The organism is Sphingomonas sp. (genome assembly GCF_036402235.1).
Lineage (GTDB): Bacteria > Pseudomonadota > Alphaproteobacteria > Sphingomonadales > Sphingomonadaceae > Sphingomonas.
On sequence record NZ_DASWTG010000070.1, the window covers coordinates 1 to 83,519 of the forward strand.

Sequence of the window (83,519 nt, forward strand, 5' to 3'; positions counted from 1 at the left end):
CGGGGGGGCGGGGGGGGGGCGCGGGCCGGCACCGAGCCTGCCAAAACGCCGAACGGCCCGCGTCCCTTGCGGGAGCGGGCCGGTCAGAACGGCACACCCGAACGGGTTCAGGCCGCGGCGGCAGTCGCCTTCTTGGCGATCTCGCGCTTCAGGCGGCGGGCACGCAGCGAGAGCTTGTCGTCGCTGGTCTTGAGCAGCCAGTTGTCGAGGCCGCCATTGTGCTCGACCGAGCGCAGGCCGTGCGTCGAGACGCGCAGGCGAATCGAGCGCTCCAGCGCTTCCGACATCAGCGTCACGTTCTGCAGGTTGGGCAGGAACGTCCGCTTGGTCTTGTTGTTGGCGTGGGAAACATTGTGACCCACCTGCCGGCCCTTGCCGGTCAGCTCGCAAATGCGCGACATCGCTTGATCCTAGGTTTATGCCTGTTCCGGTTGTCCCGGAAAGTGCGGCCCGATACCGGTACGAGGGCTTTTCGTCAACCTCGTTCCCACCCGCCGATGCAACTTCGGCGATCGATGACGCGTTATTACGCAAACGATTCGAGTTTGAGGAGACCGGAGCGATGCGTGCAATCCTGGCGATACTTGGCCTGGCGGCGGTGGTGATCATCGCCATGATCTCGCTCGGCATGCTGAGCGTCAACATGCAGTCGGGCTCGCTGCCCAGCCTCAAGCTGGAAGGCGGGCAGGCACCCGCGGTGAAGGCGGACGTCGGCGAGGTCGGCATGGGCTACACCAACAAGACGATCCAGGTGCCGACCGTGGTGATGGAGAACAAGGTGATTCAGGTGCCGACGGTCGAGGTGGAGAAGGCGGCGCCGGCGGAGCCTGCCGCCAAGGCGCAGTAAGGGCGATTTCGCGCGGCATGGCCAAAGCGGCCGGGCGCGGGCATAGCGGGGCGATGTTCCCGCTGCCCGAACCGATGCGCGCCGCGCTCGATGCCGCCTGCGAGGCGGCGGCGGGCGGCGAGGTGCCGGTGGGCGCGGTGGTGATGCAGGGCGAGACGGTCGTCGCGGTCGCCGCCAACGCCCCGCGCACGCTGCATGATCCGACCGCGCATGCCGAGATGCTGGCGATTCGCGCCGCGGCGCAGAAGCTCGGCCGCGAGCGGCTGGAGGATTGCGACCTGTGGGTGACGCTGGAGCCGTGCGCGATGTGTGCCGGAGCGATCAGCCATGCCCGAATCGCGCGGGTCTATTATGGCGCGGCGGATCCCAAGGGCGGAGCGGTCGAGCACGGCCCACGCTTCTTCGCCCAGCCGACCTGCCATCACCGGCCGGAGATCTATTCGGGGATCGGCGAGGGCGAGGCGGGGGCGCTACTCAGGGATTTCTTCGCCGCCAGGCGCTAAGGGTTCGCTGCTCAGGCTCCGCAGCGCCGCCCTCGTCGCGGGGTTGAAGCTGCCGTCGAGCGAGCCGGCATAGCCGGATCCCTGCAACTGCTTCTGCATCGCCGCGATGGTCTCGGGGTCGAAAAGGTCCGGGCGCGACAGGGCCGCCGGGACCTTGAAGTTGCTGTTGTGGCACTCGAATGCCTTGATCTGCAGCGTGGCAGCACGTTCGCGATCGACCGAACCGCCCACTCCGCGCATCAGCATGACCGAATAGCGGTCCGCCATGTCGCCATGGCACCATTCCGACATATCTTCGTACGCCCTTCGCGCCGCGGCTTCGTCGCGGGGGCCGCCGAGGCCGAGTTCGGTCATGCGCGCCAGTTCATAGCTCGCGTCGATCAGGCCCTTGCCGCCTGCCAGCTGGAACAGCCTGCGTGCCAGAGCCGGATCGCTCACGCCGCCCCTATCGGTCAGCAGCAGCAGTCCGTGCCGCCAGTAGGCGATACGGTCTTCGCCCGCCAAGGCATAGTGCCGCCGCGCCGCGGCGAAATCCTGCGGCCCGCCGGCGCCCGCTTCGACCATCCGGCCAAGCAAGCGGTGCGCATCGGCGTTTCCGGCGGCGATGGCCTGTTCGAGCAGCCGCCGGGCGGCGCGGGCGCCTCCGCTCGATGCCTCGGGCATGCGATAGCGGCCTTTGCCGTCAGGTCCCGAGATATCGTCGATCGCGAACTGGGCCCGTGCCTGCTCGATCAGTTCCGCGCCCGGCGCAGGGGCATCATTGGCCTGTGCGGCAGCGAGCGGTGGCGTTGCCACCGTCAACAGCGCCGCCAGCCACAGCCTGCGCCGCACCTTTCCCCCCGGCAGCATGTCAGCGCATGTCGCTGTCGCGGATCGGCACGATCTTGATCTCGACCCGGCGGTTCTGGGCACGGCCCTCGACCGTGTCGTTGGAGGCGATCGGCTGGGTCTCGCCATAGCCCACGGCCTCGAGCCGGGCGGATTCGACCCCGCGCGAGACGAGATAGCTCGCGACCGCATCGGCACGACGCTCCGACAGCGCCTGATTATAGGCGTCGCTGCCGGTCGAATCGGTGTGGCCATAGACGTCGATATAGGTCCGGTTGTTGCGGTCGAGCACGTCGGCGACGCGATCGAGCGTGGGCCGGAAGTGCGGTTCGATCGTCGAGCTGTCGGTGGCGAAGGTGATGCCCGAGGGCATCGACAGGATGAGATCGTCGCCCTTGCGGATCACCTCGACATCGGTGCCGGCGGTGCGCTCGCGAAGCTCGCGCTCCTGGTTGTCCATGTAGCTGCCGATCGCGGCGCCGCCGATCGCGCCGATGCCGGCGCCGAGGATCTTCTCGGTGCGGTCGCGGCGGCCGCCGACGATGTCGCCGAGCAGATAGCCGCCGAGCGCGCCGCCCAGTGCGCCGATCCCGGCCTTGGACATGCGCTGCTCGCCAGTCACCGGATCGGTGACGCATGCGCCGGTCAGCGTCAGCGCGGCGATTGCGGGGATAAGGGGCCAGTTACGCATGGGTTCCTCCAGTCAAACCTTGGTTACAGAATCGCACGATCGGCGGCGTTGTTCCACCTTCGCATCGACCAGCGGTCTAGCTGGGCATTGTGAAACCCACCTGAATGCGATTATGGGAACCGCAGGCCAATGGACCCGCTTCCCCCATTTCCCTGGATCGACGTCGCGATCATCCTGGCGCTGGTTGCGCTGAACGGTGTGTTCGCCATGTCCGAGCTCGCGATCGTCTCCGCGCGCAAGGCGCGGCTGGAGGCGATGGTGCGCGCGGGCAAGCGCGGCGCGCGCACCGCGATCGACCTGGCGGCCGATCCGGGCAAGTTCCTGTCGACCGTCCAGATCGGCATCACGCTGATCGGCATCATCGCCGGCGCCTATTCGGGCGCGAGCCTCGGCACGCCGACCGCGGCGCGGATCGAGGCGTGGGGCGTCCCGCACGAGACCGCCGAGACGATCGGCTTCGCGATCGTCATCGCGCTGACCACCTATGCCTCGCTGATCGTCGGCGAGCTGGTGCCCAAGCAGTTCGCGCTGCGATCGCCCGAGTCGATCGCGGTGCTGGTGGCGGCGCCGATGAAATGGCTGGCGCGGATCACTGCGCCGATCGTGTGGGTGCTCGACCAGAGCAGCGGTCTCGTCTTCCGCCTGCTCGGCATGAACCGCGAATCGGAGAATCGCGTCACCGCCGAGGAGCTGCACATGCTGGTCGCCGAGGCGACGCACTCGGGCGTGATCGAGGAGCATGAGCGCTCGATCATCTCGGGCGTGGTGCGGCTCGCCGACCGGCCGGTGCGCGAGGTGATGACGCCGCGCACCGAGGTCGATTGGATCGACGCCAGCCTCGACGAGGCGGCGATCCGCAAGCTGCTCGCCGAGACGCCGCACACGCGGTTGCCGGTGGCCGAAGGGTCGGTCGATGCGGTGGTGGGCGTGGTGCAGGCGCGCGACGTGGTGACGGCGCTGATCCTCGGCCAGCCGCTCGACCTCAAGGCGCTGATGCACCCGGCACCGGTGCTGCCCGATCAGGTCGATGCGATGGACGCGCTGGGCGCGCTGCGCCGCGCGGCGGTGCCGATGGGCTTCGTCCATGACGAATACGGGCATTTCGAGGGGATCGTGACGCCTGCCGACCTGCTCGCGGCGATTGCCGGCGAATTCGTATCCGACGCCGATCCGGGCGAGGATCCCTCGATCGTGGTGCGCGACGACGGTTCGTTGCTCGTCTCCGGCCAGCTCGCCGCCGATGCGCTGGCCGAGCGGATCGGGATCGAGCTGCCCGAGGACCGCGACTATGCGACCGTCGCCGGCCTCGCGCTCGCGGTGCTCAAGCATTTGCCCAACGAGGGCGAGAGCTTCGTCGAGCAGGGCTGGCGCTTCGAGATCGTCGACATGGATGGGCACAAGATCGACAAGCTGCTGCTGAGCGAGGTGGGCAGGGAGCGCGGCGCCTAAGGCGTGGGCGGCGGCGAAGGCGCGTCGTCATCGACCGCTTCGTTATTCTCCTCGATCCGCGCATCCGCTTGCTGCCGCTTGCGACGCAGATGGCGGCCCCAGATCAGGATCGCGACGGCGCCGATCGCGAACAGCACGATGAAGACGAGATGGGTGGTCGTCACCCAATCCAGCCCCATGCTGCTCAGCGTCAGGGATTGCTGGTTGCTTTCCATCGGCGGCTCCGGCTGGGAAAGCCGAAGCCTATCCGATGGTTAAGCGCGGTGGAAGCGGCTTTGCGCTGCGATCCCGCCCTGACCGGAGATGCGGACCGGGCGATCGCGAAAACGGGCTAGGCCCGCTCGCGCGCGACCTCGCGCCAGCCGATGTCGCGGCGGGCGAAGCCGGTGGGGAAATCGATCGCCTCGACCGCGCGATAGGCGGCGGCCTGCGCTTCGCTGACGGTCGCGCCGGTGGCGGTGACGGTAAGGACGCGCCCGCCCGCTGCGACGAGCTGGCCGCCGTCCATTCGCGTGCCCGCCTGGAACACCTGCGCGCCGGTTTCCTCGGCGGCGTCGAGCCCGCGGATCGCGCCGCCGGTCTGCGGCGTGCCCGGATAGCCCTTTGCCGCCATGACGACGGTGAGCGCGGTCTCGGCGCCGAAGCGTGGAGCCTCCCGGCCGGCGAGCTCGCCGGCCTCGGTCGCGAGCATGAGATCGAGCAGATCCTCCTCGAGCCGGAGCATCAGCACCTGGCATTCGGGATCGCCGAAGCGCGCATTGTACTCGATCAGCTTGGGGCCGGCGCGGGTGAGCATGAGACCGGCATAGAGCACGCCCGAATAGGGGGTTCCGGCCTTGGCCATGCCGGTGATGGTCGGCTTGATGATCGTCTCGATCGCCGCGCGCTCCAGCTCGGGCGTCAGCACGCGGGCGGGGCTGTAGGCGCCCATGCCGCCGGTATTGGGGCCGGTATCGCCGTCGCCGACGCGCTTGTGATCCTGCGCCGAGCCGAGCGGCAGGAAATCGGTGCCGTCGGTGAGGATGAACAGGCTGGCTTCCTCGCCCTCCAGAAACTCCTCGATCACCGCTTCGCCGCCGGGCTTCTCGAAGATCGCGGCGATCGCGGCATCGGCCTCCTCGTCCGTGAAGGCGACGGTCACGCCCTTGCCCGCGGCGAGGCCGTCGGCCTTGATCACCACCGGGCGGGGGAAGTCGCGGGCGAGCGCGAGGCGGGCAGTCTCCACATCGGCGACGCGGACATAGCCTGCGGTCGGGATGTTCTCGCGTGCGCACAGATCCTTGGTGAAGCCCTTCGATCCTTCGAGCTGGGCGGCCGCCTGCGACGGGCCGAACACGGGCAGGCCGGCGGCGCGCAGGCTATCCGAGAGGCCATCGACCAAGGGCGCTTCGGGGCCGACCACGACAAAGCCGATCGCATGGATGCGGCAAAAATCGATCACCGCGGCGTGATCGGTCAGCTTGACGTCATGGCAGGCGGCATATTGCGCGATTCCGGGGTTGCCGGGGATCGCGTGGAGGCTATCGAGCCGGGGCGATTGCGCGAGCTTCCAGGCGAGCGCATGTTCGCGGCCACCGGACCCAAGCAACAGGACGTTCATGTCAGACCCCTTCGACGACTTCGATACGCCGCGGCTCGTAGCCGAGGGGCGGGAAGGGGACAACGCTGCTCCGCTGTCGGTCGGCGAATTGTCGATGAAGCTGAAGCGGATGGTGGAGGGCGAGTTCGGCCATGTCCGCCTGCGCGGCGAGATCTCGGGATACAAGCGCGCGGCCTCGGGGCATGTCTATCTGTGCCTCAAGGATGCGGACGCGGTGATCGACGGGGTGATGTGGCGCGGCGCCGCGGCGGCGATCCCATTCACCCCGCAGGACGGGATCGAGGTGGTCGCGACCGGCAAGCTCACCACCTATCCTGGCCGTTCCAAATACCAGATCGTGATCGAGCGGATGGAGCTGGCGGGCGAAGGCGCGCTGATGGCGCTGTTCGAGAGATTGCGCGCGCAGCTCAAGGCGGAGGGGCTGTTCGACCAGCCGAAGAAGAAGCTGCCCTTCGCGCCGCTGACGATCGGCGTGGTGACGTCGCCGACCGGGGCGGTGATCCGCGATATTCTCCACCGGCTGGCCGACCGCTTCCCCAGCCATGTGCTGGTGTGGCCGGTCAAGGTGCAGGGCGACGGCGCAGCGGCGGAGGTCGCGGCGGCGGTGCGCGGGTTCGACGCCATGGCGCCGGAAGGAGAGGGCGATGGCCCTGTGCGGCGGCCGGACCTGGTGATCGTCGCGCGCGGCGGCGGGTCGATCGAGGATCTGTGGGCGTTCAACGAGGAAGCGGTGGTGCGCGCGGTGGCGGCATGCCGGATTCCCGTCATCTCCGCGGTGGGGCACGAGACCGACACGACATTGTGCGACTATGCCGCCGACATGCGCGCGCCGACCCCGACCGCGGCGGCGGAGATGGCGGTGCCGGTGCGCGCCGAGCTCGCCAATGCGATCGCGACGATGGGGCTGCGCGCCGAGCGGTGCGCGCTGCGCTATCACGAGCGCGGCGGGGAGCGGCTGCAGGCGCTGGTGCGCGTGCTGCCCAAGCGCGACGCGCTGCTGGGGCCGCAGCGGCAGAAGGCCGACGACATGGGCGCGCGGCTCGACCGGGCGCTGGAGCGGCGGGTGACGCTCGCACGTGGCGTGCTCGACCGGGCGGCAGGGGCGCTGCGGCCGGCGGTGCTCGAGCGCAAGCTCGATACGCTGCGGCATCGGCTGGAAGGCGCGGGCAAGCTGCTCGACGCCGTCAATCCCGACAATCTGCTCCAGCGCGGCTATGTCCGCGTCGGCGCCAAGGCCAGCGGCAAGGTGGTGGCGAGCGCAGCGGATGCGCGCGCGGCAGGGGCGGTGACGCTGCACTTCCGCGACGGCACGGTCGACGCACGGGTTGAGCGCGGCGGCGCCAAATCCTATGCTGGGGACAAGCCCGAACAGCCCGACCTGTTCTGAATCGTTACCTGAAGCGAGTACGCATATGCTGATGTCGTCCAACACCGCCCGTCCGGCGCGGCTCCATTATATGGCGAACGGCTTTCGCGTGCTGGTGCCAGGCGATCATGTCGTGTGTGCGGTGAGCGGCGAGAAGATCCCGCTCGAGGGGCTGCGCTACTGGAGCGTCGAGCGCCAGGAGCCCTATGCCACCGCCGAGATCGCAACGCGCGCGCTGATGACGTCATGAAGGCGGCGGGGGGGCTTGTCGTCGCGGCGGCTGTCCTCGCCTCGATGGCTGCGGGTGCGATGCCGGTTCCCCCGGCGGGCGGGCAGGCGCGGCCGGCCCAGGCGCGCAACGACTTCACCTTCGACGGGCCGATGATTCAGGGCGGGACGGTGCTCGGCACCGCGCCGGCGCTCACCAGCCGGATCAGCTTTCAGGGGCAGGATGTGCCGGTCGCCCCGGACGGCCGCTTCCTGATCGCCTTCGATCGCGATGCCGGCCCCTCCGCCACGATCGTCGCGACGCGGGTCGACGGCAGCACGGTGCGCCGCACGCTCACCGTGCAGCCGCGCGCCTGGCGGATCGAGCGGCTCAACAGCCTGCCGCGCATCGCGCAGCCGAGCGCCGAGTTCCAGCGCCGCCGCCCGGGCGAGGTGGCGCAGATCACCGCGGCGCGCGCGCAGTCGCACGACAGCCATGGCTGGCGGCAGCGCTTCATGTGGCCCGTGACGGGGCGCATTTCGGGCCTGTTCGGGTCGCAGCGCATCTACCGGGGCGAGCCCGGTTCCTATCATTCGGGCGTCGATGTCGCGCGGCCGGCGGGAACCGCGGTGCTGGCGCCGGCCGACGGGGTGGTGATCCTGGCGACGCCTTCGTCGTTCACGCTGGAGGGCAGGCTGCTGATGCTCGACCACGGCATGGGGCTGAACAGCGCGTTCCTGCACCTCTCGCGGATCGACGTGCAAGTCGGCGACGTGGTGCGCCGCGGCCAGACGATCGGCGCGGTCGGCGCGACCGGCCGCGCGACCGGGCCGCATCTGCATTGGGGGATGCGCTGGCGGGGCGCCAAGATCGACCCGCTGCTGATCGCCGGATCGATGCCGGTGACGGCGGACTGAGCGCGGCTAGCCGATCCGCCGGACCTTGATCGTGCGTCGCTTGTTGAACGAGGCGTCGTAGCTGCCCAGCGCGGCGCGGCGAATCCGGACCGTCTCGCCAGCACGGGGCGGGAAACCACGCGAGGACTCGGTGGTGATCCAGCGCGTGTCATCGTCCAGCGTCACCGTCCAGCGATCGCCGGAAACCGCTGAAACGCCGGCCACACTGCCGTTGATCTCCTTGATGTCCTCCGGATTGTCCTCGTCGTCCCCCCCGCCGAACAGCTTGATGCGTGGCAGGGTGAAGCCGAACAGCGAGCGGCGCGTCTTCTGTACCTCGGCGCGGTCCAGGACAACGACCTCCTTCTTGTCCTGCGCTGCGGCGAGCCTGGCGACCGCCGCGTCGAAACAGGCAAGGCGTGCGGCTGAATCGGCGACATCGCGGCATGCCGTGACCGCGTCCACCACTTTGCCGCCGCCCGCTTCCTGAGCCGCGGCAGGGGCCGCGAGCGCGGCGGCGGCGAGCGTGAGCAGCAAGCCCGATGTCCTGATCATCCGTTCCTCCCCAGAGAGGATGAGACCCTAAACCAGCTGTGGCTGGCCGGGAAGCATCTGTTTTCAGGTGATTCTTGAAAGAGTTGGTTCCAGGTGTGACGATTTTGTCACGATCTGGAGCAATCGCGCCGTGACCCTGAACAACACCATTGTGAGCAACCGTCCAGCCGACCTATTCATCCCCAATGTTGTGTCCGGTCCCTCCGGCGCATCGTCACGAAGGCGGAAAACCGCCGACATCAAGGGGTGCTCATCAATGGTTTCACTCACTCGCAAGCGGCTGTTGACGTCGACGCTGCTGCTTTCCGGTGCGATTTTCGTCGCGCCTGCGCATGCGCAGGATGCCGGGCCGGTCGAAGGCGTCGCCGAGGAACAGGGCCAGACGATCGTCGTCACCGGCTCGCGCATCGCGCGTCCCGACATCGAGTCCGCCGCTCCGGTCGCATCGGTCGGCGCTGAGGAAATCGCTCTCCAGGCCGGCGGGGCCAACATCGAGAACGTCCTCAACGACATGCCGCAGATCAACGCGACGACCACGTCCGCGTCGAACAACCCGGGCGGCGGCGTCGCCACGGTCAACATGCGTCTGCTCGGCCCGTCGCGCACGCTCGTCCTTGTCGACGGCCGCCGCTATGTGTCGTTCGACGTCAATCAGCAGATCGACCTCAACACCATTCCCTCGGCCCTGGTCGAGCGTATCGACGTCGTGACCGGCGGCCGTTCGGCCATTTACGGCTCGGACGCGATTGCGGGCGTCGTCAACTTCGTCACCAAGAAGGACTTCTCGGGCGTCGAGCTCACCTCCAGCTATGACGTCACCGAGCGTGGCGACGGTCAGGTCTGGAACATTGGCGGCACGATCGGCGCCAATCTCGACGACGGCCGCGGCAACGTGGTCGCGCATGTCAGCTACCTGAACCGCAAGGGCACCTATGCCGGTGCGCGCGCCTTCGGCCGGCTCGCGCTGACCAACGCCAATGTCGGCGGCGTTCCCACGCTGATCAACGCCGGTTCGCCGAGCGGCCCGCAGACCCGCATCCTGCTGTCGTCGGCTCAGGCCGCGGCTGCTGGCGCGTCCTTCGGCACGGGCACGGCGACCAACCTCGACTTCAACCCCGATGGCACCATCGGGCCGTTCATCGACACGACCGATTCGTACAACTTCGCGCCGGTGAACTACCTGACGGTCCCGCAGACGCGTTTCCTGATCTCGACCGCCGCGCACTATGAAATCACGCCGGCGGTGGTTCCGTATCTCGAGGCGCAGTTCATCAACAACCGCGTCGATACCGAGCTGGCGGCAACCCCGATCGGCAACACCACGCCGTTCGGCACCGGCTCGCTCGGCGCGCTGCGCGTTCAGGTCGCTTCGCCCTTCTTCGCGCCGAACGTCCGCGCTGGCCTCGCTGCGATCGACGCAAGCGAGACCACTGCGGGCCTCGACGTGCAGAATGACGGCTACGTGCGTCTGGCCAGCTTCGGCTATCGCACCGTTCCGCTCGGGCCGCGTCAGAACAAGGACGACCGCAACGCCTATCGCATCCTCGCGGGTGTGCGCGGCGACATCGGCGGCGGGTGGAGCTACGACGCGAACTACATGTACGCGCGTACCCGCAACTCGCAGCGTCAGAACGGCAACATCGCGATCAGCAACTTCATCGCGGCGACCACCACGGCGTTCCAGAACCCGACCACGGGCGCGATCTCGGCCACCCCGTTCGCGGGCGTGCCGGGCGGCGGCAACCTGGTCTGCGCCGATGCGTCGGCGCGTGCTGCAGGCTGCGTGCCGGCCAACATCTTCGGCATCGGCAACATCTCGCAGGCGGCGATCAACTATCTCGCCATCGGCGCGACCAACCTGCAGGAATACACCACCGAGGTGGCTTCGGCGTCGCTGACCAATTCGGAGCTGTTCGACATTGGCGGCGGGCCGATCGGTCTCGCGGTCGGCGTCGAGTGGCGTCGCGAAGCGGGCTCGATCACGCCGGACCAGTATCTGTCGTCGGGCAACGTCGCGGGCTTCAACCCGGGCCGACCCACCGCCGGCAGCTATTCGGTGCGTGAGGCGTTCGCAGAGCTCAACATCCCGCTGATCAAGGACAGCTTCATCCACAAGCTGGAGCTGAACGCCGCGGGCCGCGTCTCGGATTACTCGAACGCGCCGGGCACCGTCTACACCTACGCGGTCGGTGGCCTTCTGGCCCCCGTCAAGGACATCACGTTCCGTGCGCAATATTCGCGGGCGATCCGCGGGCCGAGCGTCAACGAGCTGTTCCTCGGCAACACGGTAAGCTTCGCGGGTAATATCGAAGGCTGCGGCGGCGCCAATGCCGGCCCTGGCGGCGATCGCTATGCCTTCTGTCAGAGCCTTGGCATTCCGGTGGCGGTGCTGAACGATCCGGTGCAGCGCGCCGCGCTCGCCAGCGCCACGATCGTGAACCCGCCGACGTTCCTGGGCGGCAACCCGGACCTCAAGGAAGAGACGGCCACGACCTGGACTGTGGGTGCGATCCTTGCGCCGACGTTCCTGCCGGGCTTCACCGCGACGGTCGACTATTACAACATCGAGATCGAAGACTATATCTCGACCGTGGGCACCGCCAATATCGGCGCGGCCTGCTTCGACCAGCGTGACCTGGCCTTCTGCTCGCTCATCACCCGCAACTCCGTGGGCCAGATCGAGCGTATCGACGACCGCAACGCGAACACCGGCGGACTCAAGACCGACGGCCTCGATATCGGTGTGAACTACAACCACCGCTTCGAATCGATGTTCGGCGCCGAGGACTTCCGTCTGGGCTTCAGCTTCCTGGGGACGCGTCTGCTCAGCTATGACGTCACCCCGGTGCAGGGGCTGCCGATCGTCCGCGAGTGCGCGGGCACCTTCGGCCGTCTCTGCGCGGTCGGCGCGACCACCTCGCCGCCCAAGCCGAAGTGGCGTCACACGGCGCGCCTGACCGCCGGCACGGACCTGATCCGTGTCTCGGGCCAGTGGCGCCACCTGGGTGCGACCAACGACGACAACAGCGCGACCGTCTATGCGGTCGAGCGTCTGCCCGCGGCCGACTATTTCGACCTGACCCTCTCGGCTTCGCCGAGCGATCATTTCGACGTGTCGCTGGGCGTCACCAACCTGTTCGACAAGCAGCCGCCGCTGCTGGCGTCGGCGCAGTCGGGTGGCTCGGGCGAGCAGACCAACACCTTCCCGACCTATTACGACGTGATGGGCCGGTCGTTCTTCGTGAGCGCGCGCATCAAGTACTGATCGCGCGTCTCGACGGAACAATGAAGGGGCGGTGCCGGAAGGCGCCGCCCCTTTTCCTTGGTTCAGCCCCTTTCTTTGGTTCAGGGACGGCCGGCGCGCAGCCAGCCGGTGACCGAAAGGCGCGGGTGACCCGCGAACGGCGTCACCAGGCTGACGCTGTGCGCCTGCGGCACCGCAAATAGGCTGAGCGTGTTGAAGCCGGGGACATAGCCCTCTGCGACGCCGCCCGTCGCCCCGTGGAACAGCAGCAGCCCGCCCCATTCGGTGCGCCATCGCGGGGTGAGGCCCAAGACATAGGCGGCGAGGCGATTCTTGCCGGGAACGTCGTCGTCATGGGCGGTCAGGAAGTCCCCCGGCGTGTAGCGCGTCGCCTGTGCATCGGCGAAGCCGAGGCCGCGCGTGCCGGTGATCCGCTCAAGCAGGGCGAGCAACTGCGCGCTCGAGAGGAAAGCAGCAAAGGCGGCGAGCGGATCGCCGAGCGCCTCGCGTTCCCCAGCCTGGTCAGGAACGCGGATCGAATCGAAGCGATACTGGAATCCGTCACGCGCGGCCGCGTGCACCGCGCCGTCGAGCCGGTCGCGCTGCTCGGCCGTCAAGGCATCCAGCTCGGACGCCGCAAACTCGAGCACCCGGTCACCCGAGTTGAGGACGTGCCGCCAGTCGGCACGTCCCGAGAGATGCGCCGCCAGCCGTGCCGCATCCTCCTCGATCAGAAAGGGGGCAATCTGGACTCGCCGATCCTTGGCATAACACGCCGCCAGCCGCTCGGGATCAATCGAGGGGTGAAGCGAGAAGCCTGCGGTCATGCCGGGGTCAGCACCAGCTCGCCATCGCCTTCGCCGACCTTGACGGTGGCGCCGTCCTTGACGTCGCCGCGCAGGATCGCGTCGGCGAGCGGGTCCTGCAGATAGCGCTGGACCGCGCGCTTGAGCGGCCGCGCGCCGTAGACCGGGTCGTAGCCGACGCGGCCGAGCCAGTCGCGTGCCTCGGGCGTGAGATCGAGCGTGATCTTGCGGTCGGCGAGCAGCTTGCCGAGCCGGGCGACCTGGATGTCGACGATCGGCGCCATCTCGCTGCGGCCGAGGCGATGGAACAGCACGATCTCGTCGAGCCGGTTGAGGAACTCCGGCCGGAAATGCGCGCGAACGATCTCCATCACCTGCGGTTCCACGGTCGCGACGTCCTGGCCCTCATCGAGCTGAGTGAGGAACTGGCTGCCGAGGTTCGAGGTCAGCACGATGATCGTGTTGGTGAAATCGACCGTGCGGCCCTGCCCGTCGGTCAGGCGGCCGTCGTCGAGCACCTGGAGCAGGATGTTGAAGACGTCGCCATGCGCCTTCTCGACCTCGTCGAACAGCACGACCTGATAGGGGCGGCGGCGCACCGCCTCGGTGAGCACGCCGCCTTCCTCGTACCCGACATAGCCGGGCGGGGCACCGATCAGCCGCGCGACGCTATGCTTCTCCATGAACTCGCTCATGTCGATGCGCACCATCGCGTGGGGATCGTCGAACAGGAATTCGGCGAGCGCCTTGGTCAGCTCGGTCTTGCCGACGCCGGTCGGGCCGAGGAACAGGAACGAGCCGAGCGGGCGGTTGGGATCCTGCAGCCCCGCACGGCTGCGGCGCACAGCGGTCGAGACCGCCTTGACCGCAGCCTGCTGGCCGATCACGCGACGCCCAAGCTGCTCTTCCATCGCGAGCAGCTTCTCGCGCTCGCCTTCGAGCATGCGATCGACGGGGATGCCGGTCCAGCGGCTGACCACTGCGGCGATATCGTCGGCGGTGACTTCCTCACGCAGCATCGCGACGCCGGTGGTCGCCTGCGCCTCTTCGAGCTGCTTGGTCAGCGCGGGAATGGTGCCGTAGTTGAGCTCGGCCATCTTGGCGAGGTCGCCGCCGCGCTGTGCCTGTTCGAGCTCGAGCTTTGCATGCTCGAGCTGCTCCTTGATCTTCGCCTCGCCCGCGATCTTGTCCTTCTCCGCCTGCCAGCGCTGGGTCAGCTCCGCGGACTGCTGCTCGAGATTGGCGAGCTCGGATTCGAGGTTGGCGAGGCGGTCCTTCGACGCGGCGTCCTTCTCGTGCTTCAGCGCCTCGCGCTCGATCTGCAGCTGCATGATGCGGCGATCGAGCGTCTCGATCTCCTCGGGCTTGCTCTCCACCTCCATGCGGATGCGCGAAGCGGCCTCGTCCATCAGGTCGATCGCCTTGTCGGGCAGGAAGCGGTCGGTGATGTAGCGGTTGCTCAGCGTCGCCGCCGAGACGATCGCGCCGTCGGTGATGCGCACGCCGTGGTGCAGCTCGTATTTCTCCTTTAGCCCGCGCAGGATCGAGATCGTGTCCTCGACCGTCGGCTCGCCGACGAACACCGGCTGGAAGCGGCGCTGGAGTGCGGGGTCCTTCTCGACATGCTTGCGATACTCGTCGAGCGTGGTCGCGCCGATGCAGTGCAGCTCGCCACGGGCGAGCGCGGGCTTCAAGAGGTTGCCGGCGTCCATCGCGCCTTCGCTTTTGCCTGCGCCGATCAGCGTGTGCATCTCGTCGATGAACAGGATGATGTGGCCCTCGGCCGCCTTCACCTCGTCGAGCACGCCCTTCAGCCGCTCCTCGAACTCGCCGCGATATTTGGCGCCCGCGATGAGTGAGCCCATGTCGAGCGACATCAACGCGCGATCCTTGAGCGTGTCGGGCACGTCGCCATTGGCGATGCGCAGCGCGAGGCCCTCGGCGATCGCGGTCTTGCCGACGCCGGGGTCGCCGATCAGAACCGGGTTGTTCTTGGTGCGGCGGGCAAGGATCTGGATGGTGCGGCGGATCTCCTCGTCGCGGCCGATCACCGGATCGAGCTTGCCGTCCTTCGCGGCCTGGGTCAGGTCGCGGGCGAACTTCTTGAGCGCGTCGTAGCGATCCTCGGCGCCAGCGGTGTCGGCGGCGCAGCCGCCGGTGAGCTGGTTGATCGCGGCGTTGAGCGCGTCGGGCTTCACGCCTGCGGCAGCGAGCGCGCGGCCGGCATTGGTGGTGGTCGCGAGGAGCAGTGCCTGCAGCATGCGCTGGACGCTGACGAAGCTGTCGCCCGCCTTGGTCGCAATCTGCTCTGCGGAATCGAGCAGGCGGACGCTGTCATTATCCAGCCCGGGCGCCTGCTGCGCCCCGGCGCCCGTGACGGCGGGGATGCGGGAGAGGGCGGCATCGATCTCGCTCGATGCGCGCTTGGGATCGCCGCCTGCGGCCTGGATGAGGCCGGCGGCCATGCCCTGCTCGTCCTCGAGCAACGCCTTCAGGATATGCTCGGGGCTGATCCGCTGGTGGTTGCTGCGGATCGCGACGGTCTGCGCCGACTGGAGGAAGCCCTTGGCGCGATCGGTGAATTTCTCGAGGTTCATGCGTGTCCCTGTTGCTTTTCATGCGGGAGGTAGTGTTGCATTTTCGCAACACAAGGCTCGCGCGCACAAAACTCACGGGAACGATGCTGCCGCAGGGCCGGGGCCGGAACAAGTCCGGCCCGGCAAACGGGCTTATTTGACCTTCGGCTTGGTCGGGGCAGGCGCCCTGGGCGCGCCCTTCGCGAACGTATCGCCGAAAAAGTCGCCCGCATACCAGCGCGGCGCGTCGGCCCCGTCGGCGATCTCGCGCGCGATCAGATAGTTGATCCGCGCGAATTTGGCGCCTGCCTGCCAGTTGAACGGCTGGGTGAGGTCGTCATTGGGGCGGTGATAGGTCTTGGTGAGGAAGCCCATGAACTTCTCGCGCCCCTCGCCCGCAAAGCCGGTGGCGAGCATAATCGACGGCACGCCCTCGACCACGAAGCTGTAATGATCGGAGCGGGTGAAGATGCCCTGTTCGGGCATCGGATCGGGCGAGACCCTGATCCCCGCCTTCGCCACCGCGCGATCGGCGATCGGCCCCAACGTCGAATGCTCGCCGCCGAACGCGATCACATCGCTGAAGTCATAGGTCAGCACGGGCATGTCGAGATTGACTACGCCGGCGACGCGGCCCCCCGCCGGCACCAGCGGGTGCTTGGCGAGATATTGCGAGCCGAGCAGCCCGTCCTCCTCGGCGGTGACCGCGGCGAAGACCACGGTGCGCTTCGGCCTGGCCTTGCCCTCAGCAAAGGCGCGCGCGACCTCCAGCATCGTGGCGATGCCGGCGGCATTGTCCATCGCGCCGTTATAGACCTTGTCGCCCTCTAGCCTGGGATCGACGCCGTCATGGTCGAGGTGGGCGGTGATCATCACCACTTCCCTGGCCAGCGCGGGATCCGAGCCCGGGATCATGCCCAGAACGTTGGAGCTGGCGATCGTCTCGACCACGCTGTGGCGCTCGATCCGCACCGGCGCCTTGAGCGCGAAGCCGCGCGGCATCGCACGCTTGCGCGCGGCGGCGTCGAGCACGCGCTTGAGGTTCATCCGCGCGCCCGCGAACAGCGCTTCGGCGGCGGGGCCGTGGGCATAGGCCGTCGCGCGGATATCCGGTGCCGGCGACCATGGCTTGCCGTCCGTGCCGATCCACACATAGCGCGAGGAGCCGGAATAGCCCGCCAGCCGCTTCCACGGCGTGGTCGCGAGAAAGGCGCGGGTCGGGACGGTGATGACGCCGATCGCGCCGCGGCGCTCGGCCATGCGCGCCTTCTCCGAGCTGAGATGCGCGGCGATCTCGCTCGACGTGCGTCCCTCCGGCACGCCCGAGAGCAGCACCACGATCTTGCCGCGGACATCGATGCCCGAATAGTCGTCGAAGCCGTGCGCAGGGGAATCGAGGCCGTAGCCGACGAACACCGCGGGTGCCTCGACGATCTGGTCCGCCTCACGCGAATTGGCGGTCATCATCACATCGACGCCATTCTGGAAGGCGGTGCCGCCGATCGTGATGGTCGCGGGTGCGTCCTTCCTGAACTTCGCGCGGGCGAACTCGATCGGCTGATACCAGCCCTTGCTGCCGGCGGCCTTCAGGCCGAGCGCGTCGAAGCGGCTGGCGACGTAGAGCGCGGCGATGTCGTAGCCGCGGGTGCCCGCGTCGCGCCCTTCGAGCAGATCGTCGGCCAGGAACTCGACATGCGCGCGCATCTGATCGGGCGAGAAGGCAGGCTCGTCGGCAGGTTGGGCGGCAAGCGAAGAGGCGGCCGCGAGCAACGCGGCGGCGAAAAGTTTGAAGCGCATATATTCCCCTATGTTGCCGCCAGCGTAACCAAAGCGGAACCGCTTACAAGCCCGTTGCGCGTGCGGGCCGCGCGGCTATGCTGGTTTCCATCGAAACAAGTTTCCGGAAAGCCCCACCCCATGAAGCCAGCCTTTGCCAGCCTGACCGCGCTTGCGGTCGTCCTCGGCGCACCCGCTTACGCGCAGCAGGCGCCGGCGCCCGTGCCGGTCGCCGACCTCGTCAAGCGGGTGGACATCCCCTATGAGGAATTTCGTCTGGCCAATGGGTTGCGCGTGGTGGTGCACACCGACCGCAAGGCACCCGTGGTGGGCGTCGCGGTCTGGTACAATGTCGGATCGAAGCACGAGCCCAAGGGCAAGACCGGCTTCGCGCACCTGTTCGAGCATCTGATGTTCAACGGATCGGAGAACTCGCCGGGCGAGTTCTTCGAGCCTTTGAAGGAAGTGGGTGCGACCGACTATAACGGCACCACCAATGCCGACCGCACCAATTACTTCCAGACCGTCCCGCGCGCCGCGCTCGACCGCGCGCTTTTCCTGGAGAGCGACCGCATGGGCTATCTGCTCGGCGCGGTGACGCAGGGCAAGGTCGACGAGCAGCGCGGCGTCGTGCAGAACGAGAAGCGCCAGGGCGACAACCAGCCCTATGGCCTGCTGCGCTACAAGGTGAGCGAGGGGCTGTTCCCCGAAGGGCATCCCTATCGCCATTCGACGATCGGATCGATGGCCGATCTCGACGCCGCCAGCCTCGACGACGTCAAGAACTGGTTCCGGCAATATTACGGCCCGAACAACGCCGTGCTGGTGCTGGCGGGCGATATCGACGCCGCGACCGCGAGGCCGCTGGTGGAGAAGTATTTCGGCGCGATCCCGAAGGGCGCGCAGACCGCCGATCCCAGGATCGACGTGCCGACGCTGGCTGCAGCCAAGGCCGAGGTGATGAAGGATCGCGTCGCGGTCACCCGCATCTACCGCATGTGGGCGGTGCCGGGGATGCGCGACAAGGATTCGACCGTGCTCGACATCGCGACCGGCGTGCTCGGCGGCCTCGCCAGCTCGCGGCTCGACAACGCGCTGGTCAAGAAGGAGAAGCTTGCGGTCAGCGTCGGCGCGTTCAACCAGAGCCTTGCCCAGGCGGGCATGGTGCTGATCTCCGCCGATGTGCGGCCGGGCGTCGATCCGGCAGTGGTCGGCAAGAGGCTCGACGAACTGATCGCCGATTATTTGAGGAACGGGCCGACCAACGAGGAGCTTGAGCGATACAAGACCCGCACCGCCTCGTCGCGCATCCGTGGCCTCGAGTCGGTGGGCGGCTTTGGCGGCAAGGCGGTGACGCTCGCCTCGGGCGCGCTCTACATGAACGACCCGGGCTTCTATAAGAAGCAGTTGGCCGATCTTGCCGCGGTCACCCCGGCGCAGGCGCGCGACGTCGCCGCCAAGTGGCTGTCGCGCCCCGCCTATTCGCTGACGATCGAGCCGGGGCCGCGCGAGGCCTATGCCGAGGCCGCAGCGGCGCCGAAAAAGCCCGCCGCGGCGCCTGAAACCCCGGTCAAGGGCACGCGCGGCGCGCTGCCCGCGGTGGCCGAGGTCAAGGACATCGACTTCCCGACCGTGACGCGGACCAGGCTCTCGAACGGCATCGAGCTGGTCTATGCCCAGCGCGACGCGGTGCCGGTGACTCAGGCGGTGATCAGCTTCGACGCGGGCGTGGCATCGGACGTGCCGTCCGCGCTCGGCACCGAGAGCATGACGCTGGCGCTGCTCGAAGAGGGCACCGCGACGCGCGATTCGATCGCGATCGCCGAGGCGCAGGAGCGGCTGGGCGCTGGCGTGAGCACGGGCAGCAGCGCCGACCGCGCCTATATCTCGATGTTCACGCCGAGCCCCAACCTCGCCGGCTCGCTCGAGCTGATGGCGGACATCGCGCGCAAGCCGGCCTTCCCCGCGGCCGAGATCGAGCGCGTGCGCGGGCAGATGCTGGCCGGGATCAAGCAGATCAAGTCGAACCCCGCGGGCCTGGCGCAGATGGCGATGCCGCCTTTGCTCTACGGCAAGGATTCGCCCTATGCGAAGACCGCGGCGATCGGCGGCGACGAGGAGGCGGTCAAGAAGCTGACCCGCGACGACCTGGTCAATTACTACAAGGCGTGGATCCGGCCCGAGAAGGCGAAGATCTTCGTCGTCTCCGACAGGCCGCTCACCGAGGTGAAGGCGGCGTTTGAAAGCCGCTTCGGCGACTGGAAGGGTGAGGGCGCTGCGGGGGCCAAGGTGTTCGCCGCCAAGCCGGTTCAGGCCGCGCCGAAAATCCTGCTGATCGACCGGCCGGATTCGCCCCAGTCGCTGATCTATGCCGCGCAGATGACGCCGGTCGATCCGTTCGCCGATCCGATCGCGCTCGGCACCGCGAGCGAGGTGCTGGGCGGCGACTTCCTGTCGCGCATCAACATGAACCTGCGCGAGGACAAGAGCTGGTCCTATGGCGCGCGCGGGGGCGTCGCGCGGATGGAGCATGCGGTGCCCTTTACCATCTCCGCCCCCGTTCAGGCCGACAAGACCGGCCCGGCAATCCTGGAGATCCAGAAGGAGGTCGGCGACTATCTGGGTAGCCGGGGCGTCACGCAGGCCGAGTTCGACCGTTCGGTGATCAGCAGCGTGCGCAAGATGGCGGGCCAGTATGAGACCGCCGGCGCGGTGCTGGGCGCGATGCAGGCCAACGATTTCATGCGCCGCCCCGACGACTATCAGGATGGACTTGCGAAAAAATATCGTGCGCTGACGATGCCGCAGGTTGACGCTGCGGCACGCGGGGCAATCGACCCGAAACGCTTCATCTGGGTGGTGGTCGGCGATGCTTCCAAGGTCCGCGCGCAGCTTGACAGCCTCGGCCTGCCTGTCGAGGTGGTGAAGCCCGAGTCCGTCGGCGCCGCCGCCAAGGCCGCCGCGAACTGAGGGCCGAACTCTTTTTTGAACCGACCCGAATGACAGGAGAGATGAGCATGGCGAATGTCGATGGCACTTGGGACACCGTCACCCACTCGCCGATGGGCGACCAGAAGGCGACGCTGACTGTGAACAGCGCGGGCGACACGTTCACGGGCACCTATGCCGGCGCAATGGGCACGACCGACGTGAACGGCAAGGTCGATGGTGACAAGCTGAGCTGGGCGGTCGACATCACCGTGCCGATGCCGATGACGCTGACGATCGAAGCGACGGTCGATGGCGACACGATCAAGGGATCGGTCACCGCGGGCGCGTTCGGCAGCTTCCCGATGGAGGGCGTTCGCGCCTGAGCGTAGGTAAATCGCTGAGATGAAAGGCCCGTCATCCTGCGAGGGAGGCGGGCCCTTTCATTCGAGGACTGGCGCTCTCACCGCTGGAACGGAATCGGCGGCAGCGCGACCTGCTTCACGCGAGCCGGGCGGCCTGCCAGAAAATCCTGAAGCACGGGCCGCAGCGCGGGATTGCCGAACAGGTCGAACTCGTGCGCCCCATTCTCGACGACCACGACCTGCGCGCGGGGAAGGCCGGCGGCGATCTCGCGCGCATTCTCGACCGGGGTGCGCGCGTCGAGGTCGCCGGCGAGAATGAGCGCGGGCACGTCGCTTCGCACGGTGCGGCGATAGGCCTCCCCGAGATCGGCGTCGGGCCACGCGCCGCGCAGCTCCATCAGCGGGAAGTCCATCGCATTGCCCAGCAGCGCGCTGCCCGCTTGCGTACCGATCCGGGCGAGCCGCGCGGGGCTGGCATAGGATGCCAGGTCCATCATGTACTTCATGGCCGAGCCCAGCCGGTATCGCGTGCGCATCGTCAGCACTGCCGGACCGATCCGATCGAACTTTCCGGCCGCCATCTCGCGAAACGCGATCGGGAGGGTCGCCAGCAGGCGTGGGTCGCCCAGTGCCTGCGCGGTGAGCAATTGCAGGTCGAATTCGCCGATCGTCACCGCGCGTGCCGCGCCGCTCGTCGGATCGGTGACGGAAAGGGTGATGGGCGAACGGCGCAGCCGACCGAACACCGCGCGCATGGTCGCGGGCAGTTCCGGCGCGCCGGCGCGCGCGGCGATGCGAGCGATCACGGCATCGGTCTGTGCGGGCAGCTTGAGCGTGTGATCGGGACCCTCGGGGCTGACCAGGATGATGCGCGCAATGCTGGCGGGATGCCGCCGCACGGTCGCGAGCGCGAGGTGGGAGCCGTAGCTGCGGCCCCAGAGATTGAGCTGCTCATAGCCGCAGGCGCGCCGCACGGCATCGACATCGTCGGCGCTTTCCACGGTGGTGTAGGATGAAAGGCGCACGCCCTCCGCGGCGAAGCGGGCCGCGGCGAGCCGGGCGGCGCGGTCGATGATCGGGACCCATGTCACGGGCGATCCCGGTGCGTCGAGCGGGAGCTGCACCGGGTCGGGCAGCGCGAGACCGGGCTGCGAGCGGCCCGTGCCGCGCTGATCGAACGCGATCACGTCGTTGCCCGTCAGATCGAGCAACGCCGCCGCTTGCGGCGCGGCAAGGCCCGAGAGGAGGCGGGTGCCCGAATCGCCCGGTCCGCCGGCGAGCAGCATGTTCGCGGCGGATGTCGCCGCCGCGTCCGCCCAGCGCAGCCGGATCACGGCGAGGTCGATGTGCCGCGCGGCGCTGCCTGCGCCGCCCCGTCGCTCGGGAACGCGGACGAAGCCCGTCGCGACCTCGATGTGCCGGCCATCCGGCGCAGCGAGCATGCGGGTGGCGGCCTGACGCATCTCCGGCGTGCAGGTGCCGGCGGCCGCCTCCGGGCTGGCCGCTGCCAGCGCCAGGGCGATGCCGGGGCAACGGAGCGCGCGCATCATGCCTCGCTCCCGCGCGCCGCTTCGAGCTGGCGCAGGCGATCGGTAAGCGCCGCGAGGCGCCGCCGGGCGCGCGCCAGGAGCAGCAGCGCGGCTGCCATGAGCATGCACCCGAGTCCACCGGCGGCCAGCCCGGCCGGCAAGTCCGCGGCAAGGCCGAGCGTGAAGGCGCCGAGCGTGAAGATCGAGGTGAAGGTCACGGCGAGCCAGCCGGCGATAACGCGCTGCCGGGCATAGAGCACGCGCCGCTGGGTCAGCACCCAGACCGCATAGCCGGTCCAGCCGAGGCCGATCGCCGTCAGCACCGCGAACGCGATCGCCGTCCGCGGCGGCAGGCCGGGCTCAGTCAGGCCGAGCGAGGCGGTCACCACCGTCATCGTCAGCGCCACCGCCAGTAATGCACCATGTGCCAGGCGAGGGGCGGAGGAAAGCTCCGCTTCGGCGATCCGGTGGGCGGCGTTGCGCGCATCCGCATCCAGGGTTGCGATCATCGCTCTTCTCCTTCTTGGAATGCATCGCGGAGCAGCTTCCGGGCGCGATGCAGCCGTGACTTGACGGTCCCCTGTGCGATCGCCAACGCCTCCGCGATCTCCCCGATCGACAGCTCCTGCAGATAGAACAGGGTCAGGATCTCGCGCTCGACGGGCGGCAGCCGCGCCAGGCCCCGCTCGATGCGATCGACATTCTCATGGTCCGGGACCATCTCGTCGATCAGCGTGTCGGCATCCTCGCCGGCGAGCGGCGGGGCGGCATAGCGCCGTCTCAGACTGTCGGCAAAGGCACGGTGGGCGATGCCGAACAGCCACGACCGGAACCGCTGCGGATCGCGCAACCGGCCGAGCCCGCGGAAGACACGCAGCCAGATATCCTGTGTCAGCTCCGCCGCCGCATCGCCGTCCTGAGTCACGCGCCGGGCATGGGCCGCAACCGGAGCGGCCCAGCGCGCGACCAGCGCGTCGAACGCAGCGCGCTCACCCAGTTGGCAACGGATGACGAGCAGCTCGTCATCTGCCATTTGCCGTTCACTGCCGCCTGGTTGCCGCATCGTTCGCCCCGGAGTGTTTCCAGGGTAGTCGCTGCAGGTCCGAAAAGGTTCACGTAAAATGCGGCAGTGCTACGCTAGCGCCACACCCGCGTGACATGGCCCATCTTGCGGCCGGGACGGGCCTCGTGCTTGCCATAGAGGTGGAGATGGGCATCGCCCTCGGCGAGGAGGGCGGGCCATTGATCGGCTTCGTCGCCGATGAGGTTGTCCATCTCCACCGACGCGCCGGTTAGCGCGGTCGAGCCGAGCGGTAGGCCGCAGATTGCGCGGATATGGTTCTCGAACTGCGAGGTGACCGCGCCCTCGATCGTCCAGTGGCCGCTATTGTGGACGCGCGGGGCCATCTCGTTGAATACCGGGCCATCGGCTGTGGCAAAGAATTCGCAGGTCAGCACGCCGACATAGTCGAGCGCGTGCGCGAGCTTGGTGGTGAGCGCCACCGCGGCTTCGACCTGCGTCTGCACCAGCGCGGGGGCGGGGATGGTCGAGGTGGCGAGGATGCCGTCGCGATGGACATTGAGCGGCGCGGGATAGTGGACGGTGGCACCGTCGAGGCCGCGCACCAGCATGATCGAGAATTCATGCGCGAAGGTGACGAAGCTTTCGAGGACCGAAGGCTGGCCGCCCACGGTTTCCCAGGCGGCGGTCGCGTCGTCGGGCGATGCGAGCCGCGCCTGGCCCTTGCCGTCATAACCGAACATCGAGGTCTTGAGGATCGATGGGACGCCGATCTCGGCCACCGCGGCCTCCAGCCCGGCGAGGCTGGTGACTTCGCGGAACGGCGCGGTGGTGCCGCCCTGGTCGCGAACGAAGCCCTTCTCGGTCGGGCGCTCGCGCGAAATGTCGAGCGCGCGGCTGCCCGGGCGAACCGGTGCGATCGGTGCGAGGTGTGCGATGCCCCGCGGGTCGACATTCTCGAACTCATAGGTGACGATGTCCACCGCCTTGGCGAATGCTGCCAGCGACGTGGCATCGTTATAATCGCCCTGGGTGAACGCCGCCGCGACATCGCATGCGGGTCCGCTTTCGGGCGCGTAGATGTGGCAGCGATAGCCAAGCTGCGCCGCCGCGACCGCCAGCATTCGGCCGAGCTGACCGCTGCCGAGGATGCCGATGGTGCTGCCGGGCGGGATCGCGGTCATTGGGCTTCGGCTTATTCGGGATCGTTGGCGACGCTGTCGGTCTGGCGCGCGCGCCATGCCTTGACGCGGTCGGCGAGGGCGGTGTCGGCGGTGGCGAGGATCGCGGCGGCGAGCAGGCCGGCGTTGATCGCGCCCGCCTTGCCGATCGCGAGTGTGCCGACCGGGATGCCGCCGGGCATCTGGGCGATCGAGAGCAGGCTGTCCATGCCCTTCAGCGCCTTCGATTCAACTGGCACGCCGAGCACGGGCAGATGCGTCATCGACGCCGCCATGCCGGGCAGATGCGCCGCGCCGCCCGCGCCCGCGATCACCACCTTGAGCCCGCGATCCGCCGCACCGGTGGCGTAATCATAGAGGCGCTGGGGGGTGCGGTGGGCAGAGACGACCCTGGTCTCGTGCGGCACGCCGAGCTCGGCAAGCACGTCCGCGGCGTGGCGCATCGTCTCCCAATCGGAGGTGCTGCCCATGATGATGCCGACCAGAGGTGCGTCCGCCATTCCTTGCCCCTGCATTGCGGGAAAGCGTCCCCCTAGTGGCGTGCGCGCATTGCATCAAGCTTTGGAAGCAAGCGGCGGGAAGCGAGGCTTGTGCGGGGCGCCTATATCGGCACCATGAGCAAGATGATCTCCGACGAGGAAGCCTGGGCCGCCTTCGAGCGCCGCGACCGCGCCTATGACGGGCGGGTGATCGCGGGCGTGCTGACCACGGGCATCTATTGCAAGCCGAGCTGCCCTGCACGGCACCCCAAACGCGAGAATGTCGTCTTCTTTCCCGACGCCGACAGCGCCCGCGCCACCGGCCTGCGCGCCTGCCTGCGCTGCAAGCCCGACGAGATCGGGCGCGAGCGGATCGCGGTGGCGCAGGCGGTGGCGCTATTGGAAGCGGCCGAGGAGCCGGTGACGCTCGACGAGCTGGCGGCCCGGGTCGGCTATGCGCCGCATCACTTCCAGCGCCTGTTCAAGCGCGCCACCGGGGTCACGCCCGCGGCCTATTCCCGCTCGCTGCGCGCCCGCCGCGCGGCCGAGGCGCTGACCGCTGAGGACAATGTGACGAGCGCGATCTATGAGGCGGGTTACTCAGCACCGAGCCGCTTCTACGAGACGAGCAATGCGCGCCTCGGCATGACGCCGAGCGCATGGCGCAACGGCGGCGCTGGGGTGACGATCCGCTGGACGGTGGCCGATACCAGCCTCGGCCCGCTGCTGATCGCGGCGACGGACAAGGGGCTGTGCCGCGTCGCGTTTGATGAGGACAGCCTGAGCCTGGCCACCCGATTCCCGCGGGCGGAGATCGTTCCCGGCGGCGCGGCGCTCGCCGAGCTGGCGTTGCGGGTGGTGGCGGAGGTCGAGCAGCCCGGCCGCCATGCCGACCTGCCGCTCGACGTGCGCGGCACCGCCTTTCAGGAGGCGGTGTGGCAGGCGCTGCGCACGGTGCCGCCGGGCGAAACGGTGAGCTACGCCCAGCTCGCGGTAGCCGCGGGCAGCCCGGGCGCGGTGCGCGCGGCGGGTACGGCATGCGGTGCCAACAATGTCGCGGTGGTCATCCCCTGCCACCGCGCGCAGAGGAGCGACGGGAGCATGGGCGGATATGCCTATGGCGTCGATCGCAAGAAGGTGCTGCGGCGGCGCGAGGGCGTGGCGGACTAGATCAGCCCGCCGGCTTGCAGCCATAGACCAGCCGTTCGTTGAACACCTGGGGCAGCGCGGTGCGGACCGCCTGCTGCTTGGCGGCGAGATCGGCGCGCGCCGCCGGGTCGGTCGAGCATGCCTTGATCTTCACGTCGCTGCGCAGCTTGCGCGCGTCCGCCATCTGACGCGACGAGAGCAGGTAGCGCGTGGTCGAATAGGTCCGCGTCGCGGGGGCATATTCCAGCACCGAGACGGTCTGCTCCTCGTCGGGCACCAGGATCCGCTGCCAGTTGCGCTGGCCGGTCTCGGCATATTGCGTGCGGCCGTTGACGCAGCCGTCGGCGTTGATGTCGATGTGCACGTCCTGCGTGCTCGACACGGTGACGCGCGACCGGGCGGGGTCGATCGTGCAGACCATCTTGCCGAGACCGCTCGTCTGTGTGGAGGGCGGAGGGAGGGTGACCTGTGCCGCATTCGCGATCGCAGTCGGATCGAAAGCGGGGCGCAGGAAGAACAGGATGAATGCGGCGAGGACCAGCACGCCGCCGCCGCTCGCCGCCCAGATCGTCTCGCGGCGCTTCCCCTGTGTGTGGAAGAAGCCGGCGACGCCGAGGCTAGCGACGCCCAGCACCAGCAACAGCCCGGCACCCGCCATGAAATTCTCGCGCACCGCGAAATTGTCGACCAGCGCCTTGTCGAGCGCGCTCTCGCGGTCGGCGGCGTTGCGGGCGGCGTCCTCGCGCGCCTTGGCTTCGTCGGCAGCTTTCGCGCGCTCGGCCTCGCTGCGGTCCTGCGCCAGCCGTTCGGCGATGCTGGTGCAGGCGACACCGTTGACGGGCATTTGCTGGCCCGCCTCGCGCAGAAAGGCTGCGACTTCGTCATTGCCCACCGCGAAACCGAAGCTGGCATCGCCTTCCTCGCTGCGGGTGATCGCGGCGTTGACGCCGAGCACGCGTCCGCACGGATCGAGCAGGGGGCCGCCCGAATTGCCGCGCGCGATTCCTGCGGTGTGGAGCAGGACGTTGACCCCCTGCAGGTTGCGCCGGCCCGAGAACACGCCCTGCGAGCGGATCGGCGAGAGCGGGGTGATGAAGTCGGTGGCCGAGCGCGCGGTGGCGAGATCGACATTGCCCGGATAGCCGAGCGCGATCATCGCATCCCCTTCGTTCACCGGGCCGTTGTAGAAGGTAAGCGTGGGAAGGCGGATGCCGCCGAATTCGACCAGCGCCAGATCGCGGTCGGCATCGATCGCGATCAACCGGCCCTGATAGGATTTGTCGCCCTCTGACGGGACGATGCCGATCATCACATTGCCGGGATAGCGTTCCGCCGCTTCCACCACATGCGCGTTGGTGAGCACGCGATTGGGCGCGACCGCGAAGCCGCTGCCATGGCCGAAACCGACCACCTCGCCCTCAGCGGTGGCGATGGTGACGATCCGAACCACGCCGCGCCCGGCGGCCGAGATGTCGTCGGCACGCGCGGGGACGGGAGCCAGGGTCAGCAATGCGAGCGCCGCAACGAGCAGCGAAGCCGCGAGATTTCGAATCTTCGATACTGGATGCAGCGCCATGACCGATGCCTTCGGTCAAAAGCCGCGCCGGTTCAAGCGGTGCGGGGCCAAGCGGTGCGGAAGACGCTCAGGCCGGCGGGTCGCCCTGACCTTCCTTGCCCTTGTCCGCATCGTCATCTGCACCCTCGTCCGTCTCGGCCGCGACGCCCGCATCCTTGGCGTTGCCGGCATCGATCTGCGCGATGATCCTGGCCGCGGCAGCGCTGCGCGCGCCGCCATGCGGGTTATAGGCGATCGGGCGAAGCATCGCGCGCGCCATGTCGGGCTTGCCGTCGCGCAATTGCATCAACGCCGCATTCATGCGCAGGCCCATGTCGAACGGCGCAAGGCCGAAAGCGTACATCAGCCCCTTCTTGGCGTTCTCGGTCGGCGGCAGCCCGGCCATGCCATAGCTGCGGTAGAACAGGATCAGCGGCTCGGGATCGTCGGGGTCCAGACGGTTGGCTGCGGTGATGACCTTGCGGATCGCGCTCCACGTCGCCGGCGAGCGGTCCTTGGCCTGACGCGCGAGCGCCATCCGCGCCATCGCCTTGTAGATATGCGCATCGATCGCTTTGGCATCGGCCGCGATCGCTCGATCGGCCGCGGCCTCCGCCGCCGCATAGTCGCGCGCATCATAGGCGGCCTCAGCCAGCACGACCTGTACGGCGGGGTCGTTGGGATAGGGCGCGGCGGCCTTCACTGCGCGGGCATAGACGCCGGGCGCGGTCTTTGCATTGACCCCCACTTTCGACCGGATCCGCACGCTCATGATCGCGGCCTCCCCCGGCCGCAGCGTCCGCACCTTCACTTCGCCCAGCTTGATCGCCTCCGCAGTGACCTTGCGCATCGCGAAGCGGCTGAGCTTGTAGCGCTCGAGTTCCCGGTCGAGCTGCTTCAGGTCGCCGAACACCTGGCCGGCAGCGAGCGGCGATTTGCCGGCGTTGAGCTCGTTGAGATAGGCGGCGAGCTGCTTGTCGCGTTGCTGGCTGAACACCAGATAGTGGGTCAGCAGCCAGCCGCGCCCGTAGAGCGCTCCGCGTTCGCCCGGGGTCAGCTTGAGCGTTTCGGCGACCAGCAGCTTGTCGAGCGGAAGCCAGTTGCCGTTCAGGATCGAATGGCCGCGATATTGCGGCGGTGCGCCCAGAACCACGCCGCCATCGTCATCGATCCGCGCGGTCGCGTGGAATTCGGCAAAGCCCTCGATGAACCAGCTCGGAAACGCCGTGCCAGGCCAGTTGCTGAACATGAAATGGTGCGCATATTCGTGCTGCAGCACCATGGTTGCGGACAGATCGTTCTTGTCGCCGTCGCCCGCACGGCGCGGAACGACGGCAAGCGGGCCGCCCGCGCGGCCGATGTAGAAACCGGCGACATTGTCGCGGCGCGACAGCGATTCGACCGCATCGGTCCCGCTGACGACATAGACGGTGACCCGGTTGGCGGCGCCCGGCGGCGTATCGGCAATGCCGCGCGCGACGCGCAACGCCTTGTCGTAGCGCTCGAGATCGGCAGCGAAGCGCCCCGCGCGCTCGGCGCTGCCCTCGTAATAGACGACGAAATGGTCCGAGCTGGCCTCGTGCCATTCCGCCTGCGCGGCGGCGGGTGCAAGCAGCGCCAGCGCCAGCGCGATTATCCGTTGAATCATCTCGAGCCCCCTCGTTCAACGCCCGAGGCTAAGCCAAAGCGGTTCGGCAAGGCTAGAGGAAGTTGTACGGGTCCACATCGACGACGACGCGCACCTTGGCGGACCATTCGATCCCGCCCAGCCAGTCGCGGATCACGTCCTGCACGTCGAGCGCGCGGCGGGCATGGACCAGCAGGCGGAAACGGTGGCGGCCGCGCAGCATCGCAAGCGGAGCGGGGGCGGGGCCGAACACCTGCATCGCTTCCACGCGCGGCGCGGCGCGGCCGATCAGGCGGGCGGTCTCGAGCGCCGCGTCCTTGTCCTCGCTACTGACGATGATCGCGGCGAAGCGGCCGAAGGGCGGCGCGCCGGCCTCGCGCCGGGCTTCCGTCTCGGCGGCGTAGAAGCTCTCGGCATCGCCACTCACCAATGCCCGCATCACCGGCGCCTTGGGGCTGTGGGTCTGGATGAGGACGGTCCCGGGCTTCTCGCCGCGCCCGGCGCGCCCGGCGACCTGCATGATCTGCTGGAAGCTGCGCTCGGCGGCACGCAGATCGCCGCCTTCGAGGCCGAGATCGGCATCGACCACGCCGACCAGCGTGAGGTTGGGGAAGTGATAGCCCTTGGTCACCAGCTGCGTGCCGACGACGATGTCGATGTCGCCCGCTTCCATGCGATTGACGAACTCGGCAGCCTTGGCGGGGGACCAGATGGTGTCGGAGGTGACGATCGCGGTCTTCGCCTCGGGGAACAACGCCGCGACCTCGTCGGCGATGCGCTCCACGCCGGGGCCGCAGGCGACCAGACTGTCCTCGGTATCGCATTCGGGGCAGGCGCGCGGGGTGGGGATGGTGTGGCCGCAATGATGGCAGGCGAGGCGATTGATGAGGCGATGCTCGACCATCCATGCGGTGCAGTTGGGGCATTGGAAGCGATGGCCGCAGGTGCGGCAGAGGGTGAGCGGAGCGTAGCCGCGGCGGTTGAGGAACAGCAGGGCCTGCTCCTTGCGCTCCAGCGTCGCCTCGATCGCGTTGACCAGGCGCGGCGCCAGCCAGCGGCCGCGCGGCGGCTGCTCGGCGAGCAGGTCGATCGCCTCGATCGCGGGCATTTCCGCGGCGCCGTAGCGGCCGGGCAGCTTGACCTCGGCATAGCGGCCGAGCGCCACCTGCTGGCGAGTCTCGATCGCCGGGGTGGCGCTGGCGAGCACCACGGGGCAGCGCTCGAAATGGCCGCGCATCACCGCGACGTCGCGCGCGTGATAGTGGACGCCTTCCTCCTGCTTGAAGCTGGTCTCGTGCGCCTCGTCGACCACGATCAGGCCGAGATTGGGGTAGGGAAGGAACAGCGCCGAGCGCGCGCCGACGGTGACCAGCGCTTCGCCGCCCGCGATGGCGCGCCAGGCGCGCCGGCGCTGCGACTGGCGCAGGCCCGAATGCCATGCCACCGGCTCGACCCCGAACCGGGCGTGGAAGCGCTTGAGGAAGGGTTCGGTCAGCGCGATTTCGGGGAGCAGGACGAGGCTTTGGCGGCCAGCCTCGATCGCAGCCGCGACCGCCTCGAAATAGACTTCGGTCTTGCCCGAGCCGGTGACGCCGTCGAGCAGGAAGGGCTGGAAGGCTTCGGCTGCGATCGCTTGCCGCAGGGTCGAGGCCGCGCTGGCCTGAACATCCGACAGCTCAGGCGGAGCAAAGGCCGGATCGGGCATCGGGTAAGGGGTGTCGAGATCGACCGCGACGCCCTCGATCGCGCCGGTCTTGACGAGGCCGCGGATCACCCCCTCGGAGACGTCGGCGATCGTCGCCAGCTCGCGGATCAGGCCTTGCCGGTCGCCGATTCGCTCTAGCGCCTGCTCGCGCTGAGCGGTCATGCGTTCGGGTAGCGCGCCGCTCGCGCGATACTCGACGATCGTCCTGCCCCCCTCTAGCGCCGAGGTGGACGAAAGCGCCATGCGCAGCACCGAGGCGAGCGGGGCGAGATAATAGTCGCTCGTCCATTCGATCAGACGGCGGAGCGGCGCGGGAACCGGCGGGGCATCGGCGACCGCAAGCAGGTTGCGCAGGCGGTTGTCGCCGATCTCCTCGACCGGAAGCCGCTCCGCCTCCCACACCACCCCGACCAGCTGCCGGGGACCCAGCGGCGCGACGACGATCGACCCCGGCTCGACCGCCATGCCATGCGGCACGCGATAGTCGAGCGGACCGAGGGCTGAGTTGAGGACGATGACGCGGGCGCGGGACATTGAGAGGTCATATCGACATTCCGGCGCGCGTAGGAAAGCGCTATCGCACGACGCGAAGGAGACTCGCGATGCTGCTCGCCGCCCTGTTGCTGTTTCAGGCCGCATCCGCCGCGCCGCAATGCGCCGCGACCGATACGGCGCTGCCCGCGGAGCTTTCGGGCTGGTCCGCATCGGCAGGAGGGTTGGGGGTCAACAAGGCGGTGACGCTGCAGGCCGGTGATGCCGCGAGGCTTTCCGGCGTGCCGGCGGGCACCAAGCCGGGCGGCGCGGTGATGATCGGATTCAGGATCGACAAGGCTGGCCGCTACGGGATCGCGCTCGACCAGCGCGGCTGGATCGACGTGGTGCCGGGCACGACGGGCGGCGACGCGCTCAAATCGATGGCGCACGGCCACGGTCCGCACTGCTCGACGATCCGCAAGATCGTGCGCTTCGATCTGCAGCCCGGCCTGTACCGGCTCTATCTCACCAGGCTCGACAAGCCGGCGGCGAAGACGATGCTGGTCGCGCCCGAGTGAGAGTCAGAGCGAGAGGCTGAGCTGAACGGTCATCGCGTGATCCATCTGATCGCGCGCGCCGGCTTTGCCGAACCGGTACTGGTTGAGATAGCCGACATCGGCGCTGAGCTTCTTCGACACGGGGATCACCACACCGGCGATGTTGCGCATCCGGTCGTAGCCCGAGCGTTGCCCCCAATCCGTGCTGTTGGCCATGATGAAGCTCTCATGGCTGGCGAACAAGGCAAAGCCCTTGCCGATCGGATGATTGTAGCGGACCAGCGGACGGACGCGGAAGCCGATCTCGTCGCCATCGGGGTGGAAGCGCTCGTCGACGCGCAGCCGGGTCGAGATGCGGCCAAAGGTCGCGACGACATGCTGGCGCAACCGGTCCTCATCATCGGCGGTGTTGCCGTTATGCCCTGCGACGTGGCGATAGCCGAAGCCGATCTCGACATTGTCGGCGATCTTGTAGCTCAGGATGCCGCCGATCTCCGTATGGAACAGCCCGTCGTTGCGGTCGCTCCAGCGGGCGATCCCCTCGATCGTCAGCCGCGTCTTGTTGGCGATGGGGACGTGGACGTTCGTCTGCAGCCAGAGCTGCTCGTCCACCTGCTGGGCGAACGCCGATGCGGGCACCAGCGTGACCGGCAGGACGAGAAGGATGGAGCGCATCGGTTTCCGGTGTTAGAGGCCGCGTGAAACAGAGTCGCGCCTTTAACGCGTCGTCATCGAATTGTCATTCATCCGAGGTGAGCCCATGAAGTTCTTCGCCGATACCGCCGACACCAACGACATTCGCGAGCTGGCGGAGGCGGGGCTGCTCGACGGCGTCACCACCAACCCGTCGCTGATCCACAAGGCGGGTCGCGACTTCCTCGAAGTGGTCGCGGAGATCTGCAAGATCGTCGAGGGTCCGGTCTCGGCCGAAGTCGTCGCGCTCGACCATGAAGGCATGATGCGCGAGGCCGAAGTGGTGCGGAAGATCGCCGACAATGTCGCGGTCAAGGTGCCGCTGACGATCGACGGCCTCAAGACCTGCAAGGCGCTGACCGACGACGGCACGATGGTGAACGTCACGCTGTGCTTCTCCGCCAACCAGGCGCTGCTTGCGGCGAAGGCCGGGGCGACCTTCGTCTCGCCCTTCGTCGGCCGCCACGACGATGTCGGTTTCGACGGGATGCAGCTGATCAGCGATATCCGCCTGATCTACGACAATTACGACTTCGCGACCGAGATCCTTGTCGCATCGGTGCGTCATCCCATCCATATCCTCGAGGCGGCCAAGCTCGGCGCCGACGTAATGACTGCGCCGCCCGCAGTGATCCGCCAGCTGGTCAAGCATCCGCTGACCGACAAGGGCATCGAAGGCTTCCTCGCCGACTGGGCGAAGACGGGCCAGACAATCGGCTGATTCCGATCCTCCCCGGCACGGGGAGGTGGCAGCGCGAAGCGCTGACGGAGGGGCTTTCCTCAAGCGCTGTGCTTCGTGGCCTGCCCCCTCCACCGTGCTCCGCACGGTCCCTCTCCCCGTGCCGGGAGGATTTAGCTTTTCGCCAGCGTCTCCACCATTTCCGCCGCCAGCAGGCTTAGCGTGTCGTCGCGCGCGCCCATGATGACGATGCGGTCACCCGGCTTCGCCTGCGCGACGAGGTGCGCAGCGGCGGCGGCGCGATCAGGGATGTGGCGTGCGTCGCGGCCCGATGCGGCGATATCCGCGATGATGTCGGCGCTCGTCACCTCGCGCGTCACCGTGCCGCCCTGATAGACCGGGTCCGGCAGGACGAGCTGGTCGCCGGGCGCGAGCTTGTCGATGAACATCGCGACCAGCTCGCGGCGCATCACCTTGAGCGGGCCGTAGCCGTGCGGCTGGAACAGCGCGAGGACGCGGCCGGGAAAGGCATGGAGCGTGTCGAGCGTGGCGGCGATCTTGTCGGGGTTGTGCCCGAAATCGTCGATCACCGCGACGCCCTTCGCGGTGCCGACCAGCTCGAAGCGGCGGCGCAGGCCGGTGAAGCCTTCGATCGCGCGCGCGGCGTCGAGAAGCGCGATGCCCGCCGCTACTGCTGCACCGATCGCGGCGAGCGCATTGGCGACGTTGTGACGGCCCGGCACGGCGAGGCGGACGGGGAGGTTGGCGTCCAGCGTCACCAGATCGAAGCGCACGGCAAAGGCTTCGAGCTCAAGGTTGCGGGCCGAGAGATCGGCGTCCCTTTCGATGGCGAAGGTCACCGTGCGGTTGCGGTCGAGCGCCATCGCCAGCGCGGCGCTTTCGGCATCGCCGACATTGACGATCGTGGTGCGCGCCTTGGCGGCGAAGTCGCCGAACAGGGTACGCAGTTCCTCGAGCGACTTGTGGTCGAGGCTGACATTGTTGAGCACCGCGACATGCGGGCTGTAGAGCGCGATCGAGCCGTCGCTCTCATCCACCTCGCTGACATAGAAATCGTCGCTGCCGACCAGCGCGCTGGCGAAGGGCGCGTCGGGGCGGACGAAATTCTTCATCACCGCGCCGTTCATCACGGTTGGGTCACGGCCCAGCGCGTGGAGGATCCATGCGATCATGCCGGTGACGGTCGACTTGCCGCTGGTCCCGGCGATGCCGATCGAGGTGCCGGCGGCGTTGAACAGTGCGGCATTGAGCTCGGCACGGGTCATGCGCGGGCAACCGAGTTCGGTCGCACGGATCATGTCGGGCACGGTATCCTCGACCGCGGCGGAGGCGATCACCGTCTGATCAGGCGAGGCGATGCCGCTGCCGTCCTGCGGGAACAGATCGATGCCGAGCGCGCGCAACGCATCGAACTTGGTAGGGAGGCGCCCGGAATCGAGGCTGCGGTCGGATCCGGCGACCTTCGTGCCTTGCCCGGCCAGGATCATCGCGAGCGGCATCATGCCGCTGCCCCCGATCCCGACGAAAAAACAGGATTTGCCGTGTTGCATCATGCCGGGCTATCGCCGCTTAAAGAGGGCGGGGCAAGCTATCCCGACCTCCGTTCGCCCTGAGCTTGTCGAAGGGCTGTACTTTCTTCGAGGAAGAAGGGCGGGGCTTCGACAAGCTCAGCCCGAACGGGCAGGCGGAGTAGCTCGGGCATGCGTATCGGCGTCGTCGCACCGGCGAGAACAGTGACCGAAGAATCGGCGGTGCGGATGAAGGCGTTCATGGCGCTGACCTATCCGCGGCACGAGATCGTGTTCCACCCGCAATGCTTCGTCACCGAGGGCCATTTCGCCGGACCGGACGAATATCGCGCCGCGGCGTTCCTGGAGTTCGCCAACGATCCCGCATTCGACGCGATCTGGTTCGCGCGCGGCGGCTATGGGTCGAACCGCATCCTCGACATGGCGATGCCGCAGCTCGGCCCGGCGGCGCGCAACAAGACCTATATCGGCTATTCGGACATGGGGTTCATGCTCGGCGCGCTCTATGCCCGGCGGATCGGGCGCCAGGCGCACGGATCAATGGCGAGTGCGATGGGCCGCGACGACAAGGGCGTGGACGCGGGCTGGGTGCTCGGCTGGCTGATCGACGGCGACCGCCGCGGGCTGGAGCCGACGCTGGACGGGCGGCCCGCCGCCGCATTCAATCTGGCGATCCTGGCAGCGATGATCGGCACGCCCTGGCTGCCCGATCTCACCGACCATGTGCTGCATATCGAGGAGGTGGGCGAGCCGATGTACCGGATCGACCGGATGTTGTTCCAGATGGCGCACGCCACACAGCTTCAGGGCATCGCCGGCGTGCGGCTGGGTGCGGTGACCGATATCGTCGACAATGACGTGCCGTTCGGAGAATCGCTCGAGCAGATGATCATCCGCTGGTGCCGCGAGATGGGCGTGCCCTATCTCGGCCGGTCGGGGATCGGGCACATCGCGCTCAACCGCGTGGTGCCGTTCGGGGTGGCGTAGGGCGGCAGGTGTTTAATCCTCCCCCGCCAGGGGGAGGTGGCACGCGTAGCGTGACGGAGGGGGAGGGCGGCGGCACGCTATTGAGCGCACTGTATCCGCCCCCTCCGTCAGCCTATGGCTGACACCTCCCCCTGGCGGGGGAGGATTGAATGGAGTGTCAGAGCCCGATCAGCCCGGCCGCCTGCAGTTCGGCCTGCGCCTGGCGATAGATCTTCGGCTCCTCGATCCCGAGCCGCTCGCGCGCTGCGTCGAGCGGCTCGTACATCAGCGCCTCGTAATCCTCGCCCGAAAGCCATTTGGCGCGCTTGCCGTGGCGGCGGCCTTCGAGCACGGCCTTGGCGAAGGTGCGCTTGCCGGTGATCTTGAGGCTCTTGAGCGCCGCGCCCGCGCCGATGAACGCCCAGCCGAGCCCGCCGGTCTGCGAGTAGGAGAAGGCGACGAGGCATGCCTCGCCCAGCGGCTCGTCGGCCTGGTAGCCGGTGAGGATGTGCCAGATGTCGTGGATGTCACGCTCGCGGCGGCCGAACCAGGCGTGCGGATGCTCGACGTTGCGCTCGACCTCCGCGTCGGCATAGCTGACGTCCGCCAGCCCCTGGGCCGAATAGCCTGTGCGGTCGAGAAACGCGCGATAGGCGGCGCCGACGCTGCCTTCGGGCAGCGAATCGATCCACGCGCGATCCGAGAAGCGTTCGGACAGCTCGATCCGCTGATAGGCGAGGCGGCCGCCCTGCGGCGTCGTCAGCAGCTTGCGATAGTTCTTCGCCGCTGTGTCGCCATTGAGCGCACGCATGATGCGGAACACCTGGACCGTATCGTCGGCATTGCCGAGCAGCTTGAGCAAGGCGCGCAGGGCCGTGCCCCATTCGCGCTTGCGGGGCTTGCCCCAGTCGATCGCCTGGACGGGCGGCTGCGCTTGCGTGGCCATGATCGCTTATCCTTACTGACAAGCGTGTTAATAAGCCATTGTCGCGCGCTGTTCAAGACCCCAGGTCAGACCCGCATCGGCATCAGGACGTACAGCGCGGGCGACTTGTCGTTCTCGCGGATCAGCGTCGGCGCGGCGGCGTCGGCCAGATGCACCTCGACCAGATCGCCCTCGACCTGCCCGAGGATGTCCATCAGGTAGCGCGAGTTGAAGCCGATCTCGAACGGCTGCGCGGCATAGTCGCCGGGCACGTCCTCGGCGGCGGTGCCGTTGTCGGGGCTGGTGACCGACAGGGTGATGCGGTCGCGGTCGAGCGCCATCTTCACCGCGCGCGTCTTCTCGGTCGCGATGGTCGAGACGCGATCGACGCCCTCCATGAAGCTCTTGGGATCGATCTTCAGGATCTTGTCGTTGCCCGTGGGAATCACGCGGCTGTAGTCGGGGAAGGTGCCGTCGATCAGCTTCGAGGTGAGGATCGCGGCGCCGAGATCGAAGCGGATCTTCGAGCCCGACAGCGATACGCCGACCGAGCCGTCGACCTCGTCGAGCAGCTTGCGCAGCTCGGCGACGCATTTGCGCGGCACGATCACGTCGGGCATCGATTCGGCGCCGTCGGGACGGGCGACGGTGACGCGGGCGAGGCGGTGGCCGTCGGTGGCCGCGGCCTTCAGCGTGTCGTCGGCGACGTGCAGGAAGATGCCGTTGAGGTAATAGCGCGTCTCTTCGGTCGAGATCGCGAAGCGGGTCTTGTCGATGATCTGCTTGAGGATTTCGGCCGACAGCTCGAAGACGGTCGGCAGCTCACCCTCGGCGATCACCGGGAAGTCGTCGCGCGGTAGCGTGCCCAGCTCGAACTTGGCGCGGCCGGCGTTGATCTTGATCTTGCCCTCGGCCGCGGTCAGCTCGACCTGCGAACCCTCAGGCAGCTTGCGTGCGATGTCGAACAGCGTATGCGCCGACACGGTGGTGGCGCCGGCCTGATCGACCGCGGCGGGCACGGTCTCGTCGATCTGCAGGTCGAGATCGGTCGCCATCAGCCGCAGCGATCCTTCGGCCGAGGCCTCGATCAGGACATTGGACAGGATCGGAATCGTGTTGCGCCGCTCCACCACCGACTGGACGTGGCTCAGGCCCCTCAACAACGTTGCGCGTTCGATCGTCGCTTTCATGTGTATTCAAACCCCCGGGGCGGCGGCCCCCAAAGACAACAGGCTGCCAGACGGCGCACGGATAGCCGTCGGAAGTTCGAGATATCCTTAACGCGAAAAAGGGCCGGAGCAAGCGCCCCGGCCCTTCGTATCGCATCATTTTGGGCATCATCTGTGGACGGTGCCGAGTCGCGGCCGCCTCAGAAGCGGATGCCGACGCCGGCGACGAGCTGATGACGGTCCACATCGATGTCGTAGCCATCGATCTTGCCGTAGTTCGAGTAGCGGTACTCGCCCTTGAGATACGCGTTGCCGCTCAGCTTGAACTCGGCGCCCGCGCCGACGCGGAAGCCTTCCATGTCCTCGCTGATCTCGGTCCGGCTGCTGCCGGTCTCGTAGGTCGTGTTGACGCGGGCGTTGGTGTAGCCGCCCTTCGCGTAGAGCAGCGTGGTCGGGGTGATCGCCACGCCGGCGCGCGCGCCGAGATAGATGTCGCGGCCCATGTCGACCACCAGGCGGTCGCCCGCGGCGAGCAGGCTGTCGGCGCGGGTGTCGACGCTCGAACCGGTCAGCTCGGCCTCGGCGCCGATCACCGCGCCGCCGAGCTGGACGTCATAGCCGATCGCGCCGCCATAGGTGACGCCGTCGCTCGATCCGGCATCGCCGTCGGTGCCGTCGCTCGCCGCATCATAGCCGACCAGAGCCTCGACGCGAGGGCCGGTGAAGGTCGCGTCCTGCGCGAAGGCCGGGGCCGTCATCGCGCTCGCGGCCAGTGCGGCCAGAACCAGTTTACGCATAAGAACTCCTGTACAGATACACCCCGCTTGGGCGGGAACCGGCTCAATGCGCCAAATCATGCTGCGTTGCATGAACCCCGGATAAACGCGGAAAACCGTTGCTTTTGGGCCACAGCACGCCCTAGATTCGGGCAGGGCAACGCGGGCGCAGCATATGCGGCAACGGGGGAGGCCAGTGCAGATGGCGAGACTGGGCCGCGACTTCATCGCCCGCCATGGCGAGACGGTGTTCAATGCCGCGCGCCGCCTGCAGGGCGATCATGCGCATACGCCGCTGACCCGCGCCGGCTTCGCGCAGGCGGACGAGATGGGGCGGGCGCTGCGGGATCATCTGGGCGCAAGGCCAAAGCTGACGCTCTGGTCCTCCAACACCGGGCGGGCGCTTCAGACGCTGGCGGTGATTGCCGAGCATCTCGAGCTCGACTGGCACGGCGCGCGCCACGATCCGCGGCTGACCGAGATCGGCACGGGGGTATGGGGCGGACGCTATTATGCCGAGCTGGCTGCCGAATATGGCGAGGTGGTCGCAGCGGGCGGTTTGCTGCGGGTCGCGCCCGAAGGCGAATATTACCATGAGATCGCCAAACGCGTCGGGGCCTGGCTTGCCGATACCGATGATGATGCGGGCGACCGGCTGGTGATCATGCACGGCATCTCGAGCCGGGTGTTGCGCGGGGTGATGACCGGGTGCGATGTGCATCCCGAGTTCGAGACGCCGGTTGCCGGCGGGCTGCCTCAGGGTTCGGTGGTGATGATCGAGGCGGGGATCGAGACGGTGATCCACACCGGCACCGGGCGGGCCCCGGCATGATCGCCGCCGCGCTTTTGTTGATCGGCGCGCTCCAGGAACAGGGCCGCGAAGCGCTGGGGGTGTTCGACAGCTGGGGGGCGTTCCGCGACGCCGCGCCGCAGCGCTGCTATGCGATCAGCCAGCCGCCGCAGAACGCGCGGGGTGCCTTCGCCAGCGTCGCCAACTGGCCAGGCAGCGGCGCGCGCAACCAGCTCCACATCCGCCTTAGCCGCGCGCGCGATCCGCGCGCCAAGGTCACGCTATCGGTAGGGGAGCGGCGATTCGAGTTGATCGCCGGGCCGGATGACGCCTGGGCGCCCGATCCGCGCACCGATGCCGCGATCGTCGCGGCGATGCGGTCGAGCCGCAGCATGAGCGTCGAGAGCCTGGCGAGTGGCGGCGGCGCCTTCGCGGATACCTACGCCCTGAAGGGTGCAGCCACCGCGATCGACGCCGCCGCCATGGGCTGCGCGCGGCGCTAGGCCGGTCCGCGCAACCCGGGGGGGACGATCACTGGGTCGGCGCCGGGGCGGGCGAAGCCTGCTGCTCGGCGACGATCGCGGCCTGCACCTTCTGCTGCAGCGCCGGATCGGCCTGCGACGCCTGCGCGATCTCGTTGAACCGCGCGGGCGGCAGGCCGCTGCCCGATACGGCTTCGGCCATCTTCTTCTGCTTGTCGGCGGCCGGAACGGCGGTGTCCTTGTTCACCTTGTCCACGGCCAGCGCGGCCTTGGCGAACTGCTTGAGCTCCGCATCGGTCACGGTCGAGGGCGCCGCGGTCGAGGTCGGCGGGGCAGCCTCCTGCGCGGGCGCGGCGGGCGCGGTGGCGTCCTGGGCCAGTGCGGGCGTGGCGATCAGCGTGGCGCCGGCCAGCAGCAGGGCATGGCGAAACTTCATGTCTTATTCTCCAAAGCAAACTCGGGTTGCCCCCGCCCGAATGCTTCCAGCGCGATGCGGTTGCCGCAATCCCGCTTCGACGCGGCGAGCCGTGGACGGGATGAGTTGGGGTGTGGATTTTTGCCCGCTTTTCGCCTATATGCGCGCGATGCAGACAGCTTCGGCCGCCCCCATGCCCATTCCCGGGCACATCGATCCCGTGCCCGTTCCGCGAACGCTGAAGCCGCGTGCGGACGGGCGAATCGACCTGCTCGGCCTGTCCAGGCATGACCTGCGCATGGCGCTGGAGACGTCGCAGCTCGAGCCCAAGCAGGCCAAATTGCGCGCCAAGCAGCTGTGGCACTGGATCTACAATCGTGGCGTGACCGACTTCGCGCTGATGACCGACATCTCGAAGACGATGCAGCCGTGGCTGGCGCAGCGCTTCGTGATCTCGCGCCCCGAAGTCATCGAGGCGCAGGTCTCGACCGACGGCACGCGCAAATGGCTGCTCCGCTCGGACGACGGCCAGGATTACGAGATGGTGTTCATCCCCGACGCCGATCGCGGAACCCTGTGCGTCTCCAGTCAGGTCGGCTGCACGCTCAACTGCCGCTTCTGCCACACCGGCACGATGCGCCTGGTCCGCAACCTCGAGCCGGGCGAGATCGTCGGGCAGGTGATGCTGGCGCGCGACGCGCTGGGCGAATGGCCGAGCACGCCCGAGGGCCGCATGCTCACCAACATCGTGATGATGGGCATGGGCGAGCCGCTCTACAATTTCGACAATGTCCGCGACGCGCTGAAGATCGTCATGGACGGCGACGGGCTCGCGCTGTCCAAGCGCCGCATCACGCTCTCGACCAGCGGCGTGGTGCCGATGATGGAGCGCGCGGGCGAGGAGATCGGCGTCAACCTCGCGGTCTCGCTCCACGCGGTGACCAAGGAGGTGCGCGACGAGATCGTGCCCCTGAACCGCAAGTTCGGGATCGAGGAGCTGCTCCAGGCCTGCGCCGACTATCCCGGCGCGAATAATGCCCGCCGCATCACCTTTGAATATGTGATGCTCAAGGACAAGAACGACAGCGACGCGGACGCGCGCGAGCTGGTGCGGCTGATCAAGCAGTACAAGCTGCCGGCCAAGGTCAATCTGATCCCGTTCAACCCCTGGCCCGGCGCGCCGTACGAATGCTCGACGCCCGAGCGCATCCGTGCGTTCCAGGAGATCGTGTTCGGCGCGGGCATCTCGGCGCCCGCCCGCACCCCGCGCGGCCGCGACATCGATGCGGCATGCGGCCAGCTCAAGACCGCGGCGGAGAAGAAGTCGCGCGCCGAGCTCGACCGGCTGGCGGAGGAAAAGCAGGCCGCGCTGGGTTAGGGTCTAAACCCAATTAGACCGCGTAGCGGCGGGCGTCTTTTGGCGCCATGCGGCGTCGCTCGTCGGTCACGATGGAACTCCATCGCTCCCTCCTCGCTCCTAGCCTGGCGCCAAAATCCGCTCCGTCTCGACCTCGTTCTAATTGGGTTTAAGACCCTAACCGAGCGCTGCGCCCGCCGCGATCGTGTCGGCGCGTCCGGCGATCCAGACCTGACCTTCGCCGTCGATGCTGCAATGGACGCGGCCGTCCGCGCCGGTGCAGCGGCCCTGCGCCGCGATGTAGCCGCCGCTGGCGAGCCCATCCGCGAACAAATGCTGCGCCACCGCGGCGTTGAGGCTGCCGGTCACCGGATCCTCCACCATCCTGCCCGACGGATCGGCGAAGAAGGCACGCACTTCCCAGTCCGCGCCGCTGCCCGGCGCGGCCGGCCCGACCAGCCCGATATCGGTGCCGACCGGCGCGCGCGGCTGCGGCTCGGCGCCGAGCACGTCCTCCGCCGAGCGCAGCCGCAGCAGGCGCCAGCGCGGGCCGTTGACGGCGTGGCGGGCATCGACGATCGCGTCGGCCGGGACGTTGGCGAACGCAGCGGTCTCGACGCGTTCGGCATCGGTGAGCGGTGTGCCGTCGATCAGCGGGGGCGCGCGGAACGCCAGCCGCTCGCCGTCGCGCCGGACCTCGACCAGCCCGACGCCGCATTGCTGCACGATGCGGTCCGCCTTCTTCGGGATGCCGCCCGCAGCGAGCCAGGCATGGCAGGTGCCGAGCGTGGGATGCCCGGCAAAGGGCAGCTCGCCCGCCGGATAGAAGATGCGCACGCGATAGTCGGCGGCGGGATCGGTGGGCGGGAGAAGGAAGGTGGTCTCGGAGAAGCCGAGCCAGCGGGTGAGCGCGAGCATCGCGTCCGCGGTCATCTGCTCGGCACCATGCATTACGGCCAGCGGGTTGCCACGCAGCGCCTGCGCCCCGAACACGTCGATCAGATCCAGCTTCATCATTTCCGCCTCTGACTATGGTTGCCGCCGTGCCGATACGCCCTCGCCCGGCTGACCGGTGAAAACAGCCCGTGCCCAGCCGGGGGTCCAGCGAAGGCGAGCCACGTCCAGCGGACGCCATAGGCCCGGCTTTCGGGGTGGACCGAGGGGGCTTCCGCCCGCCGGATCAGCTGGAAGCCGACTGCGCATGCCAGATCGATCGCCTCCTGCGGCGGCGCGGGATAGCTGTGTTGCCGGAGCGTGCCCGGATCGTGGCGCAGTGAGAGGATCAGCCTGCCGCCCGGGGCCGTCATGCGGGCGAGGGCCGGCAGGGCGCGTGCGCGGTCCGCGGTATCAAGATGGTGCCAGACGGCGCACAGCAGCACCAGATCGAACGGACCGCGGCGCTCGGTCTCGTCCAGCGCGGGAAGCTGATCGTCGAGCCATTCGATCGCATCGCCATGAAGCGCGGCGCCGGCTTCGCGAAACGCGGGGACGGGCTCGACCGCCAGAACGTGATACCCCTTGCGCGCGAGCCACGCGGCGTCCCGGCCCGTGCCCGCGCCGATATCCGCGACGCGGGCAGGCGGCGCCGGAAACAGGTCGAGCACCGCGGCATAGATCTGTTCGGGCGGAAGCGCGTCATAGCCTGCGATCAGCTCGGGGGTCGCGTTGGCGGCATAGTCGGCGATCGCATCATCCATTCGGGGTCTCCGTCTTCAACGATCCCGATATTGAGCGCGCCGGGCTTTCTGGCATAGGGCGTTTCGATGAACTGGCCCGACCTTCTGCTTGCCGCCGTCGCGGGGGTCGTCGGCGGGGCGATGAACGGGCTGGCGGGCGGCGGGTCGTTCGCGACGCTGCCCGCGCTGATCGCGCTGGGCCTGCCCGCCAATATCGCCAATGCGACCTCCAACGTTGCGCTGCTGCCCGGGGCGGCGGCGAGTGCCTGGGGGTTTCGCGACGAATTGGGGCCGGTGGCGGGGCTGTCGGTGGTGCTGCTCGCCGCGATCACCTTCATCGGCGGGATCGCGGGCAGCCTGTTGCTGGTGCTGACGCCGAGCGACACGTTCGACATCGTCATCCCCTGGCTGTTGCTGTTCGCCTTCGTCGTGATGCTGTTCGGGCGGAGCGCCGCGGACTGGCTGCACGCGCGCGTCACCATCGGCACGCCGACGCTGATCGGCGCGCAATCGGTGCTGGGCATCTATGGCGGCTATTTCGGCGGCGGCGTCGGGCTGATCACCACCGCGGTCTATGGCCTGCTCGCCAATATCCAGCCGCGCGAGCTGTTCGCGATCCGCACGCTGATGCTGTCGGTCGCCAATCTCGCCGCGGCGATGGTGTTCGTCGGCCTTGCGATGGTGTGGTGGTGGGCGTGCCTGCCGATGCTCGCGGGATCGATCATCGGCGGCTGGGCGGGGGCGGCGATCGGCAAGCGGTTGTCGCCGCGTGCGGTGCGGGTTTGGACGCTGCTGGTGACGGCCTCGACGACGGTGATCTTCTTCGTGCGCGCCTACGGCTAGGTTGGGCGCAAGGCCGGGATTATCGGGCATCCGGGTGCATTCGGGTCAGAAAATGCCCGCCACCCTTCAATAGCTGACGCCTGGCTTGCAATGTTGGAATTCATTTGCTTGCATCGCTGGGTCGCGTCCCGGCCGCTCTTTGATGTCGTCGATTCCCGTAGCAGGGCGAGCTCGCCGAACCGGCCCGACAAAGGCGGCAAAGTTGACACAATGAACCGCGTTCCGCGTAATTTCGTCAACTTCGGCAAGCCGCCATCGGCTCACGCCCGCGTCTATGCCGCGTCGCGGCATTCGCGGCGGCGCGGGAAGGAGGCTTCCCACCAGTCGCCGATCGCGTCGATCAGCGGCATCAGCTCCGCGCCCGGCGCGCTGAGGCTGTATTCGACGCGCAGCGGGAAGCCCGCGTACGCGGTGCGCGCGACCAGCCCGGCATCCTCGAGCTTGCGCAGCTCGAGCGTCAGGATGCGGTGCGAGATGCTCGGATTGTCGCGCTGCAGCTCGCTGAAACGCTTCGGCCCGTCCTTGAGATAGTAGAGCAGCAGCGTTGCCCAGCGGCCGCTCAGCACGCGCATCGCATCCTCGATCGGGCAGCTCGACACCACGTCCTGCATTTCTTCGCTCCACGCCTGAGGTGACATTTTTGTGCGTAATTTACTTGGGCGCCCGGCTCCCTAAATGCCAGTCACACCGCGCGGTGATCCCCCAAGATCACGGAGACTATCATGGAACCGACCCTGCTTTACGGCTTCCCGCTGGGGAGCTCGATGGGGCTCGTCGCCTCGCTCGAATGGCTGGGACAGCCCTACCGGCTGTCGCGCGTCGACATGCTGAGCGAGATGAAGACGCCCGAATATCTGCGCCTGAACCCGCGCGGCGAGACCCCGGTGCTGCTCCCCGGAGACGGCCGCGCGGTGACCGAGACGATGGCCATCGCCGCCTGGATCGAGGCGCGCGACGACGAGCGGCGCGTCAGCTTCGCGCCCGGCACGGCGCAGGCCGACCGGATGCACCAGTTGATCGGCTTCATCAACACCGGCTTCACCGCGGCCTTCACCCCCTATTGGGTGGCGCTCGAGATGGAAGATGGCGATCCGGCGTACAAGGCGGCGCTGCGCCAGTTCGGGCACGGGCTGGTCAACGACCGGCATGCGCGGATGGAGGAGCTGATCGGCGATGCGCCCTATCTGATGGGCGATCGGCCGACGCTGGCCGATGGCGTGTTCATCGGCGTCGCGCGTTGGGGCGCCTTTCACCAGGCGGTGCAGACCGGCGACTATCCCCGGACCCAGGCCCTGATCGCGCGGCTGATGGCCGACCCCGCGGTCGCCTTCGCCCAAGCGCGCGAGGACGGCGAGACGCCGCCGGGCAACGGCGCGCTGCTGGGCGAGGTGCCGCTGGCGCAGATCCTGCGCGATCACGCCTGACCTGTCTTGCCGCTGGCGCTTCCCCGGCGCCGGCGGCATAAGGGGGCGTGGCCAGTGAACCCGCCGTCTATCGCCACCGTCTGCCCACCCGGCTGTGGCACTGGGTGACGGCGGTCAGCGTGATCGTGCTGCTCGGCAGCGGCCTTATGATCCTCAACGCGCACGGCCAGCTCTATTGGGGCGAATATGGCGCGAATTACGACCGGCCCTGGTTCCGCGTGGCATGGGTGTTCGAGGGAGGGCGGGTGCCCGGCTGGCTGACGATCCCGTCGAGCTACGACCTCGCGCTGGCGCGGCGCTGGCACCTGTTCTTCGCGCTGGTGCTGGCGTTCGCGCTGCTCGCGTTCATGGCGGTGAGCCTGCTCAACCGGCATTTCCAGCGCGACCTGCGCGTGCGAGCGAACGAGCTGACGCCCGCTCACCTCGCCGCCGAGGTGAAGGCGCATGCGGCACTGCGCTTCCACGATCCCGAGAATCCGCGCGCCTATAACGGTTTCCAGAAGCTCTCCTATGTCGCGGTGATCTTCGTGCTGCTGCCGCTGGTGATCTTCACCGGGCTCGCCATGTCGCCCGGGATGAACGCGGCCTGGCCGTGGCTGACCGATATCTTCGGCGGGCGGCAGAGCGCTCGCTCGATCCATTTCATCGTCGCGATGCTGCTGGCAGGGTTCACGATTCTGCATCTCGCGCTCGTCATCCTGGCGGGGGTGTGGAACGAGGTGCGGTCGATGGTCACGGGCAAGTGGAAGGTGCCCGAGACATGAGCCTGATCACGCGCCGCTCGCTGTTGGTCGCCGGGGCCGGGGGGCTGGTCGCCGGATGCGATGCAATTGGAGAGAGCGCGGCGGGCCGCGACCTGCTGTTCAAGGCGGAGGCGGTGCACAGGAGTCTGCAGCGCGCGATCACCGACCGCAACGCGCTGGCCCGGCAGTTCACTGAGGCGGAGATGTCGCCGCGCTTCCGCGCCAACGGCTCGATCTTTCCCGCTGACTCGGCCTATCGCGCGCTGATGCGAGGCAATTTCGCCGACTGGCGGCTACGCGTGGACGGGCTTGTGGCGCGGCCCCTCAGCTTGTCGCTCGCCGACCTTCGTTCGCTGCCGCAGCGCGCGCAGATCACCCGCCACGATTGCGTCGAGGGGTGGAGCGCGATCGGCAAATGGCACGGGCCGAAGCTGTCGACAGTGCTCGACCTCGCCGGGCTCAGGGACAGCGCGCGCTTCCTGGTCTTTCACTGCGCCGATACGCTCTATGGGCGGCCCTATTATGAATCGATCGACCTGGTCGATGCCTTCCACCCGCAGACGATCCTCGCCTGGGCGATGAACAACCGCACGCTCCCGGTCGAGCATGGCGCGCCGCTGCGCCTGCGGGTCGAGCGGCAGCTCGGCTACAAGCACGCGAAATATGTGATGCGGATCGAGGCGGTGGCTTCGATCGACGGCATCCACGGCGGCAAGGGCGGGCTGTGGGAGGATATCGCCGGTTATGAATGGTATGCGGGAATCTGAGATTATTTATTTCGGATCCGTGCATTTTCCGCGCTTGCGAACAAGGTTTCGCCCGCTAGCCTAGGCGCATGGCCCTGATCGACCATTTCTTCGCCCGCGCCCTGAAGCGCGGTGAGTTCACCGTGATCCATGCCGACGGGACGGCGCGCAGCTTCGGTGCGCCCGACCCGGACATTGCACCGGTCACGATCCGCTTCGCCGATCCGTCCGTGCCGCGGCGCATCCTCACCGACCCTTCGCTGGGCGCGGCGGAGGCGTTCATGGACGGATCGCTGGTGATCGAGCAGGGCGACATCCTCGCGCTGCTCAACCTGTTCACCGCGAACAACAAATGGGAGGATGCGACCGGCAACCTCAATGCCGGACTGCTCAAGCGCGGTTTCGACAATGTCCGCTTCCGGCTCGACCGCATCAACATGGCGCGCCGCTCGAAGCGCAACGTCGCGCACCATTACGACCTCTCGGCGACGCTCTACGACCTGTTCCTCGACGCGGACCGCCAATATTCGATGGCCTATTACACCGATCCGTCGAACAGCCTCGAGCAGGCCCAGGCGGACAAGAAGGCCCATATCGCAGCGAAGCTCGTGATCCGCCCGGGGATGAAGGTGCTCGACATCGGCTGCGGCTGGGGCGGCATGGCGCTCTACCTGCACGAGAAGACCGGTGCCGAGGTGCTGGGCATCACCCTGTCCGAAGAGCAGCTCAAGATCGCGCGCGAGCGGGCGGCGAAGGCCGGCGTCGCGGACAAGGTGAAGTTCGAGCTGATCGACTATCGCCACGTCACCGGTCAGTTCGACCGCATCGTCTCGGTCGGGATGTTCGAGCATGTCGGCACGGCGCATTACCGCACCTTCTTCCGCAAGTGCCGCGAGCTGCTGAACGAGGAAGGGGTGATGCTGCTCCATACGATCGGCCGTGCCGGCGGACCGGGCGTGACCGACGCCTTCACTGCCAAATACATCTTCCCGGGCGGCTATATTCCAGCGCTGTCGGAGATCGTGCGCGGGCACGAGGGGATGCGCCTCTTCCTCACCGACGTCGAGGTGCTGCGGCTCCACTATGCCTACACGCTCCAGGCCTGGTACGACCGCGCGACGGCGGCGAAGGCGGAGATTGTCGCGCTGTACGACGAGCGCTTCTTCCGCATGTGGACCTTCTACCTCGCCGGGTCGCTGACCGCTTTCCGCAACGGCGGGCTGGTCAACTACCAGCTGCAATATTCGCGCTCGCGCACCGCGCTGCCGATCACGCGGAATTATATGACGGAGGCGGAGAAGGCCCTGGGCGGCGGCTGATGCCGTCAATCCAGGACTTGCCAGCGGAAACGCAGGAACGAGCTTGAGACGACCGGGGTGCCGTCGGCCAACCGGGCCGGCTCATAGCGGACCCGTTTGCGGATCAGGGCGCAGGTCTGTTGATCGAGCCGTGCGAAGGTGCTCGAGCTGATCACGGTGCAGTTGAGCAGCTTTCCGTCCGCGCCGATGTCCAGCCGCACGCCGACGGTGCCACCTTCGCCCATCGCGACGGATTCGCTGGGATAGTCATCATTGGTGACCCATCTGGCCGGGTTTTCGGCGGCCTTGGCTCGGACGGCGATGCTCCGGAAGGCTGCGGGATCGCCGCCCCAGCTGCGGATCAGATCATCCTCACAGGTAAGCGCGGCGGCGAGCGGGGCCTTCATGCCATTGGTCGCGAGGTGGATGACCTCGCCGCGGTGCGTGAGGGTCAGCGATTTGGCGCCTTCGATCCGCGCCAGTTCCTCGGCGCTGATGGTGGCATGCAGCAGGCGGTTTCCGGCTTTGACCGATCCGCTGATCGCAGGCGTCGTGATCGGCGGAGAATCGGGGCCGGTGGTGATGACGAGATCGCTCTTCCTGATCCTCTCCTTGCCGTCATAGGGCCGGTTGAGGACAATCTGATTGTGATCACGTCCCGGCATCAGAGTCAGCGCGAAGACCACCTGCTGATCGCCGGCGCCGAAGCTGCGCGCGACGTTGCAGGCATTGTCGGCATAATCGACCACCCAGCTGCCTGCCGGCTTCAGCGGCGCGGGCGCAGCAGCGCTCTGGCCTACAATCGTGGCGAGGACGGCAGCGATCAGTGGCATGATCAGGTTCCGTCCGTGGCGCTCCAGCCGAACCGCATCATCGAGGTCGACGGGATCGCCTTGCCCTTGGGCGAAAGCGCTGGTTCATATTTTCCGCGGAGCGTCACGAGCTCGCAGGTCTTCTGGTCGAGGCGCGGGAAGCCGCTCGACGTGGCGACGGTGCAGCCGCTGACCTTGCCCGTCGCGTCGATCTCGATCTTCACGGTGACCTGGCCGCTTTCGCCCGCGGCGCGCGATTCGGGCGGATAGTCGGCGGAGGTCACCCAGGCTCCCGGCGATCCGATCGGCTTGGCGCGAACGGGCTGCTGCTGCTGCTGCTGCTGTTTCTCCTCCTTCTCGCGCGCGGCGGCGCCGCCGGTTTGCTGGATCCTGCGCTCCTGCATCGGAGCGGCGGACAGAGCGAGGAGGGTGGCTGTCAGAAGCATCGCAGGACGATATCGCGAATCGTCCGCCAGTCCAGCAATTCGTTGCCGGGGTTACTTGACGCCGATCTGCTCGATATCCGCGCCTGCGTAACGGGTGAGCTCGTCGCGGGTGATCTTGCCGTTCCTGTCGGCATCGACCGCCGCGAACCAGGCGTCGGCCTTGGCGAAAGGCGGCTGGCGCGCATCGACCGCTGGCCGTGGGTCGCCTGCCTTCTTGGCCCTGCTCGCGGCGGCATAGGTGGCGTTGGCGCTCGCATCGAAATCGAAGCGGGCGCGCACCTCGTCGCGCTCGATCACGCCGTCCTCGTTGAGATCGAGATCGGCGAAGCGCTCGGCGACGCGGCGCTCGGCCTCGGCCTTGGGGAGCGGGCCGGGGGCGACGCCCACGGGCGCGGTCTGGATGGCGGCGAGGGCGAAGAGAATCAGCATGGGCGGCGCCATAGCACGAACCGGCTGACTGGCGCTTGAACCGTCAGGCCGGGTATTTCGCGTTCATGTAAGCCAGCGCGTCGCGGGTCATCTCCTCGAGCGCGCTCATGTCCACATCGGCGAGCTTGTTGATGTAGAGACACGACTTGCCGGTCTTGTGCTTGCCGAGCCGCGCCAGCTGTGCGCCCTGTCCCGGGTCTTCGGTGAGGATGTAGAGCACGAGCTGCGCCTTGCGCGGCGAGAAGCCGAGGCGGCACATCGTGCCCTCATGGCCGCTCTCGTACTTGTAGTGATAGCTGCCGAAGCCGATGATCGACGGGCCCCACATCCTGGGCGGCTCGCCGGTGATGCGCTCCATCATCGCGCAGACGATCTTCGCGTCCTCGCGCCGCGCCGGGTTCTCGACCGCGGCGATGAAATCGGCCGCGGTCACCTGCGTCGGCTTGGTCTTGATCTCGGTCATCGAGCCGCTCCGCTGGATTTCGCGCGAGCATATGCGCATGGAGGCGCCATGCAAGCGTCCCAGCCCCTCCTCCTCACGCGCCGCTCGATCCTTGGGCAGGCTTGGCCGATCATGCTCGGGCAGACGACGGTGCCGCTGGTCGGTCTGGTCGATACCGCGGTGATCGGCTGGACGGGGGATGCCGCGGCGCTGGCGGGGGTGGCGCTGGGCGTCGCGATCATCAACTTCATTTTCTGGGCGTTCGGCTTCCTGCGCATGGGGATGACCGGGATGACCGCGCAGGCGCATGGCCGGGGCGACGGCGCCGAGGTGGATGCCCTGCTCGCACGCGGACTGGCGGCGGGCCTCGCGATCGGCGTGGCGCTGGTCGCGCTGCAACTGCTGCTCGTGCCGCTCGCGCTCGCGGCGCTGGCCGGGGGCGGCAGCCTCGACGCCGCGGCGCGCGAGTTCGCGAGCGCTCGCTTCCTCGGCGCACCCGCCGCGCTCGGCTTCTACGCGATCAACGGCTGGCTCTACGGCCTTGGCCGCACGCGCGACACGCTGCTGCTCCAGATCGCGATGAATGCGGCCAATGTCGTGCTGGACGTGCTGTTCGTGTGGCATTTCGGCATGGGTGCGCGGGGCGTGGGCCTCGGGACCGCGCTGGCCGAATGGATCGCGCTGGCGCTTGGCATCGTCATGGTGCTGCGTATCGCCGGGCCGGGGGCGCTGATGCGCCAGCGCGCGGGCTTCTTCGATCCCCTGGCGTGGAAGCGGCTGTTCGCGGTCAATGGCGACATCATGATCCGCACCATCGCGCTGCTCGCGATGTTCCTGTGGCTCGCCAATGCCGGCGCACGGCTGGGCACGGTTCAGCTCGCCGCCAACCACGTGCTGCTCCAACTGGTCGGCATCTTCGCCTTCGTGCTCGATGGCTTCGCCTTCACCGCCGAATCGCGCGTAGGGATCGCGATCGGGGCGGGATCGAAGGCGGACCTCAGGCGCGCGATCCGGCTGACAGGAGAGTTCTCGCTTGGCTTCGGGCTGATCGCGAGCGTGGTCGCCGCGGCGTTCGGCTGGCTGCTGGTCGACCTGCTGAGCACCAATGCGGAGGTCCGCGCCGCCGCCTATGCGATGCTGCCCTTCGCCGCGCTCACCGCGACGCTTGGGGTGCCCGCCTGGCTGCTCGACGGGGTGTTCATCGGCGCGACGCAGGGCCGGGCGCTGCGCAACGCCGCGATCCTGGCGACAGTCCTGTATATCGGGACCGACTTGCTGTTGCGGCCGTTCGGGGCGACGGGTTTGTGGCTCGCATTCCTCGCCAGCTATTTCTATCGGGCGATCTCGCTGGGCGCCTATCTGCCCCGGCTGTTCACTGGTGTTGCGGAAGCGCCCCCGCGGCCCTAGAGGCGCACGCGACCTTTTCCCTCTGGAGCTTTGCGCAATGGCCGACAAGATCAACCGTGTGGTGCTCGCCTATTCGGGCGGCCTCGACACCAGCGTGATCCTGAAGTGGCTCCAGCAGGAGTATCAGTGCGAGGTGGTGACCTTCACCGCCGACCTCGGCCAGGGCGAGGAGCTCGAGCCCGCGCGCCAGAAGGCGCTCAACGCCGGGGTCAAGCCCGAGCACATCTTCATCGACGATCTCAGGGAAGAGTTCGTCCGCGACTTCGTCTTCCCGATGATGCGCGCCAATGCGCTGTACGAGGGGCTGTACCTGCTCGGCACGTCGATCGCGCGGCCGCTGATCTCCAAGCGGCTGATCGAGATCGCCAAGGAAGTGAACGCTGACGCCGTCAGCCACGGCGCGACCGGCAAGGGCAACGATCAGGTCCGCTTCGAGCTGTCGGCCTATGCGCTCAACCCCGACATCAAGGTGATCGCGCCGTGGCGCGAATGGGACCTGACCAGCCGCACCAAGCTGATCGAGTTCGCCGAGAAGCACCAGATCCAGGTCGCCAAGGACAAGCGCGGCGAGGCGCCGTTCTCGACCGACGCGAATCTCCTCCACACCAGCTCCGAGGGCAAGGTGCTCGAGGATCCGTGGGAGGAAGTGCCCGATTACGTCTATTCGCGCACGGTAAACCCAGAGGATGCGCCCGACACGCCCGAGTACGTCACGATCGATTTCGAGAAGGGCGACGGGGTCGCGCTCAACGGCGAGGCGATGTCGCCGGCGACGCTGCTGGCGGCGCTCAACGATCTCGGCCGCAAGCACGGCATCGGCCGGCTCGACCTGGTCGAGAACCGCTTCGTGGGCATGAAGTCGCGCGGCATGTACGAGACGCCGGGCGGCACCATCTATCACCTCGCGCACCGCGGGATCGAATCGATCACGCTCGACCGCGGCGCTGCGCACCTCAAGGACGAGCTCGCGCCGCGCTATGCCGAGCTGATCTACAACGGCTTCTGGTTCGCGCCCGAGCGCGAGATGCTGCAGGCGGCGATCGATCACAGTCAGCAGAACGTCAACGGCACCGTCCGCCTCAAGCTCTACAAGGGCAGCGTGAATGTGGTCGGCCGCAAGTCGCCCGGCTCGCTCTACAGCGAGAAGGTGGTGACGTTCGAGGACGATCAGGGCGCGTACGACCAGCGTGACGCGGCGGGCTTCATCAAGCTCAACGCGCTTCGACTGCGGCTGCTGGGCCGCCGTGAAGGTTGACCGCTTCGGATGCATTTCCTCTGATATTACGAGCACGAAATGATATAGGGTCGTCGAATTGCTCCGGGGGGAACAATGAAACGACTGATCATTTGCCTCGTGATGGGGGGCATCGCCGTGCCCTCGGCGATGGCGCAGAGCATCGGCAAGTCGCTCGACACGGTCGGGATCGGGGGCGACGAAGCGGGTAAGGTGACCGTGACGCTCGAGGCGAGCGCCGCGCCCGCGTTCGGCAAGCCGCTCCCGTTCGATACGGCGGCCGACGACCTGGTCGACGAGGGTGAGTACGGCTTCACCTTCAAGGCCAAGCGCGGCACCGACGCACTGACCTGGAAGCTCGATGCCGGGGGCACCATGTCGCCGCATCTGTTCGACGATCGCGACCGCGAATCCGGGCTGTTCGGCCAGATCAGCATCGAGAGCACCGACAAGTTCGCGCTCGAGCGCAGCGGCGGGCGCGACGTGGCGGGCAAGGATCAGACCTTCGTCTATGCGCGCTACCGCCTGACCCAGCCGTTCAAGGGGCTGTTCGACACCAACACCGCGCTCACCCACAAGGTCACGCTCGGTATGGCGGTGACCGACTATCTGTTCGTTCAGTGCAAGGATGGCGAGACACCCGCGGGCGGCTGCACCGGCGATGGCAGCATCGGGTACAAGCTGTCCGCCGAAGTCGCGCAGACGATCTCGGCGGACGATGCTTCGGAGCGCCTGTCCCCGCGCCTGGCTGCGGAATTCATCCTGCTGACCGACGCGGACCTCAAATTCACCTTCGAGGCAAGCGCCTCGCTCGACCGCTACGACAATGTCCTCGATGCTGACGGCGCCAAGCGGATCGACAAGACGGTTAAGCTGCGCGCCGCGCTGTCGCCCGCGGCGTGGCTGCAGGCGCGCGGCATGTCGACGGCGATCGATATCGGCATTGGCGGCGAATACCGGCGGCGCTGGTCGAACGTGGCCGACAAGGCGTTCGAGCGCGGCTTCTTCATGCCGAGCCTGACGTTGAAGGCTGCGCTCAACTGACCCCGCTGCAAGGGATTTGCCCAGTCAAATATTAACCATGGCGCGCTACGCTGCGGGGATGACGGCGGGGCAATCGACGGTGTGGCGTGACCGGGGCGTTGCGGTTGCGATCGCGGCCCTGCTGACGGCCGCCTGGTGCGCGATGCACTGGCCGGCGCTGTCGGCGCTGCATCTGCCCGATACCGACGATGTCGTGCGGCTTCAGCAGATTCGCGACTGGCTGGGCGGGCAGGCGTTCCGGGATCTGGCGCAGCATCGGCTGGGGCTGGGCGGGCTGGAGATGCACTGGTCGCGGCTACCCGATCTGGTGCCGGCGGCGATCATCGCCCTGCTGACGCCGCTGACCGGCGCGCATGCCGCGGAGATCGCTGCGGTGATCGTGTGGCCGGCATTGCTATTCGCCGCGGCGTTGACGCTGACCGGGGCGATTGCGCGGGCGCTGGGGACGTCGGCGCCGACCGCGATCGTGGTGGCGGCGCTGGCCTATCCGGCGAGCGCGCTGTTCCTGCCCGGGCGGATCGACCATCACGGCCTGCAGCTCGTGCTGCTGCTGGTGCTGCTGGCGGCGCTGTTGGGCCAGGGAACATGGGGCAAGGGCATCGCCGCCGGGCTGGCCAGCGCGGCGAGCCTCGTCATCGGGATGGAGATGGCGCCGCTTCTTGTTGCAGGTGGAGCGGTGCTTGCGGCTCGCTGGGTGGAGGACGGGGCGCGCGCGAGGCTGGCGGGATACGGGCTGGCCTTGACGGTGGGGCTCGCCGCGGCAGCGCTGCTGCTGGGGACCAGCGGATGGGATTATCCAGCCTGCGACGGCTTCGCTACCCCGCTGTGGCGGGCTGCGCAGATCGGCGCGCTGGCGCCGCTACTCCTGGCGCTGCTGACGCCGTGGCTGCCGGAGATGCGAGGCCGGATCGCGGCGGCGGGCCTGATCGGCGCGGGCGCCGTGGCGGCGGCGCTGGCGGCCTCGCCTTCCTGCCTGCGGCCCTATGGCGGGGTCGATCCCGTGCTGGCGCGCATCTGGCTTGCCAATGTCGCCGAGGCGCAGCCGTTGCTGGTTGCCCCGTTCGCGCATGCAATCGGCTATGCCGGGCTTCTGGTCGTGGGGTTGGGCGCGACCTGCTTGATGTGGCGCCAGTCGCGCGGGCGCGAATGGCTGATCGTCGGGATGCTCCAGCTCGTGTCGTTGCTGATCGCCTTCGCGCAGCTTCGCGGCGCCTATGCCGGGGCGATGCTCGCGGCGCCAGCGCTGGCCGGACTGATCGCAGCGGCGCGCGCGCGCGGAACGCTGGCGCTGGCCGCAGCGTGGATTCTGTCGGCCGGGTTGCTGTACCCGATCGCCGGTGCTGCCCTGTCGCATGCTCCGGAAGCGGGCCGGGGTACCGGCTGCGATGCGGGCGCGGCGCTGGCGGTGCTGGCGCGCCAGCCGCGCGGGACCGTTGCGATGCCGATCGACCTTGGCGCCTATGCGCTGGCCGCGACGCCGCATGACGTGCTGGCGGCACCCTATCATCGTAACGGAGCCGGCAATCGCGCGCTCTACCGGATGCTGTTGATGGCGCCCGATGCAGCGCATCGCGAGGCTGCGCGGCTGGGCGTGGACTATCTCGTCGATTGTCCCGGCGCATATGGCGAGCTGGGAACCCCACCCGCCGGGTCGCTTTTCGCGGCGTTGCGCGGAGGCAGGCGCCCCGCATGGCTGCGCCCGGTGCCGGGCGGGAATGATGGCGCGCGCATCTATGCGGTCGTGCCATGAGCGGCGCGCGCTGGTGGGAGAGGCGCTGGTTCGTGCTCGCCGCGATGCTGCTGGCGGCGGTCCCCCTGCTGTGGCCCGCGGTGCCGCCGCTGACCGACCTGCCGGGGCATATCGGGCGCTACCGGGTGATGCTCGGCGACGCGCCGGAGCTGAACCGCTATTACGCCTTCCAGTGGCGGGTGGCCGGCAATCTGGGCGTCGATCTGCTGGTCGCGGCGCTGGGTCCGTGGGTCGGGCTGGAACCCGCGGTGAAAGCGGTCGTGATCGCGATCCCGGCGCTGACCACCGGCGCGCTGCTATGGATCAGCCGCGAGCTGACCGGGCGGGTCAGCCCTTGGGCGCTGTTCGCGCTGCCGCTCGCCTATAACTACCCTTTCCACTTCGGCTTCGTGAATTTCTCGCTGGCCACGGCGCTCGCGCTGGGTGGCTGGGCGCTGTGGCTGCGGCTGCGCAGGCTCGGGCAGCTGCGGACGCGCGCGGCGCTGTTCGTCGCGATCGGGCTGCTCGTCTGGGCCGCGCATGCGATGGGCTGGGCGATGCTGTGCCTGCTCGCGTTCGGTGGCGAATGCGCGCGTCAGCGCAGTGGCGGCGCGAAGCTGCCGATGGCGATTCTGCGCGCCGGGATCGCCTGCCTGCCGCTCGCGCCGCCGGTGCTGGCGCTGCTGCTGTGGCGCAGCAGCGGCGGCGGAGACACCGAGCGCTTCCTCGACCTCGCGATCAAGCTCAAGGGACTTGGCAGCGTGTTGCGCGATCGCTGGCTGGCCTTCGACGTCGCCTCGACGGCGCTGCTGCTGGTCCTGATCTATGCCGGCGTACGCGGGCGCGCCGGGCGGATTGCGCCGGAGGCGGCCGTCGCGGCGGGACTGGCGGCGCTGGCGTTCCTGCTGCTTCCCTTCATGCTGATGGGATCGGCCTATGCCGATCTGCGTCTGCTTCCCTATGCGATGATGATTGCCCTTGCCGGTCTTGCGCCGGATTCGGCAATCGCGCCTCAGGCGTTGCGCCGGATCGCGCTGGCAGGCCTCGCCTTCTTCCTCCTGCGCACCGCAGCGACCACCGCAAGCTTCGCTCTCTATGACCGCGAATGGACGCGCGAGCTGGCCGCGCTCGATCATCTTCCCCGCGGCGCGCGCGTGCTGGGACTGGTCGGAGACACCTGCGGCCAGCCTTGGGCGCATAGCCGCCGCACGCACCTGCCCAGCCTCACCATCGCGCGACGCGGGGCCTTTGCCAACGATCAATGGCGGATGGAGGGCGCGCCGCTGCTCGGCGTGAAGCTGACCGGCGCGGGCTTTTTCGGGCATGACCCGTCGCAGATCTCGCTTCCCGAACCGTGCACGATCGATCCCAACCTGATGCCGCAGGCGCAGGCGCTCGCCGCCTTCCCGCGAGACGTGTTTACCCATGTCTGGCTGATCCGCCCGCATCCCGCCGCGTCGGGCGAGCGCGCAGGCCTCAAGCCGCTGTGGCAATACGGCGATTCGGTGCTTTATGCGGTGGAGCGCCCTTCAAGCCGCTTGCCGCTGGGGGCCGTGCCGAAGTAAGTGCGGCCGATGCAAGGGGGTTCCGAAGCGCCGCGCTGGTGGCAGACGCGCTGGTTCGTGCTGTTCGCGGCGATCGCGGCGGCAATCCCTTTGCTGTGGCCCGACGTCCCGCCGATGGTGGACCTGCCCGGCCATATGGCGCGGTTCCGCGTCCAGCTTTCGCACAATGAAGTGCCGTGGCTCAACGACTGGTACAAGTTCGAGTGGAGCCTGATCGGCAATCTCGGGCTTGACCTGCTGATCATCCCGCTCGAACCGATCTTCGGACTCGAGCTGGCGGTGAAGCTGATCGTCATCGCCACCCCGGTGCTGACCGTGACCGGCCTGTTGTGGATCGCGCGCGAGGTGCACGGGCGAATCCCCGCGACCGCGCTGTTCGCGCTCCCGCTCGTCTACAACTATGCCTTCCATTTCGGCTTCGCGAACTTCGCGCTGTCGATGGCGCTGGCGCTCAACGCCTTCGCGCTGTGGCTGCGGCTGGCGCGGCTCGGCAGGATCCGGCTGCGCGCGATCCTGTTCGTGCCGATCGGCCTGATCATCTGGATCACCCATACCTTCGGCTGGGGCACGCTGGGCGTGATGTGCTTCGCTGCGGAGCTGATCCGCCAGCACGACAAGCGCGGCCCGCGCGAGGGGCCGTGGCACGCCGATTTCGTGCAGAGCTGGATCGTGCCGTGGATCTGGGCGGGAATCCACTGCCTCGTCCTCGCGCCGCCGGCGCTGCTGATGCTGATGTGGCGCAGCGGTGGGCATGTCAGCGGGCAGACCGGCGACTGGTTCAACTGGCGCGCCAAGATCTGGTGGATCCTGATGGTGCTGCGCGACCGCTGGCAGCTGTTCGACATCGCCTGCCTCGGCGTGATCTACCTGGTCCTGTTCAAGGGCGTGCGCGATCCCAACATCGAATATTCGCGGCATCTGGGGATTTCGGCGCTGTTCCTGATCGCGGTGTTCGTCCTGCTGCCGCGCGTGGTCTTCGGGTCGGCCTATGCCGACATGCGCCTTGCCCCCTATATGCTGGCGATCGCGCTGATCGCGCTGCGGCCCAAACCGGGCATGACGGTGCGCGGCGCGAACGCACTGGCGATGGCGGGGCTTGCCTTCTTCCTCGTCCGCATGGGCGCGACGACCTGGAGCTACGTCCTCTACGACAAGTCCTATGACCGCGAGCTCGCCGCGCTGGATCATGTGCCCGAGGGCGCGCGGCTGCTGAGCTTCGTCGGCGAGACCTGCTACAACGAATGGACGATGACGCGGCTGCAGCACCTGCCCGGCATGGCGATGGTGCGCAAGCTCGCCTACACCAACGACCAATGGTCGATGGCGGGCGGGCAGCTGCTCACCGTGCGTTACAAGCAGGCACGCGGATTCAGCCACGATCCCTCGCAGATCGTCACCGACACCAAATGCCCGCGCGAATGGTGGCGTCCGGTGGCGGTGAGCCTCGCGCGCTTCCCGCGCCATGCCTATGACTATCTCTGGGTGATCAGCCCGCCGCCCTATGACAAGCGGCTGGAGGCGGGGCTGATCCCGGTGTGGCGCGACGGCAGCAGCGCGCTGTTCAAGATCGACCACGGCACCCCTGCGGCAGTGCTCAACCCGGTCGATCTGGGACCCTATCACGACCAGATCCAGAAGATCCGCGAGTTCCTGAAGCGCGACAAGCAGAAGCAGATGGAAGCCTGGCAGGCCGCGCAGAAGAAAGTCTAGCCGCTCCGCCGGAAGGGCGTCAGCTCGCTCAGGAATTCCTGCTCGTGTGCCACCGCAGCGCGCTCTCGCTCCAGATAGTCGGCGACCGCGCGGCGGAAGTTCGGATCGGGCAGATAGTGCGCCGACCAGGTGGTGACAGGGACATAGCCACGCGCCAGCTTGTGCTCGCCCTGCGCGCCGGCTTCCACGCGGGCCAGGCCGCGCGCGATCGCGGCGTCGATCGCCCGATAATAGCATAGCTCGAAATGGAGGAACGGAACCTCCTCCACACAACCCCAATAGCGGCCATACAGCGCATCCGCGCCGATCAGGTTGAGCGCCCCGGCGATCAGGCGGCCGCCACGCTCGGCCAGTATCAGCAGCACCTTGTCGCCCATCGCCTCGCCCAGCATCGAGAAGAAGGGGCGGGTGAGATAGGGCTGGCCCCATTTGCGGCTGCCGGTGTCCTGATAGAAGGCCCAGAAGGCATCCCAATGCGCTTCGGTGATCTCCGCGCCGGTCAGGTGCCGGATCGTCAGACCCTCCGCCGCGCGCTCGCGCTCCTTGCGGATCGCCTTGCGCTTGCGCGAGGAGAGGGCCGTGAGGAAATCCTCGAAGCTGGCATAGCCGTCATTCTGCCAGTGGAACTGGGTGCCTGCCCGGATCAGCCAGCCCGTTTGCTCGAACAGCGGTATCTGCGCTTCGTCGAGAAAGGTGACGTGGGCGGAGGACAGGCGGTTCTGGTCGGTGACCGCTTCGAGGCCCGCGATAAGCCCGGGCGCGAGCGCGGCGTCGCGCAGCAGCAGGCGCGGGCCGGGGACGGGCGTGAAGGGCACCGCGGCCTGCAACTTGGGGTAGTAGCGCCCGCCCGCGCGTTCCCAGGCATCGGCCCAGGCGTGATCGAAGACATATTCGCCCTGGCTGTGGCTCTTGGCATAGGCGGGGACGATCGCGGCGGGGGTGCCGCAGGGATCGTCGATGACGATCGGCAGCGGCTGCCACCCGGTCTCCGCCGTCGCCGAGCCCGATCGTTCGAGCGCTGACAGGAAGGCGTGGGAAACGAACGGGTTCGCGTCGCCTGCACAGGCATCCCAGTGCGCCGCCGGGATCGACGTCACACCTTCGGCGATGCGGGCGGTAACGGAGGCGGGCACGCGACCTATTTAGGTGTGCCGGGCGCGAGTTGAACCACCGGCGCACCGTCCCCCGGCCAGCTCTTCACCATGATCTCGCGCCGCGGAACCGGGATCTCGATGCCGTTGGCCTTGAACAGATCCCATAGCCGGTTGAGCACGTCCGACTTCACATTGCCCACGCCCCCCTCGGGATCGCTGATCCAGGCGAGGATCTCGTGCTCGACGGCATAGTCGCCGAAGCTGGTCAGCCAGACATTGGGCTTGGGGCTGGTCAGCACGCGCGGGCTTTCTACCGCGGCCTGCAGCATCAGCTGCTGGGCGAGCTTGAGGTCGGTCTCGTAGCCGACGCCGACGGGAATGCGGACGCGCACGTTGCGGTCGGAGAAGGACCAGTTCTCCACCTCCTGCGTCATCAGATTCTCGTTGGGGATCAGATGCTCCTTGCCGTCGCGGGTGATCACGCTGACCGCGCGCACGCCGATCTTGTTGACCCAGCCGAAGCTGTCGCCGACGACGATCACATCGCCCGGCTTGATCGAACGGTCCATCAGCAGGATGATTCCGGCGATCAGGTTGCCGATCGTTTTCTGCAGGCCAAAGCCGATCGCGAGACCGAATGCGCCCGAGAACACCGCGAAGCTGGTGAGGTCGATCCCCAGCAAATCGATGCCGAAGAAGAAGGCGATGACCACCACGACGATGCTCGCGATCTTCTGGAACAGCAGCTTCTGGGTGGGGTCGAACCCGCGCGCCTGCCCGATCGAATGGCCGATGATGCGGTTGGCGAGGCGCGCGCCGGCATAGAGCGCGACTGCGGTGACGAGGACCGTGACCAGCGCGAGCAGCGAGAGGCGGCGGCGGCCGATGCTGATGCCGATCCGGTCGAGCGTGTCGGTGATGACGTTGAACCCGCCGATCGCATGGCTGAGGATCGCGATGAAGACGATTCCCGCGGTTAGCCATGCCACCCAGCGCGGCGTATGCAGCCCGCGCAGAAAGACGAGCGTGAACATTGCTGTTGCCGCCCCCAGGGCGATGCCAAGCAGCAGCGCGGCGAACCCGCCCCAGGGCGCGGCATTGGCGAGGATCGCGAGCAACAGCGCCGCAGCGCCATGGCGTACGATCGTGTGCATGCGATGCGCCAGCCCCTCGGCATGCGAACCGACGCGCTGCTCCCACAGCCGCGCGAGCACCGGCCCAAGCCGCTTTCCGCTGAGCCAGCCCGCCGCGAGCGCGAGAATGGCGAGGCTGCCGGCGACCGCACCTTCGATCAGCTCGGCATTGGTCGGGAGATGCACCCCGTTCGCGGTGAGCCAGTTGGCCAGCGCGGGCGGGATCAGGGGAGTCATTGCGCCGCCCGGAACCGGTCGAGCCCGGCGGCGAGATCGGCGATCAGATCGGCGGTATCCTCGAGCCCGATCTGGAGCCGCACCGCCAGCCCCTCGGCCTCCCACGGCACCGCGGTGCGGATGCGATCGGGATCGACGGGAATGGCGAGGCTCTCGAACCCGCCCCAGCTATAGCCGATGCCGAAATGCTCCAGCCCGTCGATCAGCGCGGCGCGCGCCGTCTCGCTGCCGCCGCGCAGGATGAAGGTGAACAGGCCCGATGCGCCCTTGAAGTCGCGCAGGAAGAATTCATGGCCGGGGCAGGAGGGGAGAGCCGGGTGAAGCACCCGGGCGACCTCGGGCCGGGTCTCGAGCCAGCGCGCGATCTCCAGCGCCGCCTCGCCGTGATGCTTGAGGCGGACGGCCATGGTGCGAAGGCCGCGCGCGCCGAGCCAGGCATCGTCGGGGCTTGCGGTCTGGCCGAGCTGGAAGCTGGTGGCGCGGAGCTGGTGCCAGTATTCGTCGGTCGCGGTGACGCTGCCCAGCATCACGTCCGAATGGCCGACGACATATTTGGTGCAGGCGAGGATCGAAAGGTCGATGCCCTTCTCGATCGCCGGGAACAGCAAGGGCGTTGCCCAGGTGTTGTCGAGCAGCGTGACCACGCCGCGCGCCTTCGCCGCGGCGACGATCGCGGGCACGTCCTGCACCTCGAAGGTGAGGCTGCCGGGCGTCTCGAGGAAGATCGCGCGGGTCTTGTCGGTGATCAGCCCGGCGATGCCGCCGCCGATCATCGGATCGTAGAAGCGGGTGGTGACGCCGAAGCGCTTCAGGAAGCCGGTCGCGAAGCTGCGCGTCGGATCGTAGACGCTGTCGGCGAGCAATAGCTCGTCGCCCGGCGAGAGCACCGAGAGCAGGGCGGCGGAGACCGCGGCGACGCCCGAGGGGTAGAGGAAGGTCGCGGCGGCACCCGGCTCGAGCTCGGTCAGCGCCTCGGCGAGGCTCCACTGCGTCGGCGTGCCGCGGCGGCCGTAGAACAGCCGGTGATGCGTGTCGCGCCCGGCATTGGCGCGCAGCTCGGCGACATTGTCATAGAGGATGGTGGAGGCGCGCCACACCGGCGGGTTGACGATGCCCTGCGTCCACTCCTTCCGCCGCCCGGCACCGACGACCTTCGTCCCGTCGCCCTTGCTCATGCTGCGCCCGTCGCCTTGGGGGTGGAGGGATCGGCGCCCCATTCAGTCCAGCTCCCGTCGTAGAGCGCCGCAGGGTGGCCGAGCAGGTGGAGCGCGAAGGCGGGCACGGCTGCGGTGACGCCCGAGCCGCAGGTGGTGACGACCGGCCGCTCAATCTCGATCCCCTCGTCCTCGAACAGCAGCCGCAGGCTCGCCGGGTGCTTCCAGCTGTTGTCGGGATTGAAGAAGTCCCGTTGCGGGATGCTCGCGCTGCCCGGGATATGACCGGACGCCACGCTCGGGCGCGGATCGGGCTCGCTGCCGTTGAAGCGCGCGGTCGAGCGTGCGTCGACCAGCTGCTCGGCGCGGCTGTCGAGATTCGCGCGGACCTGATCGAGCGTGCGCACCCCGGCGGGGTCGAACCTTGCCGTCAGCGTCCGCGGCACCGGGCTGGCGGCCCCGCGCTCGAGCGTGCGCCCCTCCGCCTTCCATTTGACGAGGCCGCCGTCGAGCAGCGCGGTGGCGATGCCGAAGCTGCGAAACATCCACCAGGCGCGGGCGGAGGTGTGATGCGGCGAATTGTCGTAGAGCACGATGCGGTCGCCGTCCCCGACGCCGAGCGCGCCGACCTGCGCCGCGAACTGCTCCGCCGAGGGCAGCATGGTGGGCAGCGGGCTCGCGTGATCGGCGATGGCGCTGATGTCGAAATGCACCGCGCCGGGAATGTGCCCGGCCGCGAACTCGGCGGCTGCATCGCGCTCGTCCGCGGGAAGGAACCAGGTGGCGTCGAGAATGCGGAGATCGGGGGCGGAGAGCTCGTCTGCGAGCCATTGCGTGGTGACCAGAGCGTCCATTTCCCCTTGGTAATCCGCCATTCTTGCCGCGTCGAGTTTCCAGATGGGATCAGAAGCCCTAAATGGCGCGCATGAACCCCAAGCATCTCGGCCAGCAGAGCGCGCTTCCGGCCTCCCCCGAAGAGGCGGTGCTCGATTACGTCCCCAACCCGCGCGCGGGCACCGACTATCTGGTGCGCTTCGCCGCGCCCGAATTCACCTCGCTCTGCCCGATCACCGGGGCGCCCGATTTCGCGCACCTCGTGATCGACTATGTGCCGGGCGACACGATCGTCGAATCCAAGTCGCTGAAGCTGTTCCTCGGCAGCTTCCGCAACCACGGCGCATTCCACGAGGATTGCACCGTCGGCATCGGCCAGCGGCTGTTCGACGAGATGAAGCCCAAATGGCTTCGCATCGGCGGCTACTGGTATCCGCGCGGCGGCATTCCGATCGACGTGTTCTGGCAATCGGGCGCGCCGCCGGAAAGCGTATGGATCCCCGCGCAGGACGTTCCGGGCTACCGCGGGCGCGGCTGAACGCCTGATTAACGCGCTTCATCGCTGACTCTCAATGTTGCATTGCAACAACGCTGCAACCATATTGAAATCTCGACGTTGAGGAGAAGAACGGCGGCGCTGCCGCCTGATCCATGCTATTCAAGCGAAGGGATTTTTTGGGATGGCGCCACCCACGGACCTGCCGACTCGGATCGATCACATCGCGCTGATCGGGAACTTCCTTCCACGCAAATGCGGCATCGCCACCTATACGACCCACACCTATGCCGCGCTCAAGGCACGCTTCCCCGACACGCGGGTCGATGTGTGGGCGATGGATGATCACCCCGGCCGCTACGCCTATCCCCCCGAAGTCACCGGATCGATTGCCCAGCACGAGCGCTCGGCCTATCTCGATGCAGCGGGCAAGATCGAGGATTCGGGCGCGCAGGCGATCTGGGTGCAGCATGAGTACGGCATCTTCGGCGGCGCTGCGGGCGAGCATCTGATCACGCTGCTCGAGCGGACGACGCTGCCCGTCATCGTCACGCTCCACACCGTGCTGGAGAATCCGAACGACGACCAGCGCCGGGTGATGGACGCGCTGCTGCGCCGCGCCGCCCGCGTCATCGTGATGGCCGACAAGGGATGCGAGATCCTGCGCCGCGTGCATGGCGTCGATGTGCGCAAGCTGGCGATGATCCCGCACGGCGTGCCGGACCGCCCGTTCGCCGACCCCGCCGCGTTCAAGCCGCGCTTCGGCTGGGAGGGGCGTCAGGTGATCCTGACCTTTGGCCTGCTCGCGCCGAACAAGGGCATCGAGACGGTGATCGCGGCGATGCCCGTGGTCGTCGCGCGCCACCCCGATGCGCTCTATGTCGTGCTGGGGGCGACGCACCCCAATCTCGCCGAGCGCGAAGGCGAATCCTATCGCGAGCGGCTCCAGGCGCTTGCCGCCGAGCTGGGTGTCGAGCGCAACGTCGCCTTCATCGACGGCTTCGTCGAGCAGGAGGAACTGCTCGACTATCTTCAGGCGGCAGACCTCTACGTCACGCCCTATCTCAATCCTGCGCAGATCACCTCCGGCACGCTGTCCTACGCGGTCGCGGTGGGCAAGCCGGTGATCTCGACTCCCTATGTCCATGCGACCGAGATCCTTGCCGAGGATCATGGCGTCCTGGTGACCGCAGGCGACAGCGCCGGCTTCGCGCGGGCGATCACGGGATTGCTGGAGGACGACAGCCGCCGCGAAGCGCTCGCGCAGCGCGCCTATGCACGCGGGCGGACGATGATCTGGCCCCGGCTCGCGGAAGCGGCGATGGAGCAGATCGCCGCCGCGCGGCTCGCCCGGCCCAAGCGGATCGCGGCGGTCGCTCCTACGCCCGCCTTCGAGCCGCTGAAGCCGGATTTCCGGGCGGTGGAGCGGATGAGTGACGCCACGGGCATGTTCCAGCATTCGATCCTGTCGGTGCCGGACCGGCGCCACGGCTATTGCATCGACGACAATGCCCGCGCGCTGATCCTGATGCACCGCATCGACCCGCTCGACGAATCGGTGCGGGACCGCTGGACCAGCATCTACGCCGCCTTCGTCCAATATGCGTGGAATCCGGACAGGCAGCGCTTCCGCAACTTCATGACGTTCGACCGCAACTGGTGCGAGGAAGCGGGATCGGAGGATTCGAACGGGCGCACGCTATGGGCGCTGGGCGTCACCGCATCGGAGGCGCGCGACGCCAAGTATCGCGACTGGGCGCGCATGCTGTTCGACGAGACCGCGGCGATGAGCTTCGACTTCGGCAGCCCGCGCGCGCTGGCCTTCGCGATGCTGGGCGCCGCGGCGATGGCGGAGGCATATCCCGGGCACATCCTGTCGCGCCGCATGCTCGACCGGTTCGGCGGCGAGCTGATGGCGCTGCTCGCCGAATCGCGGCGGCCGGAATGGGAATGGTTCGAGATCGTGCTCGCCTATGACAATGCGCGCCTGCCCGAAGCGCTGATCCGCGCAGGCACCGCGATGGGCCGCCGCGACCTGATCGCGTGCGGGCTCAAGACGCTCGACTGGATCGACGCGCGGCAGACCGCGCCGGATGGCGGGTTCCGTGCGATCGGCACCGACAGCTTCGGCCGGCCCTATGCCGACCCGCTGCCGTTCGACCAGCAGCCGCTGGAGGCGCAGGCGACGATCGACGCGTGCCTCGCCGCATGGGAGGCGACCGGCGCGCAGCGCTGGGCCGATGCGGCCGTCCGCGCCTATCGCTGGTATCTGGGGCAGAATGATCTGGGCCTGCCGCTGGCAACCGCACGTGACGGCGGCTGTTTCGACGGGCTGACGCCGGGCGGGGTCAACCGCAACCAGGGCGCCGAATCGATTCTGGCTCTCCAGCTGGCGAGCTGCGCGATTTCGGCTCTTTCAAAGCGCGCGGAAATCGTGGCAGGACCGCAACGAGCCGTCGCATAAGGCTGGTCTTTGACGGCAGGTTCGTGTTCCCGGGGGCTGAATGCTCGACCTGTTCCAACACCCGCTACGCCTTCGCGCAGATCCATCGCGCGTGGTGGTGCGCCCCTTCCACATCGCCTGGGCCGCGGCGAACGGCGCACCGAGCCGCACCGAACGGCTGGTGCAGGCGGTGCTCGACATGTCTCCCGCCGAGGCGCGCGCGCAGCTGGAGGTGGTGCTCAAGGATTTCGAGGCGCGCCACTGGCAGACGCGGCGCGTGTTCATGACGCGCTATGACGAGATCGAGGTGCAACTCGGGCTCGACGGCAGCACCATCGGGGACGAGAAGCGTCAGCTGATCGGCGCCTATTTCTGCCATGAGTACAGCTATGCCGCCGCCGCGCTGATGAACCCCAGCGCGGTGCCGCATTACGACCAGTCGGGCATGCCCAAGGGCAGCTTGCGCATCCTGATGAGCCTGCGCGCGGTGGGGGAAGGGCACATCTCCTCGGTCGCGTTCCGCGAGGGGATCATCACCAGCCAGAATGAGCTGACGCTGGCGCCCGAGCCGCCCTTCGCGACCGCGGCGGATGCGATCGGCGACGAGCTGGAGGCGCCCGAGGGGCCGGTGACGGTCTATCGCCACCGCGACTCCACCCTGTCGGGCACGTTGCTGTTCCCGATCACCAAGGCGCAGTCGAACGGGCTCGAGGACATGCGGCTGGTGCGGTTCAGGCATGACGACGGCAGCCATGAGTGGCTCGGCACCTACACCGCCTATAACGGATCGGTGATCCAGTCGGAGATGCTGCGCACGCGCGACTGGCGCGAGTTCGACCTGGTGCCGATGACCGGCAGCGCCGCGCGCAACAAGGGAATGGGGCTGTTCCCGCGCAAGGTGGGCGGCAAGTACATGATGATCGGCCGGCAGGACGGCGAGAACATCTTCCTGATCGAATCCGACACGCTCACGCATTGGGACGAGGGCGTGAAGCTGATCAAGCCGAAGTTCCCGTGGGAGCTGGTGCAGATGGGCAATTGCGGCCCGCCGATCGAGCTCGACCAGGGCTGGCTGATGCTGACCCATGGCGTGGGTGCGATGCGCAAATATTCGATCGGCGCGGCGCTGCTCGACAAGCACGATCCGTCGAAGGTGATCGGGCGCACCCGGGAACCGATCCTCGCCGCGGCGGACCAGGACCGCGAGGGCTATGTTCCCAATGTCGTCTATTCGTGCGGCGCGGTGCGCCATGGGGACAAGATCTTCATCCCCTATGGCGTGGCGGACAGCTCGGTCGCGTTCGCTTTCGTTTCGATCAAGTCGCTGCTGGCGGTGATGTAGGTTCCTTTATCGCCTTGCTTATAACCAGATAGGTTTCACGTGAAACGCCCGCGAGAGTCGCGGAAATGGGGGGTTTTGCGGGGGAGCAGGTGGCGGAAGGCGTGGGGTGGCGCGAGGCCAATGGAGAACATGTCGTGGACGATGTTTGGTTTTGCGCTCTTTGGATGTTCCGCGCTGCGGTGAGAAATGTCCCGGAGAGGGACGCGGAACCCAGAGAGGTGGCGGGGCGCGATTATCGCGTCCGGTGACGGAGGGGCGGATGCCAGAACATCGGCGGCTCGCGTCCTCGCCCTCCGTCAGCCTGCGGCTGACACCTCCCCCTTGCGGGGGAGGATTCTAGCAGGGGGCAGTCCGCCTATCCCTTGAACAGGCCGCCCAGGATGCCGCGGACGATGCCGCCGACGATGCCGGCGCCCGCACCGGTCTTCTTGCCGAAGATCGCCTTCGACACCTCACCCGCGACGGCGCGGCCGGCGGCCGAGGAGGCGGACTGGGTGGCGGATTTGATCGCGCGGTTCCACGGATTGTTCGCCGCCTCCCGTTCGGCCGCGCGCTGCGCCTGTGCTTCGAGCCGGGCCTGACGGTCGGCCTCGCGTTGCGCGGCGAGCCGCTGGCGCTCGGCCTCCTTGGCGAGGCGGGCATCCTCCTTGGCCTGCGCGGCTGCGGCCTTTTCGGCGTCGGTCGCGGCCTTGGCCTCGGCTGCTGCTGCTGCGGCTTCGGCGCCCTTGGCGGCGAGCAGCTCCTCGGCCGATTCGCGGTCGACCAGGGTATCGTATTTGCTGCCGACGATATCGGTGTCGATCAGCACCTTGCGCTCCTCGGGCGTGACCGGGCCGACGCGCGAGCAGGGCGGCTTGATCAGCGTGCGCTCGACCGGGGAGGGCGCGCCGTCGGCCATGAGCAGCGAGACCAAAGCCTCGCCGACCTTGAGCTCGGTGATCGCGGTCTCGACATTCACGCCTGGGTTGGCGCGGAAGGTTTCGGCGGCCGACTTGATCGCCTTCTGCTCGCGCGGGGTGAAGGCGCGCAGTGCGTGCTGGACGCGGTTGCCGAGCTGGCCGGCGACGTCCTCGGGGATGTCGATCGGGTTCTGCGTGACGAAATAGACGCCGACGCCCTTGGAGCGGATCAGGCGGACGACCTGCTCGACCTTGTCGAGCAGCGCCTTGGGCGCCTCCTCGAACAAGAGATGCGCCTCGTCGAAGAAGAAGACGAGCTTGGGCTTGTCGGGGTCGCCGACCTCCGGGAGGGTCTCGAACAGCTCCGACAGCAGCCACAGCAGGAAAGTGGCATAGAGCCGCGGCGAGGCCATGAGCTTGTCGGCGGCGAGGATGTTGACCACGCCATGGCCGTTGTCGTCGAGCTTGATGAAGTCGTTGATGTCGAGCGCGGGCTCGCCGAAGAAATGCGCGCCGCCCTCGCTGCGCAGCTGGAGCAGCTGGCGCTGGATCGCGCCGACGCTGGTCTTGGCGACGTTGCCGTATTTGGCGGTGAGCTCGTCGGCGCGCTCGGCGCAATGGACCAGCATCGACTGGAGATCGTCGAGGTCGAGCAGGAGCAGGCCGTCGTCGTCGGCGACCTGGAAGGCGATGGCGAGCACGCCCTCCTGCGTGTCGTTGAGGCCCATGAGGCGCGCGAGCAGCAGCGGACCCATTTCCGAGACAGTGGTGCGGACGGGATGGCCCTGCTCGCCGAACAGATCCCAGAACTGGACCGGGGCGGGGGCGTATTTCCACTCGGCGTCGCCGATCTCGGCGGCGCGGGCGGCGAACGCCTCGTGCGCCTTGGCGGTGGCGGAGCCGGCCATGCCGAGGCCGGAGAGGTCGCCCTTCACATCGGCGGCGAAGACCGGAACGCCGGCGCGGCTGAAGCTCTCGGCGAGTCCCTGCAGCGTCACCGTCTTGCCGGTGCCGGTCGCGCCGGCGATCAGCCCGTGGCGGTTGGCGCGCTTGAGCACGAGAGTCTGGCGCTGTCCGCCCCCCGCACCGGCCCCGATGAAAAGCTCCGTCTCACCCGTCATGCTGCGTTCCTCTTGTTCGGAGGCGCAGCATAACGGGGAAACGGAGCTCAGGTCAGCCGAAAATCAGTTGGCCAGATCGACCGCGAAATAGCCACCCTGGCCGCCGCGGCGCATGACGTAGAGCAGCACCTGTTCGGCCTTGGCGGCCCGCGCACGGGCGATCGCGCTGTTGAACTCCGCCGGGGTCGTCACCGGCGTGCGATTGACCGAGGTGATGACGAGGCCGCGGGCGATCTGCTTCGCCGCCGCGTCGCTCGCCGGATCGACGCCGAGCACGACGACACCCTTGGTCGAAGGATCCACGCCGATGCTGCGCGCGATCTGGGCAGTGAGGGCGGTGACGCTGATGCCGACCGAGGCTGCGCCCGTCTGAGCCTGGCCCTGGTCCCCGCCATCCGGCGCGTTGCCATCGGCATCGGGATCGAAGCCAGCCAGCTCCTCCTCCGAGGGGCGCGTCTCGGGAGTGAGACGGACGCTCATGGTCTTGCCGTCGCGAACCAGCTCGACGGGCACGGCGACGCCCGGGCGAAGGTTGGCCGAGAGGAAGGACAGGGTCTGATCGGGGGTCACGTCCTTGCCGTCGACCTTGGTAATCACGTCGCCCTGGCGGATGCCGGCCTTGGCGGCGGCGCCGCCCGGCACGACCGAGGCGATCAGTTCGCCCTGGCCCTTCTTCACGCCGAACTGCTTGATGAGATCGTCGGTCCACTGCTGGATCTGCACGCCGAGATAGCCGCGCTGGATCGATTCGCCCTTCATCAGGCGGTCGAGGATCGGGCGCGCCTCGGTCGAGGGAATGGCGAGGCCGATGCCGACATTCCCACCGGTCGGCGACAGGATCTGCGAGTTGATGCCGATCACATTACCGTTGAGATCGAACAGCGGGCCACCCGAATTGCCGCGGTTGATCGAGGCGTCGGTCTGAATGAAGCGGTCGAACGCGCCGCCCTGGCCGGTCACGCGATGCATCGCCGAGATGATGCCGGCCGTGACCGAGCCGCCGAGACCGTAAGGGCTGCCGATTGCGACCACCCAGTCGCCGACGCGGGCACGTTCGGAATCGCCGAGCCGAACGAACGGAAGGTTCGAACCCTGAATCTTCAGCACCGCGAGATCGGAGATGGGATCGCGACCGATCAGCTTCGCGGTGAACTCGCGGCGGTCGGCGAGCGTCACCTTGATCGATTCGACCACCGCGGTGCGGCTGCCGGCCGAGATCACATGGTTGTTGGTGACGATGTAGCCGTCGGCCGAGATGAGGAAGCCCGAGCCGAGTGATTCGGCCGGGCGAGTCACCGGGCGGCTACCCTGCGGGGGGCCGAACAGGTCGCCGAACGGCGTGCCCTGGAAGGGGTTGTTGGTCTGCAGCGTCACGCGCTGCGTGGTCGAGATGTTGACCACCGCGGGCTGGAGCTTGGACACCATGTCGGCGAAGCTCATCGGTGCGCCCGCGCGGGGTGCCGAGGCGCTGATCGTGCCGGGTTCATTCTGCGCGGTCTGCGCTCCGGCGGGGTTCTGGAGCACCAGTGCCGCACTCGCGCCGCCGATCAGCAGCGCGGAGGTGATCGCATATGCGTAGCGCACGGGGGAGGTTCCTTTGATTTTGCTTGGGGTCATCGGGCCTTTGCCGGGCTGGAGGTCAGTCATGTGGATTACTCGCCTAGGATAGCTGAACGGCGATTGAATATGAACGAACCGAAAGGCGTGGGGGTCCGTGATCGGTTCGCGGATTGTATCTCTATGCGAGACCCCGGTCCTATCCTCCCCCGCCTGGGGAGGTGGCGCGCGAAGCGTGACGGAGGGGGAGGACGCGAGCCGCCAATGGTCTGGGATCCGCCCCCTCCGTCAGCTGCGCTGACACAGTGCGAGGTCGGTCGTGCCCCCGGCACGACCTTGGATTGCCGGGGGCAATCCAACCTCGCACTCCCTGGCGGGGGAGGATCAGGATTGAACGCGCCACCGAGCGTTCGGACAAGTTCAGCGCCCCCGCCCGCGGAACTCGCGCAGATAGTCGTTGTCGGGCGACAGGATGATCGAGGTCTCGCCCTGCTTCTGTCGCGGATCGCCGATGAAGGTGGTGCGGTACGACTGCATCGCGCGCCAGAAATCGTAGAATTGCGGGTCCTTGTTGAAGCTGGCCGCATAGATCTCCGCGGCGCGGGCGTCGGCTTCGGCGCGGATGATCTGCGCGTCCTTCTGCCCGTTGGCGCGGATCGTCGTCGCTTCCTGCTCGCGCGCGGTGCGCATCCGCTGAAGCGCGGATTCGAGCGGGCTGCCGTTGGGCAGGTCGGCATGCTTGATGCGCACGTCGACGATCTGCACGCCATATTGGCTGGCATAGCGCTGCAGGCCGGCCTGGATATTGTCCATCACCGCGGTCCGCTCGGGGCTGAGCAGCGAGGCGAAGGGGCGCTTGCCGAGCTCGGCGCGAAGGGCCGAGCCGAACAGCGGCTCGAGCTGGTCGGCGACGCGGGTCTCGGTCCCCGCGGTCACCACCATGCGCAGCGGATCGACGACCCGGAAGCGCGCGAAGGCATCGACCTCGAGCCGCAGCTGATCGGTGGAGAGCACCGGCTGGTTCTCGAGCTCGATGTCGAGCACGCGCTTGTCCACCCAGACGATGCGCTGGATGAACGGCACCTTCGCGATCAAGCCCGCGCCGGTGGTGCGGCCGAACTGCTCGCCCGGCTGATACTGGTTGATCGTGCGGACCGGCTGCTCGAGCTGGAGGATCACCGCCTGCTTGGTCTCCGGCACGATCGAGACCGTGTTGAGCAGCAGGAACAGGATGGCGAGCGCGATGCCGCCGAACAGGACGGGGCGGTTGAGGATGCCGCTCACTGGGCGCCTCCCTGCTGCTGGCCTTGCTGGGCCTGTTGCCCCTGCTGAACCGACGGCTGCGTGCTTCCGCCGCGCGCGGCGGGGAGCGGGAGATAGGGGGTCACGCCGTTGGTCTCGACGATCGTCTTGTTGGACTTGGCCAGCACGGCCTCCATCGTTTCATAGTAAAGGCGGCGGCGGGTGACTTCGGGGGCCAGCTTGTACTGCTCGTAGATCTTGTCGAACTGCGCCGCCTGACCCTGCGCCACCGCGACGACCTGTTGCGCATAGGCGCGCGCCTGGTTGCGGTCGCCTTCGGCCGCCTGCTGCGAGGCGGTGACCTGCTTGAACGCCTCGTCCACCGCGCCCGGCGCCGAGGCGTTGCGGATCGAGACGCCCTGGATGCGGATGCCGCTGTTATATTCGTCGAGGATCGCCTGGGTCGCCTGCTGCACGCGCGCCTCGATCACGGTGCGGCCGGGGCCGATCGCGTCGTTGAGCGTGACGCCGGCGACCGCCGCGCGCATCGCGCTTTCCGCGGTGGCGCGCACGGTCTGCTCGGGATTGGCGATCTGGAAGACGTAATCCTCCGGGTTCACGATATCCCAGCGCACCGAATAAGCGAGGTCGACGATGTTCTGATCCTGGGTCAGCATCAGATTCTCGCCGCTGGTCTGCGGGAAATTCTCGGTGCGGATGGCCTGCACGTCGAGCTTCTTCACGCTGGCGATCGGCGCGGGCAGGGTGAAGCGCACGCCCGGCTCGAGCGTCGAGGAATATTTGCCGAAGAAGGCGACGACGCCGCGCTGCTCGGGCGCGATCACGTGGAAGCTGGTGAAGGCGATCCACAGCAGGAACAGGATGGCGATGCCGCCGACGATCACCGGCTTGCCCGGCATGCCGCCGGGGAAGCCCGGGCCGCCGCGGCCGCCACCGCCGCCGCCCCGGCGGGCGCGCTTCAGGAAATCGTCGAGGCTGGTGACGCTGCCGCGCCCGCCGCGCTTGCCTTCGGGCGGGAAGGCCCAGGGATTGCGCGGGCCGCCGGCATCATCGCCGCCGCCGCTTCCGCCGCCCTTGCCGGCGTCGCCGCCGTCATTGCCGCCCTTGCCGCCGCCCCACGGACTCTGGGGCCCTTTGCTCTCATTCGACAGCACGCCCCACAGTCCCGGGGCGCGCGCGATCCAACCGCTCAGTTTCGCCATGACTGTCTTTATAGGGGGCGATCCGCGGATTTACAGTGGCAGGAAACGAAACCTGTCCTATCTGCGCCGGCATGACCGAGAAAGCAGCGCTCGAAGCCGTTCTTGCCCCCGTCGCCGCAGGGCGCGCGACCGTGCGGGTGGAGGGCGCGCGGGCGAGCATCATCCTCGACGTGACCGGCCTGCCCGAAGCCGCGCAGGATGCGCTGGAGGCCGATATCCGCGCCGCGGCGGCGCTGCCGGGGATCGACGAGGTGCGGATCGCGCGGACCGCGCAGCGCGTGAGCCGCAAGCTGATCGCGGTGGCGAGCGGCAAGGGCGGGGTAGGCAAGTCGACCGTGTCGGCGAATCTCGCGATCGGCCTCGCCCGGCTGGGGCGGCGCACGGGGCTGGTCGATGCCGATATCTATGGCCCCTCGCAGCCCAAGATCATGGGGATCGAGGGCCGCAAGCCCGAGGCGCACGACAAGAAGCTGGTGCCGCTCGCGACCCCCTATGGCGTGCCGCTGCTGTCGATGGGCGGGCTGGTCGCCGAGGGGCAGGCGATCGCATGGCGCGGGCCGATGACCGCGGGCGCGCTGGGGCAGCTGGTCGACGCCAATTGGGGCGCGGCGGAGACGCTGGTGATCGACCTTCCGCCCGGAACCGGGGATGTGCAGCTGACGATGATCCAGAAGCACCGGCCGGCGGGGGCGGTGATCGTCTCGACCCCGCAGGACCTGGCGCTGATCGACGCGACGCGCGCGATCGACCTGTTCGCCAAGGCGGGGGTGCCGGTGATCGGCCTGATCGAGAACATGGCGGGCTATGCCTGCCCGCATTGCGGCGAGCTCTCCGATCCGTTCGGGCAGGGTGGGGCGGAGGCGGCGGCGGCGGCGCTGGGGGTGCCCTTCCTCGGGCGCATCCCGCTCGACATCGCGATCCGCACCGCATCGGATGCGGGCACGCCGCCCGCCGCGGGGAACGGGCCTGAGGCGGCGGCGTTCACTGCGATAGCGGCCCAAGTGCATGACTGGATCACCGCCCACGGAGGATGAGATGCCGCTGACCCGCGACGAGGATATCAAGGCGCTGCTGACAAGCGCGCGGACGATCGCGATGGTCGGCGCCTCCGACCGGCCCGACCGGCCGAGCTATGGCGTGATGCAGTTCCTGCAGGGGCGCGGATACCGGGTGATCCCGGTCAACCCGCAGATCGTGGGCGAGCATGTCCATGGCGAATATGTGTTCGGCGCGCTGGCCGATATCGGGGAGCCGATCGACATCGTCGACATCTTTCGCCGCCCGCTGGCCGCGGGCGAGGCGGTGGACGAGGCGATCGCGGCGGGCGCGAAGGCGGTGTGGATGCAGCTCCAGATCGTCAACCACGAAGCCGCCGAGCGCGCCGAGGCGGCGGGGCTCAAGGTGGTGATGGACCGCTGCCCGGCGATCGAGATCCCGCGGCTGGGTGTGGCGAGGGTTGACTAAGATCCTGATCCTCCCCCGTCAGGGGGAGGTGGCGCCGAAGGCGACGGAGGGGAGGACTCCTGCCGCTGGTTGGTCGCCGTCCGCCCCCTCCGACAGGCTATGCCAGTCACCTCCCCCTGGCGGGGGAGGATTGATCAAAGGTTGCCCAAGGCCGCGAGCAGGCGGCGCACGTCGCGTTCGTCGTGGTAGAGGCCGAAGCCGATGCGGAGCACGTCGCCGCGCACGTCGGTGACGATGTCCTGTGCCTCCAACGCAGTCTTCCATGCTGAGGCATTCGGTGAGCGCAGGGCGAGGAAGCGGGCGCGGGGATCGCCGCCGGGATTGAGCAATTGCACCTCGGCGAGCGGCGTCGCGGCGAGACCCGCCAGCAGCTGGTCGCGGAGCGGCGCGATATGCGCGTTGACCGTGGCGGTGGTGATGCCCTCGGCTGCGAGCATGTCGCGCACGGCGACGAAGCGGTAGAGGCCGGACGGATCGAAGGTCGAGCCCATGAAGCGCATCGCATCGGCGGAATAGCCGATCTTGCCCGGTGCCTTCTCCAGATCGGCGAACTCGGCATACCAGCCGGTGATCTCGGGCCGCGGGCCGAAGCCGGGCGGGCAGTGGAGGAAGGCGGCGCCTTCGCCCGCCATCGCATATTTATAGCCCCCGGCGACGTAGAAGATGCGATCGGCGACCGTTGACAGGTCGTTCTCGATGGCCATGAAGCCGTGATAGCCGTCGATCACCACCCACGGTCCGTCGGGGCGGGCGAGCGCGGCGAGATCGGTGAGGGCCAAGAACACCGCGCCGGTCTCGAACATCACCTGACTGACGAAGATAAGGTCGTGCGCGCCGGTGCGCGCGGCGGCGAGGAAGCGATCGGCGAAGCCCTCGCCATTGGGGACGATGTCGAGGCTGACGCGGCCCGATTCGAGCCAGCGTTGGGACTGGCGGCGGAAGCTGTGGAATTCGCCGTCGCTGGTGAGGATGCGGACGGGGCGCTCGGCGCGGGCGGAGACGATGCGGAGCAGCAGATCGTGCGTGTTGCCCGCGAAGACGATGCTCGATGGATCGGGCAGGCGCAGCTCGGCGGCGACCTCGCTCTGCGCAGCGGGGAGGATATCGCCCATCACCCGGCCCCATTTATGGTCGGCGAGGCGCGCGGCGTCTTCCCAGGCCGCCTGCTGGCCGAGCCACGAGGCATCGGGCCAGAGGTGATGGCTGTGCGCGGCGAAATGGAGCCGGTCGGGCGCGGCGGCGAGGGCGCGCTGGAAGAGGTGCTTGTAGCTGGTCATGACCATGGTCTCGCATCTCTATCCGTCATTCCCGCGAAGGCGAGAATCCATTCTTGTTGACCGATCGGATGGAGCCTCGACATCAGCCTCAATGGATCCCCGCCTTCGCGGGGATGACGAAGGTAAATGGGGACGGCGAAGGACGGCTTTCCGGCACTTACAGCAGCGTCCGCAGGCTCCACAGCTCCGGGAAGGCGCGCTTGGCCAGCGTCGATTGCAGATAAGGCACGCCCGGGGTGCCGCCGGTGCCCGGCTTCATGCCGATCACGCGGCTGACGGTGAGCACGTGCTTGTGCCGCCAGGTGGCGAGCGCGTCGTCGATATCGACCAGCTTCTCGGCGAGCTGGTAGAGCTCCCACCAGCGGTGCGGGTCACGATAGACCTGCGCCCAGGCGGCCTCGACCTCGGGGCTGGGCTGATAGGGTCTGGGCCAGTCGCGGGCGAGCGCGGCTTCGGGCAGGTCGAGCCCGGCGCGGGCGAGCGCGGCATTGGCCTCGTCCCACAGGCTGGGCCGGATGGCGAAGGCGGTGGTGAGCGGGCCGGGCACGCCGCCGCCGCGCAGGCCGAGCAAGGTCTCGACCGCGCGGAACTGGTCCGACTGGAAGCCGCTGGAGGAGCCGAGCACGCTGCGGAACGCGCTATAGTCGCTCGGCGTCATGGTGGTGAGCACGTCCCACGACAGGGTCATCACCGCCTGGATCCGGCTGATGCGGGCGAGGCCCTTATAGGCCTCGACCAGTCTGTCGCCGCGCACCAGATCGATCGCCGCCTCGAGCTCGGCGATGGCCTGCTTGAGCCACAATTCCTTGGTCTGGTGGATGACGATGAACAGCAGCTCGTCATGCTCGTCCGAGATCGGATGCTGGGCGGTGAGGAGCTGGTCGAGCGCGAGGTAGCGCCCATAGGTCATGTCGTCGCTCATGCCCGGGCCCGCGGTGAAGGGGGATGGTATCGCATGCAACGGTTCCTAGTGAGGCATCTGCGTCGAGGGAAGCGCCGTCAGCGCGTCGCGGCGGCGTAGCGATCGGCGATAGGGGCGAGCAGCGCATCGAGCGCGGCGCGGTCGCGCCAGATGCCGTGCGCCATCACCCCGAGCGGGGCGCGCAGCGTAGCGAGATCCTCGAGCGGGTTGGCGCGGGTGAGGACGAGATCGGCGCGGGCGCCGGGGGTGATGGTGCCGAAGGCCGGCTCGCCAGGCCGGGCGCGGGCGATGAACGCGCCGGCGTTGCGCGTGGCGGTGGCGAGCGCCTGATAGCGGGTCAGGCCCGCGGCTTCGAGCAGGGCGAGGTTGCGATGGAGCGAATCGCCGATGAACAGGCCGGGGATGGTCGGCGCGTCGGTGCCCGCGACCAGCGGCACCTCTGCGTCGGCGAAGGCCTTGGCGAGGCGGCTGAGGAATGCGGCGCGCGGCATCAGGCTGCCCCCGGCGCGGTCATAGCCCGAAAGCGGCCATTCGAGACGGTAACGCGGCGAGAGCAGCCGTGTTTCGGGCCGCGCGAGATAGGTGCCGGCCATCTCGGGCCTGCCGCGCTGCTCGGCGATCACGCCATAGGTGATGAGATCCGCGGCGACGAAGGCGTTGTGGCGCTTCACCATCGCGATCGCGCCGGGGATCGAGCTGTCGGGCGGGACGCGCTCGCCGGAATCGACATCGGGCGCGAAGAAGTGGCCGTAGATGAACTCCTCGGCATGCGCGACGAGGATCTGGCCGGCGGCGAGCTGGCGCTCGAGCCCGCCCATCGCGTTGACGGTGTGGCCGATGAGCGGGATGCCGAGCTCGCGGCCCGCGGCGGCGAGCGCGGCGAAGGCCTCGGGCGAGAGGTTGTTGTAGACCTTGATGAAGGCATAGCCGTTGGCGCGGGCGAGCAGCACCGCGGCGCGCGCTTCCTCGGCCGTGGTGACGAGGAGATGGCCGTAGCGTGGCGAGCCGTCGACCGCGAGCGCGGTGTAGATGTGCGGGGCGGGGATCGCGGCGGTGTTCGCGGCGATGCGGGTGCGGTTCGCGAAGGCGTTCGACGCCTCGCCCATGTGGAGGACCGCGGTGACGCCATAGGACAGGTAGATGGCGAGATCGTCGCGCGTCTGGACATGGGTGTGGAGATCGGCGAGGCCGGGGCTGAGCCACATGTTCCGCGCATCGATGCGGCGCGCATCTGCGGGGATGGCGATGCGCGGGCCGATCGCGGCGATGCGGCCGTTCTCGACCAGCACGGTCTGTCCGCGCAGCACGCGCTCGCGGTCCATCGGGACCAGGTTGGCGTTGACGAAGGCGATGCGGCTGGCGGGCTGGGCGGCAGCGGGCAGGGCGAGCGCGAACGTCAGGGACAGCATCAGGAGGACGTGGCGCCAGGCGGGCAGGCAAAGGGATCGCATGGGCACTGCCTAGCCCAGCGCAAGGCGGAGGCGACAGCGGAATTGCGCGGTGATGCCAGCGCGCAATTCCACCGCCGTGCGTCAGACCGTCACCACGATCTTGCCGACCTGCGCATTGCCCTCGAGATGGCGGTGCGCATCGGCGATCGCGTCGAAGGGAAAGACGCGGTCGATGCGCGGGCGCAACGTGCCGCTGGCGAGGCCGTCGAGCACGAAGGCCCTGGCCGCGGCGAGCTTCGCGTCGTCGTGCGTCGCTTCGTAGATCAGATAGCCGCGCACGGTGAGGCTGCGGCCGAGCACGTCGCCGACCGGGAGCGGAGTCGCGCGGCCATCGAGCGCCCCGTAGACGATCAGCATGCCGCGCTCGGCGGTGACCGCGGCGAGCTGAGCGAAGGCGGGGCCGCCGACCGGATCGAACACGACGCGCGCGCCCGCACCGCCGGTAATGCGGCGGACTTCGGCGGCGAGGTCCGCTTCGCCGGTGACAATGACATGCGTGGCGCCTGCCTCGTGCAGCAGACCGGCCTTGGCGGTGGTGCGGGTGAGCGCGACCGGCGTGGCGCCGATGGCGTTCGCGACCTGGATCGCGGCGAGGCCGACGCTGCTCGATGCGGCGGGAATCAGCACGGTCTCGCCTTCGCGCAGGCCCGCAGTGTCGATCAGCGCGCCCCAGGCGGTGCCATAGGCCATCCATACCGCCGCGGCGTCGGTCCAGCCGAGGCCCTCGGGCAGCTTCGCGACGGCGCGTGCCGGGGCGAGGACGACATCGCCGTACATGCCGTAGTCGTGATAGCTGAACGCCGGGATCACCGCGACGCGATCGCCGGGCGCGAGACCGGTGACGCCCGGGCCGACCGCTTCGATCACGCCCGCCGCTTCCGAGCCGAGCCGGGCGGGAAAGACGGGGTCGATGATGTAGCTGCCCGAGCGGTACATGCTCTCGGCGCGGTTGAGGCCGATCGCCTTGACCGCGATGCGGACTTCGCCGGCCGCCGGTTCCGGCACCTCGACCTCGACGATGCGCAGCACTTCGGGACCGCCGGTGCGATCGAATCGAACCTGTTTCGCCATGTTTCACTCCCTTGATGAAGCGCCGCGCCGGGGATCGGCACGGCGGGAGCGGGGGAGATGTGGGCGGGGCCGCAATTGAAAATACGGTAATCGGATTCACATAGTGCCCCGGATGTAACCGGGGACGGACATGCAGAAGCTGCGCGATTACGATCAGGTGCCGGGCTGCACCCTCTATGCCGCGCTCAACCTGATCAGCGGCAAATGGAAGGGAATGATCCTCTATCACCTGCTGCGCGGCACGTTGCGGTTCAACGCGCTCAGGCGCGAGCTCAACGGATGCTCGCAGCGCATGCTGATCAAGCAGCTGCGCGAGCTGGAGGAGGACGGGCTGGTCGAGCGGACCGTCTATGCGGTGGTGCCGCCGCGGGTGGATTATTCGATCACCGCGGAGGGGCGCGCGCTGGAGCCGGTGCTGCTCGGGCTACGCGATTGGGGCCATGCGTGGCTGAGCCGGCGCGACCTGACGGCGCGCGCCGACCATCTTGCAGCCTGAACGCGATCAGTCGCGCAGCAGCTCGTTGATGCCGGTCTTGCTGCGGGTCTGAGCGTCCACTGTCTTGACGATTACCGCGCAATAGAGGCCGGGACCGCCGTCCTTGCCGGGGAGCGTGCCGGGGACGACCACCGAATAGGGCGGGACGACGCCGCGATGGACTTCGCCGGTCGCGCGGTCGACGATCTTGGTCGAGGCGCCAAGATAGACGCCCATCGAGAGCACTGCGCCCTCGCCGACGCGCACGCCCTCGGCCACTTCCGCGCGCGCGCCGATGAAGGCGCCGTCGCCGATGATCACTGGATCGGCCTGAAGCGGCTCGAGCACGCCGCCGATGCCGACGCCGCCCGAGAGATGGACGTTCCTGCCGATCTGCGCGCAGCTGCCGACCGTCGCCCAGCCATCGACCATCGTGCCCTCACCGACATAGGCGCCGATGTTCACGAAGCTCGGCATCAGCACGACATTCTTCGCGATGTAGGCGCCGTGGCGCACGACGCTGCCCGGCACCTGGCGGAAGCCGGCGGCGCGGAAGCGGGCTTCGTCCCAGCCCGCGGTCTTGAGCGGGACCTTGTCGAAGCCCCAGTCGCCGTTCTGCGTGCCGATCACGTCATTGTCGTTGAGGCGGAAGGAGAGCAGCACGGCCTTCTTCAGCCACTGGTTGACCTGCCAGCCGTCAGCCACGGGCTCGGCGACGCGGGCTTCACCGCTGTCGAGCAGGTTGAGCGCCTCGGTCACCGCCTCGCGCACCGCGCCGGTGGTGGCGAGCGAGACGTTCGCGCGGTCTTCCCAGGCGGCGTCGATCGTGGCGGCGAGGTCGGTCATGCGTGCTCCAATATGGTTTCCAGCCAGTGGCGGATGTCGTGAGTGGTATAGTCGATATAGCTGCGGTCGGCATCGGGCGCCTGCTCCGAGCCGTTGTCGACCCAGATGGTGGTCATGCCGATCGCCTTGGCCGGGGCGAGGTTGCGCGCCATGTCCTCGACGAAGGCGGCGGTCTTCGGGTCGATCCGCCAAGCCTCGCACACGCTGCGATAGGCGTCGGGGTGCGGCTTGGGGGCATAGTTGCTGGCGTGGACGTCGTGGATCGCCTCGAAGCTCTCGGCAAGGCCGAGGCGGCCGAGCACCTTGCGGGCATAGGGTTCGTCGGCGTTGGTGAAGACGATCTTGCGGCCGGGCAGCTTGGCGATGGCGGCGGCGAGCGGGGCGTCATGCTCGAGCACGTCCATCTCGATATCATGGACGTCGGCGAGATATTCGTGCGGGTCGACGCCATGCTCGGCCATGAGGCCGGCGAGCGTGGTGCCGTGCGAGATGAACCAGCCCTTCTGTACGCGCCGTGCTTCGACGGGGTCGAGCTCGAGCAGGCGCGCGACATAGGCGCCGATGCGTTCGTCGATGCGCGCGAACAGGTCCGCGCTCTTGGGGTAGAGCGTGTTGTCGAGATCGAACAGCCAGGCGTCGATATGGGCGAGTTCGGCGCGCATCGTGCGGCGCGTTTAGGGGAGAGGGGCGAGGGAGGGAAGGATAGGATTCGTTGCCGTCGATCATTCCTCCCCTTCAGGGGAGGTGGCATCGCGAAGCGATGACGGAGGGGCCGCCCCGCAGAGGGCGGAATTTTGCCGAGCTGTTCACGGCCGTCTGCGCGGCCGCCCCTCCACCAGCCTGTGGCTGGTCCCCCTCCCCTGCAAGCAAGGGAGGAATTGATTGGCTCTAGGCAAGCCATCCTTGGCTAGCGGCGGCGCAGCTCGCTTCCCATCTCCCGCGCCATGACAGCCTATTCCCTGCTCGATCTCGTCCCGATCCTCGAGGGCGGGAGCGCCCGCCAGTCCTTCGCGAACGCGGCTGACCTCGCGAAACATGCCGAGGCCGAGGGGTTCAGCCGCTACTGGGTCGCCGAGCATCATGGCATGCCCGGGATCGCGAGCGCCGCTACCGCGGTGGTGATCGCACATGTCGGTGCGGCGACGCAGACTATCCGGGTGGGGGCGGGCGGGATCATGCTGCCCAACCATGCGCCGTTGGTGATCGCCGAGCAGTTCGGCACGCTCGACGCGCTGCTTCCGGGGCGGATCGACCTCGGCCTCGGCCGTGCGCCGGGGAGCGACCAGCGGGTGGCGCGCGCGCTGCGGCGCAACCTCGAGACCAGCTCGGACGCCTTTCCGCAGGATGTGGTCGAGTTGCAGAGCTATTTCGCCGATGACGGGCAGACCGGCATCCACGCCGTGCCCGGCGGCGGGGCGCGGCCCGAATTGTGGATCCTGGGATCGAGCCTGTACGGCGCGCAGCTCGCCGCGGCGCTGGGGCTGCCCTATGCCTTCGCGTCGCACTTCGCACCGGGGTCGCTGGACGAGGCGCTCGACGTCTATCGCCGGCACTTCCGGCCCTCTTCGGTGCTCGACAAGCCGCATGCGATGGCGGGGTTCAACGTGTTCGCGGCGGAGACCGACGAGGAGGCGGAGCTGCTCGCCACATCGATGCAGCAGGCGTTCGTCGCGCTGCGCACCACCGGGACCGGGATCAAGCTGCCGCCGCCGGTGCCGGGCTATCTCGACACGATCCCTGGGCAGGCCCGAGCGATGCTCGACCATGTCCTGTCGTGCACCGCGATCGGCGGGCCGGCGACGGTGCGCGAGGGGCTGGCGCAGTTCATCGCGCGGACGGGCGTGGACGAGGTGATGCTAGTCAGCTCGATCTACGATCACGGCGCGCGCAAGCGGAGCCTGTCGATCGCCGCGGCGGCGATGCGGGGGCTTTGAATCGGGTTTAACCCTCCCCCGCCAGGGGGAGGTGGCGCC

General features: G+C 68.2%; 78 protein-coding genes. 34 read left to right on the top strand and 44 right to left on the bottom strand.

Going from position 1 to position 83,519, the window contains the following annotated elements:
* Nucleotides 1-107: 107 nt before the first annotated feature.
* Nucleotides 108-401 carry a 50S ribosomal protein L28 gene (gene rpmB, locus VGD28_RS14680; protein WP_331029096.1) on the bottom strand — a complete coding sequence of 98 codons (294 nt, stop codon included), beginning with the start codon at nt 399-401 and terminating at the stop codon, nt 108-110.
* Nucleotides 402-562: 161 nt separating this feature from the next.
* On the opposite strand from rpmB, the gene VGD28_RS14685 reads away from it, so the two are divergent.
* Together VGD28_RS14685 and VGD28_RS14690 are read left to right on the top strand one after the other, a co-directional pair.
* On the top strand, nt 563-847 hold the full coding sequence (locus VGD28_RS14685; RefSeq protein WP_331029097.1) for a hypothetical protein: 285 nt from the start codon (nt 563-565) through the stop codon (nt 845-847).
* Between the two features lie 74 nt (nt 848-921).
* Nucleotides 922-1,350, top strand: coding sequence for a nucleoside deaminase (locus VGD28_RS14690; protein ID WP_331029170.1), 429 nt, complete (start codon nt 922-924; stop codon nt 1,348-1,350).
* On the opposite strand, the gene VGD28_RS14695 is transcribed toward VGD28_RS14690, so the two are convergent.
* Together VGD28_RS14695 and VGD28_RS14700 are read right to left on the bottom strand one after the other, a co-directional pair.
* On the bottom strand, nt 1,318-2,181 hold the full coding sequence (locus VGD28_RS14695) for a hypothetical protein (protein ID WP_331029098.1): 864 nt from the start codon (nt 2,179-2,181) through the stop codon (nt 1,318-1,320). The genes VGD28_RS14690 and VGD28_RS14695 overlap by 33 nt on opposite strands.
* 19 nt (nt 2,182-2,200) lie before the next feature.
* Nucleotides 2,201-2,869 (bottom strand): OmpA family protein, encoded by a 669-nt coding sequence (locus VGD28_RS14700; protein ID WP_331029099.1) that lies wholly within the window; start codon nt 2,867-2,869, stop codon nt 2,201-2,203.
* A 129-nt stretch (nt 2,870-2,998) separates the two neighbouring features.
* Here VGD28_RS14700 and VGD28_RS14705 point away from each other — a divergent pair, with 129 nt between their 5' ends.
* Nucleotides 2,999-4,318 carry a hemolysin family protein gene (locus VGD28_RS14705; RefSeq protein ID WP_331029100.1) on the top strand — a complete coding sequence of 440 codons (1,320 nt, stop codon included), beginning with the start codon at nt 2,999-3,001 and terminating at the stop codon, nt 4,316-4,318.
* On the opposite strand, the gene VGD28_RS14710 is transcribed toward VGD28_RS14705, so the two are convergent.
* On the bottom strand, nt 4,315-4,533 hold the full coding sequence (locus VGD28_RS14710) for a hypothetical protein (protein ID WP_331029101.1): 219 nt from the start codon (nt 4,531-4,533) through the stop codon (nt 4,315-4,317). The two genes, VGD28_RS14705 and VGD28_RS14710, sit on opposite strands and share 4 nt — an antisense overlap.
* A 116-nt stretch (nt 4,534-4,649) precedes the next feature.
* On the bottom strand, nt 4,650-5,918 hold the full coding sequence (purD, locus tag VGD28_RS14715; RefSeq protein WP_331029102.1) for a phosphoribosylamine--glycine ligase: 1,269 nt from the start codon (nt 5,916-5,918) through the stop codon (nt 4,650-4,652).
* On the opposite strand from purD, the gene xseA reads away from it, so the two are divergent.
* Genes xseA through VGD28_RS14730 form a run of 3 tightly spaced genes read left to right on the top strand, consistent with a single transcriptional unit; the run spans nt 5,917 to nt 8,409 of the window.
* A complete protein-coding gene (gene xseA, locus VGD28_RS14720) occupies nt 5,917-7,305 on the top strand; it encodes an exodeoxyribonuclease VII large subunit (protein ID WP_331029103.1) in 1,389 nt (462 codons plus the stop codon). The genes purD and xseA overlap by 2 nt on opposite strands.
* 25 nt (nt 7,306-7,330) lie before the next feature.
* A complete protein-coding gene (locus VGD28_RS14725; RefSeq protein WP_414714508.1) occupies nt 7,331-7,534 on the top strand; it encodes a DUF2093 domain-containing protein in 204 nt (67 codons plus the stop codon).
* Nucleotides 7,531-8,409, top strand: a complete 879-nt coding sequence (locus VGD28_RS14730; RefSeq protein WP_331029104.1) for a M23 family metallopeptidase — start codon at nt 7,531-7,533, stop codon at nt 8,407-8,409. Before VGD28_RS14725 ends, VGD28_RS14730 begins: the two co-directional genes overlap by 4 nt.
* A 6-nt stretch (nt 8,410-8,415) precedes the next feature.
* Here the strand turns inward: VGD28_RS14730 and VGD28_RS14735 are convergent, their stop codons facing one another.
* On the bottom strand, nt 8,416-8,925 hold the full coding sequence (locus VGD28_RS14735) for a hypothetical protein (protein ID WP_331029105.1): 510 nt from the start codon (nt 8,923-8,925) through the stop codon (nt 8,416-8,418).
* Nucleotides 8,926-9,199: 274 nt separating this feature from the next.
* On the opposite strand from VGD28_RS14735, the gene VGD28_RS14740 reads away from it, so the two are divergent.
* The gene (locus VGD28_RS14740; RefSeq protein WP_331029106.1) at nt 9,200-12,208 is read left to right on the top strand and encodes a TonB-dependent receptor domain-containing protein; all 3,009 of its coding nucleotides are present in this window, start codon (nt 9,200-9,202) and stop codon (nt 12,206-12,208) included.
* An 80-nt stretch (nt 12,209-12,288) separates the two neighbouring features.
* Here the strand turns inward: VGD28_RS14740 and VGD28_RS14745 are convergent, their stop codons facing one another.
* The 3 genes from VGD28_RS14745 to VGD28_RS14755 form a co-directional block, all read right to left on the bottom strand.
* Nucleotides 12,289-13,014, bottom strand: coding sequence for a 2OG-Fe(II) oxygenase (locus VGD28_RS14745; RefSeq protein WP_331029107.1), 726 nt, complete (start codon nt 13,012-13,014; stop codon nt 12,289-12,291).
* Nucleotides 13,011-15,590 carry an ATP-dependent chaperone ClpB gene (gene clpB, locus VGD28_RS14750; RefSeq protein WP_331029108.1) on the bottom strand — a complete coding sequence of 860 codons (2,580 nt, stop codon included), beginning with the start codon at nt 15,588-15,590 and terminating at the stop codon, nt 13,011-13,013. The genes VGD28_RS14745 and clpB overlap by 4 nt, the downstream gene beginning before the upstream one ends.
* Nucleotides 15,591-15,722: 132 nt before the next feature.
* Nucleotides 15,723-17,366, bottom strand: a complete 1,644-nt coding sequence (locus VGD28_RS14755) for a M28 family metallopeptidase (RefSeq protein WP_331029109.1) — start codon at nt 17,364-17,366, stop codon at nt 15,723-15,725.
* Nucleotides 17,367-17,486: 120 nt separating this feature from the next.
* Here VGD28_RS14755 and VGD28_RS14760 point away from each other — a divergent pair, with 120 nt between their 5' ends.
* On the top strand, nt 17,487-20,315 hold the full coding sequence (locus VGD28_RS14760; RefSeq protein WP_331029110.1) for a pitrilysin family protein: 2,829 nt from the start codon (nt 17,487-17,489) through the stop codon (nt 20,313-20,315).
* A 47-nt stretch (nt 20,316-20,362) separates the two neighbouring features.
* On the top strand, nt 20,363-20,659 hold the full coding sequence (locus tag VGD28_RS14765) for a hypothetical protein (RefSeq protein WP_331029111.1): 297 nt from the start codon (nt 20,363-20,365) through the stop codon (nt 20,657-20,659).
* A gap of 77 nt (nt 20,660-20,736) precedes the next feature.
* Here VGD28_RS14765 and VGD28_RS14770 read toward each other — a convergent pair whose 3' ends face one another.
* From VGD28_RS14770 to purE, 5 genes are all read right to left on the bottom strand, one after another.
* On the bottom strand, nt 20,737-22,188 hold the full coding sequence (locus VGD28_RS14770) for an alpha/beta fold hydrolase (RefSeq protein WP_331029112.1): 1,452 nt from the start codon (nt 22,186-22,188) through the stop codon (nt 20,737-20,739).
* Complete coding sequence (locus VGD28_RS14775) at nt 22,185-22,676, bottom strand: hypothetical protein (RefSeq protein WP_331029113.1); 492 nt, start codon at nt 22,674-22,676, stop codon at nt 22,185-22,187. Before VGD28_RS14775 ends, VGD28_RS14770 begins: the two co-directional genes overlap by 4 nt.
* Nucleotides 22,673-23,200: an RNA polymerase sigma factor gene (locus VGD28_RS14780; protein WP_331029114.1), complete on the bottom strand. Its 528-nt coding sequence runs from the start codon at nt 23,198-23,200 to the stop codon at nt 22,673-22,675. The genes VGD28_RS14775 and VGD28_RS14780 overlap by 4 nt, the downstream gene beginning before the upstream one ends.
* Before the next feature lie 104 nt (nt 23,201-23,304).
* Complete coding sequence (locus tag VGD28_RS14785; protein ID WP_331029115.1) at nt 23,305-24,372, bottom strand: 5-(carboxyamino)imidazole ribonucleotide synthase; 1,068 nt, start codon at nt 24,370-24,372, stop codon at nt 23,305-23,307.
* Between the two features lie 11 nt (nt 24,373-24,383).
* The gene (gene purE / locus VGD28_RS14790) at nt 24,384-24,869 is read right to left on the bottom strand and encodes a 5-(carboxyamino)imidazole ribonucleotide mutase (RefSeq protein ID WP_331029116.1); all 486 of its coding nucleotides are present in this window, start codon (nt 24,867-24,869) and stop codon (nt 24,384-24,386) included.
* Between the two features lie 114 nt (nt 24,870-24,983).
* Here purE and ada point away from each other — a divergent pair, with 114 nt between their 5' ends.
* Nucleotides 24,984-26,018, top strand: a complete 1,035-nt coding sequence (gene ada / locus VGD28_RS14795; RefSeq protein ID WP_331029117.1) for a bifunctional DNA-binding transcriptional regulator/O6-methylguanine-DNA methyltransferase Ada — start codon at nt 24,984-24,986, stop codon at nt 26,016-26,018.
* A gap of 1 nt (nt 26,019) precedes the next feature.
* Here ada and VGD28_RS14800 read toward each other — a convergent pair whose 3' ends face one another.
* The 3 genes from VGD28_RS14800 to VGD28_RS14810 form a co-directional block, all read right to left on the bottom strand.
* Entirely contained in the window at nt 26,020-27,573 is a 1,554-nt protein-coding gene (locus VGD28_RS14800; RefSeq protein ID WP_331029118.1) for a trypsin-like peptidase domain-containing protein, read from the bottom strand.
* Between the two features lie 67 nt (nt 27,574-27,640).
* Nucleotides 27,641-29,200, bottom strand: coding sequence for a hypothetical protein (locus tag VGD28_RS14805; RefSeq protein WP_331029119.1), 1,560 nt, complete (start codon nt 29,198-29,200; stop codon nt 27,641-27,643).
* A 52-nt stretch (nt 29,201-29,252) separates the two neighbouring features.
* On the bottom strand, nt 29,253-31,418 hold the full coding sequence (locus tag VGD28_RS14810; protein WP_331029120.1) for a primosomal protein N': 2,166 nt from the start codon (nt 31,416-31,418) through the stop codon (nt 29,253-29,255).
* 68 nt (nt 31,419-31,486) lie between these two features.
* Between VGD28_RS14810 and VGD28_RS14815 the strand changes: the two genes are divergently transcribed.
* Nucleotides 31,487-31,936, top strand: coding sequence for a hypothetical protein (locus VGD28_RS14815; protein ID WP_331029121.1), 450 nt, complete (start codon nt 31,487-31,489; stop codon nt 31,934-31,936).
* A 3-nt stretch (nt 31,937-31,939) separates the two neighbouring features.
* On the opposite strand, the gene VGD28_RS14820 is transcribed toward VGD28_RS14815, so the two are convergent.
* Entirely contained in the window at nt 31,940-32,590 is a 651-nt protein-coding gene (locus VGD28_RS14820; protein WP_331029122.1) for a DUF2490 domain-containing protein, read from the bottom strand.
* Between the two features lie 85 nt (nt 32,591-32,675).
* Here VGD28_RS14820 and fsa point away from each other — a divergent pair, with 85 nt between their 5' ends.
* Complete coding sequence (gene fsa, locus VGD28_RS14825; protein ID WP_331029123.1) at nt 32,676-33,329, top strand: fructose-6-phosphate aldolase; 654 nt, start codon at nt 32,676-32,678, stop codon at nt 33,327-33,329.
* Nucleotides 33,330-33,460: 131 nt separating this feature from the next.
* Here the strand turns inward: fsa and VGD28_RS14830 are convergent, their stop codons facing one another.
* Nucleotides 33,461-34,858: a glutamate ligase domain-containing protein gene (locus tag VGD28_RS14830; protein WP_331029172.1), complete on the bottom strand. Its 1,398-nt coding sequence runs from the start codon at nt 34,856-34,858 to the stop codon at nt 33,461-33,463.
* Between the two features lie 150 nt (nt 34,859-35,008).
* Between VGD28_RS14830 and VGD28_RS14835 the strand changes: the two genes are divergently transcribed.
* Nucleotides 35,009-35,824 (top strand): LD-carboxypeptidase, encoded by an 816-nt coding sequence (locus VGD28_RS14835; RefSeq protein ID WP_331029124.1) that lies wholly within the window; start codon nt 35,009-35,011, stop codon nt 35,822-35,824.
* 157 nt (nt 35,825-35,981) lie between these two features.
* Here the strand turns inward: VGD28_RS14835 and VGD28_RS14840 are convergent, their stop codons facing one another.
* From VGD28_RS14840 to VGD28_RS14850, 3 genes are all read right to left on the bottom strand, one after another.
* A complete protein-coding gene (locus VGD28_RS14840) occupies nt 35,982-36,749 on the bottom strand; it encodes a Coq4 family protein (protein WP_331029125.1) in 768 nt (255 codons plus the stop codon).
* 65 nt (nt 36,750-36,814) lie between these two features.
* Entirely contained in the window at nt 36,815-37,918 is a 1,104-nt protein-coding gene (dnaN, locus tag VGD28_RS14845; protein ID WP_331029126.1) for a DNA polymerase III subunit beta, read from the bottom strand.
* A 179-nt stretch (nt 37,919-38,097) separates the two neighbouring features.
* A complete protein-coding gene (locus VGD28_RS14850) occupies nt 38,098-38,694 on the bottom strand; it encodes an outer membrane protein (RefSeq protein ID WP_331029127.1) in 597 nt (198 codons plus the stop codon).
* Between the two features lie 181 nt (nt 38,695-38,875).
* Here VGD28_RS14850 and VGD28_RS14855 point away from each other — a divergent pair, with 181 nt between their 5' ends.
* Together VGD28_RS14855 and VGD28_RS14860 are read left to right on the top strand one after the other, a co-directional pair.
* Nucleotides 38,876-39,505: a histidine phosphatase family protein gene (locus VGD28_RS14855; protein WP_331029128.1), complete on the top strand. Its 630-nt coding sequence runs from the start codon at nt 38,876-38,878 to the stop codon at nt 39,503-39,505.
* A complete protein-coding gene (locus VGD28_RS14860) occupies nt 39,502-39,966 on the top strand; it encodes an invasion associated locus B family protein (protein WP_331029129.1) in 465 nt (154 codons plus the stop codon). Before VGD28_RS14855 ends, VGD28_RS14860 begins: the two co-directional genes overlap by 4 nt.
* 28 nt (nt 39,967-39,994) lie before the next feature.
* On the opposite strand, the gene VGD28_RS14865 is transcribed toward VGD28_RS14860, so the two are convergent.
* A complete protein-coding gene (locus VGD28_RS14865; RefSeq protein ID WP_331029130.1) occupies nt 39,995-40,381 on the bottom strand; it encodes a DUF4168 domain-containing protein in 387 nt (128 codons plus the stop codon).
* 172 nt (nt 40,382-40,553) lie between these two features.
* Between VGD28_RS14865 and rlmN the strand changes: the two genes are divergently transcribed.
* A complete protein-coding gene (rlmN, locus tag VGD28_RS14870; RefSeq protein ID WP_331029131.1) occupies nt 40,554-41,738 on the top strand; it encodes a 23S rRNA (adenine(2503)-C(2))-methyltransferase RlmN in 1,185 nt (394 codons plus the stop codon).
* Between the two features lie 156 nt (nt 41,739-41,894).
* Here rlmN and VGD28_RS14875 read toward each other — a convergent pair whose 3' ends face one another.
* Nucleotides 41,895-42,731 (bottom strand): PhzF family phenazine biosynthesis protein, encoded by an 837-nt coding sequence (locus VGD28_RS14875; protein ID WP_331029132.1) that lies wholly within the window; start codon nt 42,729-42,731, stop codon nt 41,895-41,897.
* Nucleotides 42,731-43,414 (bottom strand): class I SAM-dependent methyltransferase, encoded by a 684-nt coding sequence (locus VGD28_RS14880; protein WP_331029133.1) that lies wholly within the window; start codon nt 43,412-43,414, stop codon nt 42,731-42,733. Before VGD28_RS14880 ends, VGD28_RS14875 begins: the two co-directional genes overlap by 1 nt.
* A 66-nt stretch (nt 43,415-43,480) precedes the next feature.
* Here VGD28_RS14880 and VGD28_RS14885 point away from each other — a divergent pair, with 66 nt between their 5' ends.
* Nucleotides 43,481-44,236 carry a sulfite exporter TauE/SafE family protein gene (locus VGD28_RS14885; protein WP_331029134.1) on the top strand — a complete coding sequence of 252 codons (756 nt, stop codon included), beginning with the start codon at nt 43,481-43,483 and terminating at the stop codon, nt 44,234-44,236.
* A gap of 272 nt (nt 44,237-44,508) precedes the next feature.
* Here the strand turns inward: VGD28_RS14885 and VGD28_RS14890 are convergent, their stop codons facing one another.
* Nucleotides 44,509-44,847, bottom strand: coding sequence for a helix-turn-helix domain-containing protein (locus tag VGD28_RS14890; RefSeq protein WP_331029135.1), 339 nt, complete (start codon nt 44,845-44,847; stop codon nt 44,509-44,511).
* 111 nt (nt 44,848-44,958) lie between these two features.
* Between VGD28_RS14890 and VGD28_RS14895 the strand changes: the two genes are divergently transcribed.
* The 4 genes from VGD28_RS14895 to VGD28_RS14910 all read left to right on the top strand — a co-directional run bounded on the left by VGD28_RS14895 (nt 44,959) and on the right by VGD28_RS14910 (nt 48,468).
* A complete protein-coding gene (locus tag VGD28_RS14895) occupies nt 44,959-45,660 on the top strand; it encodes a glutathione S-transferase family protein (RefSeq protein ID WP_331029136.1) in 702 nt (233 codons plus the stop codon).
* Nucleotides 45,661-45,707: 47 nt separating this feature from the next.
* Nucleotides 45,708-46,424, top strand: coding sequence for a cytochrome b/b6 domain-containing protein (locus tag VGD28_RS14900; protein WP_331029137.1), 717 nt, complete (start codon nt 45,708-45,710; stop codon nt 46,422-46,424).
* Nucleotides 46,421-47,170 (top strand): molybdopterin-dependent oxidoreductase, encoded by a 750-nt coding sequence (locus VGD28_RS14905; RefSeq protein ID WP_331029138.1) that lies wholly within the window; start codon nt 46,421-46,423, stop codon nt 47,168-47,170. The genes VGD28_RS14900 and VGD28_RS14905 overlap by 4 nt, the downstream gene beginning before the upstream one ends.
* 68 nt (nt 47,171-47,238) lie before the next feature.
* Nucleotides 47,239-48,468 carry a cyclopropane-fatty-acyl-phospholipid synthase family protein gene (locus tag VGD28_RS14910; protein WP_331029139.1) on the top strand — a complete coding sequence of 410 codons (1,230 nt, stop codon included), beginning with the start codon at nt 47,239-47,241 and terminating at the stop codon, nt 48,466-48,468.
* 5 nt (nt 48,469-48,473) lie between these two features.
* Here VGD28_RS14910 and VGD28_RS14915 read toward each other — a convergent pair whose 3' ends face one another.
* From VGD28_RS14915 to VGD28_RS14930, 4 genes are read right to left on the bottom strand one after another with little or no spacing between them, the layout of a single operon-like run.
* Nucleotides 48,474-49,280, bottom strand: a complete 807-nt coding sequence (locus tag VGD28_RS14915) for an energy transducer TonB (RefSeq protein WP_331029140.1) — start codon at nt 49,278-49,280, stop codon at nt 48,474-48,476.
* Nucleotides 49,281-49,282: 2 nt separating this feature from the next.
* The gene (locus VGD28_RS14920) at nt 49,283-49,705 is read right to left on the bottom strand and encodes an energy transducer TonB (RefSeq protein WP_331029141.1); all 423 of its coding nucleotides are present in this window, start codon (nt 49,703-49,705) and stop codon (nt 49,283-49,285) included.
* A 51-nt stretch (nt 49,706-49,756) separates the two neighbouring features.
* Nucleotides 49,757-50,134 (bottom strand): EF-hand domain-containing protein, encoded by a 378-nt coding sequence (locus VGD28_RS14925; protein ID WP_331029142.1) that lies wholly within the window; start codon nt 50,132-50,134, stop codon nt 49,757-49,759.
* A gap of 43 nt (nt 50,135-50,177) precedes the next feature.
* A complete protein-coding gene (locus VGD28_RS14930; RefSeq protein WP_331029143.1) occupies nt 50,178-50,597 on the bottom strand; it encodes a DUF1801 domain-containing protein in 420 nt (139 codons plus the stop codon).
* A gap of 48 nt (nt 50,598-50,645) precedes the next feature.
* Here VGD28_RS14930 and VGD28_RS14935 point away from each other — a divergent pair, with 48 nt between their 5' ends.
* From VGD28_RS14935 to VGD28_RS14960, 6 genes are all read left to right on the top strand, one after another.
* Entirely contained in the window at nt 50,646-51,983 is a 1,338-nt protein-coding gene (locus VGD28_RS14935; protein WP_331029144.1) for an MATE family efflux transporter, read from the top strand.
* A gap of 37 nt (nt 51,984-52,020) precedes the next feature.
* On the top strand, nt 52,021-53,238 hold the full coding sequence (locus VGD28_RS14940; RefSeq protein WP_331029145.1) for an argininosuccinate synthase: 1,218 nt from the start codon (nt 52,021-52,023) through the stop codon (nt 53,236-53,238).
* A gap of 75 nt (nt 53,239-53,313) precedes the next feature.
* Nucleotides 53,314-54,261, top strand: a complete 948-nt coding sequence (locus VGD28_RS14945; protein WP_331029146.1) for a hypothetical protein — start codon at nt 53,314-53,316, stop codon at nt 54,259-54,261.
* Nucleotides 54,262-54,298: 37 nt separating this feature from the next.
* Nucleotides 54,299-56,011: a hypothetical protein gene (locus VGD28_RS14950; RefSeq protein ID WP_331029147.1), complete on the top strand. Its 1,713-nt coding sequence runs from the start codon at nt 54,299-54,301 to the stop codon at nt 56,009-56,011.
* Nucleotides 56,008-57,555: a hypothetical protein gene (locus VGD28_RS14955; protein ID WP_331029148.1), complete on the top strand. Its 1,548-nt coding sequence runs from the start codon at nt 56,008-56,010 to the stop codon at nt 57,553-57,555. The genes VGD28_RS14950 and VGD28_RS14955 overlap by 4 nt, the downstream gene beginning before the upstream one ends.
* 9 nt (nt 57,556-57,564) lie before the next feature.
* Nucleotides 57,565-59,265, top strand: a complete 1,701-nt coding sequence (locus tag VGD28_RS14960; RefSeq protein ID WP_331029149.1) for a hypothetical protein — start codon at nt 57,565-57,567, stop codon at nt 59,263-59,265.
* Here the strand turns inward: VGD28_RS14960 and VGD28_RS14965 are convergent.
* Genes VGD28_RS14965 through VGD28_RS14980 form a run of 4 tightly spaced genes read right to left on the bottom strand, consistent with a single transcriptional unit; the run spans nt 59,262 to nt 63,737 of the window.
* Nucleotides 59,262-60,398, bottom strand: coding sequence for a GNAT family N-acetyltransferase (locus VGD28_RS14965; protein ID WP_331029150.1), 1,137 nt, complete (start codon nt 60,396-60,398; stop codon nt 59,262-59,264). The genes VGD28_RS14960 and VGD28_RS14965 overlap by 4 nt on opposite strands.
* A 5-nt stretch (nt 60,399-60,403) precedes the next feature.
* The gene (locus VGD28_RS14970; RefSeq protein ID WP_331029151.1) at nt 60,404-61,729 is read right to left on the bottom strand and encodes a mechanosensitive ion channel family protein; all 1,326 of its coding nucleotides are present in this window, start codon (nt 61,727-61,729) and stop codon (nt 60,404-60,406) included.
* Nucleotides 61,726-62,904 (bottom strand): cystathionine beta-lyase, encoded by a 1,179-nt coding sequence (gene metC, locus VGD28_RS14975; protein WP_331029152.1) that lies wholly within the window; start codon nt 62,902-62,904, stop codon nt 61,726-61,728. Before metC ends, VGD28_RS14970 begins: the two co-directional genes overlap by 4 nt.
* Nucleotides 62,901-63,737 (bottom strand): sulfurtransferase, encoded by an 837-nt coding sequence (locus tag VGD28_RS14980; protein WP_331029153.1) that lies wholly within the window; start codon nt 63,735-63,737, stop codon nt 62,901-62,903. Before VGD28_RS14980 ends, metC begins: the two co-directional genes overlap by 4 nt.
* 71 nt (nt 63,738-63,808) lie before the next feature.
* Here VGD28_RS14980 and queF point away from each other — a divergent pair, with 71 nt between their 5' ends.
* The 3 genes from queF (at nt 63,809) to VGD28_RS14995 (ending at nt 67,998) form a co-directional block, all read left to right on the top strand.
* Nucleotides 63,809-64,255, top strand: a complete 447-nt coding sequence (queF, locus tag VGD28_RS14985) for a preQ(1) synthase (protein WP_331029173.1) — start codon at nt 63,809-63,811, stop codon at nt 64,253-64,255.
* A gap of 142 nt (nt 64,256-64,397) precedes the next feature.
* Nucleotides 64,398-66,677 carry a glycosyltransferase family 4 protein gene (locus VGD28_RS14990; protein ID WP_331029154.1) on the top strand — a complete coding sequence of 760 codons (2,280 nt, stop codon included), beginning with the start codon at nt 64,398-64,400 and terminating at the stop codon, nt 66,675-66,677.
* Nucleotides 66,678-66,717: 40 nt separating this feature from the next.
* Nucleotides 66,718-67,998 (top strand): glycoside hydrolase family 130 protein, encoded by a 1,281-nt coding sequence (locus VGD28_RS14995; RefSeq protein ID WP_331029155.1) that lies wholly within the window; start codon nt 66,718-66,720, stop codon nt 67,996-67,998.
* A gap of 355 nt (nt 67,999-68,353) precedes the next feature.
* On the opposite strand, the gene VGD28_RS15000 is transcribed toward VGD28_RS14995, so the two are convergent.
* The 4 genes from VGD28_RS15000 to VGD28_RS15015 all read right to left on the bottom strand — a co-directional run bounded on the left by VGD28_RS15000 (nt 68,354) and on the right by VGD28_RS15015 (nt 74,040).
* Complete coding sequence (locus tag VGD28_RS15000) at nt 68,354-70,018, bottom strand: helicase HerA-like domain-containing protein (RefSeq protein WP_331029156.1); 1,665 nt, start codon at nt 70,016-70,018, stop codon at nt 68,354-68,356.
* A 63-nt stretch (nt 70,019-70,081) separates the two neighbouring features.
* A complete protein-coding gene (locus tag VGD28_RS15005; protein WP_331029157.1) occupies nt 70,082-71,602 on the bottom strand; it encodes a Do family serine endopeptidase in 1,521 nt (506 codons plus the stop codon).
* Nucleotides 71,603-71,995: 393 nt separating this feature from the next.
* Nucleotides 71,996-72,859, bottom strand: coding sequence for a protease modulator HflC (locus VGD28_RS15010; RefSeq protein ID WP_331029158.1), 864 nt, complete (start codon nt 72,857-72,859; stop codon nt 71,996-71,998).
* Nucleotides 72,856-74,040 (bottom strand): protease modulator HflK, encoded by a 1,185-nt coding sequence (locus tag VGD28_RS15015; RefSeq protein ID WP_331029159.1) that lies wholly within the window; start codon nt 74,038-74,040, stop codon nt 72,856-72,858. The genes VGD28_RS15010 and VGD28_RS15015 overlap by 4 nt, the downstream gene beginning before the upstream one ends.
* A 71-nt stretch (nt 74,041-74,111) precedes the next feature.
* Between VGD28_RS15015 and VGD28_RS15020 the strand changes: the two genes are divergently transcribed.
* Together VGD28_RS15020 and VGD28_RS15025 are read left to right on the top strand one after the other, a co-directional pair.
* Entirely contained in the window at nt 74,112-75,074 is a 963-nt protein-coding gene (locus VGD28_RS15020; RefSeq protein WP_331029160.1) for an Mrp/NBP35 family ATP-binding protein, read from the top strand.
* A gap of 1 nt (nt 75,075) precedes the next feature.
* Nucleotides 75,076-75,504, top strand: a complete 429-nt coding sequence (locus VGD28_RS15025) for a CoA-binding protein (protein ID WP_331029161.1) — start codon at nt 75,076-75,078, stop codon at nt 75,502-75,504.
* Nucleotides 75,505-75,638: 134 nt separating this feature from the next.
* Here the strand turns inward: VGD28_RS15025 and VGD28_RS15030 are convergent, their stop codons facing one another.
* The 4 genes from VGD28_RS15030 to VGD28_RS15045 form a co-directional block, all read right to left on the bottom strand.
* Nucleotides 75,639-76,781: an aminotransferase class V-fold PLP-dependent enzyme gene (locus tag VGD28_RS15030; protein WP_331029162.1), complete on the bottom strand. Its 1,143-nt coding sequence runs from the start codon at nt 76,779-76,781 to the stop codon at nt 75,639-75,641.
* A 157-nt stretch (nt 76,782-76,938) separates the two neighbouring features.
* Nucleotides 76,939-77,703, bottom strand: coding sequence for a tryptophan 2,3-dioxygenase (locus VGD28_RS15035; protein ID WP_331029163.1), 765 nt, complete (start codon nt 77,701-77,703; stop codon nt 76,939-76,941).
* A gap of 77 nt (nt 77,704-77,780) precedes the next feature.
* The gene (locus VGD28_RS15040; RefSeq protein WP_331029164.1) at nt 77,781-79,112 is read right to left on the bottom strand and encodes an amidohydrolase family protein; all 1,332 of its coding nucleotides are present in this window, start codon (nt 79,110-79,112) and stop codon (nt 77,781-77,783) included.
* A 123-nt stretch (nt 79,113-79,235) separates the two neighbouring features.
* A complete protein-coding gene (locus tag VGD28_RS15045) occupies nt 79,236-80,225 on the bottom strand; it encodes a zinc-dependent alcohol dehydrogenase family protein (protein ID WP_331029165.1) in 990 nt (329 codons plus the stop codon).
* A 130-nt stretch (nt 80,226-80,355) separates the two neighbouring features.
* Between VGD28_RS15045 and VGD28_RS15050 the strand changes: the two genes are divergently transcribed.
* Nucleotides 80,356-80,721, top strand: coding sequence for a helix-turn-helix domain-containing protein (locus tag VGD28_RS15050; RefSeq protein WP_331029166.1), 366 nt, complete (start codon nt 80,356-80,358; stop codon nt 80,719-80,721).
* Between the two features lie 6 nt (nt 80,722-80,727).
* Here VGD28_RS15050 and dapD read toward each other — a convergent pair whose 3' ends face one another.
* Nucleotides 80,728-81,546, bottom strand: a complete 819-nt coding sequence (dapD, locus tag VGD28_RS15055) for a 2,3,4,5-tetrahydropyridine-2,6-dicarboxylate N-succinyltransferase (protein WP_331029167.1) — start codon at nt 81,544-81,546, stop codon at nt 80,728-80,730.
* Nucleotides 81,543-82,208, bottom strand: a complete 666-nt coding sequence (locus VGD28_RS15060) for a pyrimidine 5'-nucleotidase (RefSeq protein ID WP_331029168.1) — start codon at nt 82,206-82,208, stop codon at nt 81,543-81,545. The genes dapD and VGD28_RS15060 overlap by 4 nt, the downstream gene beginning before the upstream one ends.
* A gap of 282 nt (nt 82,209-82,490) precedes the next feature.
* Between VGD28_RS15060 and VGD28_RS15065 the strand changes: the two genes are divergently transcribed.
* Complete coding sequence (locus tag VGD28_RS15065) at nt 82,491-83,480, top strand: LLM class flavin-dependent oxidoreductase (protein ID WP_331029169.1); 990 nt, start codon at nt 82,491-82,493, stop codon at nt 83,478-83,480.
* Nucleotides 83,481-83,519 lie beyond the last annotated feature (39 nt).

Excerpts from the sequence above, each read along its gene's own strand:
- VGD28_RS15035 (WP_331029163.1), bottom strand. The coding sequence starts at position 77,703 with ATGAGCGACGACATGACCTATGGGCGCTACCTCGCGCTCGACCAGCTC.
- VGD28_RS14945 (WP_331029146.1), top strand. The coding sequence starts at position 53,314 with ATGAAACGACTGATCATTTGCCTCGTGATGGGGGGCATCGCCGTGCCC.
- VGD28_RS14760 (WP_331029110.1), top strand. The coding sequence starts at position 17,487 with ATGAAGCCAGCCTTTGCCAGCCTGACCGCGCTTGCGGTCGTCCTCGGC.
- VGD28_RS14740 (WP_331029106.1), top strand. The coding sequence starts at position 9,200 with ATGGTTTCACTCACTCGCAAGCGGCTGTTGACGTCGACGCTGCTGCTT.
- VGD28_RS14755 (WP_331029109.1), bottom strand. The coding sequence starts at position 17,366 with ATGCGCTTCAAACTTTTCGCCGCCGCGTTGCTCGCGGCCGCCTCTTCG.
- clpB (WP_331029108.1), bottom strand. The coding sequence starts at position 15,590 with ATGAACCTCGAGAAATTCACCGATCGCGCCAAGGGCTTCCTCCAGTCG.
- VGD28_RS14725 (WP_414714508.1), top strand. The coding sequence starts at position 7,331 with ATGCTGATGTCGTCCAACACCGCCCGTCCGGCGCGGCTCCATTATATG.
- xseA (WP_331029103.1), top strand. The coding sequence starts at position 5,917 with ATGTCAGACCCCTTCGACGACTTCGATACGCCGCGGCTCGTAGCCGAG.
- VGD28_RS14810 (WP_331029120.1), bottom strand. The coding sequence starts at position 31,418 with ATGTCCCGCGCCCGCGTCATCGTCCTCAACTCAGCCCTCGGTCCGCTC.
- VGD28_RS14835 (WP_331029124.1), top strand. The coding sequence starts at position 35,009 with ATGCGTATCGGCGTCGTCGCACCGGCGAGAACAGTGACCGAAGAATCG.
- rlmN (WP_331029131.1), top strand. The coding sequence starts at position 40,554 with ATGCCCATTCCCGGGCACATCGATCCCGTGCCCGTTCCGCGAACGCTG.
- purD (WP_331029102.1), bottom strand. The coding sequence starts at position 5,918 with ATGAACGTCCTGTTGCTTGGGTCCGGTGGCCGCGAACATGCGCTCGCC.
- VGD28_RS14890 (WP_331029135.1), bottom strand. The coding sequence starts at position 44,847 with ATGCAGGACGTGGTGTCGAGCTGCCCGATCGAGGATGCGATGCGCGTG.
- VGD28_RS14745 (WP_331029107.1), bottom strand. The coding sequence starts at position 13,014 with ATGACCGCAGGCTTCTCGCTTCACCCCTCGATTGATCCCGAGCGGCTG.
- VGD28_RS14705 (WP_331029100.1), top strand. The coding sequence starts at position 2,999 with ATGGACCCGCTTCCCCCATTTCCCTGGATCGACGTCGCGATCATCCTG.
- VGD28_RS14730 (WP_331029104.1), top strand. The coding sequence starts at position 7,531 with ATGAAGGCGGCGGGGGGGCTTGTCGTCGCGGCGGCTGTCCTCGCCTCG.
- VGD28_RS14990 (WP_331029154.1), top strand. The coding sequence starts at position 64,398 with ATGGCGCCACCCACGGACCTGCCGACTCGGATCGATCACATCGCGCTG.
- ada (WP_331029117.1), top strand. The coding sequence starts at position 24,984 with ATGAGCAAGATGATCTCCGACGAGGAAGCCTGGGCCGCCTTCGAGCGC.
- VGD28_RS14980 (WP_331029153.1), bottom strand. The coding sequence starts at position 63,737 with ATGGACGCTCTGGTCACCACGCAATGGCTCGCAGACGAGCTCTCCGCC.
- fsa (WP_331029123.1), top strand. The coding sequence starts at position 32,676 with ATGAAGTTCTTCGCCGATACCGCCGACACCAACGACATTCGCGAGCTG.
- VGD28_RS15020 (WP_331029160.1), top strand. The coding sequence starts at position 74,112 with ATGACCGAGAAAGCAGCGCTCGAAGCCGTTCTTGCCCCCGTCGCCGCA.
- VGD28_RS14780 (WP_331029114.1), bottom strand. The coding sequence starts at position 23,200 with ATGGCAGATGACGAGCTGCTCGTCATCCGTTGCCAACTGGGTGAGCGC.
- dapD (WP_331029167.1), bottom strand. The coding sequence starts at position 81,546 with ATGACCGACCTCGCCGCCACGATCGACGCCGCCTGGGAAGACCGCGCG.
- metC (WP_331029152.1), bottom strand. The coding sequence starts at position 62,904 with ATGAGCAAGGGCGACGGGACGAAGGTCGTCGGTGCCGGGCGGCGGAAG.
- VGD28_RS15050 (WP_331029166.1), top strand. The coding sequence starts at position 80,356 with ATGCAGAAGCTGCGCGATTACGATCAGGTGCCGGGCTGCACCCTCTAT.
- VGD28_RS14910 (WP_331029139.1), top strand. The coding sequence starts at position 47,239 with ATGGCCCTGATCGACCATTTCTTCGCCCGCGCCCTGAAGCGCGGTGAG.
- VGD28_RS15025 (WP_331029161.1), top strand. The coding sequence starts at position 75,076 with ATGCCGCTGACCCGCGACGAGGATATCAAGGCGCTGCTGACAAGCGCG.
- VGD28_RS14925 (WP_331029142.1), bottom strand. The coding sequence starts at position 50,134 with ATGCTGATTCTCTTCGCCCTCGCCGCCATCCAGACCGCGCCCGTGGGC.
- VGD28_RS14850 (WP_331029127.1), bottom strand. The coding sequence starts at position 38,694 with ATGCGTAAACTGGTTCTGGCCGCACTGGCCGCGAGCGCGATGACGGCC.
- VGD28_RS14930 (WP_331029143.1), bottom strand. The coding sequence starts at position 50,597 with ATGACCGAGATCAAGACCAAGCCGACGCAGGTGACCGCGGCCGATTTC.
- rpmB (WP_331029096.1), bottom strand. The coding sequence starts at position 401 with ATGTCGCGCATTTGCGAGCTGACCGGCAAGGGCCGGCAGGTGGGTCAC.
- VGD28_RS14800 (WP_331029118.1), bottom strand. The coding sequence starts at position 27,573 with ATGGCGCTGCATCCAGTATCGAAGATTCGAAATCTCGCGGCTTCGCTG.
- queF (WP_331029173.1), top strand. The coding sequence starts at position 63,809 with ATGAACCCCAAGCATCTCGGCCAGCAGAGCGCGCTTCCGGCCTCCCCC.
- VGD28_RS15040 (WP_331029164.1), bottom strand. The coding sequence starts at position 79,112 with ATGCTGTCCCTGACGTTCGCGCTCGCCCTGCCCGCTGCCGCCCAGCCC.
- VGD28_RS14690 (WP_331029170.1), top strand. The coding sequence starts at position 922 with ATGCGCGCCGCGCTCGATGCCGCCTGCGAGGCGGCGGCGGGCGGCGAG.
- VGD28_RS14880 (WP_331029133.1), bottom strand. The coding sequence starts at position 43,414 with ATGGATGATGCGATCGCCGACTATGCCGCCAACGCGACCCCCGAGCTG.
- VGD28_RS14955 (WP_331029148.1), top strand. The coding sequence starts at position 56,008 with ATGAGCGGCGCGCGCTGGTGGGAGAGGCGCTGGTTCGTGCTCGCCGCG.
- VGD28_RS14885 (WP_331029134.1), top strand. The coding sequence starts at position 43,481 with ATGAACTGGCCCGACCTTCTGCTTGCCGCCGTCGCGGGGGTCGTCGGC.
- VGD28_RS14905 (WP_331029138.1), top strand. The coding sequence starts at position 46,421 with ATGAGCCTGATCACGCGCCGCTCGCTGTTGGTCGCCGGGGCCGGGGGG.
- VGD28_RS15060 (WP_331029168.1), bottom strand. The coding sequence starts at position 82,208 with ATGCGCGCCGAACTCGCCCATATCGACGCCTGGCTGTTCGATCTCGAC.
- VGD28_RS14820 (WP_331029122.1), bottom strand. The coding sequence starts at position 32,590 with ATGCGCTCCATCCTTCTCGTCCTGCCGGTCACGCTGGTGCCCGCATCG.
- VGD28_RS14935 (WP_331029144.1), top strand. The coding sequence starts at position 50,646 with ATGCAAGCGTCCCAGCCCCTCCTCCTCACGCGCCGCTCGATCCTTGGG.
- VGD28_RS14815 (WP_331029121.1), top strand. The coding sequence starts at position 31,487 with ATGCTGCTCGCCGCCCTGTTGCTGTTTCAGGCCGCATCCGCCGCGCCG.
- purE (WP_331029116.1), bottom strand. The coding sequence starts at position 24,869 with ATGGCGGACGCACCTCTGGTCGGCATCATCATGGGCAGCACCTCCGAT.
- VGD28_RS14805 (WP_331029119.1), bottom strand. The coding sequence starts at position 29,200 with ATGATTCAACGGATAATCGCGCTGGCGCTGGCGCTGCTTGCACCCGCC.
- VGD28_RS14840 (WP_331029125.1), bottom strand. The coding sequence starts at position 36,749 with ATGGCCACGCAAGCGCAGCCGCCCGTCCAGGCGATCGACTGGGGCAAG.
- VGD28_RS15000 (WP_331029156.1), bottom strand. The coding sequence starts at position 70,018 with ATGACGGGTGAGACGGAGCTTTTCATCGGGGCCGGTGCGGGGGGCGGA.
- VGD28_RS14765 (WP_331029111.1), top strand. The coding sequence starts at position 20,363 with ATGGCGAATGTCGATGGCACTTGGGACACCGTCACCCACTCGCCGATG.
- VGD28_RS15030 (WP_331029162.1), bottom strand. The coding sequence starts at position 76,781 with ATGACCAGCTACAAGCACCTCTTCCAGCGCGCCCTCGCCGCCGCGCCC.
- VGD28_RS14865 (WP_331029130.1), bottom strand. The coding sequence starts at position 40,381 with ATGAAGTTTCGCCATGCCCTGCTGCTGGCCGGCGCCACGCTGATCGCC.
- VGD28_RS14960 (WP_331029149.1), top strand. The coding sequence starts at position 57,565 with ATGCAAGGGGGTTCCGAAGCGCCGCGCTGGTGGCAGACGCGCTGGTTC.
- VGD28_RS15065 (WP_331029169.1), top strand. The coding sequence starts at position 82,491 with ATGACAGCCTATTCCCTGCTCGATCTCGTCCCGATCCTCGAGGGCGGG.
- VGD28_RS14940 (WP_331029145.1), top strand. The coding sequence starts at position 52,021 with ATGGCCGACAAGATCAACCGTGTGGTGCTCGCCTATTCGGGCGGCCTC.
- dnaN (WP_331029126.1), bottom strand. The coding sequence starts at position 37,918 with ATGAAAGCGACGATCGAACGCGCAACGTTGTTGAGGGGCCTGAGCCAC.
- VGD28_RS14915 (WP_331029140.1), bottom strand. The coding sequence starts at position 49,280 with ATGCCACTGATCGCTGCCGTCCTCGCCACGATTGTAGGCCAGAGCGCT.
- VGD28_RS14710 (WP_331029101.1), bottom strand. The coding sequence starts at position 4,533 with ATGGAAAGCAACCAGCAATCCCTGACGCTGAGCAGCATGGGGCTGGAT.
- VGD28_RS14785 (WP_331029115.1), bottom strand. The coding sequence starts at position 24,372 with ATGACCGCGATCCCGCCCGGCAGCACCATCGGCATCCTCGGCAGCGGT.
- VGD28_RS14685 (WP_331029097.1), top strand. The coding sequence starts at position 563 with ATGCGTGCAATCCTGGCGATACTTGGCCTGGCGGCGGTGGTGATCATC.
- VGD28_RS14700 (WP_331029099.1), bottom strand. The coding sequence starts at position 2,869 with ATGCGTAACTGGCCCCTTATCCCCGCAATCGCCGCGCTGACGCTGACC.
- VGD28_RS14970 (WP_331029151.1), bottom strand. The coding sequence starts at position 61,729 with ATGACTCCCCTGATCCCGCCCGCGCTGGCCAACTGGCTCACCGCGAAC.
- VGD28_RS15015 (WP_331029159.1), bottom strand. The coding sequence starts at position 74,040 with ATGGCGAAACTGAGCGGTTGGATCGCGCGCGCCCCGGGACTGTGGGGC.
- VGD28_RS14775 (WP_331029113.1), bottom strand. The coding sequence starts at position 22,676 with ATGATCGCAACCCTGGATGCGGATGCGCGCAACGCCGCCCACCGGATC.
- VGD28_RS14830 (WP_331029172.1), bottom strand. The coding sequence starts at position 34,858 with ATGCAACACGGCAAATCCTGTTTTTTCGTCGGGATCGGGGGCAGCGGC.
- VGD28_RS14770 (WP_331029112.1), bottom strand. The coding sequence starts at position 22,188 with ATGATGCGCGCGCTCCGTTGCCCCGGCATCGCCCTGGCGCTGGCAGCG.
- VGD28_RS14920 (WP_331029141.1), bottom strand. The coding sequence starts at position 49,705 with ATGCTTCTGACAGCCACCCTCCTCGCTCTGTCCGCCGCTCCGATGCAG.
- VGD28_RS14895 (WP_331029136.1), top strand. The coding sequence starts at position 44,959 with ATGGAACCGACCCTGCTTTACGGCTTCCCGCTGGGGAGCTCGATGGGG.
- VGD28_RS15045 (WP_331029165.1), bottom strand. The coding sequence starts at position 80,225 with ATGGCGAAACAGGTTCGATTCGATCGCACCGGCGGTCCCGAAGTGCTG.
- VGD28_RS14855 (WP_331029128.1), top strand. The coding sequence starts at position 38,876 with ATGGCGAGACTGGGCCGCGACTTCATCGCCCGCCATGGCGAGACGGTG.
- VGD28_RS14875 (WP_331029132.1), bottom strand. The coding sequence starts at position 42,731 with ATGAAGCTGGATCTGATCGACGTGTTCGGGGCGCAGGCGCTGCGTGGC.
- VGD28_RS14995 (WP_331029155.1), top strand. The coding sequence starts at position 66,718 with ATGCTCGACCTGTTCCAACACCCGCTACGCCTTCGCGCAGATCCATCG.
- VGD28_RS14860 (WP_331029129.1), top strand. The coding sequence starts at position 39,502 with ATGATCGCCGCCGCGCTTTTGTTGATCGGCGCGCTCCAGGAACAGGGC.
- VGD28_RS14950 (WP_331029147.1), top strand. The coding sequence starts at position 54,299 with ATGGCGCGCTACGCTGCGGGGATGACGGCGGGGCAATCGACGGTGTGG.